This window comes from Ruminococcus albus 7 = DSM 20455 (assembly GCF_000179635.2).
Classification (GTDB): domain Bacteria; phylum Bacillota; class Clostridia; order Oscillospirales; family Ruminococcaceae; genus Hominimerdicola; species Hominimerdicola alba.
Window position 1 is genome coordinate 3,418,912 of the sequence record NC_014833.1, and the last position, 115,343, is coordinate 3,534,254.

General features: G+C 47.0%; 106 protein-coding genes, 3 tRNA genes and 1 riboswitch (2 of these 110 only partly in view). Of the genes, 88 read left to right on the forward strand and 21 right to left on the reverse strand.

The window, feature by feature from the left end; genetic code table 11:
* The 17 genes from RUMAL_RS15435 to RUMAL_RS15515 all read left to right on the forward strand — a co-directional run.
* Positions 1 to 30: the end of a DUF4261 domain-containing protein gene (locus RUMAL_RS15435; RefSeq protein WP_013499617.1), read on the forward strand. 846 nt of this gene lie to the left of the window's left edge; 30 of the gene's 876 nt are visible here — the last part of the coding sequence; its start codon lies beyond the left edge, outside the window; its stop codon occupies positions 28 to 30.
* A gap of 760 nt (positions 31 to 790) precedes the next feature.
* On the forward strand, positions 791 to 1,222 hold the full coding sequence (gene mraZ, locus RUMAL_RS15440; protein WP_013499618.1) for a division/cell wall cluster transcriptional repressor MraZ: 432 nt from the start codon (positions 791 to 793) through the stop codon (positions 1,220 to 1,222).
* On the forward strand, positions 1,222 to 2,157 hold the full coding sequence (gene rsmH / locus RUMAL_RS15445; protein ID WP_013499619.1) for a 16S rRNA (cytosine(1402)-N(4))-methyltransferase RsmH: 936 nt from the start codon (positions 1,222 to 1,224) through the stop codon (positions 2,155 to 2,157). Before mraZ ends, rsmH begins: the two co-directional genes overlap by 1 nt.
* Positions 2,158 to 2,260: 103 nt before the next feature.
* Positions 2,261 to 2,758 carry a septum formation initiator family protein gene (locus RUMAL_RS15450; RefSeq protein WP_013499620.1) on the forward strand — a complete coding sequence of 166 codons (498 nt, stop codon included), beginning with the start codon at positions 2,261 to 2,263 and terminating at the stop codon, positions 2,756 to 2,758.
* Positions 2,759 to 2,879: 121 nt separating this feature from the next.
* Entirely contained in the window at positions 2,880 to 5,213 is a 2,334-nt protein-coding gene (locus tag RUMAL_RS15455) for a penicillin-binding transpeptidase domain-containing protein (protein WP_013499621.1), read from the forward strand.
* 38 nt (positions 5,214 to 5,251) lie between these two features.
* Positions 5,252 to 6,685, forward strand: a complete 1,434-nt coding sequence (locus RUMAL_RS15460; protein ID WP_013499622.1) for a UDP-N-acetylmuramoyl-L-alanyl-D-glutamate--2,6-diaminopimelate ligase — start codon at positions 5,252 to 5,254, stop codon at positions 6,683 to 6,685.
* A gap of 38 nt (positions 6,686 to 6,723) precedes the next feature.
* On the forward strand, positions 6,724 to 8,088 hold the full coding sequence (locus RUMAL_RS15465) for a UDP-N-acetylmuramoyl-tripeptide--D-alanyl-D-alanine ligase (protein WP_013499623.1): 1,365 nt from the start codon (positions 6,724 to 6,726) through the stop codon (positions 8,086 to 8,088).
* Entirely contained in the window at positions 8,085 to 9,101 is a 1,017-nt protein-coding gene (locus tag RUMAL_RS15470) for a glycosyltransferase family 4 protein (protein WP_013499624.1), read from the forward strand. Before RUMAL_RS15465 ends, RUMAL_RS15470 begins: the two co-directional genes overlap by 4 nt.
* Before the next feature lie 34 nt (positions 9,102 to 9,135).
* On the forward strand, positions 9,136 to 10,368 hold the full coding sequence (locus tag RUMAL_RS15475; protein WP_013499625.1) for an FtsW/RodA/SpoVE family cell cycle protein: 1,233 nt from the start codon (positions 9,136 to 9,138) through the stop codon (positions 10,366 to 10,368).
* A 177-nt stretch (positions 10,369 to 10,545) separates the two neighbouring features.
* A complete protein-coding gene (locus tag RUMAL_RS15480; RefSeq protein ID WP_013499626.1) occupies positions 10,546 to 11,676 on the forward strand; it encodes a UDP-N-acetylglucosamine--N-acetylmuramyl-(pentapeptide) pyrophosphoryl-undecaprenol N-acetylglucosamine transferase in 1,131 nt (376 codons plus the stop codon).
* A 32-nt stretch (positions 11,677 to 11,708) separates the two neighbouring features.
* Positions 11,709 to 12,647: a hypothetical protein gene (locus RUMAL_RS15485; RefSeq protein ID WP_013499627.1), complete on the forward strand. Its 939-nt coding sequence runs from the start codon at positions 11,709 to 11,711 to the stop codon at positions 12,645 to 12,647.
* A 66-nt stretch (positions 12,648 to 12,713) separates the two neighbouring features.
* Complete coding sequence (gene murA, locus RUMAL_RS15490; RefSeq protein ID WP_013499628.1) at positions 12,714 to 13,970, forward strand: UDP-N-acetylglucosamine 1-carboxyvinyltransferase; 1,257 nt, start codon at positions 12,714 to 12,716, stop codon at positions 13,968 to 13,970.
* 40 nt (positions 13,971 to 14,010) lie between these two features.
* A complete protein-coding gene (locus tag RUMAL_RS15495) occupies positions 14,011 to 15,192 on the forward strand; it encodes a cell division protein FtsQ/DivIB (RefSeq protein WP_013499629.1) in 1,182 nt (393 codons plus the stop codon).
* 190 nt (positions 15,193 to 15,382) lie between these two features.
* Positions 15,383 to 16,570, forward strand: a complete 1,188-nt coding sequence (ftsZ, locus tag RUMAL_RS15500) for a cell division protein FtsZ (protein ID WP_013499630.1) — start codon at positions 15,383 to 15,385, stop codon at positions 16,568 to 16,570.
* 341 nt (positions 16,571 to 16,911) lie between these two features.
* Entirely contained in the window at positions 16,912 to 17,847 is a 936-nt protein-coding gene (locus tag RUMAL_RS15505; protein WP_013499631.1) for a coiled-coil domain-containing protein, read from the forward strand.
* A complete protein-coding gene (locus tag RUMAL_RS15510; protein ID WP_013499632.1) occupies positions 17,847 to 18,407 on the forward strand; it encodes a FumA C-terminus/TtdB family hydratase beta subunit in 561 nt (186 codons plus the stop codon). Before RUMAL_RS15505 ends, RUMAL_RS15510 begins: the two co-directional genes overlap by 1 nt.
* A 187-nt stretch (positions 18,408 to 18,594) precedes the next feature.
* A complete protein-coding gene (locus RUMAL_RS15515; RefSeq protein WP_013499633.1) occupies positions 18,595 to 19,971 on the forward strand; it encodes a serpin family protein in 1,377 nt (458 codons plus the stop codon).
* 118 nt (positions 19,972 to 20,089) lie between these two features.
* On the opposite strand, the gene RUMAL_RS15520 is transcribed toward RUMAL_RS15515, so the two are convergent.
* The 6 genes from RUMAL_RS15520 to RUMAL_RS15545 all read right to left on the reverse strand — a co-directional run bounded on the left by RUMAL_RS15520 (position 20,090) and on the right by RUMAL_RS15545 (position 25,413).
* Entirely contained in the window at positions 20,090 to 20,827 is a 738-nt protein-coding gene (locus RUMAL_RS15520; RefSeq protein ID WP_154662723.1) for a type II secretion system protein, read from the reverse strand.
* A 332-nt stretch (positions 20,828 to 21,159) separates the two neighbouring features.
* Positions 21,160 to 22,122, reverse strand: a complete 963-nt coding sequence (locus RUMAL_RS15525) for a D-2-hydroxyacid dehydrogenase (RefSeq protein WP_013499635.1) — start codon at positions 22,120 to 22,122, stop codon at positions 21,160 to 21,162.
* Between the two features lie 3 nt (positions 22,123 to 22,125).
* Entirely contained in the window at positions 22,126 to 22,482 is a 357-nt protein-coding gene (locus RUMAL_RS15530) for a hypothetical protein (RefSeq protein WP_013499636.1), read from the reverse strand.
* A 14-nt stretch (positions 22,483 to 22,496) separates the two neighbouring features.
* Entirely contained in the window at positions 22,497 to 23,126 is a 630-nt protein-coding gene (locus RUMAL_RS15535; protein ID WP_013499637.1) for a hypothetical protein, read from the reverse strand.
* Positions 23,127 to 23,990 carry a PSP1 domain-containing protein gene (locus tag RUMAL_RS15540; RefSeq protein WP_013499638.1) on the reverse strand — a complete coding sequence of 288 codons (864 nt, stop codon included), beginning with the start codon at positions 23,988 to 23,990 and terminating at the stop codon, positions 23,127 to 23,129. It abuts the gene before it with no gap.
* 547 nt (positions 23,991 to 24,537) lie between these two features.
* Positions 24,538 to 25,413, reverse strand: a complete 876-nt coding sequence (locus tag RUMAL_RS15545) for an IS1595 family transposase (protein ID WP_013499639.1) — start codon at positions 25,411 to 25,413, stop codon at positions 24,538 to 24,540.
* A 225-nt stretch (positions 25,414 to 25,638) separates the two neighbouring features.
* On the opposite strand from RUMAL_RS15545, the gene RUMAL_RS15550 reads away from it, so the two are divergent.
* Positions 25,639 to 29,064 carry a DNA polymerase III subunit alpha gene (locus tag RUMAL_RS15550; RefSeq protein WP_013499640.1) on the forward strand — a complete coding sequence of 1,142 codons (3,426 nt, stop codon included), beginning with the start codon at positions 25,639 to 25,641 and terminating at the stop codon, positions 29,062 to 29,064.
* A gap of 11 nt (positions 29,065 to 29,075) precedes the next feature.
* Positions 29,076 to 29,243 carry a hypothetical protein gene (locus tag RUMAL_RS22175; RefSeq protein WP_013499641.1) on the forward strand — a complete coding sequence of 56 codons (168 nt, stop codon included), beginning with the start codon at positions 29,076 to 29,078 and terminating at the stop codon, positions 29,241 to 29,243.
* A 116-nt stretch (positions 29,244 to 29,359) separates the two neighbouring features.
* Here the strand turns inward: RUMAL_RS22175 and RUMAL_RS15555 are convergent, their stop codons facing one another.
* On the reverse strand, positions 29,360 to 30,463 hold the full coding sequence (locus RUMAL_RS15555) for an acyltransferase family protein (protein ID WP_013499642.1): 1,104 nt from the start codon (positions 30,461 to 30,463) through the stop codon (positions 29,360 to 29,362).
* A 3-nt stretch (positions 30,464 to 30,466) separates the two neighbouring features.
* The gene (gene metK, locus RUMAL_RS15560; RefSeq protein WP_013499643.1) at positions 30,467 to 31,639 is read right to left on the reverse strand and encodes a methionine adenosyltransferase; all 1,173 of its coding nucleotides are present in this window, start codon (positions 31,637 to 31,639) and stop codon (positions 30,467 to 30,469) included.
* A gap of 130 nt (positions 31,640 to 31,769) precedes the next feature.
* Positions 31,770 to 31,896, reverse strand: a riboswitch (SAM riboswitch).
* 247 nt (positions 31,897 to 32,143) lie between these two features.
* On the opposite strand from metK, the gene RUMAL_RS15565 reads away from it, so the two are divergent.
* The 37 genes from RUMAL_RS15565 to RUMAL_RS15745 all read left to right on the forward strand — a co-directional run bounded on the left by RUMAL_RS15565 (position 32,144) and on the right by RUMAL_RS15745 (position 65,622).
* Positions 32,144 to 32,214 (forward strand) — tRNA-Gly (locus tag RUMAL_RS15565).
* Between the two features lie 22 nt (positions 32,215 to 32,236).
* Positions 32,237 to 32,310 (forward strand) — tRNA-Arg (locus RUMAL_RS15570).
* 5 nt (positions 32,311 to 32,315) lie between these two features.
* Positions 32,316 to 32,389 (forward strand) — tRNA-His (locus RUMAL_RS15575).
* 522 nt (positions 32,390 to 32,911) lie between these two features.
* Positions 32,912 to 34,414 (forward strand): L-fucose/L-arabinose isomerase family protein, encoded by a 1,503-nt coding sequence (locus tag RUMAL_RS15580; protein WP_013499644.1) that lies wholly within the window; start codon positions 32,912 to 32,914, stop codon positions 34,412 to 34,414.
* 336 nt (positions 34,415 to 34,750) lie between these two features.
* The gene (infC, locus tag RUMAL_RS15585) at positions 34,751 to 35,275 is read left to right on the forward strand and encodes a translation initiation factor IF-3 (RefSeq protein ID WP_013499645.1); all 525 of its coding nucleotides are present in this window, start codon (positions 34,751 to 34,753) and stop codon (positions 35,273 to 35,275) included.
* 24 nt (positions 35,276 to 35,299) lie between these two features.
* Complete coding sequence (rpmI, locus tag RUMAL_RS15590; protein ID WP_002847157.1) at positions 35,300 to 35,500, forward strand: 50S ribosomal protein L35; 201 nt, start codon at positions 35,300 to 35,302, stop codon at positions 35,498 to 35,500.
* Between the two features lie 50 nt (positions 35,501 to 35,550).
* On the forward strand, positions 35,551 to 35,904 hold the full coding sequence (gene rplT / locus RUMAL_RS15595; RefSeq protein ID WP_013499646.1) for a 50S ribosomal protein L20: 354 nt from the start codon (positions 35,551 to 35,553) through the stop codon (positions 35,902 to 35,904).
* A gap of 154 nt (positions 35,905 to 36,058) precedes the next feature.
* Positions 36,059 to 36,874 carry a TrmH family RNA methyltransferase gene (locus RUMAL_RS15600; protein ID WP_013499647.1) on the forward strand — a complete coding sequence of 272 codons (816 nt, stop codon included), beginning with the start codon at positions 36,059 to 36,061 and terminating at the stop codon, positions 36,872 to 36,874.
* Position 36,875: 1 nt separating this feature from the next.
* Positions 36,876 to 38,018, forward strand: a complete 1,143-nt coding sequence (locus RUMAL_RS15605) for a DNA-processing protein DprA (RefSeq protein WP_013499648.1) — start codon at positions 36,876 to 36,878, stop codon at positions 38,016 to 38,018.
* Positions 38,019 to 38,141: 123 nt separating this feature from the next.
* Positions 38,142 to 40,247 (forward strand): type I DNA topoisomerase, encoded by a 2,106-nt coding sequence (topA, locus tag RUMAL_RS15610; protein WP_013499649.1) that lies wholly within the window; start codon positions 38,142 to 38,144, stop codon positions 40,245 to 40,247.
* A gap of 3 nt (positions 40,248 to 40,250) precedes the next feature.
* Positions 40,251 to 40,715: a GNAT family N-acetyltransferase gene (locus RUMAL_RS15615; protein ID WP_013499650.1), complete on the forward strand. Its 465-nt coding sequence runs from the start codon at positions 40,251 to 40,253 to the stop codon at positions 40,713 to 40,715.
* 18 nt (positions 40,716 to 40,733) lie between these two features.
* Positions 40,734 to 42,056 (forward strand): methylenetetrahydrofolate--tRNA-(uracil(54)-C(5))-methyltransferase (FADH(2)-oxidizing) TrmFO, encoded by a 1,323-nt coding sequence (gene trmFO, locus RUMAL_RS15620; RefSeq protein ID WP_013499651.1) that lies wholly within the window; start codon positions 40,734 to 40,736, stop codon positions 42,054 to 42,056.
* A gap of 4 nt (positions 42,057 to 42,060) precedes the next feature.
* Positions 42,061 to 42,654, forward strand: coding sequence for a hypothetical protein (locus RUMAL_RS15625; protein ID WP_013499652.1), 594 nt, complete (start codon positions 42,061 to 42,063; stop codon positions 42,652 to 42,654).
* Positions 42,655 to 42,712: 58 nt separating this feature from the next.
* Positions 42,713 to 43,384, forward strand: coding sequence for a hypothetical protein (locus RUMAL_RS15630; RefSeq protein ID WP_013499653.1), 672 nt, complete (start codon positions 42,713 to 42,715; stop codon positions 43,382 to 43,384).
* Positions 43,385 to 43,393: 9 nt separating this feature from the next.
* Complete coding sequence (locus RUMAL_RS15635; RefSeq protein ID WP_013499654.1) at positions 43,394 to 44,125, forward strand: hypothetical protein; 732 nt, start codon at positions 43,394 to 43,396, stop codon at positions 44,123 to 44,125.
* 8 nt (positions 44,126 to 44,133) lie between these two features.
* Complete coding sequence (locus RUMAL_RS15640) at positions 44,134 to 44,763, forward strand: hypothetical protein (protein ID WP_154662742.1); 630 nt, start codon at positions 44,134 to 44,136, stop codon at positions 44,761 to 44,763.
* Positions 44,764 to 44,800: 37 nt separating this feature from the next.
* Entirely contained in the window at positions 44,801 to 45,805 is a 1,005-nt protein-coding gene (plsX, locus tag RUMAL_RS15645; protein WP_013499656.1) for a phosphate acyltransferase PlsX, read from the forward strand.
* Positions 45,805 to 46,503, forward strand: coding sequence for a ribonuclease III (rnc, locus tag RUMAL_RS15650; protein ID WP_013499657.1), 699 nt, complete (start codon positions 45,805 to 45,807; stop codon positions 46,501 to 46,503). The genes plsX and rnc overlap by 1 nt, the downstream gene beginning before the upstream one ends.
* A 390-nt stretch (positions 46,504 to 46,893) precedes the next feature.
* Positions 46,894 to 47,919 carry an elongator complex protein 3 gene (locus tag RUMAL_RS15655; protein ID WP_013499658.1) on the forward strand — a complete coding sequence of 342 codons (1,026 nt, stop codon included), beginning with the start codon at positions 46,894 to 46,896 and terminating at the stop codon, positions 47,917 to 47,919.
* Positions 47,912 to 48,334 carry a hypothetical protein gene (locus RUMAL_RS15660; protein ID WP_154662743.1) on the forward strand — a complete coding sequence of 141 codons (423 nt, stop codon included), beginning with the start codon at positions 47,912 to 47,914 and terminating at the stop codon, positions 48,332 to 48,334. Before RUMAL_RS15655 ends, RUMAL_RS15660 begins: the two co-directional genes overlap by 8 nt.
* A gap of 20 nt (positions 48,335 to 48,354) precedes the next feature.
* Positions 48,355 to 48,792, forward strand: a complete 438-nt coding sequence (locus RUMAL_RS15665) for a hypothetical protein (RefSeq protein WP_154662744.1) — start codon at positions 48,355 to 48,357, stop codon at positions 48,790 to 48,792.
* Between the two features lie 41 nt (positions 48,793 to 48,833).
* Entirely contained in the window at positions 48,834 to 52,409 is a 3,576-nt protein-coding gene (gene smc / locus RUMAL_RS15670) for a chromosome segregation protein SMC (RefSeq protein WP_013499661.1), read from the forward strand.
* A 9-nt stretch (positions 52,410 to 52,418) separates the two neighbouring features.
* Positions 52,419 to 52,868 (forward strand): 8-oxo-dGTP diphosphatase, encoded by a 450-nt coding sequence (locus RUMAL_RS15675; RefSeq protein WP_013499662.1) that lies wholly within the window; start codon positions 52,419 to 52,421, stop codon positions 52,866 to 52,868.
* A 39-nt stretch (positions 52,869 to 52,907) separates the two neighbouring features.
* Positions 52,908 to 53,813 carry a signal recognition particle-docking protein FtsY gene (gene ftsY / locus RUMAL_RS15680; RefSeq protein WP_013499663.1) on the forward strand — a complete coding sequence of 302 codons (906 nt, stop codon included), beginning with the start codon at positions 52,908 to 52,910 and terminating at the stop codon, positions 53,811 to 53,813.
* Positions 53,814 to 53,823: 10 nt separating this feature from the next.
* Positions 53,824 to 54,402 (forward strand): RdgB/HAM1 family non-canonical purine NTP pyrophosphatase, encoded by a 579-nt coding sequence (gene rdgB, locus RUMAL_RS15685; protein WP_037303820.1) that lies wholly within the window; start codon positions 53,824 to 53,826, stop codon positions 54,400 to 54,402.
* Between the two features lie 36 nt (positions 54,403 to 54,438).
* The gene (locus tag RUMAL_RS15690) at positions 54,439 to 54,735 is read left to right on the forward strand and encodes a YhbY family RNA-binding protein (RefSeq protein ID WP_013499665.1); all 297 of its coding nucleotides are present in this window, start codon (positions 54,439 to 54,441) and stop codon (positions 54,733 to 54,735) included.
* On the forward strand, positions 54,735 to 55,343 hold the full coding sequence (nadD, locus tag RUMAL_RS15695; protein WP_013499666.1) for a nicotinate (nicotinamide) nucleotide adenylyltransferase: 609 nt from the start codon (positions 54,735 to 54,737) through the stop codon (positions 55,341 to 55,343). Before RUMAL_RS15690 ends, nadD begins: the two co-directional genes overlap by 1 nt.
* 2 nt (positions 55,344 to 55,345) lie before the next feature.
* The gene (gene yqeK, locus RUMAL_RS15700) at positions 55,346 to 55,927 is read left to right on the forward strand and encodes a bis(5'-nucleosyl)-tetraphosphatase (symmetrical) YqeK (protein ID WP_013499667.1); all 582 of its coding nucleotides are present in this window, start codon (positions 55,346 to 55,348) and stop codon (positions 55,925 to 55,927) included.
* Between the two features lie 395 nt (positions 55,928 to 56,322).
* The gene (gene rsfS / locus RUMAL_RS15705) at positions 56,323 to 56,691 is read left to right on the forward strand and encodes a ribosome silencing factor (RefSeq protein ID WP_013499668.1); all 369 of its coding nucleotides are present in this window, start codon (positions 56,323 to 56,325) and stop codon (positions 56,689 to 56,691) included.
* Between the two features lie 99 nt (positions 56,692 to 56,790).
* The gene (gene leuS / locus RUMAL_RS15710) at positions 56,791 to 59,226 is read left to right on the forward strand and encodes a leucine--tRNA ligase (protein ID WP_013499669.1); all 2,436 of its coding nucleotides are present in this window, start codon (positions 56,791 to 56,793) and stop codon (positions 59,224 to 59,226) included.
* A gap of 170 nt (positions 59,227 to 59,396) precedes the next feature.
* Positions 59,397 to 59,774 (forward strand): hypothetical protein, encoded by a 378-nt coding sequence (locus tag RUMAL_RS15715; RefSeq protein ID WP_013499670.1) that lies wholly within the window; start codon positions 59,397 to 59,399, stop codon positions 59,772 to 59,774.
* Entirely contained in the window at positions 59,716 to 60,759 is a 1,044-nt protein-coding gene (locus tag RUMAL_RS15720; protein WP_013499671.1) for a Kelch repeat-containing protein, read from the forward strand. The genes RUMAL_RS15715 and RUMAL_RS15720 overlap by 59 nt, the downstream gene beginning before the upstream one ends.
* Positions 60,760 to 61,083: 324 nt before the next feature.
* A complete protein-coding gene (gene rpsU, locus RUMAL_RS15725) occupies positions 61,084 to 61,257 on the forward strand; it encodes a 30S ribosomal protein S21 (RefSeq protein ID WP_002847085.1) in 174 nt (57 codons plus the stop codon).
* A 122-nt stretch (positions 61,258 to 61,379) separates the two neighbouring features.
* Positions 61,380 to 62,540 carry an amidohydrolase gene (locus RUMAL_RS15730; RefSeq protein ID WP_013499672.1) on the forward strand — a complete coding sequence of 387 codons (1,161 nt, stop codon included), beginning with the start codon at positions 61,380 to 61,382 and terminating at the stop codon, positions 62,538 to 62,540.
* The gene (rsmI, locus tag RUMAL_RS15735; protein ID WP_013499673.1) at positions 62,540 to 63,382 is read left to right on the forward strand and encodes a 16S rRNA (cytidine(1402)-2'-O)-methyltransferase; all 843 of its coding nucleotides are present in this window, start codon (positions 62,540 to 62,542) and stop codon (positions 63,380 to 63,382) included. Before RUMAL_RS15730 ends, rsmI begins: the two co-directional genes overlap by 1 nt.
* Positions 63,383 to 63,405: 23 nt before the next feature.
* Entirely contained in the window at positions 63,406 to 64,551 is a 1,146-nt protein-coding gene (locus RUMAL_RS15740; protein ID WP_013499674.1) for a dockerin type I domain-containing protein, read from the forward strand.
* A gap of 24 nt (positions 64,552 to 64,575) precedes the next feature.
* On the forward strand, positions 64,576 to 65,622 hold the full coding sequence (locus tag RUMAL_RS15745) for a transglutaminase domain-containing protein (protein WP_013499675.1): 1,047 nt from the start codon (positions 64,576 to 64,578) through the stop codon (positions 65,620 to 65,622).
* A 68-nt stretch (positions 65,623 to 65,690) separates the two neighbouring features.
* On the opposite strand, the gene RUMAL_RS15750 is transcribed toward RUMAL_RS15745, so the two are convergent.
* From RUMAL_RS15750 to hisA, 7 genes are all read right to left on the reverse strand, one after another.
* Complete coding sequence (locus RUMAL_RS15750; protein WP_013499676.1) at positions 65,691 to 65,882, reverse strand: hypothetical protein; 192 nt, start codon at positions 65,880 to 65,882, stop codon at positions 65,691 to 65,693.
* A gap of 42 nt (positions 65,883 to 65,924) precedes the next feature.
* Positions 65,925 to 66,413, reverse strand: a complete 489-nt coding sequence (locus RUMAL_RS15755; protein WP_013499677.1) for a YqeG family HAD IIIA-type phosphatase — start codon at positions 66,411 to 66,413, stop codon at positions 65,925 to 65,927.
* Between the two features lie 100 nt (positions 66,414 to 66,513).
* Positions 66,514 to 67,077 carry a zinc metalloprotease gene (locus RUMAL_RS15760; RefSeq protein WP_013499678.1) on the reverse strand — a complete coding sequence of 188 codons (564 nt, stop codon included), beginning with the start codon at positions 67,075 to 67,077 and terminating at the stop codon, positions 66,514 to 66,516.
* A 38-nt stretch (positions 67,078 to 67,115) separates the two neighbouring features.
* A complete protein-coding gene (locus RUMAL_RS15765; RefSeq protein WP_013499679.1) occupies positions 67,116 to 68,090 on the reverse strand; it encodes a biotin--[acetyl-CoA-carboxylase] ligase in 975 nt (324 codons plus the stop codon).
* Between the two features lie 5 nt (positions 68,091 to 68,095).
* Positions 68,096 to 69,427 (reverse strand): GH25 family lysozyme, encoded by a 1,332-nt coding sequence (locus RUMAL_RS15770; protein ID WP_013499680.1) that lies wholly within the window; start codon positions 69,425 to 69,427, stop codon positions 68,096 to 68,098.
* Complete coding sequence (locus RUMAL_RS15775; protein ID WP_013499681.1) at positions 69,424 to 69,855, reverse strand: acyl-CoA thioesterase; 432 nt, start codon at positions 69,853 to 69,855, stop codon at positions 69,424 to 69,426. The genes RUMAL_RS15770 and RUMAL_RS15775 overlap by 4 nt, the downstream gene beginning before the upstream one ends.
* Before the next feature lie 386 nt (positions 69,856 to 70,241).
* Positions 70,242 to 71,015, reverse strand: coding sequence for a phosphoribosylformimino-5-aminoimidazole carboxamide ribotide isomerase (gene hisA / locus RUMAL_RS15780; RefSeq protein ID WP_013499682.1), 774 nt, complete (start codon positions 71,013 to 71,015; stop codon positions 70,242 to 70,244).
* 408 nt (positions 71,016 to 71,423) lie between these two features.
* Between hisA and RUMAL_RS15785 the strand changes: the two genes are divergently transcribed.
* The 8 genes from RUMAL_RS15785 to RUMAL_RS15815 all read left to right on the forward strand — a co-directional run bounded on the left by RUMAL_RS15785 (position 71,424) and on the right by RUMAL_RS15815 (position 81,126).
* Complete coding sequence (locus RUMAL_RS15785; protein ID WP_013499683.1) at positions 71,424 to 73,364, forward strand: aconitate hydratase; 1,941 nt, start codon at positions 71,424 to 71,426, stop codon at positions 73,362 to 73,364.
* Between the two features lie 124 nt (positions 73,365 to 73,488).
* The gene (locus RUMAL_RS15790) at positions 73,489 to 73,683 is read left to right on the forward strand and encodes a hypothetical protein (protein ID WP_013499684.1); all 195 of its coding nucleotides are present in this window, start codon (positions 73,489 to 73,491) and stop codon (positions 73,681 to 73,683) included.
* A 16-nt stretch (positions 73,684 to 73,699) separates the two neighbouring features.
* Positions 73,700 to 74,767: a DUF456 domain-containing protein gene (locus tag RUMAL_RS15795; RefSeq protein ID WP_013499685.1), complete on the forward strand. Its 1,068-nt coding sequence runs from the start codon at positions 73,700 to 73,702 to the stop codon at positions 74,765 to 74,767.
* A gap of 12 nt (positions 74,768 to 74,779) precedes the next feature.
* A complete protein-coding gene (locus tag RUMAL_RS15800) occupies positions 74,780 to 75,685 on the forward strand; it encodes a hypothetical protein (RefSeq protein ID WP_013499686.1) in 906 nt (301 codons plus the stop codon).
* A gap of 2 nt (positions 75,686 to 75,687) precedes the next feature.
* Positions 75,688 to 75,858: a hypothetical protein gene (locus RUMAL_RS21905; RefSeq protein ID WP_154662745.1), complete on the forward strand. Its 171-nt coding sequence runs from the start codon at positions 75,688 to 75,690 to the stop codon at positions 75,856 to 75,858.
* 83 nt (positions 75,859 to 75,941) lie between these two features.
* Positions 75,942 to 77,153 (forward strand): NADP-dependent isocitrate dehydrogenase, encoded by a 1,212-nt coding sequence (locus RUMAL_RS15805; RefSeq protein ID WP_013499688.1) that lies wholly within the window; start codon positions 75,942 to 75,944, stop codon positions 77,151 to 77,153.
* A gap of 2,083 nt (positions 77,154 to 79,236) precedes the next feature.
* Positions 79,237 to 79,569 (forward strand): DUF1292 domain-containing protein, encoded by a 333-nt coding sequence (locus RUMAL_RS15810; protein ID WP_013499689.1) that lies wholly within the window; start codon positions 79,237 to 79,239, stop codon positions 79,567 to 79,569.
* A 453-nt stretch (positions 79,570 to 80,022) separates the two neighbouring features.
* Positions 80,023 to 81,126: a phosphonoacetaldehyde reductase gene (locus RUMAL_RS15815; RefSeq protein ID WP_013499690.1), complete on the forward strand. Its 1,104-nt coding sequence runs from the start codon at positions 80,023 to 80,025 to the stop codon at positions 81,124 to 81,126.
* Between the two features lie 150 nt (positions 81,127 to 81,276).
* Here the strand turns inward: RUMAL_RS15815 and RUMAL_RS15820 are convergent, their stop codons facing one another.
* On the reverse strand, positions 81,277 to 82,389 hold the full coding sequence (locus tag RUMAL_RS15820; protein ID WP_013499691.1) for a GntR family transcriptional regulator: 1,113 nt from the start codon (positions 82,387 to 82,389) through the stop codon (positions 81,277 to 81,279).
* Positions 82,390 to 82,785: 396 nt separating this feature from the next.
* Here RUMAL_RS15820 and RUMAL_RS15825 point away from each other — a divergent pair, with 396 nt between their 5' ends.
* The 7 genes from RUMAL_RS15825 to RUMAL_RS15855 all read left to right on the forward strand — a co-directional run bounded on the left by RUMAL_RS15825 (position 82,786) and on the right by RUMAL_RS15855 (position 91,102).
* A complete protein-coding gene (locus RUMAL_RS15825; RefSeq protein WP_013499692.1) occupies positions 82,786 to 84,288 on the forward strand; it encodes an L-aspartate oxidase in 1,503 nt (500 codons plus the stop codon).
* A 21-nt stretch (positions 84,289 to 84,309) separates the two neighbouring features.
* Complete coding sequence (nadC, locus tag RUMAL_RS15830) at positions 84,310 to 85,149, forward strand: carboxylating nicotinate-nucleotide diphosphorylase (RefSeq protein ID WP_013499693.1); 840 nt, start codon at positions 84,310 to 84,312, stop codon at positions 85,147 to 85,149.
* A 187-nt stretch (positions 85,150 to 85,336) separates the two neighbouring features.
* Positions 85,337 to 85,864, forward strand: coding sequence for a DUF3592 domain-containing protein (locus RUMAL_RS15835; protein WP_013499694.1), 528 nt, complete (start codon positions 85,337 to 85,339; stop codon positions 85,862 to 85,864).
* Positions 85,865 to 85,978: 114 nt separating this feature from the next.
* Complete coding sequence (locus RUMAL_RS20930) at positions 85,979 to 86,845, forward strand: DUF3592 domain-containing protein (protein WP_013499695.1); 867 nt, start codon at positions 85,979 to 85,981, stop codon at positions 86,843 to 86,845.
* A 118-nt stretch (positions 86,846 to 86,963) separates the two neighbouring features.
* A complete protein-coding gene (locus RUMAL_RS15845) occupies positions 86,964 to 87,755 on the forward strand; it encodes a nucleoside phosphorylase (RefSeq protein WP_013499696.1) in 792 nt (263 codons plus the stop codon).
* A 328-nt stretch (positions 87,756 to 88,083) separates the two neighbouring features.
* Positions 88,084 to 90,141, forward strand: coding sequence for a zinc ribbon domain-containing protein (locus RUMAL_RS15850; protein ID WP_013499697.1), 2,058 nt, complete (start codon positions 88,084 to 88,086; stop codon positions 90,139 to 90,141).
* A 169-nt stretch (positions 90,142 to 90,310) separates the two neighbouring features.
* Entirely contained in the window at positions 90,311 to 91,102 is a 792-nt protein-coding gene (locus RUMAL_RS15855) for a P-loop NTPase family protein (RefSeq protein ID WP_013499698.1), read from the forward strand.
* A gap of 174 nt (positions 91,103 to 91,276) precedes the next feature.
* On the opposite strand, the gene RUMAL_RS15860 is transcribed toward RUMAL_RS15855, so the two are convergent.
* Positions 91,277 to 92,035, reverse strand: a complete 759-nt coding sequence (locus RUMAL_RS15860) for a phosphotransferase family protein (protein WP_013499699.1) — start codon at positions 92,033 to 92,035, stop codon at positions 91,277 to 91,279.
* Positions 92,036 to 92,463: 428 nt separating this feature from the next.
* Here RUMAL_RS15860 and RUMAL_RS15865 point away from each other — a divergent pair, with 428 nt between their 5' ends.
* From RUMAL_RS15865 to mfd, 3 genes are all read left to right on the forward strand, one after another.
* Positions 92,464 to 93,567: a transglutaminase domain-containing protein gene (locus tag RUMAL_RS15865; protein WP_013499700.1), complete on the forward strand. Its 1,104-nt coding sequence runs from the start codon at positions 92,464 to 92,466 to the stop codon at positions 93,565 to 93,567.
* 181 nt (positions 93,568 to 93,748) lie between these two features.
* Entirely contained in the window at positions 93,749 to 94,375 is a 627-nt protein-coding gene (gene pth / locus RUMAL_RS15870) for an aminoacyl-tRNA hydrolase (RefSeq protein WP_013499701.1), read from the forward strand.
* A gap of 18 nt (positions 94,376 to 94,393) precedes the next feature.
* A complete protein-coding gene (gene mfd / locus RUMAL_RS15875) occupies positions 94,394 to 97,864 on the forward strand; it encodes a transcription-repair coupling factor (RefSeq protein ID WP_013499702.1) in 3,471 nt (1,156 codons plus the stop codon).
* A gap of 123 nt (positions 97,865 to 97,987) precedes the next feature.
* Here mfd and RUMAL_RS15880 read toward each other — a convergent pair whose 3' ends face one another.
* Both RUMAL_RS15880 and RUMAL_RS15885 read right to left on the reverse strand, forming a co-directional pair.
* A complete protein-coding gene (locus RUMAL_RS15880) occupies positions 97,988 to 98,269 on the reverse strand; it encodes a zinc-ribbon domain containing protein (protein WP_013499703.1) in 282 nt (93 codons plus the stop codon).
* Positions 98,270 to 98,364: 95 nt separating this feature from the next.
* On the reverse strand, positions 98,365 to 98,952 hold the full coding sequence (locus RUMAL_RS15885; protein WP_013499704.1) for a sigma-70 family RNA polymerase sigma factor: 588 nt from the start codon (positions 98,950 to 98,952) through the stop codon (positions 98,365 to 98,367).
* Between the two features lie 329 nt (positions 98,953 to 99,281).
* Here RUMAL_RS15885 and RUMAL_RS15890 point away from each other — a divergent pair, with 329 nt between their 5' ends.
* The 3 genes from RUMAL_RS15890 to RUMAL_RS15900 are packed head-to-tail and all read left to right on the forward strand — an operon-like array spanning position 99,282 to position 103,473.
* Entirely contained in the window at positions 99,282 to 101,696 is a 2,415-nt protein-coding gene (locus RUMAL_RS15890) for a YfhO family protein (RefSeq protein WP_013499705.1), read from the forward strand.
* Positions 101,697 to 101,713: 17 nt separating this feature from the next.
* Positions 101,714 to 102,259 carry an NUDIX domain-containing protein gene (locus RUMAL_RS15895; RefSeq protein WP_013499706.1) on the forward strand — a complete coding sequence of 182 codons (546 nt, stop codon included), beginning with the start codon at positions 101,714 to 101,716 and terminating at the stop codon, positions 102,257 to 102,259.
* Positions 102,260 to 102,261: 2 nt separating this feature from the next.
* A complete protein-coding gene (locus RUMAL_RS15900) occupies positions 102,262 to 103,473 on the forward strand; it encodes a DHHW family protein (RefSeq protein ID WP_013499707.1) in 1,212 nt (403 codons plus the stop codon).
* Between the two features lie 328 nt (positions 103,474 to 103,801).
* On the opposite strand, the gene RUMAL_RS15905 is transcribed toward RUMAL_RS15900, so the two are convergent.
* Both RUMAL_RS15905 and fabD read right to left on the reverse strand, forming a co-directional pair.
* Positions 103,802 to 105,229: an alanine/glycine:cation symporter family protein gene (locus RUMAL_RS15905; protein ID WP_013499708.1), complete on the reverse strand. Its 1,428-nt coding sequence runs from the start codon at positions 105,227 to 105,229 to the stop codon at positions 103,802 to 103,804.
* 90 nt (positions 105,230 to 105,319) lie between these two features.
* Positions 105,320 to 106,246, reverse strand: coding sequence for an ACP S-malonyltransferase (gene fabD / locus RUMAL_RS15910; RefSeq protein ID WP_013499709.1), 927 nt, complete (start codon positions 106,244 to 106,246; stop codon positions 105,320 to 105,322).
* Between the two features lie 527 nt (positions 106,247 to 106,773).
* Between fabD and RUMAL_RS15915 the strand changes: the two genes are divergently transcribed.
* From RUMAL_RS15915 to RUMAL_RS15970, 11 genes are all read left to right on the forward strand, one after another.
* Entirely contained in the window at positions 106,774 to 107,787 is a 1,014-nt protein-coding gene (locus tag RUMAL_RS15915; protein WP_013499710.1) for a 3-oxoacyl-ACP synthase III family protein, read from the forward strand.
* An 11-nt stretch (positions 107,788 to 107,798) separates the two neighbouring features.
* Positions 107,799 to 108,497, forward strand: coding sequence for a zinc dependent phospholipase C family protein (locus tag RUMAL_RS15920; protein WP_242843395.1), 699 nt, complete (start codon positions 107,799 to 107,801; stop codon positions 108,495 to 108,497).
* On the forward strand, positions 108,469 to 109,113 hold the full coding sequence (locus RUMAL_RS15925) for an HAD family hydrolase (protein ID WP_013499712.1): 645 nt from the start codon (positions 108,469 to 108,471) through the stop codon (positions 109,111 to 109,113). Before RUMAL_RS15920 ends, RUMAL_RS15925 begins: the two co-directional genes overlap by 29 nt.
* A 68-nt stretch (positions 109,114 to 109,181) precedes the next feature.
* Positions 109,182 to 110,120 carry an enoyl-[acyl-carrier-protein] reductase FabK gene (fabK, locus tag RUMAL_RS15930; protein ID WP_013499713.1) on the forward strand — a complete coding sequence of 313 codons (939 nt, stop codon included), beginning with the start codon at positions 109,182 to 109,184 and terminating at the stop codon, positions 110,118 to 110,120.
* A gap of 23 nt (positions 110,121 to 110,143) precedes the next feature.
* On the forward strand, positions 110,144 to 110,617 hold the full coding sequence (locus RUMAL_RS15935; RefSeq protein ID WP_013499714.1) for a hypothetical protein: 474 nt from the start codon (positions 110,144 to 110,146) through the stop codon (positions 110,615 to 110,617).
* Between the two features lie 21 nt (positions 110,618 to 110,638).
* Positions 110,639 to 111,373 (forward strand): 3-oxoacyl-[acyl-carrier-protein] reductase, encoded by a 735-nt coding sequence (gene fabG, locus RUMAL_RS15940; RefSeq protein ID WP_013499715.1) that lies wholly within the window; start codon positions 110,639 to 110,641, stop codon positions 111,371 to 111,373.
* A gap of 27 nt (positions 111,374 to 111,400) precedes the next feature.
* A complete protein-coding gene (gene fabF / locus RUMAL_RS15945) occupies positions 111,401 to 112,636 on the forward strand; it encodes a beta-ketoacyl-ACP synthase II (RefSeq protein ID WP_013499716.1) in 1,236 nt (411 codons plus the stop codon).
* A 21-nt stretch (positions 112,637 to 112,657) separates the two neighbouring features.
* Positions 112,658 to 113,128: an acetyl-CoA carboxylase biotin carboxyl carrier protein gene (gene accB, locus RUMAL_RS15950; protein ID WP_013499717.1), complete on the forward strand. Its 471-nt coding sequence runs from the start codon at positions 112,658 to 112,660 to the stop codon at positions 113,126 to 113,128.
* Between the two features lie 454 nt (positions 113,129 to 113,582).
* Positions 113,583 to 114,002, forward strand: a complete 420-nt coding sequence (locus RUMAL_RS15960; protein ID WP_154662746.1) for a hypothetical protein — start codon at positions 113,583 to 113,585, stop codon at positions 114,000 to 114,002.
* Positions 114,003 to 114,034: 32 nt separating this feature from the next.
* Positions 114,035 to 114,466 carry a 3-hydroxyacyl-ACP dehydratase FabZ gene (gene fabZ / locus RUMAL_RS15965; protein ID WP_002847779.1) on the forward strand — a complete coding sequence of 144 codons (432 nt, stop codon included), beginning with the start codon at positions 114,035 to 114,037 and terminating at the stop codon, positions 114,464 to 114,466.
* A gap of 19 nt (positions 114,467 to 114,485) precedes the next feature.
* A protein-coding gene (locus RUMAL_RS15970) for an acetyl-CoA carboxylase biotin carboxylase subunit (protein WP_013499719.1) crosses the window boundary here: on the forward strand, positions 114,486 to 115,343 show its 5' portion. Its footprint extends 513 nt past the window's final position; the window shows 858 of its 1,371 coding nt (coding positions 1–858); it begins with the start codon at positions 114,486 to 114,488; the stop codon falls past the right edge of the window.

A 115,343-nucleotide genomic window follows, 5' to 3' on the forward strand; every position in this document is an offset into this window, starting at 1 on the left:
GCCGCAGGATATGCCGCCGGCAGAAGATGATACAGGGATGATCTATTAAAATATGAAAAAGCGCGTATCCGCAGGCTTAAACGTTTGCGGATATTTTTATGCCCTTTCATTTGTGCATATTGACGAAAAGAATGTTGAAAACCTCTTTTTCAATTGGGGATATGGGTTGATTAACTTATGTTTGATCTGATTTAGCGTGTATTTTTACGAAAAAATTGCACAGGCAGCCGATTGTAATAATTAATCTGTTTAACTAAATGTTCTGTAACCATTTTTTAGTTTTTCACTTTCCATGTACATTTCAGTCGTACTGCGATTTTTACATCAGCACAGCAACTTGATAAAGTATCCGTATTTTGTATGAACTTTTTGGGAATTCTATTGACGTGCACCAGTTATTGTGGTACAATAAGAGCATAGGAAGTATCATACATACTTTCATCGGATCAAAAATTGTAATTATTTTGTCATCAAGACAATATCTGCCAACTAAATATCCGTATTTTTTTCACAATAAACACCCACATATAGTGGGTAAAAATCATTAACATAAAATTTACAAGTTACAGAAAAATTACAATCATCCGCCAAAAAGTTACAAGATACGCTGTTATGTAACAAGTTTGTACCCCCGAGTACAATAAAATTCCCTGCTTCTCTGAGAATTCGGAAAAAATACCAATTGCATTTTTTTTCATTATACTGTATAATAGTCATAGTGGTAAAAAGTGCGATTTGGTGTCAAAAGTTTACCAAGTCGCGGCAAATATGTCCGTGAGGGGGTGAGCGCTTGGCTTTAAAGACCTTGATGGGAACGTTTAATCAGAGCATGGATGTCAAGGGACGCATGAGCTTCCCCGTGAAGTTCCGTGAGATCATAGGTGAGCGCTTCATCGTTACACGCGGCATAGACCATTGTCTGCTGGTGTTCTCCCCGGAGGATTTCGACAGACTAAACGAAAAATTCCGTGAGATGCCGCTGGCATCGGGACGGGATATCATAAGGTTCTTCACAGGCAGCGCCGTCGAAGCCGAAGCGGACAAGCAGGGCAGGATACTCATACCTCAGCCGCTGAGAGACTGGGCGGGGCTCGAAAAGGATGTAATAGTGATGGGACTTACCGACCGCTGCGAGATCTGGGACAGATGCAGATGGGAGGAGCGCAGTGCAAAGCTGGATGACGAAGTGCTGCTGGCAGCTCTTGAAGGAGTTGGGATATAATGGAATTCAAACACATCCCTGTTTTGCTGAACGAATGCATCGAGGGACTTGATATAAAGCCCGACGGTATCTACTGTGACGGTACGGCGGGCGGTGCGGGTCATTCCCGCGAGATAGCAAAAAGGCTGACCACAGGCAGACTCATCTCGGTAGACAGAGATCCCGAGGCTGTGGCTGTAGCAACGGAAAGATTGTCGGGACTTCCTGCAACAGTAGTCCGGGGGAATTATTCCGAGCTTGATGAGATATTCGCAAGGCTCGGTATAGAAGGCGCCGACGGCATACTCATGGATCTGGGAGTATCCTCCTATCAGCTTGATAACGCTGAAAGAGGTTTTTCCTACCATACGGATGCTCCGCTGGATATGAGGATGAGCAGCGAAGGACTTTCCGCCCGAGATGTAGTCAACAGCTACGATGAACGTACACTGGCACGGATAATATTTGAGTACGGTGATGAGAAATTCTCCCGTAACATCGCAAAAAAAATAGTTCAGGTCAGGGAGGACAAGCCCATAGAGACCACGCTGGAGCTTGCCGAGGTAATAAAATCGGCTGTTCCGCAGAAGGTCAGGAGAGAGAAAAATCCCTGCAAAAAAACTTTTCAGGCGATACGCATAGAGGTCAATGCAGAGCTGGAACATCTCAGCATAGCGCTGGATAAGGCATTTGACCTGCTTAACGCAGGCGGTAGATTGTGTATAATCACTTTCCATTCGCTGGAGGACAGGCTCGTAAAACAGAGATTCAAGAGCTTTTGTCAGGGCTGTATATGTCCGCCCGATTTCCCCGTGTGCGTATGCGGAAGAACTCCGCGCGGCAAACTGATAACCAGAAAGCCCATTGAACCATCCGACAGCGAAAATGAAGAGAACAAACGCGCTCACAGCGCAAAGCTGAGGATAATAGAAAAGATAAAGAACGACCCGCAGTGACGGGATATAAAGAGATAATACAAAAGACAGAGGACAGACAAAAGATAAGCTTGTGTAAAAATTTTCTGTGCGCTTTTGGGGCGCGTATAGAGGTGTATCAATAATGACAAAATATAATGACCACAGCAACCTTGCTCATGAGCTCGAACTGCCTTATGATAACAATGCCGACCGCGACGCTGCGGCTGAACGCGAGGGCAGAAAAAACGGAGCACGCGCTGTTCCTGCAATGAGTTTCGGATCCAAGCTCGCATGGGCTGTTCTTATCATAGTTGCTATCTCCATGATGGGCAGCCTTATCTACGGTAAGGTGGAAATATCCAGACTTTACAGCGAAAGGGCAGGTCTTGAAAAACAGCTCGATCAGCTTCAGAACGAGAATATCAGTATGCAGTCCGAGATCGCTGAAAGAATGAATATGACCAAGGTAGAAGAATATGCACGAAACGATCTGGGTCTGCATAAGCTGGATAAATCCCAGATAGAGTATATCGAGGTAGAAACACCTTCTGTAGCCGAGGTAAAGACAAACGACAAGGAAGATGTATTCATGCGATTCAAACACTGGTTTGATCGTGCATCGGAATATGTAAGTCACTAAATCATATATTGTATAAGAAAGTTAAGCACAGATAATTGTACTTAGCTTTCTTGTTCTATTTTTAAATAAGTCTATCCCGCCGTTTTCGGGATAAAGCATTTATCGGGACGGAGGTTATGTAATGACCGATAAACCAAGTCTTAAAATGAAAACCAGGCTGACTATATGGCTTTGCCTGCCTGTACTGCTCCTGCTGATATACATGATATGGGGCATATGGAAGGTATCCATAAAGGAAGGTCAAAAATGGAAGGATCTGGCTAATTCTCAACAGCTGAAATCCACAGTAGTAACAGCGTCAAGAGGTTCAATGTACGATGCCAAGGGCAACGTGCTCGCCCAGAGCGCTACGGTATTCAGGATATACGTTGATCCCATAATGCTGCGCCAGCAGTGCGATGCGAGGGATAAACGTATTGAAGAACTGAAAGCCGCTATCAAGGAAGAGGATAACGCGGACAAGGTGCTCAAATACAACGAAGAGCTCAAGACCGCCAAAACAAGCGAAGAGACCTTCAATGAACTGGCTGATTTCCTTGCGCTGAAACTCCAGCTGGAAACAGGCGAGGTGAAAAGCAAGCTGGGCGATGTTACCAGCCAGTACGTCATTCTTGCTGATGATGTTGAGAAGACACTTCGCGATGAGATAGATTCCAAGCTTACAGAGCTTAAAATAGACGGTGTAAGAGGCGAGCCGCAGACCAGACGCGTTTACCCCCAGGAATCACTGGCTGCCCATGTGCTGGGATATACCGATTTCGAGGATAACGGTATCTACGGTCTTGAAGCTTATTACGATGACTACCTCAAAGGCGTTGACGGAAGAGTGATCACCGCAAAGGACAAGGACGGAAACGATATCCCCTACCGCTATAAGCAGAGCTATGATGTTCAGGACGGCAACGACCTCAACCTGAATATAGATATAAATATACAGTATATGCTGGAAAAGGGTCTGCGTAAGGCTTATGAGGAGAACCTCCCCACCGACAGAGTCTGCGGTATAATAATGAACCCCAAGACAGGTCAGGTTTACGCAGAGGCTACGTGCTTCAGCTATGACCCCAATGAACCCTCGCTGATATCCGATAAGCAGGTGTCCGAAAGACTTGCAGGACTGAAGGGTAAAGCCGAATACGATACCGAAAGACAGAACGCATGGAGCCTGCAGTGGAAAGACAAATGCGTTTCCGAGCTGTACTTCCCTGGCTCTGTATTCAAGATAATCACAGGTGCATCGGCGCTGGAAGAAAAGGCGATATCACTGGATGATACATTCACCTGCGGCGGCCATATAACCGTAGAGGACAGAGATATCTCCTGCTGGACCACCGGTGACCACGGCACACAGAATCTGGCAGCGGCTATGGCAAATTCCTGTAACCCTGCATTCGTGCAGATAGGTCTTAAACTTGGCGCTGATAACTTTGTAAAATACTTCGACGGTTTCGGATATAATGAGCTTACAGGCATCGACCTGCCCGGCGAGGTAAATTCTTACAATATACATTTTCTTAACTGGCTGGGTCCCGTTGAACTGGCGACCTCAGCTTTCGGACAGACCAACAAGGTAACTCCGATACAGATGATAACAGCCGTTTCCGCAGCAGTAAACGGCGGCTATGTGCTTACACCGAGAGTTGTCAGCAGCATAACCGACCAGAACGGAAACGTGGTAAAAAGAAATGATAAGGAAGTAAAAAGACAGATAATCTCCGAGGAGACCTCGGCTGCCATGAGAGATATACTCAAAGGCGTCGTTGAAACAAACAAGAGCTCAAACTGCTATATCCCAGGTTACAGCATAGGCGGTAAATCTGGTACTTCGCAGAAGCTGGACGAAAACGCAAAGGGTGATACCTACGTTGGTTCCTACTGTGCATTCGCTCCCGCTGAGGATCCCGAGATCATCATGCTGGTGCTGGTAGACCACCCTACAGGCGAGCAGTTCTACGGAAGTATGGTGGCTGCACCTATCTGTCAGGAGGTCCTCAGTGAGGTCCTGCCCTATATGGGTATGTTCCCGAATTATACCGATGAGGAGCTCCAGTCCATCTCAATCAATGTTCCCAACGTTCAGTATTATACCGTTGAGGAAGCTCAGAAGACACTTGAAGAACTGGGCTTCGTAGTCAAGATCAAGGGCGAGGGCGATACCGTCCTAAGACAGATGCCCGCAGGCGTAAAGATCGAACACGGCGGTTCCGTGGTGCTGTATACAGACCAGAGGACTGAGATCGAAAAGGTCACTGTTCCCAATATACAGGGTCTTACCAGAGAACAGGCAAAGGCAACACTTGAAATGTACGGTCTGAACCTTATAGCAGAAGGCTCTGCAGCAGCGGAAGAAGTAAGCTTTGCTATGGGTGACCAGACCTATGAACCCGGTACCAGCGTACCTCTCGGCACAGCTGTTACTGTAACATTCACTACCACCGTGGTAGCCTCGCAGTAAGGATATCAACTGCTAATAATGTAAGGGAATGAACTGAAATGAAATTATACGAACTTATAAAGGATGTGGCAGAGACCTCTCTGCCCGATATGGAAATAACAGGTATCACCTCCGATACAAGAGCGGAGGTCACTGAGGGCAGCATATTCGTATGCATAAAGGGCAAGACCTTTGACGGCCACGATGCTGCTCAGCAGATGCTCGACAAGGGCTGCGCTGCAGTTGTCTGCGAAAGAGATCTCGGTCTTGAAAGACAGATAATCGTCACCGATACAAGAGCCGCTTTCCCCATGCTGTGTTCAGCATGGTTCGGTCACCCCGAGAGAGAACTGGAACTCATAGGAGTTACAGGCACTAACGGAAAGACTACTATCACCACCGTCATTAAGAAAGTTCTCAGCGGCTTCGGCTTCAAGGTAGGCCTTATAGGTACCTGCCAGAACGAGATAGGCGATAAGATCATACCAACAGCCAGAACTACTCCCGAGCCCTATGACCTGTTTGAGCTGTTCCGCAAAATGGCGGATGAAGGATGTAAATACACCGTAATGGAAGTATCATCTCAGGGACTTGAACAGAAGAGAGTGCAGGGCTGCCATTTCAAGGCAGGTATATTCACCAATCTTACCCAGGATCACCTTGATGTTCACGGCACCATGGAGAACTACTATCAGGCAAAGAAGATGCTGTTCGATATATGCGATACAGCCATAATAAATACCGATGACGAGTACGGCAGACGTTATGTCACAGAGATACCCTGCCCCTATAAGACATATTCGGTAAACGGCAAAGCCGATTTCCGCGCCGAGGACGTTATGCTTGGCACAACAGGCGTAAAGTACGTCTTCTGTGACGGCAAGGTAAAAAAGAATGTCAGCTTTAATATGCCCGGACTTTTCAACGTATCCAACTCCCTGGCGGTAATCGCCTGCATGGAAGTGCTCGGATTCACCCCTTGCAATACCATAAAGGAATTCGAGAAGATACAGGGTGTCCGCGGCAGAGCCGAGATAATCCCCACGGGACGTGACTTCACGGTTATATGTGACTACGCACACACTCCCGATGCGCTGATAAATGTGCTCTCAGCTATCAAGGAGGGCTCAAAGGGCAAGGTCAAGTGCCTGTTCGGATGCGGCGGCAACCGCGACCGTACAAAGCGTGCACCAATGGCAGCAGCCGCTGCCGAACACGCAGATTTCCTGATAGTTACATCGGATAATCCCAGAGATGAAGATCCCGATGATATAATAAACGATGTTCTCAAAGGTCTTGAAGGCAAGGATACTCCCTATGTCCGCATGACCGACAGACGCGAGGCTATACACTGGGCGATAAAGAATGCCGAAAAAGACGATATCATCGTGCTGGCAGGCAAGGGTCACGAAGACTACCAGATACTGGCAGGCGGTGTAAAGATACATTTCGATGAACGCGAAGTAGTAGCTGACGCACTGAAGGAGATCTGACGGATAACTCAACAAGTCAAGATAAGGTGGGAAAAGCAATGGAAAAATTAATGCTTTCAGAAATAATAGAGGCAGTAAGAGGAAGCTACGGCTACCCTGCCAATGTGGAGGTCAAGGATATCTCCACCGATACAAGGACCATAACCGAGGGTTCCCTGTTCATAGCACTAAAGGGCGCTAATTTTGACGGTCATGACTTTGCCGCAAAGGCAATGGAACTCGGTGCGATAGCTGTTGTAACGGAAAGACCCGTAGACGGTGCCAGATGCCTTATCGTGGATTCCACAGCACAGGCACTGCTTGATTCAGCCTCCTACTACCGCAGCAAGTTCGATATACCGCTGGTGGGAATAACAGGCAGCGTGGGCAAGACAACTACCAAGGAAATGATATACAGCGTCCTTTCCCGCAGCTTCAAGACCCTCAAAACAGAAGCCAACCACAATAACGAAGTAGGTATGCCAAAGACCCTGCTGGAGCTTGACAATACTCATCAGGCTGCTGTAATAGAGATGGGCATGAACCACAAGGGCGAGATATCGAGAATGTCCACAAGCTGCAAGCCGACTATATGTGTCATCACCAATATAGGTGTATCTCATATAGAGAACCTCGGTTCGCAGGAGGGTATACTAAAAGCCAAAATGGAGATACTCGACGGTGCTTCCGCCGATGCGCCGCTGATACTCTGCCGCGATGACAAACTTCTTGCAAAAGCTGAGATATACGGCGGCAGACAGGTGTGGTATTACTCAGTCTCCAAAAAGGACTGTGATGTATACGCATCCGATATCGCCGCTGACAGCAAGGGCATAAGCTTCACTATACACTATAAGAGAGAAAAGCTCAACGCAAGGATAAACTGCCTTGGCGAGCATAATGTAAAGAACGCACTGGCTGCCTTCTGCGCAGGTGCGGCGGCAGGTATGGAGAATGAAGATATCATCGCAGGCCTTGCCGATTTCAGACCCGAGGGTATGCGCCAGAACATCATCACCGAAAACGGCATGACCTTCGTGCTGGACTGCTACAACGCAGCTCCCGATTCCATGAAGGCAAGCCTTTCTGTACTGAGCCAGATATCCGTCCGCGGCAGACGTTTTGCTGTGCTTGGTGATATGCTGGAGCTCGGCAAGGGTACCGCGAGATATCACCGTACAGTCGGTGAATATGTCAAGGCTTCAAAGACAGATGTGCTCCTCTGCTACGGAAAGAATTCCACATACTATATAGAAGGTGCCTGCGACAAGGGCTTCGACCGCGAGAATACTAAGCATTTTGAATCTCACGAGGAACTTGTGGAGTATCTGAAGGCTAACCTCAAAGAGGGCGATGCTGTGCTGTTCAAGGGCAGCCGCGGCATGAAGCTTGAAGAAGTATACGAGGCGATAAAACAGGCGTGAAGCTGACATTTATCATATTCGCCCTTCAGCTTGCTGTGGGCGGACTTGCAGGGCGGCTTTTCATACCCGCCTTCAGAAAAATGAAAACAGGAAAATTCGAGATATACATCGGTGACCGTTTCAGACAGGACGGTTCAGAACCACGGGGCGGAGGGGCGCTTATGTACCTCTGCTTTGTGACTGCCTGCTTTGCAGCGGCTGCTGCGGAGGGTTTTGGTGCCGATGCCATAAGGGCAGCGGCTTTCACGGCTATATTCGCCGCAGTGCTGACTGCTGTGGGACTTATGGAAGACTATGACCGTGACGTGCGCGGCGGAATAGGTATGAAAAGCAGGTACAGGGTGACGATAAAGCTTCTGCTGTGCGGAGGATACACGGCACTCATGGGACTTTTCGGTTACCGCTGTGATATGGTGCTTCTGCCATTCAGGTGGGGCTATCTTGATCTCGGATGGGCTTATATACCGCTGAATGCACTGCTGATGACTGTTATCATCACAGCGGCGGAGATATGCGACTGCCAGAAAGGTATACATGAAACAGGGATAGACGGACTTTGTCCGATGACGATGTTCGTAAGCTTTCTGGGACTTTTTGCGGCTTTCGGTGACGGCAGCCGCGAGATAGTAAAAGTTATATCCCTTTGTGCAGCAGGAAGCTGCGCAGGGTATCTGATATGGGGCGCTAAGCCCTCAAAGCTGTTCCTCGGTCAGTCGGGCGGACTTTTTCTGGGGAGCATGATGTGTGGAATACTGATGCTTTCAGGGCTGCACGGAGCGGTGCTGCTTGCTATGGCAGTACCATTCATAGAGCTTGCTGCACATTTATTGCAGCGGGCAGTATTCAAAAAGAATAAAAAGCTGCTGTTCAAAGGGGCGACCCTACATGAGCATTTTCGCAACATCGGGTGGAGCGAATACCGCATCACCGCAGTGTATGCAGCAGCGCAGGCATTGTTCTGCGCAGGGGCAGCGGCTTACAGTATATATGAAGCAAGGCTAGTGATCAATTAGTCTTGTAATGATAGTGAGCGGAGGTACAGCATTAATGGCTGATAAGGGTATATACCGCGACCGCGACGGCGGTCTTACACTGAACAATCACCTGCTGGTCAGACAACCTGTGGCGCAGGCGAGAAAAAAACTCAACTTCAATTTCAAGTCCATAAACAAAGGCGTTGATATGCCGTTTTTGCTGCTGATACTTATGCTGCTGGGCTTCGGAGTGCTGATGATGTTCTCAGCCTCCTACGCATGGGGCATAAACGATATGGGCGACGGCTACTACTACGCAAAAAAACAGCTGACCTTCGCAGGCATCGGTCTTGTCGGTATGCTGTTCGTATCTATGCTGGATTATCACTTCTTCCAGAATACGGCAGTTTGTTATCTGTTTTTCGGCGTGATGTATGTCATGTGTCTGTATGCGGCATTCTTCGGATCGTCAACAGCGGATGCGAGCCGATGGATAAATCTGGGATTTGTACAGTTCCAGCCCTCCGAGCTCCTTAAAGTATCCTTCATAATAATATTCGCATATATCATGGCGGTAAATTTCCCAAAATTCAATAACTGGAAGTACTGCGTAATACCCTTCACGGTGATAATGGGTCTTTCCGTTATCGTACTGGGGCTTCAGCGTCATATGTCTGCGGTGCTGATCATAGGTATCATCGGTGTCAGCATGATGTTCGTCAGCGGTATGCCCGCAAAAACCTTCTGGAAATTCATTGGTATACTGGCTGCCGTGGCTTTACTGGGTCTTGCCATACTTCTCATGGCAGGCAAATTCTCATATATACAGGAGAGAATAGACGGCTGGCGCAATCCCGAGGCTGATATACAGAACAATACCTGGCAGACCTACAATTCCCTCGTTGCCATAGGCTCAGGCGGATGGTTCGGTCTTGGATTCGGTGAATCAAGGCAGAAATTCCTCTACCTCCCCGAGGCGCAGAACGACTTCGTCTTCGCTATAATATGCGAAGAACTGGGATTCGTGGGCGCACTGGTAGTTGTGGTGCTGTTCGTTATATTCGTGCTGAGAGGCTTCTATATAGCTTCAAACGCCAAGGACAGATTCGGTATGCTGGTGGCTGCGGGCATTACGATACAGATAGGTATACAGGCTTTCCTGAATATAATGGTCGCTTCAAACTCCTTCCCGAATACAGGTATATCCCTGCCGTTTTTCAGCTACGGAGGTACCGCGCTGATAATACAGCTGGCAGAAATGGGAATACTGCTCAGTATCTCACGTCAGGGTAATATCAAAAAATAATATCCTGCTTTTCGGGATATGGTATAAAATATATGACTTATACTTTAAAGCACCTGTTTTTTGTTAACTGTTAACCTAAAACTATTGCTTTGTTAATAATAATTTATTATAATAGAAATGATAATCCGACAGACTGTAATTACAGCCCGTCAGGGATAAGAAAGAGGTATCTGCTGTATGCTCAGAGTACTGCTGGCAGGCGGCGGCACAGCGGGTCATGTTAACCCCGCACTTGCCATCGCTGAGATAATAAAAGAAAACTACCCCGATGCTGAGATATGCTTTGCGGGAAATCCCGATAAACTGGAATCAAAGCTGGTCCCTAAGGCGGGATATAAATTTGAACCCCTGAAAATAGAGGGCTTCCAGAGAAAGATAAATGCTGAAAACATCAAAAGGAACTTCCGCGCAGCCGTGTATCTGGCCAGATCCGGCAGCAGATGCAAGGAGATCATCAAAGGCTTCAAGCCCGATCTTGTCATAGGCACAGGCGGCTATGTAAGCGGTCCGGTTGTAAGGGCTGCGGCTAATATGGGCATAAGAACTGCCATACATGAACAGAATGCTTTTGCGGGCGTGACAAACAAGATACTCTCCAAAAAAGTCGATGTGGTCATGATGACAGTGGAAGAGTCAAGGAAGAATTTCCCCGATGCTAAAAAATGCGTTGTAACAGGTCTTCCCGTCAGGGGAGGCTTCGGCAGACTTACAAAAGCTGAAGCACGCCAAAAGCTGGGTATCCCCGAGGATGCACAGGTCGTGCTTTCCGCCGGCGGAAGTCTTGGTTCAAAAGTTCTGAACGAAAACATCATGAAGCTGTTCAAGTGGTATCAGAGCGAGGGCAGAGAGGTGTATCATATACACTCCTACGGCACCTACAAGGATTATGAAAACTTCATAGAGGACTGCGAAAAGCAGGGAATAAAACTCAAAGGCAACGATCACCGCATGGTGGACAGCTATGTTGATATGCCTAAGGCTATGGCAGCCTGTGACCTTATCATCACACGCTGCGGTGCGGCATCACTGGCTGAGATCGAAGCCATGGGCAGATGCTCGGTACTGATACCCTCCCCATGGGTAGCCGAGAACCACCAGTACCATAACGGTATGGTGCTGCAGAATGCAGGCGCAGGAATGGTCATCGAGGAAAAAGACCTTACTGAGGATAAGTTCATCGGTGCGGTCAGGGATTATCTCGACAACCCCGATAAACTGAGAGAATGCTCCGAAAAGGCAGCAGCTCTCCATATAAAAGATACAAAGGAACGCATTATGAACTGCCTCAGACCCCTTATAAAGAAATAACAATACGTATATTATGTGAAGGATGGTTTAATTTGGCAATAGACAGATCTATACAGACTAAGCGTTCAGGCTCGGGAAATACTATGGATACTCTGAGAGTGCCCGACAAGCTGGATATGGACAAGCTCAGCCATAATACTTACAGAGGGTCTAAAACCAATGCCGTTGCAGATGAGATATTCTCAGGCGGAAGGTATACAAAACAGACCCGTTTCGGTGCTGCCGATGAAAAGTATGAGGGCGCAGAGCAAAGAAGAAAACGCGAAGGCACCGAAGATGCTGAAAACATCAAGTCAAGATCAGCCAGGCATAAAAAAGACCCCGACAGGCTGCATCAGGGTGTAAAAGTCGGTTCTTCCTATGTTGAAAGAAAAAAGGTGATAATATGGATCACCGTTGCACTGGTGCTTCTTGCCTGTGCACTGCTTTTCCTGCCGCCGCTGATGAACAGCACCTCGGGAGAAACAAGGGTCGATCATAACAGGAACATCTTCGAGAAAATGGGCATGACCGAGTTCAAGACCTTTGCACTGTCGAACTACTCGGTATATAACCAGGAAGCTTTTTCTTCCGAGAAAAACGAGAACTACCGTATAATAGAGATGACTGTCCATGTGCAGAACTCTTCGCCTTTTCAGGTTACTATACCCCAGTATAAGGCGCTTCACGTACCAAAAATGTACGAGGATAAATTATGCTATGTTTCCTCAGCCAGAATGACCACCACAAGCGACGGCACACGCAAGGTCGCAGGTGATGTCATCGAAGGCTTCTCCGGCAAGGATGTCACTATCGAGATGATGATAAATGTCAAGGATATGACAGAGGAAGAACTGGATGAATGTGTTACCGGCATGGTACTCACTACCGTCGGCGCAAAGAAGAAAATAGCAAAGAAAGTAACCGTACCTTGTATACCTGCTGTCCTCTTCATATCCGATGCTGTTACCGTCCACCTGGAACCTCAGTAAAAAAGTAACATAATACAGACCTTATGCATAGTATGAGCTATACTTCATCTGAAAGGGGCATAGCTTATGCAGAAGCTTATAATAAACGGCGGAAAACGGCTGTGCGGTGAGATACGGGTGCAGGGCGCAAAAAACAGTGCGCTGCCACTGCTGGCAGGGTGTCTGCTGACAGATGGCAGAACAGTGCTGAAACGCTGTCCCGAACTTACAGACGTTTTTGCCGCCTGCAGGATACTTAACGAACTGGGCTGCAAATGCAGCTTCAGACAGGGTACTGCCACGACCGATGCCGACAGTGCCGCAGGCTTCAGGATAACCGAGGAACTCATGCGCGAGATGCGAAGTTCCATAGTGTTTCTGGGCGCTGTGCTGGGCAGGCATGGCAGATGTGAACTCAGCTACCCGGGAGGATGCGAGCTTGGTCCCCGACCGATAGATATGCATCTTTCCGCACTCAGACAGCTGGGTGTGAAGATACATGAGGAACACGGCAGGATAAGCTGCACCTGTCCCAGAGGGCTGAAAGGCGCTTCCATAAGTCTGCCCTTCCCTTCTGTGGGAGCCACTGAAAATATCATGCTCGCCGCTGTATGTGCTGACGGCGATACCGTTATACACAATGCAGCCCGTGAACCCGAGATCACAGATCTTGCAAACTTCCTTGTACGCTGCGGTGCTGACATAAAAGGCGCAGGCTGCAGCACTGTGCGTATCTCAGGTGTGAAAAAACTCCGCGGATGTGAGTATGATGTCATGCCCGACAGGATAGCAGCAGCGACATATATGGCTGCTGCAGCTTCAACAGGCGGTGAGCTGGGTCTTACAGATATCAGCTGCGATGACCTTCAGGCTGTCACCTCTGTTTTCGAGGAGATGGGAGCTGCGGTGTACTCCGCAGGCAGCAGGATATTCATAAGCTGCAAGGCTCCGCTGAAAGCTGTGCGCATAATAAGAACTATGCCGTACCCGGGCTTCCCCACCGATGCCCAGGCTGTTGTAATGGCAGCGCTGACTACGGCACGCGGCAGCAGTATGATGGTGGAAAATATATTTGAAAGCAGATTCCGCCATGTGGACGAATTAGTGCGCATGGGGGCTGATATAAAAGTATCGGACAGAACGGCTGTGATACAAGGCGTCAAAAAACTATGCGGCGCAAATGTCAGAGCCCATGACCTGCGGGGCGGCGCAGCCCTTACGATCGCTGCACTGGGCGCTGAGGGTACTTCCTCAGTAGGCTGTGTCGGGTATATCGACAGAGGGTATGAGCTCATAGAAAACGTGCTGAGCTCAGTCGGCGCTGATATACGCAGAGAGTTCTGACGAAGAATATGTAAAGATGAATACAGAGGAAAGATAATACATGAATGATAATTATGAAAACGAACCTGTGCCTGCGATGACAGCCAAAAAACCGGCACGAAAGCTGGATCTGCGTATGCTGTACGCGGGCGCGGCAGTCACCGCGGCAGTGGTGATACTTCTCCTGTGCATGACGGTATTTTTCAATGTCAGCAACGTGGAGATCCGGGGCGTGAGCCTCTATACCGATGACCAGATAATCAACGTCGGGGGGATATACGAGGATATGAACCTTGTAAGAACAGATCCCGCCCGCGCCGAAAAGCGGCTTACGGATAATCTCGTTTACATAGACGAGGTCAAGATTTCCAAGTCATACCCCTCAACAGTTGTTATCGACTGCAAGGAGGCTGTCAAGGCTGCCGATATCGAATATGAAGGCGGCTACTATGTGCTGAGCTATTCGGGACGTATCCTGGAAGCCGACAATCCCGAACCCACAGGGGATATCCCCATAGTCACAGGCTTTAAATTCTATGTGGCTGAGGATCAGATAGAAAAAGGCGCCGAGCTTACCGAAGAGGAGATATTCGCTTACCGTGCCCCCGGAGCAAAGCTCAGATCAGAGGACGATTACAGCGACAAGATACTCATCGACCTGCTGAACGGACTGAAGGATCAGGGCTTTGAAAAGGTCAAGAACATAGATATGACCTCCCGCGCAAATATACTTATGAACGTGGATAACAGGCTCGATATAAAGCTGGGCAGCTCCGCGGATATAGAGTATAAACTCAGCTACTTCAAGGCTGTTATGGGCAAGCTTGCCGAGAACTACGAGGGAACCCTTATTTATAACGGTTCTGAGAACGGAGTTTCGGCTATACCTAAGGATCAGTACCTCGGAAAGCCTACCTTTGCCAAGGATCCCGAAAAGCCCAAAGACGAAAGCAAGGCTGAGGATGAAACCGCCGATAATACCGATAATACCGATAATACCGAAAATGCTGATAATACCGCTGAAGATCAGAACACTGAGGTCAACGGCGATAATGCTGATGATAACACCGAAAATATCCAGGAAGGCGAACAGTACTACGATAACGGAGACTGGACGGATAATACCTGGGATGACGGACAGTACTATGATTACGGCGATCAGAACTATGATTACGGCGATCAGAACTATGATAACGGCGGCTGGTATGATGATACCAACGGCGGCGGCGAATACTATTGGTAAGTTTATCAATTAACAAAAAATTAACAGTCGAAATGGCATTAAATTGTCAAAATCCTTTACAATTCGGGAAATTTGTGATATAGTATTAGTGTATCTAATTATGTTCTTCGGGTCGAGCTATACACAGACAGAAGAAATAACGGTTAATTACCCGAGGGATATGTGAAAAATTTTCAGGAGGATGTTTACTATGAGTTACGAATTTGTAGAAGAGCCCCTTGTTGGCGCAAGCATTAAAGTCATCGGCGTTGGCGGCGGCGGCGGAAACGCACTTAACGGCATTGCCGAGGCAGGTATACAGGGTAATGTTGAGTATATAGCAGTTAATACTGATATACAGGCACTTAAAAAGTCACTGGCTGACAGACAGATACAGATAGGCGCTAAGCTCACCCACGGTCTGGGTGCAGGCGCAAAGCCCGAGATCGGTGAGGCTTCCGCACAGGAGAGCCAGGATGAGATCGCAGAGGCTATCAAGGATGCCGATATGGTATTCATCACCGCAGGTATGGGCGGCGGAACAGGTACAGGCGCAGCTCCTGTAGTAGCAGAGATCGCACAGAGCCTCGATAAGCTGACCATAGCTGTAGTTACCAAGCCCTTCAAGTTCGAAGGCGTAAAGAAGATGCAGAGAGCAGAGAGCGGTATCGAGCAGCTGGTAAAGCACGTTGATGCGCTGATCGTTATACCTAACCAGAACCTCATCACAAGCGATATGAGACTGACCATGAAGCAGTCCTACCAGATCGCAGATGAAGTACTGAAGACAGACGTTATCGCAATTGCTGAGATAATCACAAGACATGACGAGATAAACGTTGACTTCGCAGACGTTACCACCATACTCAAGGGTGCGGGCAGAGCTCACATAGCTATCGGCCACGGCGAAGGCAAGGATAAGGTACAGGATATCGTAGATCAGGTAATAGCTTCCAGAATACTGGAAACCTCTATCAGAGGCGCAAGAAGACTGATCGTAAACGTAAATATGTCCGAGGATCTGCTCATAAGCGATATGGACGAGCTGACAGCAGCTATCGCAGATGCAGCTGATGACGGCGCAGAGATCATCTTCGGTAACGGCACAAATCCTGATACAAAGGATTGCATGGACGTTACAGTTATCGCTGCAGATTTCGTTGACGGCATCCCTTCCGCTGCTAACTATCAGGAAGCAGCAGCACTCCAGCAGTCTCAGGTACAGGCTGTTCAGGCTGTACAGGCAGTATCCCCTGCTCCTTCCGCTCAGACATTCTCTTTCCAGAGAACAGAGGCTGATAAGAAGGCTGATGCTGAGGCTATGTACAAGGCAGGCGTAAAGGCAGCTGATAAGACAGATATCTACGATGATATCTTCAACGTATTCAAGAATAAGTGATCCAAGCTCTAAGACGAGTCCGGCGGCTCGTCTTTGCTTAACAGAATTTGTTCAGATATTCTGAATTAAGTTCAGCTATACTATTGAAGAACTAAACTGCAGCAACAACTGTACGGCGGCAGCTGAAAACAGCTTGATACCGACAAAAAACAGCATCCCACGGATAGAAATATGCACAATTTAAGAAGTGAATATTGTGTAGATTACTGAAATTTCGGGTTTATGCTCAAATCGTCAAATCAAGTGGTTGAAATAATTCTTTAATTATAGTATAATAAGGTAGTATAAAACTTTATTGCAAATAATATTTTCGCAAACATATATTCAGGAGGGAATTGAAAATGGCTAGTAATGGTTATTTGAGAACAGTAAGAGTCGGCGGCTTCGATAAGCAGGACGTTCTGCAGTATGTTGATGAGCTGACTTCCAAGATCTATCAGCTGGAAACTAAGGTCAAGGATCAGGAAGAACAGATAGACCAGCTCGAGCAGGGCGGCGGCGACACTAAGGGCGATGACGAGGCTAAGAAGGAGCTCGAGGCTAAAGTCGAGGAAGCTAAGCAGAAAATCGCTGAGCTGATGGCATCTACCGATACCATGAAAGTCAGGATCGCAGATTATGAGCAGCAGATAGCTGATAAGGATGCAGAGCTCGAGGATAAGAACGCTGAGATCGAAGCACTGAAGGACAAGGTAGCAGAGGCAGAGCAGAAGGCTGCTCAGACTGCTGACAGCGGTTCTCAGCAGGCATTCGATATGGGTCAGATCTTCGTACAGGCTCAGCAGACAGCTAATATGGCTATCGAGAAGGCAAGAGCAGATGCTAAGCAGATCACCGATGAGGCTGAGGCTCAGGCTAATCAGGTCATCGACGATGCTAACGCACAGGCTGAGGCTACCGTTACAAAGGCTAATACCGAGGCTGAGCAGACCATCAGCGCTGCTAAGGAAAGTGCAGAGGCTACTAAGTCCGAAGCAAAGAAAGAGGCAGATCAGGTCACTGGTGCTGCTTATTCCGAGGCTTCAAGAGTCAAGAAGGAAGCTGAAGAAGAGGCTGAAAGACTCATCAGCGATGCCAAGAGCAAGGCTGCAGCTATCAAGAACGACACTGTTGAGATCAGAACAGCTGTTAAGGAGCAGTTCACAAACCTCAGCGATACCGTTCAGAAGCTTGTAACATCCCTCAATGACCTGTACGGCAGCAGCATAGGTGCTGTTAATACTGCAAGAGATCTTATCGACGACGGTCTTGATATCGTTTCCGACGAAGAAGAATAATGGCAGAACTCAGAAAATTCCGCACAGAGGAGCTTAAAGCCAGAAGCAGCGAGCTCCGCTGCGGTGATAAGATACTGGTAACTGGTACAGTTTATACTGCAAGAGATGCAGCGCATAAAAGGTTCGCAGCACTGCTCGATGAGGGCAAGGAGCTGCCGATACCGCTGGAAGGCGCTGTGATATACTACGCAGGTCCCACACCCGCACCCGAGGGCAGACCGATCGGTTCATGCGGTCCCACTACTTCAGGCAGAATGGACAGGTTCGCTCCTCGTCTTCTTGATCTGGGTCTTGGCGGCATGATCGGTAAGGGCGAAAGATCGCAGGAGGTCAGGGACGCTGTTGTAAGAAATAAAGCTGTTTATCTATGTGCAGTCGGCGGCGCAGGTGCGCTTGCCTGCAATTGCATAAAGTCCTGTGAGGTCATCGCTTTTGAAGACCTCGGCTGTGAATCCGTAAAAAAGCTTTACGTTGAGGACTTCCCTCTTATCGTGGCAGATGATTGCTTCGGAGGAGATATTTTCTCAAGCGGCAGGGCTGAATACTGCACAGCAGAATAATGATATATACCGCGGCAGATTCATTTCTGCCGCTTTTTTGTTTGATATACATATATCTGACATTGAAACTTTGTGCAGTTTCATCCCATAAATATCCCCATTATCATACGTATATAAAGTGTACAACAAAGGAAAGGTGACTTCAAGCCGCCCTGAATATAAAGACATATATAACGGAGGTAATATTATGAATAACTCATATATCAAAAAAGCATTGTCTGCCGCCCTTGCAGCACTTGTGCTATCTATGACATCCTGCGGAAATATCACCGAAAAGAAAGATACACCGCCAACGAAAAAGCCCGATACTGATTCATCTTCAGCCACACCTTCCGATGAACCCGTAGTGACCTCCGACGAGTATTCCGATACACCCGCTCCCCTCTCTGTTGCGCCGCTGTCATCCGTCACCCTTGATGAAAATTATATCCTGCCCGATGCTGACTTCTATGCTTCCTACCGCGACTACGCCGCAGAGCTTTTCAAAGCAGTATGTACCGATGATATCAAATCGGGCAAAAACGCTATGATATCCCCCGAGAGCGTTATGATGGCACTTGGTATGACAGCCAACGGCGCTAAGGGCGATACCCTTTCACAGATGGAAACAGCCCTCGGCGGCAAGGGTATCGACGCTATAAACAACGCCATGCAGTACCGCATGAACAGATTCATGGCTAACGAAGATGTAAGCTTCAATGTCGCAAATTCCGTGTGGGTGCGCGATGATGCCAACCGTATACAGATGTCACAGGACTTCTGCGATAAGGTAAAGTCGGTGTACAACGCAGACAGCTTCCTTGCCCCCTTTGACAGCACAACCCTGGATGTTATAAACTCATGGGTAAACAAGAACACCAATAATATGATCCCCAATATACTCGATTATATCCCCGATGAAGCTGTTGCTTACCTTATTAATGCCATCGCTTTTGAGGGCGCATGGGCTGATAACTACGAGGTCTACCAGATATCCGAGGACGATAAATTCACTAACTACAAAGGTGAAGAAGAAAAAGCAGTTATGCTGTATTCTCAGGAGGGCAGCTATTTCTCAGATGAGAATACCACAGGCTTCATGAAAGACTACGAAGGTCATGACTACGCTTTCATGGCTATGCTCCCATCCGAAGACACTGATATCGCAGACTATGTCGCAGGTATTGACGGAGACAAGCTTAGCAAGCTGTGGCGTTCAGCAAGCGGCGATGTTAACGTGTGCATACCTGAATTTACATTTGATTACAACAGTGAACTCAGCGATGAACTGAAGTCTATGGGCATGGAGCTCCCCTTCACCGAATCAGCAGATTTTTCAGGCATGGCAGAAACCTCATCGGGTGCCCTCTATATCAACCGCGTCATCCACAAGACCCATATCGAGCTCGACCGCAACGGCACAAAGGCAGCTGCAGCTACCGCAGTAGTGATGACCGACGAATGCGCCATGGAGGAGGAAGAACCCAAGATAGTATACCTGAACAGACCCTTTGTATACGCTATAATAGATAAAGAAAGCGGTACTCCCATTTTCATAGGTGCTGTCAACACCTTAAATGGCTGACCCCCTGAGATCAGTTCCCTTCGGTTAGATCAAAACACACAAAAAACGTCCGACAGCTGCCATAAGGCAGTGCCGGACGTTTTTTGATTTATTACAAAAGCCCAAAACCGTCGATAGCTCAATACCAGCCGCCCATATTTCCGTCAGAACCGATCTGCTTGTTGGAAAGATTTATATTGTAGAAACTATCCGGAGATTGTTTCTTGCTGTCAGTATAGATCTTATCCCATGTGCCGGTACCGATAAAGTGAGCCTTGCTGGATGTATTAACGATGTATTCACCGTTTACGTATGTGACCAGTATACCCTTTCTGTAAAGCTGGATCATACGCACTTCACCTGTGTTGTTGTATACAACTACAAGTCCGAAGTTAGTATTATTGTCTTTAAGGTATTTAGCACAGTTCTTGGTATCTGAATTGTAGCTCAGCGGATTTACCTTCTTACCTTTTTCCCAGCTTTCCGAGAATGTCGCATCAAGCTGACCGGCTATAAGTCTGTCGATCGCCTGAGAACCCGTTGAAGTGCCGGGCTTGGAGGTCTTGTATACATTCCAGCTGTAGTTGGTGAAACAGCCTACTATCTCGTATTTTCTGTTTTTGTTATTGCCCTGTTCAAGATAAAGCACCTTGTTGAACGCCGCTGTCGATTCGCCATAATTAATTACCAGATGATCTGTCAAAGAACTTTCGATAGAAGTTTTTATCGTCTTTGTATCTGCGATAGCAGCAGCTATCTTTGCCTTTTTGATGAAGCTTATCAGATTCGGTACAAGCAGGCAGGACAAAATACCGACAATACATATAACAACAGATAATTCTACCAGAGTGAAACCCTTTTTATTATTATTTTTCATAAGCTCATCCCTTTCCATTATATTCTTATTACCACAAAATAGTAATTCTATCCCTTTATCTGTTACCTATATTATATCAGTTTTAGACAAAACAGTCAATGTTATTAATCTAATTTTGTAGACATACACAAATAAAGCGCATATAGTTTCCGCAATTTGACCAAATCACAAGTTGACTAATTTTACAAATTAAAAGCATCCATCAAGGTTTTAAACAGATAGGAAATGATTTTTGTTTCTAAGTTTTAACTAAATATTTCCCATGCTCAACAAGGCATAAAATAAGGAGCTGCTGCAGGTGTGCAACAGCTCCTTATTATCATAATACATAATTATAACGGTGTATTCACCACGTTCTGAGGTCTGCCGTCTATCCACGCTTTTACGTTGTCCGCTACTACCTCCAGCAGACGTATCCTTGTCTGTCTGGGTGCCCACGCGATATGGGGCGTTATCGTAGCATTCTTCGCATTTCTCAGGGGACAATCCTCACGCATAGGCTCAAATGTCAAAGCATCAATACCAGCACCTGCGATCACTTCCCTTTCCAGCGCATCTGCAAGGTCATACTCATTTACTACTCCGCCTCTTGCGGTATTCACAAAGTATGCCGTCGGCTTCATCTTGGAAAGAGCCTCTTTGTTTATCATTTCTTTGGTCTGCTCGTTCAGCGGACAATGCATAGTCACAACGTCGCTGGTTCTCAGCAGTTCATCAAGGCTCACAGCCCTTGCACCCTCACCGACTTTCTCGGGCGAACGTGTGAAGGTCACGACCTCCATGCCGAAAACTCTCGCTATCTCAGCCACGCGCCTGCCTATGCTGCCATAGCCGATTATACCTATCCTCATGCCCTTCAGCTCATAGGTAGGTATATAGAAGTAGGTGAACAGCTTGTAGTTGACCCAGTCACCGTTATCAACAGTATCTGCGTACTCCCTTATCCTGTTGAAATGGTTGAGTATCAGTGCAAAGGTATGCTGAGCCACCGAATCTGTGGAGTATGCAGGAACGTTGCATACAACTGCACCGTGGCTGTCAGCCGCCTTCAGGTCAACATTGTTGTAGCCCGTTGCAAAAAGCCCTACGTATTTAAGGTTCTTGCAGCTTTCAAAAACCTCCTCCGTGATAAGGCACTTGTTGCAGATGACCGCATCAGCATCACCTATCTTTTCAGCCACCTCATCATTGGGTGTGTAGCCGTATACCTCGCACTCCCCCAGAGAGGTTATCCCCTCCAGGCTCACATCTCCGCCGCGTGATACAGTTTCGCTGTCAAGGATCACTATCTTCATGCTTTAGTCCTCAAAAGCGCTGCCCACAGTATCATTGTCCTGCTTGGGAGCTTTCTTCTTTTTCTCTGCCGCCTTCTGAGCCCTGCTGTACTTTATCGAGAAGAAAGCCGCACCTATAAGGAGCACTATCTCCGCGATGAACAGGAATGTCAGCGCAGGCTTGGATGTGTTTATCTGTGTCAGAAAAGTCAGGTCACAGGCAAGCAGCATCAGCATATGATGTGTGGTCTTCTGCTTGATAAAGTATATACCGTAAACTATGGTAGCTACTATACAGAATCCCAGATGCATACCAAAGGGAAAAGGAGTAAATACGTTCTGTACTGCGTTTGCAGTATCATTTGCTAAAGTCATTAACATTCAAAACATCTCCATCAAATATTTCTAAGTTCGTCACTGTACCCCGCCTCGTCCATGCGCTGCACAGTAAGGTCTATATGTCCGCTGTTAAGGAAAAGCGGCCTTTCATCTAATATCTTGTCGCGGTAATCATCAGCCACATAAGCCGCATACCTGTCTATAAGGTCTGCCGGGCATCCTGCTGTATCCACAGCCCTGCCCTCTTTCAGCAGCCTTGTACACTCGCGGTATTCATCGCTTTTCACCGCCACACTGTTGAAACGGTACAACTCTCTCCACTTCTGCTCGGTCATATCGTCATAGCCGTAACCGAGGGTGCCCAGAAAATCGAATATCTTAGGCTGCACCGCTTCGTCCCATGCTATATCCGTCCAGCAGTGGAAAAGGTATCCCTTCAGGAAGTCCTTGTTATCCGCATACCTTACGGCGTTATCTTCCCTGAAGGAACGCAGCCTGTCTTTCCATATATCGTAGTCCCTGTCACGGATATGCGCCTTATAGCGCACCTCCTCACTGGCCTGCTCCGTACCGTAGTTCACGCAGTCGGGCGCTATCGCACCAAGAAGGAAATCCGCCTTGTTTTTAACGTTCAGGGAATCTGCCATTGTGTAAGCCAGCAGCAGATGCACAGGTGATGACGGCATTTACTTACCCTCCAGTTCTTTGAGAGCCTTCAGCTCGTTCTTATCTACCCTGATGTTTCCGTCCTTGATGACCTCCACATCATCTTTCTTTACCGTTATAACATTGTCAGAACGGTCAAGCTTTACCCTCAGCTTACCGGTAAGCAGATTTACCTCCTGAACTACACCCTTGCCGTCGCTTGTCTTTACTATCGCACCGACCTTCGGGGTATGCTTCAGCAGATCCTCATAGCTGTCCTGCTCGTATTTAAGGCAGCACATAAGTCTGCCGCAGCAGCCGCTTATCTTGGTAGGGTTAAGGCTCAGCCCCTGTTCCTTAGCCATTTTTATGGATACAGGCTGAAAATCTCCAAGAAATCTCGAACAGCAGAAGGGCTGTCCGCATATACCCAGGCCTCCGAGCATCTTGGCTTCATCTCTGACACCTATCTGACGAAGCTCTATCCTCGTCCTGAATACGCTTGCCAGATCCTTGACCAGCTCACGGAAATCCACCCTGTTCTCCGCAGTAAAATAGAAAAGCATCTTGTTGTTGCTGAAAGTGCATTCAACATCTATCAGGTCCATTTTAAGACCGTGGTCTTCTATCTTCTGCCTGCATATCTCAAAAGCTTCCTGCTCTTTCTGCTTGTTGCGTTCTATGGTTTTAAGGTCGCGCTCGTCGGCCTTTTTGATTATGGGCTTTATGGGATTTTTGAAATTGCTCTCATCTATCTCCCTGTCAGTCATTACTACCTCACCGCACTCTACACCGCGTGAAGTTTCAACAATGACCTTGTCACCGTTGTTTATTTCGGTATCGCCCGGATCGAAATAATATATCTTGCCAACGCTCTTAAAGCGTACACCGATTATCTTGAGCATCTGTTTTCCTTTCTGTTTCGGCTTTCAATTTGCCAAACATAAAAACTCATCATACATACTATATTATTATAACACATCTTTCTCCAAATGTAAAGACACCACAATACAATTTCTACCGCTTAACTCACACCGTTCCGCCGCATCCCCGACCTTCTTTCCTTGGGCATACTGTACATGATCCGCGCACGCGCTTTGTACAAACAAATGATTTTAAATTTAACTCGGACATATTTCTGCAAAAGTTGTACAAAAACGTACAACTTTTTGCAGTTTTTCGCTGTATATAGAAGGGGTATTCATCAGGCAGACCCTCTTATCACTTTTCGGCAAGGAACATATATCTTCCGGAATGATCCCTTTTTTAGCATAAAGATCCCGGCAACCCAAATGCCGTTTACATATATCGACTTCTGTACGCACGATGGCAGGCTGACGCTGACTATGACTACGGGGATATGAAGCGACGTGTTATACTGTACAGAGGACAAACAACAGTATCTTGACAATAGAATAATATGGTTATCCCCTTAACACACCACAAGTAAGATCACTGCACCAAAGCAGCCAAAAGCCTTAAATACGCACTGTTTCCCAGCTTACGACGGTTGAATTTGTAACAGTATTCGGCAGCATATAACGCTGTGTGGATCTTTTCGTTTCCGTGGTAAGTTCCCATGATCATTGCTTTGAAGTTTGATATAACTTTATGCATCCAGTTCAGCTGACCGCTTGTCGGATCATATGTTTCAAAAACATGGAAGTATTTCTGTGCCAGCGGTTTCTTGTAACTTCGAGCATTATCACTCTCGATCTTCGAGCCTGCGCGGATATTATCCCTGGCAAATCTACCCACAGTTATACCCTTTAAATTCGGCACATCGCTCATTTTAACGTACTCGGGATTTCCTGCTGCGTTCTTCGATAAAGCTACGATCATCTTGACTTTTTCAGTACCTCTGCCGCGCTTTTTACCGTGAGTCGGAGCACCGAGATACGTGTCATCAAGTTCAACGATCCCGTCGAGCAAATAGCGTTCTTCACGGCATTTCATAGCTTTTCTGATGCGGTGAAGGATGTACCATGCAGTCTTGTAGGTCACTCCCAAATTCCTCATAAGTGTAACAGCAGAAACGCTGCATTTGTTGCTCATAATGAGGAATGCGGTGATTATCCACAGTCTGAGCGGAATATGTGTTCTGTGCATAAAAGTTCCGTTTGTGTCGGATATATCTGCTTTACAGAACTTGCAGCGCAGCAGATGGCGTGACCTTATCCTGCGGTACTCAGAGCCACCGCAAAACGGGCAGGCAAAGCCCTTTTCGAAGCGGATATCAAGCAGAAAATCCTTGCAAAAGCTTTCATCTGCGAACTTTGAGTATATCCCATCAAGTGTGATCTCAGGTTTCGGAAATCTTTTTGACATAGCGACAGCTCCTTTCGGTTTCTGTCACTATTATACTATATTTTCCGGTTTTTGAGGTCTGTTTATTTGGACAGTTTTGTAAATTATCTGTGGTGTGTTAAAGGGATAACCATGTAGAATAATATATCCGTTCCAAACTCTTTTCATATCAGGCAGACAGCGGCTTTACTTTTCCGCCGAAATCTGGTATAATTTAGTTACACCAATACCAAAGGAGGACTTTCCTTGTCCGATTTCGTTCATCTTCACCTGCACAGCGAATATTCCCTGCTTGACGGTGCCTGCCGCATCGACAGGCTGGCAGCCCGTCTTAAAGAAGTGGGGCAGACCGCCTGTGCAGTTACCGACCACGGCAATATGTTCGCGGCGATAGAATTCTATAACACCATGCGTGCCGCAGGCATAAAGCCCATACTCGGCTGTGAGGTGTATGTTGCCCGCGGCAGCCGCGAAGACAAGGATCACCGTGAGGGCAAACCATATCATCTGATACTCCTCTGTGAAAACGAAACAGGCTACCGCAATCTTATAAAAATGGTGTCCCTTGGGTATACCGAGGGATTTTACAGCCGTCCGCGTATAGACCTTGAACTGCTCAGAAAATACCACGACGGTCTGATATGCCTTTCAGGCTGTGTAGCAGGCGAGCTTTCGACGAAGATAGCAAACGGCAATTACAAAGGCGCCGAAGAAACAGCTTTGCTTTACCGCGATATATTCGGTGCGGATAATTACTTCATCGAGATACAGAAGCACCGCGACCCTGTTGAACAAAGGGTGATGCCATCGCTTATAAGACTTTCGCAGGATACAGGCATACCTCTTTGTCTTACCAATGACTGCCATTATCTCCGCCGCGAGGATTCTCAGGCACAGCAGGTACTCATGTGCATATCCACAGCCACCACCACCGATGACCCTGCCATATCCTTTGCAAGTGATGAGTTCTATGTAAAGTCTGCCGAGGAAATGGCTGAGTTATATCCTGCCATTCCCGAAGCTATGCTGAATACTGTCCGCATCGCAGACAGGTGTGATGTGGAGATAAAATTCGGCAGCACAGTACTCCCCTATTTCGGTATAGACGGTGTCAGCGACAATGCGGCTTACCTCCGCAATATGTGCCGTGAGGGACTTTACAGGCGATACGATGAACCCTCGGAAGAAGCTCTTGAACGTATGGAATACGAGCTTTCGGTAATAAACGGCATGGGCTATACCGACTACTACCTGATAGTCTGGGATTTCATAAACTATGCCAAAAGCCACGATATCCCCGTGGGACCCGGACGAGGTTCGGGCGCGGGCAGCCTTTGCGCTTACTGCATCGGCATCACCGATATAGACCCGCTGAGATACGACCTGCTGTTTGAACGTTTTCTAAATCCCGAGAGAGTTACCATGCCCGATTTTGATATCGACTTCTGCGTTGAGGGCAGACAGAGGGTAATAGATTACGTGGTGGAGAAATACGGCGCAGACCATGTGGCACAGATAGCGACCTTCGGTACTTTGGGCGCAAAACAAGCGCTCCGTGATGCTGCAAGGGCTATGGGCGAACCCTATGCCACAGGCGACAGGCTTGCCAAGGCTGCACCGCGTTCCATGCTGCTAAGCGATTCCGTTGAAAAAATACCCGAGCTCAGGGATATGTACAACAGCGATATGAAGCTTAGAAAAATAATCGACACCGCCATACTCATCGAGGGTATGCCCAGGAACGTTTCCACCCATGCGGCAGGTGTCGTTATAACAAAAGAGCCCGTTGACTTCTACGTGCCGCTGTATGCCCGTGACGGCGCTGTATCCACACAGTACACCATGACGGTGCTTGAACGGCTGGGACTTCTCAAAATAGACTTTCTGGGGCTCAGCAACCTTACGATAATCAAGCACTGCTGTGACGAGATAAAAAAGACTCATCCCGATTTTGATATAGAGCATATCCCCCTTGATGACAAAGCGGTGTACGATATGCTGTCCCGAGGTGAAACAGAGGGCGTTTTCCAGTTTGAATCGGGTGGAATGACAGCTACTATAATGAAACTTCGTCCCTCGGGTATAGAGGACCTTATCGCGGTGCTTTCGCTTTACCGTCCCGGTCCTATGGATTCGATACCGAACTATATCCGCTGCCGCCATGACCCAAAACTCGTGCGCTACAAGCACCCCATGCTTAAACCCATACTTGAAGTCACCTACGGCTGTATAGTATATCAGGAACAGGTCATGCAGATATTCCGTTCACTGGCAGGATACTCCTTCGCACGCGCCGACCTGGTAAGACGTGCCATGTCCAAGAAAAAGGCAGACGTGCTTGAAAACGAGCGCAAAGCCTTCGTATGGGGCGATGAAGAAGTATGCGGCGCGGTAGCGAACGGTGTTCCCGAAAAGACAGCGAATGATATATTCGATGAAATGACAAGCTTTGCCAGCTATGCCTTCAACAAATCCCACGCGACGGCTTACGCTACGGTGGCATACAGGACTGCTTATCTTAAATGCCACTTTTTCAAAGAGTACTTTTCGTCACTGATGACGGATGCCATAAACGAGAGTACAGAGAAGCTGTACGGGTATATCTCGGCGGCAAGAAAACGGGGCGTTGCTGTACTTCCGCCAGATATCAACAAAAGTATTGGCGGTTTCTCGGGCGAAGGCGATTCCATACGCTTCGGACTACTTGGCATAAAGGGTCTCGGAAGCAATTCCATAGCCGCGATAATAAGGGAGAGAACACTCGGAGGAGATTTTCTCAACCTGCAGGATTTCTGCCGACGTATGCAGGGCAGGGATATACACACAAAGGCTGTCGAAGCACTTATAAAAGCAGGGGCTATGGATCCGCTGCCCCTGAACAGGCATGAAAAGCTTATAAACTGTGGTATAATCATGGGTGACCTCAGCCGCGCGGCAAGCGACAGGCTGGAGGGGCAGCTGGACTTTTTCGGCAGCGGCGGCGCCTCCGGTGACGGACTTGACAAGCCCATGATAGACGCTGAGGAGCTGACCTCGGAGGAACTGCTGCTTTATGAGCACGAGGCACTTGGTATGTACCTTTCGGCACATCCCATAGATACCTGCGAACCTTTTGCAAGGGCGGCAGGATTCACCTCAGTAAGGACTATACTTGAAGCAGGACTGAAAGGCGAAGGCAGGACAGCGGACATCCTTGTAATGGTTACCAGGAAACGTTCAATAGCCACAAAGAAGGGCGATATGATGTGCTTTGCCGCCTGTGAGGACAAAACAGGAGAAATGGAAGTCATCGTATTCCCGAAGGTATATATAGCGGCAGGTGAACTTGTAAAGGAGAATGCCGTACTGCACGTACGCGGAAAGGTATCTGTCAAGGAGGACGAGCCCCCGAAAATACTGGCTGACCTTGTGGAAACGGGCGAAAGGTTCGTGATGCAGGCGCTGGGTATGGGGATCTGTCTGCGGATAGATTCAAGGGACAAAGCGCGGCTTGAAGCGGTATCGGCGGCGGCACACAAATATTCCGCCGAAAACGGCACTGCGCTGACGGTATACTTCTCAGACCTGAAGCGCCGCACCGCCATAAAGGGTGCCCACAGGATACGCATAAACGACAGGATAATGAATGAACTTTCCGGCATAGTCGGAGAGGGAAACACTGCGTTCGGATAAGGAGGGATGATATGGGACCTATTATATATAAGGTAGCAAGGATAGACGGCGATTACGCACACCTTACCAATACCGAAACAGGTGAGGACGTGCTTGTTGCCATGGCACTTCTGCCGGATGAGACCGATGAGGGCATAGTACTCAGGTGGGAAAACTTTGAGTACAGCGTTATCGGATAATCGTTATACAAAAACAAACGGAGGACAAGGCACTTCGGGATCACAGCCTGTCCTCCGCTTATTACTTATTATGCAAAAGACACCTCAGCCGCAGCGGCATGAGGTGTCTGAGTATATTATGCTGTTTTATGTACAGAACTTTTCAGCTTTGTGATGATCAGCTTCGGCAGTTCCTTGATGTATTTCCATACAAGTGCGGCCGGTATGACCATAAGGCAGGTCACGAGCCATATCAGGATGAAGTTTGTTCCTCCCGCAGCTTTTACTATTATGGAATTTGCAATAAATATAAACGGCATCGGATCGTAATGTATGACCATTATCTCCATAGAGTCCCTGCCGATCTCCCTGAGAGGCTTTATACCTTCGGGCAAAGCCGAACTCAGCAGGATGACCGCCGCGGAACCTGTAACACCAGTCAGCATGAAAAGCATCAGGCTGCCGAATTTGAGAGTATGCATATTCACAGAGGGCGGATACAAATAACAGCACACCACAAGGATGCATCCGAGTATCAGACCGTATGCCAGATCCCTGCGTTTTTTCTTGGGATCAACATATCTGAAAAACAGATATCCGAAAGTGATGAAAAACACAGCAGGTATCATACGCACAAATGAAGCCGTAAGAAATCTTATGACCCTTTCTGCCATCAAGTCCTCTTTTTTGAGTATCGAGTATATCTTTACTGCAAAAAGCGTGGCATAAAGCGTTCCCGCAAATATCACACGGGCATCCAGCCTGAGTTTATATCTCAGGAAATGGAACACAAGTCTTGCAAAGAAAAGTGTGGCAAGAAACCACAGCGGTGCATTTCCCATTGTTGTCCAGGTGGCAGTTATCATGGCGCCGATGTGGTCATCGGCATTTCCGTAACGATAATAGGATACAAGTATGTATATCGCTGAATAGATAAAGTACGGTACCATAAGCCGCACGAAAAGTCTGCCTGCTTTAAGGGCAGGGACAGCATCCTTTTTGGATATACTGTCCTTATAGCCCAGTAAAAAGCCTGTAATAACAAAGAACAGGGGCATATGGAACGAGTAGATGATTCTTACTAAACTGTAAAATGTGTGATCGCTTTTAGGTATCACAAGTTTTACGTGACCCAGTACGACCAGTAATATACCGATCGCCTTTGCATAGTCCACATGATCAAGAGATTGCCGTTTTGCGGCTGATCTGCTCATATCCCCGGCATTCTTTTTTTCAGCCATAGCTTATTTTACTGCATCGAGGAGAGCCTGTGTCCTGTCTGTACGCTCCCATGCAACACCGAGATCCTCTCTGCCCATATGACCGTAAGCTGCAAGCTGCTTGTACTGAGGCTTGCGGAGATCGAGCATATCTATGATAGCTGAGGGACGAAGATCGAAGATATCGTTAACTGCAGCGCTGAGCTTTTCATCGGATACCTTACCTGTGCCGAAGGTATCTACCAGTATGGAAACAGGAGTTGCAACACCGATAGCGTATGCCAGTTCAACTTCGCATCTGCTTGCAAGGCCTGCAGCTACTATATTCTTAGCTACGTATCTTGCGGCATAAGCTGCGGAACGGTCTACCTTCGTGGGATCCTTGCCGGAGAAGCATCCGCCGCCGTGACGGGAGTATCCGCCGTAGGTATCAACGATTATCTTTCTGCCTGTAAGACCGCTGTCGCCCTGAGGTCCGCCGATAACGAATCTGCCTGTGGGGTTTACAAAGTAAGTGGTCTTGTCATCGAGAAGTCCTGCAGGGATAACGTGCTTGATGACCTTCTCGATTATATCAGCTCTTATCTGCTCCATAGATACCTTTGCATCATGCTGTGAGGATACTACAACTGCATCTATCCTTGCAGGCTTGCCGTCAACATACTCAACAGTTACCTGAGTTTTTCCGTCGGGACGGAGATAAGGCAGAGCACCGTTCTTGCGTACCTCTGTAAGTCTGAGTGCCAGCTTGTGAGCGAGAGATATGGGCAGAGGCATGAGCTCGGGAGTTTCATCGCAGGCATAGCCGAACATGATACCCTGGTCACCTGCACCTGTATCGAAGGCATTCTCATCTCTGCCCTCAAGAGCGTTATCAACGCCCATAGCGATATCGGGGGACTGCTTGTCGATAGTAGTCATAACAGCACAGGTATGGCCGTCAAAGCCGTACTTTGCTCTGTCATAACCGATACCTACTACGGTATCTCTTACTATCTGTGGGATGTCCACCTGTGCCTTTGTGGTGATCTCACCCATGCACATGATCATACCTGTGGTGGTGACAGTTTCGCAAGCTACTCTGGAATAAGGATCCTGTTCCAGCATAGCATCGAGTATAGCGTCTGAGATCTGATCGCAGATCTTATCGGGGTGACCCTCAGTCACCGATTCGGATGTAAATAAAAATCTTGACATATTCTTTCCTCCTTGTCAATAAAGAAACGCTGTCGGTACGTCCGACATACAACTGCTGCTTACCGTTAAATCAACAGCCAATAAAAAGCCTCCCATTCCGAAGAATGAGAGGTGAAATTTTACATGAAATTCCTCATCTTCCGGAAATAACCGCAGGATTTGGCACCTTGACAAGATACGAACGGTAACTACCGCACGCACTATAACAGGTTGCCGGGCTTCACAGGACCTGATTCCTCCACCACTCTTGATAAGGCTATTTAATTTAACGTTCACTATTATACAACATTATTCTTCGCTTGTCAACAGATTTAACATTTTTTTTACAAGGTGAAGCTCACTAACTTTATCAGAAGTAATCCTATTTGGTGTGAAAGACGATTATAGACGCTTATTTTTAATTATTTTTAAGCAAATGATAGAATGTTTGAAAAACCGCTTGACAAATCATCTGCAAAGTGATATAATAATTTTCGTTGACTAAGCAAGGTCAATGACCCAGATGCGGGTGTAGTTCAATGGTAGAACTCCAGCCTTCCAAGCTGGCCACGTGGGTTCGATTCCCATCACCCGCTTTTACTGTTGAATACAGTATATGCGTCATTAGCTCAGCTGGATAGAGCAACCGCCTTCTAAGCGGTAGGTCACTGGTTCGAATCCAGTATGGCGTGTTACGGTGGGTATAGCGTAGTTGGTTAACGCGTCAGATTGTGGTCCTGAAGATCGAGAGTTCGAATCTCTCTACCCACCCTTACAGCTTCTCGGAAATATTCGGGGAGCTGTATTTTTTATGTGTATGATTTTTTGGTATATATGACGATACGAAAATTAATTATTGTCATCATGTATATGAGACGGATCATATTATATTATAGTATATGACTGCGGCAGCCTATGAGGGGTGCCGCAGTTTTCAATTTAGCATACAGGGTCATAGCGCCGGAAGAAACGATATCCCTCAGAGCAAACCAAAGATATGTACATACCGGATACCTGCGATGTATGCACGTGGTACGTACATCAAGTACAAGTTTATCAGGGTTGTATGTAACTTGTGACCCCGACTTATAAATTTCGTAACATTATCCATACGAAAAATGTATAAACTGCGCAATAAATGGTGAGGTAATGCCAAATTATAGAATTGACACAAAGTTGTATATGTGATATAATGTGTGCAACGATGAAGATCGCAGTTTATATGCGCCCGGCTGTCGGCGGAAACGTCGGGGCACACACAGCAGCGGCGCACCAAAACGGAGGTAATTATCAATGAGCAACAAGCTTGCAAACACACCTGAAGTAAAGATAGGTCTGGTAGCAGTATCAAGAGACTGCTTCCCCATGAGCCTGTCCGAAAACAGAAGAAACGCCGTTGCTAAGGCTTATACCGACAAGTACGGCGCAGAGGGACTTTTTGTATGTCCTACCGTTATCGAGAATGAAGTACACATGAGAAAAGCACTGAGCGAAGTTAACGCTGCAGGCTGCAACGCTATCGTTGTATATCTCGGAAACTTCGGCCCCGAGACCCCTGAGACACTGCTTGCTAAGTACTTTGACGGCCCTGCAATGTTCGTTGCAGCTGCCGAGGACGATTGCGGCGATGCTCTTATTGACAACAGAGGCGACGCTTACTGCGGTATGCTCAACGCCAGCTACAACCTGAAGCTCAGAGGTGTAACTGCTTACATCCCCGAGTATCCTGTTGGCACAGCTCCCGAAGTAGCAGACATGATCAACGAGTTCGTACCGATAGCTAAGACTATCGTTGGTCTGAAGAACCTGAAGATCATATCCTTCGGTCCCCGTCCTCAGGACTTCCTTGCCTGCAACGCACCTATCGCAAGACTTTACGATCTGGGCGTTGAGATCGAGGAGAACTCCGAGCTGGATCTGTTCGCAGCTTACAACGAGCACAAGGACGATCCCCGTATCCCCGGCGTTATCGCTGACATGGAGAAGGAGCTCGGCGACGGCAACAAGATGGCAGGCATCCTGCCCAGACTTGCTCAGTATGAGCTGACTCTGCTGGATTGGGCTGAAGAGCACAAGGGCGAAAGACAGTTCGTGGCATTTGCCAACAAGTGCTGGCCTTCATTCCAGACCCAGTTCGGTTTCGTTCCCTGCTATGTAAACGGCAGACTGGGCGCACGCGGCATACCTGTATCCTGCGAAGTTGACATCTACGGCGTTCTTTCCGAATACATCGGTCAGTGCGTATCCGACGATGTTGTTACTCTGCTGGATATCAACAATACCGTTCCCGGCAACATTTACAGAGAGGACATCGAAGGCAAGTTCGATTACACTCAGAGAGATACATTCATGGGCTTCCACTGCGGCAACGGCAGCTGCTGCATACTGAACAACCCTGTTATGAAGTATCAGCTCATCATGCACAGAGGTCTTGAGCCTGATGTTGAGCCTGATATCACAAGAGGTACTCTTGAAGGCGACATCAAGCCCGGCGAGATCACATTCTTCAGACTCCAGTCTACTGCTGACGCTACTCTGCGTTCTTATGCAGCTGAGGGTGAGATCCTGCCTGTAGCTACTCGTTCCTTCGGTACTATCGGTATCTTCGGCATCAAGGAGATGGCTAGATTCTACAGATACGTACTGATAGAGAAGGGCTATCCTCACCACGGTGCAGTTGTATTCGGCCACCACGGCAAGACACTGTTCAACGTTCTGAAGTTCCTGGGCGTTGAGGACAGAGAGTACAACAGACCTGCGTGCACAAGATACTTCGGCGAGAACCCTTATAAATAAATTACAGTATATTTTATAACCAAAAGGCTGCGCACTGCTGCAGCCTTTTTGGCGTGGTATATATTATAAAAGGTACAGGCATTGTATATTCACGTACGCCATGAAACAGCTCCGCACGCGGTGCGTCCATAAAAAATTTACAAACGCCCCTTGACAAGCAGAGCGGAGAGTGGTATAATAGAACGGTAAACAAAGCAGAACATTCCGTTCTCACCTTTAACGCCATGAGCAGTGAAGAGGTCGCAGTGAATAAATATACGGTGTTGAACCTTTATATTGATGTCATTACGGGTACGGAACAGTTCTGTGCCCGTTTAATTTTTATTTTGGAGGTGCTTGACTATTAGCAGCAAAGAACATCAGCTCAACGAAGAGATCAGAGACAAGGAGCTCAGAGTCATCGACGTTGACGGAGCACAGCTCGGTATACTCAGTGCAGAGGAAGCATTGAAGATCGCATTTGAAAAAGACCTGGATCTGGTTAAGATCGCGCCGCAGGCTACACCGCCTGTCTGCAAGATAATGGATTACGGCAAGTTCCTGTTTGAGCAGCAGAAGCGTGAGAAGGAGCAGAGAAAGAATCAGAAGGTCATCGAGATAAAGGAAATAAGAATGTCCTCGACTATCGACACCCACGATTTTGATACCAAGGTAAATCAGGCGATAAAGTTCCTCAAGGGCGGAGATAAGCTGAAGGTATCCGTAAGATTCCGTAAGCGTACCGTTGCACACCCTCAGTTCGGTGAAGAACTGCTGGTGAAGTTCAAGGAAGCTGTATCCGAGGTGGGAGTTGTTGATAAGCCTTCCAAGATGGAGGGGCGCAGCCTGGTAATGTTCGTTGCGCCTAAAGCAGGCAAGTAATAAGTTTTAAGGAGGATAAATCAAATGCCTAAGATCAAGACACATTCGGGCGCTAAGAAGCGTTTCAGAGTAACAGGTACCGGCAAGGTAAAGTTCCAGCACGTTAATAAGAGACACAGACTCAATCAGAAGGATCACAAGAGAAAGAGAATTCTGAGAAACGCAGCATACGCTGATGATACCAACATAGCAAACGTAAAGGCTCTTATCCCTTACAAGAAGTAAGACGAGTTGTAGGGAAGTAAAATTTGTAATAATTCTAGGAGGTAATAACTATGGCTCGTGTTAAGGGAGCAATGATGACTCGTAAGAGAAGAAATAAGACACTGAAGCTTGCAAAGGGCTATTTCGGCGCTAAGAGCAAGCATTTCAAGATGGCTAAGCAGGCTGTGATGAAGAGCGGTCAGTATGCTTACATCGGCAGAAAGCAGAAGAAGAGAGATTTCAGAAGACTCTGGATCACAAGAATCTCTGCTGCTTGCAAGATGAACGGCATCAACTACTCCACATTCATGAACGGCGTGAACAAGGCAGGCATCAACCTGAACAGAAAGATGCTTTCCGAGATCGCTATCAGCGACCCCGCAGGTTTCACAGCAATCGTAGAGCAGGCTAAGGCAGCTCTTTAATAACGGTAAAACACGCAGGTCGGTAAATCGGCTATGCGTGTTTTGTTCTATAATGAGGACAGACAAGCGCTGTAACTGATTTGTAATATTTGTATAATTTATTACATCTATGTTTATTTTGTTTGTTTATTATCACCAAGGAGGGCATATCGGCATGGTCATCACATCGAAGGACAACCCGAAGATAAAGCAGCTGTCGAAGCTGTATTCAAACCGCAGATACCGCCGTGAAACAGGGCTTTTCGTAATTGAGGGCATAAGGGGCTGTGTAGATGCGCTGGTCGATGATACTCTTAACGGCGGAATGATGGAGATAGAGGGCATATACTATCTCGAGGAGATATTTGAGGATATCTGTGATGAGTACAAGCCCATGCTCATGTCACTGGATGAGCGCAAAAGGTTCATCATCACGAAGGACATAGCAGACAAGATAAGCGATACGGACAGCTGTCAGGGTATATTCGTGGTAGCGAAGATGCTCGATAAGCCTTTTACGGAGGATAAACTCAAAAAGGGCGGCAAATACCTGGTACTGGACGAGCTTCAGGACCCCGGCAATCTGGGTACGATGATACGTACCTCGGATGCGGTGGGACTTGACGGCATAGTGCTGACGGGCAACTGCGTTGACCTCTACAACCCGAAAACGGTACGCTCTGCGGTGGGAAGTATGCCGAGGGTCGATATCTTCGTTGAAAAGGACTTTGAGAGGGTCATAGAGGCTTTCAGACTGAAAGACATACCCACAGCGGCGGCTGTCATAAACGGCGGCACTGAGATAAGGCAGTATGACTTCTCAAAGGGCTGCGCTGTTGTCATAGGCAACGAAGGCAGAGGACTGATGCATGACCATGCAGAGATGTGCAGCCATAAGGTAACTATAGCTATGCACGGACATATCGACTCGCTGAATGCGGCTACGGCAGCTACTATCTTCCTGTGGGAGATGACTAGACAGGAGGGCTGATATGGACAGATACATCAGCCTGATGTGGCTGGAAATGGTCTTGGGCACAGGCGGCAGACGTCTTTGGCAGATAATGGAAAAGACCGATGATCCTGCTAAGCTGTGCGAACGGATACTTTCTGGGGACACAGAACTGCTGACCGCGGGCGAAAAGGAAAAGGCGGAGCGGATAAGCACTGATGAAGCCGAAAGGATCATATCCCTTGCAAGAGAACAGGGACAGAGGGTGGCAGCCATAGGTGACGAGGACTATCCGAAAAGGTGGTACGGACTTGATGATGCGCCTGCGCTGGTATTCTGCCGCGGTGATATAAAAGCGCTGAACGAGAGTACGGTGATACATACTGCAGGTACGAGAGAGCCTTCAAAATACACCCTGTCGCTGATAGATGTGCTTTGTGCCGATCTTGCACTGAGGGGATTCGCGATATCCTGCGGACTGGCTGAGGGTTCGGACACACGGACGGCTGAGGCTGTACTCGGCAGAGGCGGCAAAGTAATAGCGGTATACCCCACATCACTTGAAAACGAGTACCCGAAGAATGCAGGTGACATCAAGGAAAGAGTGGCACAGAGCGGTCTGCTGATAAGCGAATATCCTCCCGGATACAAGGGGCGCATGAACTTTCAGCGGCGCAACAGGCTGGCTGTGGCACTGGCTTCTGCTGTAGTGATAACGGAAGCCGCCGAGGACAGCAAAGGGCTTGATAATGCTGAACGCGCCTTGGATACAGGTCTGCCTGTGCTTGTAGTACCTCCCCATCTGCTGTACAGCGGCAGATACTCGGGTCAAAGGGATCTGCTGAGAAAAGGCTGCATACCAATATTCGACGGCAGTGATGCTGTAAGGGTGCTGGCGGAAAGACATGAGATATCCCCTGAGGGGTATGGGCTGAAAGTTGGTACGGAGAATGCACAGGCTGTCAGTAAGCAGGAGAAAGCTCCCAAAAAGCCCGCACGCGAGCTTAACAGCACTGAAAGTACCATATACGATCTTCTCAAAGAAAACGGGGCTATGTCCCTTGATGAGATAACAGCAAGGAGCGGACTGTCCGTGATGGAGGTGCTGACCTGTATGACAGGTCTTGAACTGGCGGGGATAGCGGTATCGCTCCCCGGAAAAAGATACGAACTGGATTCATGATTCACAGCGCATGACAGGAACTATGAACGTCTGTGTGACGTTCCTCAAAAACTACTATTCGGTCGCGTACTGTGAAGCATAAATTATTCCCGATGTGTACGGGAAAGAAACGGAGTAGGAAAATTGTCAGATCTTGTAATTGTAGAGTCGCCACACAAGGCGAAGACGGTAAAAAGATACCTCAGCGGTGATTATGAGGTCGTTGCATCTATGGGACACCTCAGGGATCTGCCTAAATCCAAGCTGGGTGTCGATATAGAGAACGATTTTGAACCGCAGTATATAAACATCAAGGATAAGGAGAGCCTTATCAAGGAAATAAAGAAAAAAGCCAAGGCAAGCGATCATGTATACCTCGCAGGAGACCCTGACCGCGAAGGAGAGGCTATAAGCTGGCATCTGGCACAGCTGCTGGGGCTGGATATGAACGACAAGAACCGCGTGACTTTCAATGAGATAACCAAGAGCGGTATTGATGCGGGAATGAGCAATCCCCGTACCATAGACCTGAATCTCGTTAATGCGCAGCAGGCAAGACGTATACTTGACAGGATAGTGGGCTACAAGCTGTCCCCTTTCCTGTGGAGGAAGATACGCCGCGGACTAAGCGCAGGACGTGTACAGTCCGTTGCGGTGAAGATGATATGCGACAGGGAAAATGAGATACGTGCTTTCGTATCACAGGAGTACTGGTCGATAGATGCGATGTTCCTTGCTGAGGGCAGCAAAAAAGCATTTGCATCGAAGGTGGATACAGTTGACGGCGCCAAGCCTGACCTGAAAAGCAAGGCTGATGCTGATGCTGTGCTGAAAAGGCTTGAGGGCGCAGAGTTCATCGTTGACAAAGTGAAGAAGAGCGTGCGCAAGAAGAACCCTGCCGCACCTTTCACTACTTCAACATTACAGCAGGAAGCTTCAAGAAGACTGGGATTTCAGGGCAGACGTACCATGAAGGCGGCACAGGAGCTGTATGAAGGTCTTGATATCAAGGATATGGGCCCTACGGGTCTTATAACCTACATGAGAACAGACAGCCTGCGTATCTCCGACGAAGCAAGGGCAGCAGCCTATGATTTCATCAAGGAGAAGTACGGCGATGCATATATCCCCGAAAAGCCAAGGGTATACAAGACCAAGGGCAGTGCGCAGGATGCTCACGAGGCTATACGTCCCACAAACCCTGCCATTACCCCCGAGCTTGTAAAGGCGAGCGGTGTCACCAATGACCAGTACAAGCTTTACAAGCTTATCTGGGAGAGATTCATAGCTTCGCAGATGGCTAACTGCACTATGGATACCATGTCGGTGGATATAGCGGCTAACGGCGTTATGTTCAAGGCTACGGGCTATTCGGTGAAGTTTGACGGCTTTACCGTACTTTATGAGGAGAGCAAGGACGAAGAGGAAGAGAAGAAGAACGTACTTCCTCCGCTGGCAAAAGGCGATAAGCTGACTCCCAAGGAGATACTGGGCAACCAGCACTTCACACAGCCGCCCCCGAGGTATACCGAAGCTACCCTTGTAAAGGCATTCGAGGAAACAGGCATAGGCAGACCTTCAACCTACGTTACCACGGTGACTACCATCATCAACCGCAACTACGTTGAGCGTGACGGCAAACAGCTGAAGCCCACAAGTCTTGGAGAAGTTACCAATGAGCTGATGAGCGAGCATTTCGACAAGATAGTTGATGTGAAGTTCACGGCGAACATGGAAAAGAGCCTTGACGATATCGAAAGCGGAAAGATAGGCTGGGTAAAGACCTTGCAGAAGTTCTACAAGGAGTTCGACAGCGAGCTCGGTACGGCTGAAAAGGAGATGGAGGGCAAGCGCGTGAAAGTCCCCGATGAAGCCACAGATGAGATATGCGAGGTCTGCGGAAAGCCTATGGTCATAAAGATAGGCAGATTCGGCAAGTTCATGGCGTGCTCGGGATTCCCCGATTGCAAGAACACCAAGAGGATAGTTCAGGAAACAGGCGGCGACTGTCCCTTCTGCGGAAAGAGGGTACTGCTGAAGAAATCCAAGAAGGGCAAGAAGTACTACGGCTGTGAGAACAATCCCGAATGTTCATTCATGACATGGGATATACCCACCGAGGAGAAATGTCCCAGATGCGGAAGTACACTGTTCCAGAAGGGCGGAAAGAACGGCATACTCATCTGCCACAAGCAGGATTGCGGCTACCAGAGAAGCCTTTCGGGCGAGAGTGCAGGCAGTGAGGAATAAACAGTGGATATACGCAGGGCAAAAAGGGCAGATGAGGTGTACCTGAACGAATTGTATGCTCAGCTGGAAAAGGACGCGGTGTTCTATCAGCCGCAGCATTTCGTTATGAGTGAAAAGGGTGCACGGATATGTGATGAACTGTTTGACAGTGAAAGGCAGGCTGTATTCGCGGCGGAGGACAACGGCGAAGTTGTCGGATTTATCCATGTGAAGCTGCTTGCATCTAAGGATATACCCTGCCTCAGACCCGAGATCAATGTGTATATACAGGACATGGTAGTTTCTGAAAAATACAGGAACAAAGGCATAGGCACACAGCTTATGGAAACTGCAAAAGAATACGGAAGAAAAAACGGTGCGTCATTCGTGCGCACGCAGGTATTCCCGATGAATGAAGACGGTCTGCGGTTTTACCGCAGGAACGGATTCGCAGAAACTATGATAACGATAGAATGTCCGTTGGACTGAAAAAAAGGAAACTTATACATGAGTGATAAAGTAAAAGTAATAGGTGCAGGGCTTGCAGGATGCGAAGCTGCATGGCAGCTGGCGAGAGCGGGCATAGATGTTGAGCTTTTTGAGATGAAGCCCAAAAAGTTCACACCTGCGCATAAATACAAGGGCTTCGCGGAACTGGTATGCTCCAATTCGCTGAAAGCCGACAGAGTTGAATCGGCGGCAGGTATGCTTAAAGAGGAGATGCGCAGACTCGGTTCAGTGACGATGGAATGTGCCGAGGAAGCAAGAGTTTCCGCAGGCGGTGCACTGGCGGTGGACAGAGAGAAGTTCTCAGACGCTGTTACCGAGCGCATACGGAACAATGAGCATATCACTGTCATCGAGGAGGAAGTGACGGAGATACCCGACGGGAATGTGATAATCGCTACGGGTCCCCTGACCTCTGACGGTCTGGCTGAGAGCATTGGAAAACTCTGCGGAGAGTATCTGTACTTTCACGATGCGGCTGCACCTATCGTGACATTTGACAGCATAGATATGGAAAAGGCATTCTTTGCTTCACGCTACGGCAGGGGCGATGCGGATTACATAAACTGTCCCATGGACAGGGAGGAGTACGAGCGTTTCTACAACGAACTCATCAACGCCGAGAGCGCACCGCTGAAAGAGCATGACAAAGAGCATTTCGCAAAGGACGGCTTCAAGGTATACGAGGGCTGTATGCCTGTTGAAGTGCTGGCAAAGCGCGGCGAGGATACACTTCGCTTCGGACCGCTGAAACCTGTGGGACTGAGAGACCCGAGGACAGATAAGCGACCCTGGGCGGTGGTACAGCTGAGGGCTGAGAACACTGCTGGGAGTATGTACAATCTGGTAGGCTTCCAGACAAATCTTAAATTCGGTGAGCAGAAGAGAGTATTCTCGCTTATACCCGGTCTTGAAAATGCAGAGTTCATGCGCTACGGTGTCATGCACAGGAACACTTTCATAAATTCCCCTAAACTGCTGAACGAGCAGTTCAATATGAGGGAGAGACCCTCCCTTTACTTCGCAGGGCAGATGACAGGTGTAGAGGGCTATATCGAGAGTGCGGCAAGCGGAATATTCGCAGGGCTTAATATGGCAAGGCAGATACAGGGACTTTCCCCCGTGAGCCTGCCCGAGACAACCATGCTTGGGGCACTCAGCAAGTATATAAGCTCCCCCGATACCGAAAACTTCCAGCCTATGGGCTGTAATATGGGCATACTACCCGAATGGGGAGAGAGAATAAAGGACAAGAAGCTTAAATACAAACTGCTGGCGGAGAGAGGTCTTGCAGACCTTGACAGATGCATAGCGGAGTTGTGATGATATGGGTGGAGCTATTCTTTTTTTGGCTGCGGCTGCAGCCTTCCTGCTGATAAATCTGTCGAGTATATATATTATAGGGAAACTTATAAAAGGTCCCAAAAAGCTTATCAATGATGTTGCACAGGGCGAAGATAGCAAAACAGCAAAAACTGCCGGTTTGCTTTTTGGACTTCCGTTTTTAACAGCAGGAATGTATATGATGATACTGGCGCTGTTCAAAGTGGGTCACGGCGAAAAGCTTTACACCGAAATTCCCGAAGGCGGCGGAACGATAACATTACTGTTCATGGGGTGTGTATTTATATTTGCCCCGATATTAAAATTCACCTATAACAAAGAGCATGAACCGAAGTATTTCGTGAAACAGGGGCTGTTCTGCTGGCTGACAGGTGTTATAATAACCTCTGCGATGGTGCTGTTCAATTACGGCATGATGAAGGAACATGATAAATTCACAGGCTTTGATGAATACTCATGGCATGAGATGCTTACAAAGTGCATACCATGTTCGCTGATAGGTTCGCTTATTTTACTGACAGTGCTGATGGCACTGCACATCTTTATACAATATAAGAGATTTTACAGCAAGTACTGACGGTATATGCTGTGATATGATCATTGAGAAAAAACAGATCCCGATATGGAGAGAGAGCATGAAAATAAAAATACCGGCAGCTGTGCTGGCACTTATGATGCTTGCAGGCTGTGGAAATACGGCAGGAGAAACTGATGCCGCAAATATGGAAAAACCCGGTCTGACAATTGTGACCCCGGAAGAACAGGCAGAGCGCTGCGACAGCTATGATGACAGCATGACAGCTGCATTCCTGTCAAAGATAGACGCTCATGATTTTGCCATAAAACTCAGTTCCTCACAGAATGGCGGAGAAGAGGTCATAGAAGAGGTAGAGGTAAGCGGAAACATACTGCATGATATCTACAAGACCCACGAGGGTATGGTCACGGCAGAGCTTTACATTGTGGACGGCGGAATATGGTGCGTTACCAATGAGGGCAGTGATAATGTGACCTATCAGGGCTTTGACAACAGCTATGATGACCATGTGAGGGAGTGTGTATTCCACTGTCCCGGCATAGGCAGCAAGGATAAGTATGCAGGTATGACCGATGATCACACCGACAAGATACTGGGGCAGACCAATGATACGGAGTACCTTTTCACCTACGGTGATGACGGCATACTCAAAAACTGCGATGGCAGCGGTACGCATATAGAGGTACTTGAATTCACAGACGGCATCGGCAGTTTACAGATACCCGAGAATGTTCGCGCGGCGATAGAGAACAAGGACTTGAACGGATAGGAGATATTTATGGATAAGAAGATACTCGTTATAATAGCGGCTGTATGCATGATGCTGGCTGGCTGCGGTGATAAAAAGGATACAGCATCGACAGGTAACAGCGGAAAAGTTGCAGGCGGTGCAGTAACAAAGGTAACTACTCAGGACGAGGATACGGCTGTAACAGAGGCTGAGGAAGACAGCAAAGCTGAAGCTGACGATGCGGTCGAGCAGGGACCGCAGGGTGCTGACAGCTACGAGAACAGCTTTACGGCAGCACTGATAAAGCAGCTAGGTGAAAGAAATTTCTCTATGACATTCGCTGTTAACGACATAGACAACGGCGAGGGCATGGAGCTTAAATACGAGGAGACCTTTGAGGTAAAGGATTCAAACGGACACCAGACCATAAAGAATGCTGACGGTACGGTATCCGAGATATACACCGTTGACGGTGCCAGCTATCAGGCTGATGCGGAGAGCGGTAAGATGGAAACTGTCGGTATTGGAAACACCATGAGCGTGGAGCAGATATGCTCAATGGTACTTGGCTTCTCACCGATGGAGTCGGAGTATCTGGGTGCTGAGAGCTTCAGCGACGGAACAGTGCAGGAAAAGTTCATGGATGAAACGAACAATACTTTCGTATGCGTATATGCCGACAACAGTCTGACAGCCTGCGAGGGCGGCGGTCTTCTCAGGGATTACAAGGGATATACCGCAGGAAATGTGGCTGAGATAAAGCTGCCTGAGGGCAATTGACGGACACAATGAGAAAAGTTCTTATATATTTGACCGCGGCGATGATGAGCTTTGCATTATCGGGCTGCGGAGCGGTAAAGGTCGCAGATAAATATGAGGACAGCCTGACGAAAGCTTATATCGAAAAACTGGATGGCGAAAAGCTCACAGTCAATTTAACTGTTACCATTGATTATGACAAAGAGAAAATAGGCGACGACAGTTATTCGCAGTTACTTGAAGTTAACGGTGAAAACAGGCATCTTTTTGAAAGCTTGGAAAGCGGCGATATTGAATTCTATCAGACTGACGGTAAGACATGGAGAGTCGATGCCAAAAAGAAGGAGATACATCCTCTTGACGGAAACGGCTATTTCGGAGCGGACAATGCAGACACTGTTCTGGGAGATCTGCCCGAAAGCGATGATTTTGTTTCGGCAGAAAAAGATACAGATGGGAACATTCGGGAAACATTTGATATTGACGGGACCGTGAAAGTTTTTACTTATGATGGAAAAACGGGCGAACTTATAGATATGGAATATAAAACAGATTCTATACCCGGTGACAATTCAGCCGTGATAAAGTTAACAGTGAACAGCTTTAAAGAGGACTGCGGCGAGATAAAACTACCCGAGGGGTATACGATGATAGATTGATATGGCTCGGCTGTATCACAGACAGGGAGGTATAACAATGAACATAGTAATGGACGCATTCGGCGGTGACAACGCACCGCTGGAAGTCATCAAGGGCGCTGTTGACGCTCAGAGAGACTTCGGCGTGGATATAACACTGGTGGGCGATGAGAAGAAGATAAAGGACTGCGCTGCCAAAAACAGTATAGATATTTCGGCACTGAAGATACGCCATGCCGATACCGTTATAGAGATATGCGAAGAGCCTACCGAGGTCATCAAGGGCAAAAAGGATTGCTCAATGGCTGTGGGTATGCAGATGCTGGCTGACGGCGAAGGCGATGCTTTCGTATCAGCAGGCTCGACAGGTGCGCTGGTGGTCGGTGCTACATTCATCGTCAAGAGGCTAAAGGGCATCAAGCGCCCCGCACTGGCAACTATACTGCCTACCGCAGGCAAGCCTACAATGCTCCTGGACAGCGGCGCAAATGCAGACTGCCGCCCCGAGATGCTGGTACAGTTCGGCATAATGGGCACAGCTTATATGAACAAGATACTGGGCGTTGATAAGCCGAGGGTAGCACTGGCAAATATAGGCGCTGAGGAATCAAAGGGCAGAGAGCTGGAGCTGGAGACTTATAAGCAGCTGAAAACAGCTCCCGTGAACTTCGTGGGCAATATCGAAGCTAGACAGCTCCCTCTGGGCGACTGCGATGTATGTGTGGCTGACGGTTTCTGCGGAAACCTCATGCTGAAACTCTACGAGGGCATGGGCAAGTTCTTCTCAGGCGAGCTGAAAAATATATTCAAGAGCAGTGCAAAGAGCAAGCTGGCTGCTGTTATGGTAATGAAAGATATCAACAATTTCAAGAAGAAAATCGATTACTCCGAGTACGGCGGAGCTCCCCTGCTGGGTACAGCAAAGCCCGTTATAAAAGCTCACGGCAGTTCGGACGCAAAGGCATTCTACAACGCTGTAAGGCAGGCGAAACAGTTCACCGAGACAGGCGTTATCGATATGATAACCGATGCTCTCGCACAGATGAAGAAGGTGCAGGGATAATGGACGAGCAGAAGTGTCTGGAAGCCTTTCAGAAGAAGATAGGCTACCATTTCAAAAACGAAAAACTGCTGTATGAAGCGCTGTCACATTCAAGCTTTGCCAACGAGAACAAAAAACAGCGCCACAGCAACGAGCGTCTTGAATTTCTGGGAGATTCGGTGCTTTCGATAGTAGTATCAGACCACATCTTCGAGCATTTCAAGCATCTGCCCGAGGGTGAGCTGACAAAACTGAGAGCATCACTGGTATGTGAGAAAGCACTGTTTGAGTTTTCACACAAGATAGAGCTTGGCAAGTACATATTCCTCGGCAAGGGCGAGGAACTCACAGGCGGCAGAGAGCGTGCATCCATAGTATCCGATGCTATGGAAGCTGTTATCGCGGCGATATACCTCGACGGCGGACTTGAAGCGGCAAGAAAGCATATAATGAACTTTCTGCCAAAGGATCTGAATCCTGCGCACACAGATACGTTCCACGACTACAAGACAGTATTGCAGGAGATAATCCAGCGCAATCCCGAGGAAAAAGTAGAGTACTTTTTAAAGGGCGAGGACGGTCCCGACCATGACAAGAGATTCACGGTACAGGTGAAGCTGAACAACAACGTAATAGGCGAGGGCATAGGCAGGTCGAAGAAGAATGCCGAGCAGAATGCGGCTAAAGAAGCGTTGGCACTCATGGGAGTCAAGGTCTAATCCAATTCATAATTCACAATTCATAATTCATAATTATTGGCAGGGCAACAACGTAGCTGTACTTTGGATAGAATGCCAAGGAGGAGAGCTTTGGGTCAAGCCTTTCGCGAAAGGCTTGCGGAGTTTGAGGCAGAGCCTCAAGCACCAAGGCAAGGAACCAAAATGCAAAGCGAACTATAATAGAACAGCAAACTCCCGACCAAATGGCGCGGGCAATACCAAACGATACGAGCGTGTACGAAAGTATACGACCGCACAAACTATCCGCGTGAATTATTGCCCGCGCCCGTCATCGGACAGCGAAGCGAATACGATGACTCGACCCGTAAGGGGCGACCCGATAATGCAGTACGTAAGAATCAGGAATACCAACAGAAAAGAGGCGCACAAATGCATAGCAACATATCAATATTCGTCCCCCATGTGGGCTGTCCGCATAAGTGCGCATTCTGTGACCAGCGGACTATCACGGGCAAGCAGAAACTCCCCCATAAAGAGGACGTTGAACGTGCCTGTCTGCAGGCACTTGGTCAGGTAGACGATATCAGTGATACCGAGATAGCATTCTTCGGGGGAAGCTTTACCGCTATACCCAGAGAGTATATGCTGGAACTGCTGAGCGCGGCATATAAGTTCGTGGGCGAAGGAAAGTTCAAAGGCATAAGGCTTTCGACGCGCCCCGACTATATCAACAGAGAAGTGCTGGATATCCTGAAAAAATACGGCGTTACTTCTATCGAACTGGGCGCACAGTCAATGTCCGATGAAGTGCTTGAAGCCAACGAAAGAGGTCATACCGCCGAGGACGTAAGACAGGCAAGCAGGCTTATCCGTGAGTACGGATTTGAACTTGGTCTGCAAATGATGGTGGGGCTTTACAAAAGCGGTCACCGGCAGGAGGACGAGACCTTTAACGAGATAATGGCTATCCACCCCGATACCGTCAGGATATATCCCGTGGTTATACTTAAACACACCCGCCTAGCTGAACTTCTGGCGAGCGGTGAGTATAAGCCTATGTCTTTCGATGAAGTTCTGTCACTCTCAACAAGGGCACTTGGGGCTTTCACGGAAGCAGGTATAAAAGTCATAAAGTGCGGTCTTCACGCAAGCGAGTTCGTTGAAAATGATATGGTGGGAGGTTTCTACCATCCTGCATTCAGGGAACTTTGCGAAAACAGGATATATCTCATGAAAATGGAGAGCGCTCTGCATGATGCAAACAGTCAAGGCACTACTCCAAATGATATGCGTGTGACTTTCGCCGTGGGCAAGGGCTGCATAAGTAAGGCGGTCGGTCAGAAAAAGGCGAATATACAGGGCTTTGAAAAGCTCGGTATAAAGGTGAAGATAACCGAGGATAAGGATATCCCGCTTTATGAAGTCAAGCTTATTGGCGGACTCGAAAATGTTTAACGAACTTGTAAAGTCGATACTGTTTGAAACTATCCTTGTGATGTTGTTTGTGCGGAACATCGTCATGCTGAAAAAAGCGTTGGCGCTTCGGCGTGACATAAAGGCAGATAATACTGAAAAGGTCAAAGCAAGGATAACATTTACAAGACCCACAGGCAACAGAAGCTATATGGCGCGGGCAGTGTATACCGTCGGCGGCAGTGAGGTAAAAGGAAGTTCGGTCTGCGCTGTAGGGTACAGACTCAGGCGCGGTGATGAAAATAATGTCATCGTCGGAAAAACCGACAGCAGTGTGTTTGCACTGGATGAACAGCATACAAAAGATGCTGTGCTGACATGGACAGTTCTTGGTATCCTTAATGTGCTTGGCATGATGTTCTTTGCTGTGGATATAGTATTTGAGATAATAAAGTAACAGATGGTGATACCATGATCATGAATGACAGAGAATATGCAGAATTCAGGAAAGCTCTGAAAAAGACAGAAGAACAGCTTTCAAAGCTCGAAGGTGTCGAGGTGCTTGGCTTTGATGAACTCAACAGATTCGATGCTCGTGTGCTGGAAACGGCAGGGTTCTATGACGAAGATAAAGAGCCCGATATGACGATAACTTACGATAGCGAAGAAACGCTGGCATCGAAGATCATTGATATCTTAAAGCTCGATGCGGGGCAGGTATGGTATCTGTGGCTTGAAAACCACATCGCAGGCATAAAGATACATGATGTAAAATATGCCGTTAGGAGTATGATGAAAACAGATATCAACCAAAGTGTGACCCTCTTGACGGAAGACAAAAAGACACTCTACGGTCTGAGTATAGATCCCTGGAATGATGATAAATATCTTGTATTTGTATACGATATAAGATAGATCAACCAGGTAAAGAAAATTAGGAAAGGCGGTGAAAAATAATGTATCTGCGTTGTCTGGAATTGCAGGGCTTCAAATCCTTCCCCGATAAGACAGTGCTGACCTTCGGCAAGGGCATAACTGCCGTGGTAGGTCCCAACGGTTCGGGAAAGAGCAATATCTCCGATGCCATGCGCTGGGTAATGGGCGAGCAGTCCTCAAAGGCGCTCCGCGGCGAGAAAATGGCAGGCGTTATTTTCCACGGCTGTGCCACAAGGAAAGAGTCGCCATTTGCACAGGTGACACTTACCATAGATAATGAGGACGGAGCCCTCGGCGTTGACAGCGAGATGGTGTCGGTGACGAGAAAGCTCTATAAAAACGGCGACAGCGAATATCTTATAAACGGCAGTCCTGTTCGTCTTAAAGACGTAAACGAGCTGTTCATGGATACGGGTCTCGGAAAGGACGGCTATTCCATAGTCGGTCAGGGACGTATCGCGGATATCGTAAACGGCAAGGGCAGTGACAGGAGAGAGATCTTCGAGGAAGCTGCAGGCGTTGCGAAATTCCGATATAAAAAGCAGGAGGCTGAACGCAAGCTTATCGACGCGGAGGACAATATCGCCCGTCTGAACGATATCATAGCCGAACTTGAAGCGCGTATCGGACCTCTTGAAAAGCAGTGCGAAAAGGCTAAGAAGTTCAAGGTGCTGGACGATGAAAAGACGGCACTTGAAGTATCTGTATGGGTGACAAAGCTGGAACAGTACCGCGCAAAGCTGGCTGAGAACGAGGAGCGCATAAAACTGCTGACAGAGCAGTACGAAGCACTCAGCAGCGAGCTTTCGGAAGCTGAGGCACAGATCGAGAAAGACCTGCGCAGCAGCGCGGAATGTGCGGCAGAGGCAGATGATATATCCGAGAAGATACACGAGGCTGAGCTTTCCGCAAGAGGCGGCGAAGCTGAGATAGCGGTCTGCGAAAACGACATAGCTCATATTGAGGAAAATATTTCAAAGCTGAAGGAGCAGATAGAGAACTCCCGGGCGGATAAATACTTTCTTGAATCGGAGCTGAAACAGCGCAGGGAAGAACTGGAAGCCCTTGGCAAAAAGCAGGCTGAGGCTGCAGAAGCAGTAGCTGAAAAGGAACAGGAATTCGACAGGCTGATAAACGAAGCCGATGAATCCGACAAGGCGGTAAGCGAGGTAAACTCAGCTATAAGCGCGGCATATCTTGAAAAATCAAGGCTGAGCTTTGCGGCGGAGAGCCTAAAAAATACCATACAGGAAACTGCTGAAAGGCTGGCAGAGCTGACAGAAGACAGCGGTGAGATAAAACGCAACAAGGAGCTGGCTGACAAGGAGCTTGACAAGCTGAAAAAACAGCACAGCGACAAGCAGGACGCAAAGTCTGAAAAGGAAAACGTTCTGGGCGGCATGGCTAAACTGCTTGAAAAGCGCCGTGAAAAACTGGAAAGCGCAGTAAGTACTTTCTCACAGGCAGACAGCAGGCTGACAGAAATAAACTCAAGACTCAATATACTCAAAGACCTGGAGCGCTCCATGGAGGGCTTCGGGTATGCGGTAAAACATATAATGAATGCCGTAAGGCAGGGGCGCATAAGCGGTGTATGCGGAACAGTGGCACAGCTTGTGGGCGTTAAGAGCGAATACTCGGTGGCAGTTGAAACTGCACTGGGTGGTGCTTTGCAGAATATCGTGGTTGAGAACGAGGATTCGGCAAAGCGCGGCATACGTCTTTTGAAAGAGAGCAAGGCGGGCAGAGCGACTTTCCTGCCTATAACCTCGGTAAAGGGTACACGCCTTGAGAATGACAGGCTGGAAAACGAGGACGGCTTTGTAGCACTGGGCTGTGATATCGTCACATACGATAAAAAGTACGAGGGCATAGTGCGCAGTCTGCTGGGCAGGATATGCATAGCAGAGGATATAGATTCGGCTTCACGTATAGCCAGAACATACGGCTACAAGTTCAGGATAGTAACGCTGGACGGTCAGGTGGTAAACGCCGGAGGTTCGTATACGGGCGGAAGCGTATCAAAAAGTACGGGCATACTCACCCGTAAAAACGAGATAAACGATCTTGAAGCAAAGCGCGGCAGACTTGAAGATGAACGCTCGCAAGCTGCCGATGAAAAGGAAAAGCTCACAAACGAAGTGAACAAAATGGCGGCGGATATCGAGGGCGTAAAGGAAAAACTGACAGCACTGAACGGTGACTGCATACGCCTTGAAGCTGAGATCAAGCGTGTGAGCGGTCTTGCCGAGGGATATGAAAAGCAGATAGCCGACAGCGTCGAGGAAGAAAAGAAACTCCGCGAAAAAGGCGAACAGGCTGACAGGGACCTTGACAAGACCCTGAAAGACACCGCCGAGGTGGATAGGAAGATAATCGATAAGGAAGCTGAACTTGCAGGTTCGCAGGAGGAGCAGGAAAAGCTGAAGGCACGCAGGAACGAGATAAGCGGCGAGCTTTCCGAGCTGCGTATAAAGGGTGCGGAGCTTGCAAAGGATACAGAAGCCTGCAAGGAGTCGATATCAAACCTCGAAAAGACCATAACCGACCGCGACAGTGACGGCGGCAGGCTGACCCTTGACATAGAAAACGAAAAGGAAAAGATAAAGGGCAAAAGGAACGATATCGAGTTTATAAGGCAGAGGATAAAGGACAGCGAAGCTCTTGCAGTAAAGCTGAAGGACGATATGGAAGAAGCCCGCAAAAAACAGCGTGAGCATTCCGACAGTGCGGAAAAGCTGAGAGCATCGCAGAAAAACAAGCTTGACGAAAAGGAAACTCTTGCGGCACAGCTAAGCCGCGGCGAGGAACGGAGAAATGCCATCACGGCAGATTTCGACAAGCTGGTGAACAAGCTGTGGGATGAGTATGAGCTCACCCGTAGCACAGCCGCAGAAAAGGCTCAGCCCGTGGAGGATATGACGGAAGCTGAGAAACATCTGACAGAGCTTAAAAACAAGATACGCGCATTGGGCAGCGTCAACCTCGGGGCTATCGAGGAATATGCAGAGGTAAGGGAAAGATATGATTTCCTCTCGGCACAGCTGAACGATGTGAACGTTTCAAAGGAAGAACTCTGCAAAATGATAGAAGAACTTACCGAGAAGATGAAATCGGTATTCATGCAGAGCTTTGATACCATAAACAAGAACTTCGGCAGCATATTCAAGGAACTTTTCGGCGGAGGAAACGGCGAGCTGATACTCACCGACCCCGAAAACGTACTTGAATGCGGTATAGAGATAAGCGTACAGCCTCCGGGCAAGGTAATAACCAGTCTTATGTCACTTTCGGGCGGAGAACAGTCGCTGGCGGCTGTTGCGATATACTTCGCGATACTGAAATACTCGCCCGCACCTTTCTGCCTGCTGGACGAGATAGAGGCAGCACTTGATGATGTCAACGTTACGAGGTACGCCCAGTATCTCCACAGGCTGACGGACAAGACACAGTTCATAACCATTACCCACAGACGCGGCACTATGGAAGAGGCAGATGTGCTCTACGGTGTTACCATGCAGGAAAAAGGCATATCCAAGCTGCTGAAAATGAATGCAGGACAGACGACCATGCCGGGCAGCGGAGATGTAGAGTAGGCGGTAAGTATGGGAAGAACAGAGAACGCGGAGTTCACTGTGCTGTGCCTTATCGAGGACGGCAGCAGGATACTTCTGCAGGACAGAGTTAAGCCCGACTGGAAAGGCTACACCCTCCCGGGAGGACACGTTGAAAATGGCGAGTCCTTTGTGGATGCGGTTATACGCGAGATGAAAGAGGAAACAGGACTCGATATATACGAGCCGAAACTTGTGGGCGTAAAGCAGTTCCCGATAGAGGGCGGAAGATATATCGTCATGCTGTACAAGGCAACAAAGTTCTCGGGCGAGGTGGTATCCTCCGATGAGGGCAGAATGGAATGGGTCGAGTACAGCAGACTTTCCGAGATAAACACCGTCGATGATTTTGAAGAACTTCTAAAAGTGATGAATTCGGATAAGCTTTCGGAGTTCAGATATATCATTGAGGACGGCGAATGGAAGGCGCTCATAGGATAGATCAGGAAAGTAAACTATTACCGAAAGGGGTTTATATTAATGGGATTTTTTGAAAAACTGAAAAACGGTCTGAGAAAGACAAAGGAATCAATGATGGGCAGGATAGAAAGACTGCTCCATGCATTTACAAAGATAGACGAGGATCTGTTTGAAGAACTGGAAGAAACGCTTATCCTTTCCGATATAGGTGTAAATACCTCGGTGAAGATATGCGACAAGGTGCGTGACTACGTTAAGCAGAAGGGTATCACCGACCCCACACAGATAAAGGATATACTGAAAGACGTTATCGCAGAGATGCTGGGCGAGGAACAGCCTCTTGATATGTCAACCGTACCATCTGTTATACTTGTTATCGGCGTTAACGGCGTAGGCAAGACCACAACCATAGGCAAGCTGGCAAATCAGCTGAAAAATCAGGGTAAGCACGTTATCGTGGCGGCTGCAGATACTTTCCGTGCCGCAGCTATAGATCAGCTGGAGGTATGGACAGACCGTGCAGGTGTTGAGCTTATCAAGCACAAGGAGGGTTCTGACCCTGCGGCAGTAGTATTCGATGCACTGACAGCTGCCAAGGCAAGAAATGCCGATGTAGTTATCTGCGATACCGCAGGAAGACTCCACAACAAGAAGAACCTTATGAAGGAGCTGGAAAAGATATCCAGAATAGTACATCAGCAGGCTGAGGGCTGTGCGCTGGAAGTTCTTCTGGCACTGGATGCTACCACAGGTCAGAACGCGGTAAATCAGGCACAGCAGTTCAATGAGGCTGCCGATATCACAGGTATAATCCTTACAAAGCTTGACGGCACTGCAAAGGGCGGTATCGTAATTACCATATGCGATGACCTGAAGATACCTGTAAAACTTGTTACCGTAGGCGAGAAGATAGACGATATCCAGCCGTTTATAGCAAAGGATTTTGTCGATGCACTGTTTGAATAAGGGTGATATTATGAAACTTGTAATAGCAAGCAACAATAAGGGCAAAATAAGAGAATACAAGCAGATACTGGAAAAGCACGGCTATGAAGTCATGAGTCAGTCCGAGGCGGGACTTGACCTTGAAGTTGAGGAAACAGGCACTACTTTTGCGGAGAACTCCGCACTGAAGGCGAGAGCGGCATACAAGGCACTGGGCTGTGCTGTACTGGCTGACGACAGCGGTCTTTCCGTTGATGCCCTGAACGGCGAGCCGGGAGTATACTCGGCAAGATACGGCGGCATTGATAACGACATGAAGAGAAGCCTTTATCTTCTTAAAAAAATGGAAGATGTACCCGATGACAAGAGAGGTGCGCACTTTGTATGCACCATACATTTTATAGATACCGACGGCAGTGAGATATGCGTCGAGGGCAGGGTATACGGCACCATAAACCGTGCGCCCGTTGGTGAGAACGGATTCGGCTATGACCCCATATTCATGTATGAAGGCAGAAGCTTCGCACAGATACCTGCCGAGGAAAAGAACGCCGTATCTCACAGGGCAAACGCACTTAAACAGCTTGAAGAAAAGCTGGCGGCAAGATAATACCGTCAGAACTTTATAAGACCGAAAGGACAGAATATGATAACAACTAAGCAGAGAGCAGAACTTAAAAGTATAGCTATGAAGATGAAGCCGTCTTTCCAGATAGGCAAGGGCGGGATGAATGATGCGCAGACCGCGCAGATAGACGATTATCTCAGGGTACACGAGATAATCAAGGTAAAGGTGCTGGATAACTCGCTGTACACCGCTAGGGAAGCAGCTGAGGAACTGGCTGAAAAGATAGGCGCTGAGGTAGTGCAGGTCATAGGTTCAAACCTGGTGCTGTACAAGCGCAACGAGGAAGAGCCTGTTATCAAGCTCAAAAGCAAGTAATGGATATAGGCATATACGGCGGTTCCTTTGACCCCATACACAAGGGTCACACAAGGCTGCTGCTGACTGCACAAAAGCTATGCGGACTTGACAAGGTGATAGTAATGCCAGACAGGATACCGCCCCATAAAGTCAGGGATGATATGGCTTCTCCCGATGACAGGCTGGCTATGTGCAGGCTGGCGTTCAATAAACATACAGATATCGAAGTCAGCGACTGGGAGATAAAACGCGAGGGCAAAAGCTACTCCGTACTGACCCTGCGTCATCTGAAAAAACTGTATCCCGAGGACAGGCTGTGGTTCATAATGGGCAGTGATATGCTGACAAGCTTTACGCAGTGGTACTGCTACGAGGAGATACTCAGACTATCCGGGCTTATATGCATGACCAGATATAAAGGCGACGATGCAGAGCTTGCGGCGGCAGCGGAAGAACTCCGTGCAAAGGGCGGAGAGATAAAGATACTTCCCGCTGATGCTTTTGAGGTATCTAGTTCACAGCTGAGAAAGCTTATCGCTCAGGGCGAAGACTGCGAGGAGTATCTTGACAGCAGGGTGAGAGAGTATATAAACAGCAAAGGTCTTTATAGAAAGCATGAGGGGTAAAATTGAAAGAATCCAAACAGATAGGCATATACAAAAATTATCTTCGTGAACATCTATCGAAGAAGAGGTATACCCATTCGCTGAACGTGGCTGCGTCTGCGGTGGAGCTTGCAAAAAAGTACGGCGGAGATACCGATAAAGCGTATACAGCAGGACTTCTCCATGATATAGCCAAGGAACTTCCCGCTGATGAACAGCTTGAACTGGTGATGTCTTCCACACTCGATGTAAGCGAGATAGAAACGAAAGCGCCCCCGCTTTTTCACGCAATAGCAGGAGCAGAGCTGATACAGACACTTTTCGATATACACGATACGGAGATAATCACAGCGATACGCAGGCATACCGTCGCATCGGGCGGCATGAGCAAGCTGGATGTGATAATATATCTTGCAGACCTCATCTCAGCTGACAGGGATTACAAGGATGTTAGCCGTATGCGAAAACTGGCTGACAAGAGCCTTGAACGTGCGATGTGTGAAGCGCTGAGATTTTCCATATCGGATTCCGTCAGCAAGGGAAACACTATCCCCACAGCAACGCTGGACGCTTACAACGAGTACATAAAGTATATGAAAAAGTAGTCTTATAAGAGTACAAAAAAATAACCGCAAATGTTGACAACGCCCTACATATATGTTATAATACCGAATGGGTATTGCACGTAAGCGGCAAAAGGCGGTATCTCCCGCAAGGGAGGTGATAGCAATGGCAATAACTACATCTGAACTTTTTCAGTTTGTTATTATGTTGACCGGAGTTGTCACTCTATGCTATCTGATCTTTCACGATAAGAAAAAGTAGAGTTTCTTACATAAAAAATAAGAAACACCGCCCAATCGACCAAAATTGACGGTGTTTCAATGCACTAAACAATAAGGGAGAACCGCTGAAGCCGACGGCTTTGTGCAGTACCCTTTCTTTATAGACATTATAACATGAAATAAACAGATTGTCAATAGATGACAGGAGGAATAACATGGCAGAGTTAACTACCGAGCAGAAGCTCGAAATAATAGTAAAAGCACTGGATTCAAAGCGCGGCGAGGACATACAGGCTATAGGTATAGGCGATCTTACTATACTTGCTGACTACTTCATAATAGCAAACGGCGGTTCTACCGTGCAGACAAAAGCTATGGCTGAAGAAGTTGAATTCAAGCTGTCTCAGGAGGGCATCGAGCCTCATCATACCGAGGGCTACGGTCCCAACAACTGGATAGTGCTTGACTACCGCGATATCGTGGTACACGTATTCAACAAGGAAACAAGAGATCAGTACAAGCTGGAAAGGCTCTGGACTGACGGCAAGGAAGTTGATATCTCAGGATTTATAACCAAGAACTGAGCGCGGCTATTGCAAAGTTAGAAAAGATATGTTATAATAAGCTCTGAGATCTTTTGTTTCATGGGAAACACATAATATTACAAGGATGATGAATTAAAAATGAAGAATTACGATTTCAGTGCCATTGAGAAAAAATGGCAGAAGTACTGGGAAGAGCATGAAACTTTCAAGACTGATGTATGGGATTTCAGCAAGCCAAAGTTCTATGCGCTGGATATGTTCCCTTATCCTTCCGGTGTGGGTCTGCACGCAGGTCACCCCGAGGGCTATACCGCTACTGATATAGTATCCCGTATGAAGCGTATGCAGGGCTTCAACGTACTGCACCCCATGGGATATGACTCTTTCGGTCTGCCCGCTGAGCAGTATGCAGTAAATACAGGCAACCACCCCAACGGCTTCACTCAGGAGAATATCAAGACTTTCTCCAAGCAGCTGAAAGAACTTGGCTTTGACTATGACTGGTCAAAGATGCTGGCTACATCTGACCCCTCTTTCTACAAGTGGACACAGTGGATATTCAAGCAGCTGTATCTGGACGGCTATGCTAAGTATATAGATATGCCTGTAAACTGGTGCGAGGAGCTGGGTACAGTTCTTTCCAACGATGAAGTCATCGACGGCAAGTCCGAGCGCGGCGGCTTCCCTGTTGTAAGAAAGAACATGAAGCAGTGGGTCATCGACCAGCCTGCTTTCGCTGAAAAGCTGCTGGAGGGTCTGGACGAGATCGACTGGCCCGAATCCACAAAGAGTATGCAGCGCAACTGGATAGGCAAGTCCACAGGTGTTGAGGTAGAGTTCGATATCGTGGGCGGAGGTAAGTTCTCCATATTCACCACTTGTATCGAGACCATCTACGGTATCACATTCATGGTACTGGCTCCCGACGGCGAGATAACCGAAAGACTTCTTGACAGAGTTCAGAACCGCGAAGAAGTTCAGGCATATATCGACGAGACCAAGAAGAAAAACGATATGGACCGTACCGAGCTCAACAAGACAAAGTCAGGCTGCGAGCTGAAGGGCGTTACTTGTATAAACCCTGTAAACGGCAAGGAAGTTCGTATGTTCATCGGCGATTTCGTACTTGCAAGCTACGGCACAGGTGCAGTTATGGCAGTACCGAGCCACGATCAGCGTGACTTTGAATATGCAATAGCTCACAATATAGATATGATACAGGTCATCGACGGTGACGAGAAGCTGGGTCATGTTGATGTATCCAAGCAGGCATTTGAGAAACAGGGCTATCTCGGCAAGGGTTACAAGCTGATAAATTCCGAGGAATTCACAGGTCTGACCGTTGAAGAAGCCAAGGAAGCTATAACTGTTAAGCTGGAGAAAATGGGCAGAGCAAAGCGCACTGTAAACTACCACTTCCGTGAGTGGATATTTGCCCGTCAGAGATACTGGGGCGAGCCCGTACCTGTGGTACACACAGAGAACGGCATACACGTACTGGATGACGAAGAACTGCCTCTGGTACTGCCCGAGCTGGACGACTACAAGGGCAAGAACGGCAAAGCTCCTCTTGAAAATGCAACCGAGTGGAAGCAGTACGACCACAACGGCGTAAAGGGCGTAAGAGAAACTTCTACCATGCCCGGAAGCGCAGGTTCCAGCTGGTACTTCCTGAGATATATCGACCCCAACAACGACAAGCAGTTCGCAGACCCCGAGCTTCTGAAGCACTGGATGCCTGTTGACCTGTACATAGGCGGTCCCGAGCATACAGTCGGACATCTGATATACTCACGTATCTGGAACAGATACCTCTATGACAAGGGTCTTGCACCTACCAAGGAGCCTTTCAAGAAGCTGGTACATCAGGGCATGATACTGGGCGAGAACGGCATAAAGATGGGCAAGAGATTCCCCAAGTACGTTGTAAATCCTTCGGATATAATCAGGGACTACGGCGCAGATACACTGAGACTCTACGAGATGTTCATGGGACCTCTGGAGGTATCCAAACCCTGGAGCCCCAGCGGTGTTGAGGGCGCAAAGAAGTTCCTTAACCGTGTATGGGTATTCTTTACCGATGAGAATAATCTGACAGCTGACAACGACGGCGCACTGACAAAGGTATATCACCAGACCGTAAAGAAAGTCACCGATGACTTTGAGACACTGGCATTCAACACAGCTATCGCACAGATGATGATATTCGTCAATGCTGTATACAAGAACGGCAGCTGCCCCAAGGAGTATGCTGAAGGTCTTATCAAGATGCTCTCCTGCATAGCACCTCATATCGGTGAGGAGATATGGAGCATACTGGGTCATGATGATACCATAGCTTATGAGAAGTGGCCTGTATATGACGAGGCTCAGCTGGTAGAGGATACCGTTGAGATAGTTGTACAGGTAAACGGCAAGATCAAGACAAAGCTGAACATCGCTAAGGACGAGGACAAGGAAAGCGTTCTCGCGAAGGCTAAGGCAGACGAAAACGTAGCTAAGGTCATAGATGGCAAGAACGTTGTCAAGGAGATAGTCGTACCCAATAAGCTGGTAAATATCGTAGTTAAATAAGTACGTTTCAGGCAGATGCTTAATTTTTAGGCATCTGCCTGTTTTTGCTGATGATCTGTCATGACAGGCTGAAAGGACATCGTGAAAACGTTTACATAGCATTAACCGTTTGTTCATACGGCAAGAGTATAATGATTATTATATATAATTTATTAACAGGAGGTAGTAAAATGAAATCAAATATAGCAAAATTAGCAGCGCTTCTGCTGGCAGCATCCATGTGTGCATCACTTGCAGGCTGCGGTGACAGCAAGACCAAGGATAATTCCAATAAAGATCAGGTCGATGCAGCATTGAGCGAGCACGATAATGAGGAAAAGGAAGAGCTTAACGAGATCAAGGATGAGATAAATGCAGAGATCAGCGATGCTGAGAACACTTCATCCGAAGCTGAAGCACCTGCTGAGGATCTCGGCCTGAAAGATCCCAAGTACTATACCTACTATGAAGATCTTGCAAAGGCATACGCCGAGTCGGATATAAATAACTATGCAGGGGGATTACTTCTATACAGCAAGTGTTTCATCGCCTGTTTATGCAAACGATAAGGTATATATCGACTCCACAAAAAATGGCACTAAGCTTTTCTGCTATGATATCGCAAGCGGATCTCTTGAAACATTATTGGATTTTGAGAAAGCTGAGGGCAAATACGATTATGACAGCTGGTTCGTAAAGGGCGATGATCTGTATCTGATGTACAGCGAGACCGTGTACGGCGATGAACACATCGAAAAGGTCGGCAAGGACGGCAAGGTCACTGACTATGATATAACCGAAGGTTTAGATGTAGGTAAGATCGAATATGTATTTGATAACGGCAAAATACTTGTAGATATAAACAGCGAGAGAAACTTTGAGGTATACGATCCTGCTGACGGCACTATCACTCAGCTTGATCCTATCGCTATTCCCTCCGATCATGCAGGAGTTACAGAGGACGCAGAAAAGCCCATATTCATGTTTGCAAAGGGAAACAGCTTCTACTTCGGCAACACAAGATCGTCAATGCTCGGCGGACCTTATCTGGACAAAGAGACCATATATGAATACAACACCGATACCAATGAAGTCACCGTATTCTATAACGATGAGATACTCAGCAAAGAGGATCCCAAGATCAAGATGTTCGGTGACTATCTGATGATCGACTACAAGGAAAGTCTTGACAGAAAACTCACCGTTGTAAAGATCAGCGACGGCACAAAGATAGTTGATGATGTGTATAGCTTCTCGCCATATCTCGGCGGGGACGGCAGCTATTTCCGGGATCTAAGGGATAAAAAATGGTACAGGCTGAGATACCCCGACAGCACCTGTACACAGACCTATGAAAAGTCGGATACGCTTAAAGAAGCAGGCGAAGAACTATCAGATGAGCCCGCAGAGGTAGGCTCATCGATCATCGTTCAGCTCAACGATAAGTACTATGTGATGTATGACGATGCAGGATATTTCCTGCGTACATACGAAAAGGGCAGCGCCGAAGAGCAGCTCATAATGACCAAAAAGCAGGCTGACGGCAAAGAATAAAAACAATGTCACAATGATGTATACCAATACCCGCAGGAAAATATGTTCTGCGGGTATTGTATTTTATTGTCAAAATAACCAAATTATGAACGAAAATATTTTCAGATAATTTTTAAATTTTTCTTCAATGCTATTGACTTTTCAGGCAAAATATAGTATAATGTGTCTTGTAATTATTTCGGCTGCAAGGTTCTCGCATATCTTAGACAGAGAAAGCGTAAAGCGTTTAAGTTTGCACTAGCAGACCTTCACTATCACCCTTGCGGTGTGCGGGAGCGGTCGGAGGATTACCTCTGTCATAGGTGGCAAAGGGAGGGAAACATTTTGGCAGAAATTCGTGTTGGCAAGAACGAAACTCTGGATACCGCTCTTAAGCGCTTTAAGAGATCATGCGCAAGAGATGGCGTTATCGCTGAGGTCCGTAAGAGAGAACACTACGAAAAGCCTTCGGTAAAGCGTAAGAAGAAGTCCGAAGCTGCTCGTAAGCGCAAGTATTGATATGACATCGGGAAGCGGATACATTTGTGTCCGCTTTTTTGCTGTTCAAAAATAAACGGGACTTGAAATACAGGGATGTATATGATATAATAGTTTATACCATTGATTGCGGAGGAAATGAAATGCGCATAAAAAATGTCAGGATATATACGATGAATGACAATGACCACGTGATAGAGAACGGTTTTGTTACTGTTGAAAACGGCATCATCACAGCGGTCGGGGAAGGCTGCCCCACACAGGGTGACGAAAATGATATCGACGGCATGGGCATGACCCTTTACCCCGGGTTCATAGATGCACATACCCACATGGGTCTGACCTCGGCAGGCGTGGGCATCGAGGGTGAAGACCTCAATGAGGAATTCGACCCCTGCACACCTCAGCTGCGCATCATCGACGGCATAAACCCTATAGACTACAGCTTTGAGATGGCAAGGCAGACAGGCATAACAACTGTGATAGTATCCCCGGGTTCTACAAATCCCATAGCAGGCAGCATAGCCGCTGTAAAAACAGCAGGCAAGCGCATAGACAAAATGGTAATAAGAACTGTGGGCATGAAATTTGCACTGGGCGAAAATCCAAAGCTTACTTATATGGATCACGAGCAGTCACCTGCTACCAGAATGGCTGTGGCAAGCATAATAAGAGATAATCTGCACAAAGCTCAGAGATATATGAGGGACATAGAACAGGCTGAAACAGAAAGCGACCTGCCCGACTATGACAGTTCAATGGAAGCACTGCTCCCCCTTCTCAGGCGTGAGATAAAGGCACATTTCCATTGTCACCGCGCTGATGATATATTCACCGCAGTGAGGATAGCAAATGAGTTCGACCTGGACTATACACTTATACACTGCACCTCGGGTCATCTCATCGCTGACGAGCTGGCAGACGAACACGCAAGCTGTGTTGTAGGGCCTGTTATATGCGACAGATGCAAGCCCGAAATGGCAGAACTTTCTCCCGCCAATGCCGCTGTGCTCAAAGCTAACGGTCTGGATGTTGCCGTATGCACCGACCATTCAGAGGTACCGATAGAGTATCTGCCAATATCCGTGGGGATATGCATAAAACACGGACTGAGCTTCTATGACGGAGTAAAAGCTGTCACCTGCACCCCTGCAAAGATAGCAAATATCTTTGACAGAACAGGTTCCATAGAAGAAGGCAAGGATGCCGACCTTGTGCTTTTCGGTGATGACCCCTTTGAGGTCATGAGCTCACCTGCACTTGTAATGATAGGCGGAAAGATAGTCAGGAGGGATAAGGTCTGATGGGCAAGCTATACGTTGTGGGCACCCCCATAGGCAACCTTGGGGATATGACATACCGCGCCATCGAAACACTTAAGAATGTTGATTTTATATGCGCTGAGGATACCCGTGTAACACTTAAACTGTTAAATCACTTTGAGATAAAAAAACAGCTGATATGCTATCAGGAGCATAATGCCGCAAAGGCAGGCGAGCAGATACTCGCAAGGCTGACAGGCAGCGAGGATGCGGCTATCGTCACCGATGCGGGTATGCCGTGTATATCTGACCCGGGCGAGAAACTGGTCAAGCTTTGCGCTGAAAACGGCATAAAAGTCGAGGTAGTACCGGGACCGTCGGCAGTAATATCAGCACTGGCAATAAGCGGACTGAATACATCAAGGTTCAGGTTCGAGGGATTTCTCTCGGTTAACAAGCGGCAGAGGTATGACCACCTGGCACAGGTGCGTGATGCCGAAGAAACGCTGATATTCTATGAAGCACCCCATAAGCTGCACAAGACCCTGAGAGATATGCTGGACTATTTCGGTGACAGACGTATATCCCTGTGCAGGGAGCTTACCAAGCTGCATGAGGAAGTGATACGCACCACACTGTCGCAGGCGCTGGAGATGTACCCCGACAATAAGTCGGCAAAGGGTGAGTTCGTGCTTGTTATTGAAGGCGCTGCCCCCGAAGCTGCCGAAACCGCTGATACCATAGAACAGGCTTACGAACAGGTCAGGGCTCTGGTAGAAAAGGGTGTGCGCGGAACAGATGCCTGCCGTGAGATAGCAAAGTCAACAGGATTCCCGAAAGGTGAGCTTTACGCTATGCTGGTGGAGGAAAACTCCCGCAAATAAAAAACTACCACGGGGGGAAGTTTATGAAATATAAGATAACTGCTCTTGCAGCAGCTGCGGTCATCGCCATATCATCTGCTGCAGGCAGTATACTGACAGCCTCAGCTGCGGGGATACGCGCCACACAGGACAGCAGCGACTTCCTGACAGATTGCAGCAGCCGAGCAGGATATGATTATCTGGGGACTATGAAAAACGGCAAAGCCCTGCAGCGTGCCTACGATAAAATGTGTGATGCCGCAGAGAAGCTTTGGAACGATACCGACAGAACGATAAGCAATTTACAGAATTACTATTACTACGCTGCTATACCGTATGACGGACTGACCTATGATGAAATGGGTATAGTCTATGTCACGTTCAAGAACGACTTCCCTCTTTATTACTTTGCCGAAGGGCTTATGGTAGGTGATGCGAAAAACTTTTATATGGTAACCGATATCAGCTATATAAAAGGCAGCGCAAGGGCAAAGGCACAGCAGGATATCAGGGAGTACATAACAAGCACAGCCAAAAAAGCAGAGAGTGCTGAGTCTGTTTACGAAAAAGCCCTGATAATACATAACGCCATAAATAATGATCTTGAATATGCTTATGACAGCGAAGGCGCTGCTTCGGGTGAACCATGGGCACATAACATACTCGGGGCTTGCTGTAACGGCAAGGGCGTATGCGAATGCTACGCAAGAACATTTCAGGCAGTAATGAACTATCTTGACATAGATAACTATTTCGTATCAGGCATGACTGATCAAGGAGATCACGCCTGGAATGCGGTCAGGATGGATGACGGGAAATGCTATTATGTAGACTGCACCTGGGACGATGTATCAGGAAGGAACATATACTTTGCCAAGGGCAAAAGGACCATGAGCGCCGATCACAAGGTGGACGTGCCATGTGATGATCCTTTGCGTTTCTTCATCAAACTGCCCGACATATCCTATACCGATCTGGATCCACAGACAATACTCAGAGAGAGAGAAACCGGAGACATAAACGGCGATGAAACCGTAAATGTTACTGATATATCAATCATCGCTGCACACATAAAAAGTGTCAGACCCTTGTACGGCATAAACCTGAAATATGCTGACATAACCGGTGACGGCAAAGTGAATATATCAGATCTTTCAAAACTCGCAGCAAAAGTAAAAGGCAAATCATAAACAAAACAGAACAGGAGAACACAAATGAAAAGAAACGGAACGATAGCTGTACTCGCAGCAGCACTGATACTGGCAGGCTGTTCGGGAACGGCTCAGAACAATGAGAGCAAGTCCGAGACAGAAACCACTGCCGATACTTCCTTTGCAGTGACCACTACCACCACGGAAAATACCGAGCCGCCCGCAGAGGAAACCACATCCGACGAGGAAGAGGTATCCGAAGAAGTGCTTTACGATTGGACACCCATATCACAGGCTTACCTTGCAGGTGATCCCTCAGGGCTTGACGAGATACAGACCGAGATATACACTAAGGCTTCCGAGGTCATAGACAAAATTATAACCGATGGTATGAGCGACTACGACAAGGAGCTGGCGATTCACGACTATATCATACAGAATGTTGAATACGATATAGGTATGCTTGGGATATTTGAAGACCACGGTGAACACGCAGGTGACCCTTACGGTGCTCTCGTTGACGGAAAATGTATATGCAGCGGCTATACCACCACTTTCAATATGTTCATGGATATGCTGGGCATACCATGCACCTCCACCATGGCGGCGGCTGACGGCGATGAGCCCCATGCCTGGAACATGGTACAGATAGACGGTCACTGGTACTATACGGACGTCACCTGGGATGACCCTGTCCCTGATATAAAGGGCAGACCCGAGCATCACAAGTATTTCAACACCTCAAAGGAGGTAATGGCAAGCCGCCACGTATGGGACAGCAGCAGCGATCCTGTATGTGATACCGACAAGGACAGCTATGCGGCGCACGAGCTTGTTACGGTAAGTTCCACAGATGACATAGTAAATGCCCTGAAAGCTGCTGTAGAGAAGCGCTCCGCAAATGTATACTTTATACCTGAAGATCCCGAGGGCTGGAGCCTTGAAGAAACTGACGCGGTCGATACTTACCTCACCGCAGGAGTTATAGGCGGAAAAACGCTGAAGATCGCCCAGAGAGATTTCAAAAACGCCAAAGGCTCCTGCTTCATACAGTGGCAGCGCATGAAGATAGGCGACAAGATAGCTGTTTCGGGAACCATACTGCTTTGATAACCAAATGATCGCACAAAAAAATGCCCGTGAACTTCACACGGGCATTTTTGCTGTCTGGTAAAAAGTCAGTTTTCCTCAGTTGAATTTGCGACCTTGATCGAGATAACGTGAGAAAGGTTGAGGTATATAGACTCCGTACCTTTTTCAACAACTATCCAATCGTTAGAGATATCTCTGAGCACGTAGTTACGATACTCACCGTCAGCGGTAGCAAAATTGCACTTAACTCCTATCAGTTCTCTGAAAAAATCACTCATGTTACATACCTCCGTTTATTTATTCGGTCATGTGACCGTAAATTACTTGTCAAGTTTTGGCAGAAATGGTTTCTCGCAAGCCCTTTTGAACCTGAAAGGCAGGCTTTCCTCCGGCTTTATCGGGAACACGAACAGCGACCTTATACCTTTAAGGTTAGAACCCAGTATATCGGTGAATATCTGATCACCTACAGCCGCTACCTCACGTTTTTCAAGCCCCATACGCTTTATGGCTTTAGTATAACCGATAGTCAGCGGTTTTGCACCCTCACACACGAAGTCTATCTTCAGCTGCTCCGCAAAAGGCGATACACGCGGAGCGTGGTTGTTAGATACTATCATAAGCCTTATGCCGTTTTGCTTCATAAGCTCTATCCAGTCAAGACTGGACTGCGGCACTATCGGGTTATTGTGAGTAGTCAGCGTATTATCAAGGTCAAGAAGCAGACCTTTTATATTCTTCTTTTTAAGGAAATCAGGAGTGATATCCTTTACCTTATCAAATACATATGTAGGTTTGAAAAAAAACAAAATACATTCTCCTAAAAAATCTTTTTATAATAATATCATTATAGCACATTATCATCCAATTGTAAAGATACCGTGAAATAATTTATCACAGATCATGCTGTCAGCCCTCGGCAAACTCTGCTGCAAGTGCAAAAACAAAGGTCATCAGCAGACTTATACTGATGCTGCCGTTTATACCCATAAGCACTATCAGCATAGCCGTAAGCAATATGAACGTACACCTGACAGCCCTGAGTCCCCTGCCATCTGTCAGCAGTTCCAGGGCTCTGCCGCCGTCAAAATGTCTGAACGGCAAAAGATTGAAGGCTCCCAGCAGCAGATTTATCTGAACGAATAAACTCATGCCATCCAGCACAAGCCCTGTTAGCGCCAGCAAAAAATTCATACCGCACCCTGCCAGAAGTACTGTAAGATCTTTCCCGAGGCTGTCTATCCTGCCGGCCTGCGGAGTTATGCGTATCCCACCGCCGTAAAGTGTCACCGCCTGCGGTCTGTTACCGAATATAATCATAAAAAGCAAATGTCCGCACTCATGCAGGAAGCAGCAGATAAGTGCTGTCAGCATACTTCTGCTGTCGCAGCCTGTCAGCAGCACCAAAGCCAGCACCGCAGGAAAGCTGAAGCTTATCCCCAGCTGTACACCGCCCACATTTATACGGAACATTTTTCATCACCCTTTAGTATGATATTCGGGTGACACTGTTATAATGATCTTTTTCTTATACTGATCTCACCGCTGGATATGGTGTCCTCTCTGCCGTCCTCATATCTCACCATAAGCCGACATCTTTCGTCAGTATCTATCAGCTTTGCAGGAACGATATCATCTCCGCGAATGATATTTATATCCTCGCCCCGCCACAAAAGCCTGCTGCGGTATCCGGGCAGGAAGCTGTTCTCGGAAAGCTCTCGGTAATACCGCATGAAGCCCTCCAGCACCAGTGCCGCCAGACGGTTGCGTGCATCCTCAGCGGGAGCATCCAGCACTGCACCTGCGATATCCCTTATCTCCTCGGGAAAACCGCCATCGGGCTCATATACATTTATGCCTATACCGCATACAGCATAGTCCAAACCGCCGTTTTCAAGGCTGAACGAAGCTTCTGTCAGTATGCCGCATATCTTCCTGCCGTCTGTATAAACATCGTTGACCCACTTGATGTCTGTCATCCTCCCGCTTATTTTTTCTGCAGCTTCTGCCACAGCAACAGCGGCTGCAGTAGTTATGCGCACAGCATCTGCAGCTGTCATCTCGGGTCTCAGAAGTATGCTCATGTAAAGACCTGTATCTGAGGGCGAGAAAAACTTTCTCCCCAGTCTGCCCTTGCCGCCTGTCTGCATCCCCGCAATGACCACAGTGCCTTCGGGCGCACCCTGTACAGCCAGTTCACGCAGTCGTATATTGGTGGAATCCGTTTCCTTATATACAGTAAGACTGACACCGCAGCTGTGGGAAAGATACTTTTCAACACCTGCCGCAGAAAGCATATCTGCACTGTCAAGGCGATAGCCTTTTTTTGTCACAGCAGATATCTTATAACCCTCTTCACGAAGGTTGGTAACAGCCTTCCACACCGCGCCGCGTGTACAGCCCAGACTTTCAGCTATCTCCTCACCTGAAAGGTATCTGCCCCTGTTTTTCTCAAACAGTTTTATCAGTTCCTCTTTTACAGCCAAACAGCTCACTCCTTCCGAAGTACATTAAGGTCTACTGCTCCGTTTATGCCGTTAATACGGCCTGTGCCGCAGCGCTGCCAGATATACCAGTCGCCCTCGTAGGTAGTTTCTTCCACATAATGTGCCACCCATACCGGTCTGTTGTTCTTGTTTTCCCAGAACAGTTCAAGGAAGTTCTTGCTGCTGTAAAGCATAGCTTCGTAGCCGCTTTTTTCCAGTTCGTCCGCAAAGGCTTCATACACCTCGGAAAGATCATGGATATTCATACCGTACCGCTGGAAACTCTGGAATTCCTCCCAGTCAAAAGCTATAGGGAAATCAAGCTTTCTGCCGTCGAGAGTATCGACTATCTTCTTCGCGGTAGCCCTTGCGCCGTCGGCAGTAGTATCGGTAGAATAGAAATATACCCCGACCTTCAGCCCTGCTGCAGATGCCCCCGACATATTCGCATAATAGTATTCATCAAGATCGGTGCCGCCCGATTCGCCGTATCCCATACGCATTATAACGAACCTGCAGCCTGCATCGGACACTGCATTATAGTCGATATCCCCCTGCCAGCGTGATACATCTATGCCGAACTCTCTGCCGTTTCCGCTGTATGTCTGCATGAAGTCACCGAAATCTATAGTGCTGTCATCGTAATACGGGTCATAGGCTGAACCGCCAACATTGACATTAAGGTACTTCGTCAGCCTGTTGCCGTTTGCATCATCTATATACAGCGTAAGCGGATAACTGCCCTCTGCGGAGGTATCAACATCGCCTTCGACTGTAAGCGATGGGGTGCGATCGAAGTTATCGGCATAGCTTATATAGCTGTCTATATCGAAATAGTCACCGACGTCCAGATAGATATCGTCCCCCAGAAGCATCACGGGCGGTGTGGTATCAACTACGGTATATTTTACCTTCTTTTCAGCCTCAGCACCATCAAGCTCCATTTTCAGGGTGACTTCATGTTCACCGAGTTCGTTGGTATTCAGAAGTTCATCGCCGTTTTTGAGCTTTGCGTTGCTGTCGAACACAAAGTCTTTCAGCTTTACCTGCTGGTAGACCTCCACCGTATCCATGCACCCGACGTTTATCTTATCCGGGTCTGCTTTTTTCTTTTTTGCAGAGGTCGTGGTCTCGGGCTTGCTCTCGTCCTTTTTGGGGACAGTCGTTTCGGCAGGTTTTTCCTTATTCTCTACAACTATCTTGTCTGCGCTGTCCTCATCAGCGGTGGTCTGGGTATCGGTTGTCACTGCTGATTTATCGTTATCCTTGGATTCAATATCCGCACCGCAGGCTGAAAGCATCAGTGCCGCGGCTGCTATGGCTAAAGCTTTCCTCATTCGCCCTTATCCTCCAGCGCTTCCAGCAGGTTCTCGTACAGTTCGGGATACTTTTTCTGCATACGTATGGGACGCAGGTCTGTACCGGTGAAGCAGTGCTCGGTAACAGCGGTAAGTGCCAGCTGACCTGTTGTCAGGTTGTTGACCTCGTATTCCAGCTTGAATCTGCAGCCGTTGAAGCTGAGAAGTCTGCATACTACTTCAAATTCGTCCCCGAATCTGACAGGATACTTATACTCACATGAAACGCTAAGCACCGGAGATACTATGCCCTGCTTTTCGGTGAACTCAAAGGGACAGCCTGCCTGTTCCATCAGGTCTATCCTTGCTTCCTCCAGCCAGCGTACATAGTTGGAATGGTGTACGATATCCATTCTGTCTGTTTCATAATAATATGCCTTGCGGCGGTAAGGTTTATATTCTTTCATTTTTATGTTCCTTCTTTCTGTTGAGTGCCGTTTGTTTGGACGTTCTTTTTGACGTACTGCGGGGGTGTCGCCCCTCTCTACGTTCGGGTCGAGTCGTCAAAGGCGCTGTCGCTGTTTGACGACGAGCGCGGGCAATATTTACGCACTTAGTTTGTGCGGGTGTCAAAGATTTGCTTACGCTCGGGATTTTGGTATTGCCCGCGCCGTATGGTCGGGAGATAGTCTGCTATTGCTTGATTGTTGCCGCGTCGCTTTTGTGCCTTGACCGAGAGGCTCTGCCTCTCGAGCTCTCCGCAAGCCTTTCGCGAAAGGCTTGACCCAAAGCTCTTCTCCTTGGCATTCTATCCTAAGTACAGCAACGTTATCTCCCTGCCAACAATTATGAATTATGAATTGAATCGTGCTGCTTTTTCAAAGCTCATATTTCCTCCGAAGATATCGAGGGCGCTTCCTATGGTGAAATCCACCCTGCCTTTGCCCAACATTTTAAGCTTTTCAAGGTCATCAAAGGATGATATACCCCCCGCATAGGTGGCAGGCATACCTTCGATATCTCCCAGCATGGTTGCTACTCCGTCCTCGATCCCCCTTGCCTTGCCTTCAACATCTACTGCGTGTATAAGGAATTCATCACAGTTGTTTCTAAGACGTTCTATGGTCTCGGGGCAGAGTTTTGTGTCGGTGAACTTCTGCCATCTGTCGGTGACGATGTAGTAGTCCTCTCCGCGCTTTCTGCATGAAAGGTCAAGCACCAGCCTGTCCCTGCCAACTGCGTTTTTCATAAGTGTGAGGTTATGCTCGTCTATCTCGCCGTTCCTGAAAACGAAGCTTGTGACGATAACATGGCTTGCACCCTTGTCAAGGAAACCTGCGGCGTTTTTGTCGTTTATACCTCCGCCTATCTGCAAGCCGCCCTCAAAGGAACTCAGTGCGGAATATGCCTGCTGCAAGTCCTTTTCGTAGAACTCGCTGCCTGCGGGGTTCAGGATTATGATGTGTCCCCCTGTCAGCCCGCGGCTTTTGTAGAGTGCGCCGTAGTAGCCTCCGTCCTGTTCGGATACGAAATTATCCTGTGCTTTATTGCCTTTATCCGCAAGGCTTCCGCCCACTATCTGCTTTACACAGCCGTTGTGGATATCTATACATGGTCTGAACTTCATGTCTTTACCTCCGCATCAGAGTATGCATAACATCTGAAATATACGTATATCCCAGATCCTAAAATACTTTTATTCCGCTGACACACCACGCTAAACAGCCTTTTGACGGGCAATATCAAGAGCCGGCGGTATTCTTTCCTGGTTTTATTATACCACACCGTGTAATATATGTCAAACCTGCCGCCGCTGCAGGTATACCAAAGATACATAAACACCTGAAATGGCTTATTATATTAAAATTTTTTCACACCCGTACCCACCAATGCATAGATTGCCCAAAAATGCATAAGAAGCTTTGTTACGGTGTGTTTTTTTCTTGACAGAATATGCGTTTTGGTATATAATAGATGATGTATTATTATTTATGAAGGGCACTCAGCCCTCGATAAAATATGGAGGAAGTTTTTTATGGGACTTACACTTACTGAAAAGATTCTTAAAGCGCACCTTGTTGACGGTGAATTCGTCAAGGGTCAGGAGATCGGTATACGCATCGACCAGACTCTTACTCAGGACGCTACAGGTACTATGGCATACCTCGAGTATGAGGCTATGGGCGTGCCCCGCGTAAAGACCGAGAAGAGTGTGGCTTACATTGACCACAACACTCTCCAGTCCGGTTTCGAGAACGCTGATGACCACAGATTCATCGGTTCTGTCTGCAAAAAGCACGGCATCTATTTCTCCAGACCCGGCAACGGTATCTGCCACCAGGTACATCTTGAAAGATTCGGTATCCCCGGCAAGACCCTTATCGGTTCTGACAGCCATACCCCCACAGGCGGCGGTATCGGCATGATCGCTATCGGTGCGGGCGGACTTGATGTTGCTGTTGCTATGGGCGGCGGCGCTTACTACATCACATACCCCAACATCGTAAAGGTGAACCTGACAGGCAAGCTGTCTGCGTGGGTATCCGCTAAGGACGTTATACTGGAAGTTCTCAGAAGACTTTCCGTTAAGGGCGGCGTAGGCAAGGTAATAGAGTATTGCGGCGAAGGTGTAAAGACCCTGTCCGTTCCCGAGAGAGCTACCATCACAAACATGGGCGCTGAGCTTGGTGCTACTACCTCCATATTCCCCTCTGATGAGATCACACTTTCCTTCCTGAAAGCACAGGAGAGAGCAGAGGTATGGACAGAGCTGAAGGCTGACGATGATGCTGTATACGATGAAGTTATCGACATCGACCTCAGCAAACTGACACCTATGGCAGCATGTCCTCACAGCCCTGACAATATCAAGACCGCAGAGGAACTCAGCGGCATGAAGATAGATCAGGTATGTATCGGTTCATGCACAAACTCCTCCTATGTTGATATGATGAAGGTCGCTCATATCCTCAAGGGCAAGACCGTTCACCCCGATGTATCTCTGGCTATCGCTCCCGGCTCCAAGCAGGTGCTGAACATGATCGCAGAGAACGGCGCACTGGCTGATATGATCGCAGCAGGTGCAAGAATACTGGAATCCGCTTGCGGTCCCTGCATCGGTATGGGTCAGGCTCCTAACTCAAAGGGTATCTCTCTGAGAACCTTCAACAGAAACTTCCTCGGACGTTCCGGAACCAAGGACGGTCAGATCTATCTGGTATCCCCTGAGCTGGCTGCTGCTTCCGCAGTTGCAGGTGTTCTCGTAGACCCCAGAACTCTCGGTGATATGCCCGAGATCAAGGTGCCCGAGCACTTCAAGATAAACGACAATATGGTAGTGCCTCCTGTAGCTGAGGCTGATATGGACAGCGTTGAGGTGCTGAGAGGTCCCAACATCAAGCCTTATCCCGAGACCGCTCCTCTGGTTGAGAGCATCGGCTGTCAGGTATCCCTGAAGGTAGGCGACAACATCACCACCGACCACATCATGCCCGCAGGTGCAAAGATACTCCCTCTGAGATCCAATATCCCTGCTATATCCCAGCACTGCTTCACAGTATGCGACGAGGATTTCCCCAGAAGAGCAAAGAACATGGAGAAGTCTATCATCGTTGGCGGTTCAAACTACGGTCAGGGCTCATCAAGAGAGCACGCAGCGCTTGCACCTCTGTATCTGGGCATCAAGGCTGTACTTGTCAAGAGCTTTGCACGTATCCACAGAGCTAACCTCATCAATGCAGGTATACTGCCTCTGACATTTGTAAACGAGGCTGACTACGACAAGATCGAGCAGGGTGACGAGATCGAGATCGCTAATGTACGCGCTGATATCGAAGCAGGCAAGACTCAGCTGACTGTTGTAAACAAGTCCAAGAATGTTGAGATACCCGTTCTCTGCGAACTGACAGGCAGAACCAAGGATATCATCCTTGCAGGCGGTCTGCTTGACTACACAAGAGAGCAGCTCTCCAAGTAATATAGAAGATGATACATCGGTCTGCGGGGCATATCGTCCCGCAGATGTGATGTTTTTTGTGACGGGCTATCGCAGGTGCGATGGTCTGCCAGAGAAAACGATCAATAAGTCGAGGAGGCCAGAAATGGGTGCAAGGGAAAGAAGTCCTTGGGAATATATCGGCGTTATCCTGTTCTGCGGGATATGTTTTCTTATCCTGAAAATCTTTTTCCCGGGCAGATGCTTTAACTGGTACCTGAACAGGATAAAGCTTATCGCTGCAATAGCAATAGTGCTTTTGGTGATCATATCGCTTATAAAACGCAGTGTAGAATTATGAATATAAGGGGGATATCATGTCCGACATTAAAATAAACAGGCGGCGAATGGATATGTCCGACCTTATGGGTGTGGATGATATCCCGCTGGACGAAGAGTTCTTTGAAGAGAAGATAAAGGAAATGGGAGATATCCCTGCGAAAAGCATCAGCCGCGCAAGGATGAAAAAGCCCGAAGAGAATATAGCTTCACTGGCTGACGGCAAAGTCGAGCTGGGAACGACCCGCGATGACAGTATGAGCAAGCTTTTCGGCACTGATGATATCAGATTGGACGAAGAGTTCTTTGAAGAAAAGATAAAAGAGATGGAGGAGAACAAACCTCCCATACAGGAAAAACAGCTTACTGAATATGAACAGTGGCTGGAGGACGGTCTGAAAAAGGACAAGGGCTACGGCACTAAGGATTCCTATGAAGGTGAGATACCCGAGGAAAAAGACAGCTATGCCGGCTCGACCTATGAACAATATGACAAGTGGCAGGAAGAGACCACTGCGATGATACGCGGTCTGAAAGCCCGTGACAGCATCAATGAAGCCCGTGACGAGAACATACACAAATCACTGTTCTTTGTAACGATAATGAAAAATAACGGTAATTATTCGGGCGACCCGAGTGAGATAATCGGTATGATAAAGACTGCGGCGTGGTATATACTCACTTCTGCGGCTATGCTGGGAGCTTTTTACTGCTTTGGTGCAAAGGGTGCTGACCTGATGATACCGTGGGGGATAGGCGGCGTTATCGGCGCGATAATCCGCTACAACGGAAAAGAAAATTATACACTCAGCGAATCCATAATAATGGGCGCAGTCGAGGTAGGCATACTCGGCGGCCTGACTGTAACATGGCTGCTGAGTCTTCTGCCTTTTGTTAATGATGATACCCCCATGCTGACGGTGGGCATAGTGCTGGGCGGTGTAGGTGCTTTGATAGCCGAATTTATCAAGCTGAGAAAGACGCTTGCACGTCCTGCAAAGGAATGTTTCTATAAAATGGTGCCATTTGCTGTGGCTACGGTTTTCTTTGTGGCAGCAGCAATAGTTGTAAGCATGGTTTTCTCAATGATGCGCCGACACGGATAAGGAGGAATTTTTATGAAAAAAATAAACACAGCGATATTTATAACCGCTCTGGCAGTATGTCTTGCAGGCTGCGGAAATAAAGCCAAGAATGATACAAGCAGCAAAGCTGATGCTTCTTCGGCTGCTGACTCTTCCGTTGCTGAAACTATTACCGAAACTATCACAACAGCAGACGAAACAGAGGTAACCCTTCCCGAGGATACCGTCACAGTTACACGCGAGGATATGCCTGCGTGCGGCATGACCGTAAGTACCTTGACAGGCGACGATGAAAACAGCGCGACCACAGAAGACTTTGAAGCAAGAACAGGCGATGTTTTCTTTGAGGACTCCGAGGGTCACTGGTATCTCCCCGAGATAAGCGACCAGCAGGAATATCTGATAAAAGCAGAAACTGACCAGCCTATCATAAATATATTCGAGATCAACGACGACTACGTTATGATCAATCTTATTGAAAATATCCCCTTTGGTGATACAAAGGATATCGCATCCACATTTCATCTTCTTAACGATGTCAACTTCAGCCATAAGATAGTTTTCAGCAGTTCAGATAAAACACAGGGCGACACTCCTGTATGCAAGATGACTGTCAACACCACTTACGGCGGCACAGATGAAAACGGCAACGAGTTGGAAAGCGGAACTTTCTCAGATGATTTTGAGATCAAAGGCGGCGATATATTCTTTGAAGATCCGGATGGTCACTGGTATCTTCCCGAGGTTAATGAGAAGGGCGAGTTCATCCTCAAAAGCGACTTTGATGTGCCTATAATAGAGATAAAAGCAGTCGGCGGCAGCAGTGCAAGCATAAATCTTGTAGATACAGTAAACTACGGTGATACAAGAGATGTTGCATCCAATATTGCATCTTCCGACCTCACCCACAAGGTAACATTTACAGAAAAGAGCGAATGACCATGAATTTAGCAGTATTTCTGATAATCTATTTCGTAGTGCTTATCATAGTCAGATTTGCATCGGTAAAATTCATACCAGGCAAAAGCAAGAACTTCTATATGGCAATACTGCGAGTAGTTTCAGGCATAATGATCATAATAATCGCGATATATGAATTGAAGCATATGTAACGCAAACAGATGTTTAAGATAATAAGGGAAATTCTGCGGCAGGCGAACTGCCGTTTGATAAATTGGTAAGGAGGGCTATTTTAATGGCTAAGATTCAGATGAAAACACCGCTGGTCGAAATGGACGGCGACGAGATGACAAGGATAATCTGGCAGGAGATAAAGGACATACTGATAACACCTTATGTTGATCTCAAGTCGGATTACTACGATCTTGGACTCGTTCACAGAAACGAGACCAACGATCAGGTAACTGTTGATTCAGCAAACGCTACCAAGAAGTACGGCGTTGCAGTAAAGTGCGCTACCATAACACCTAATGCTGCAAGAATGACAGAGTATAATCTGAAAGAGATGTGGAAGTCCCCTAACGGCACTATCCGTGCTATGCTGGACGGCACTGTTTTCAGAACACCTATACTCGTTAAGGGAATAACACCCTATATCCCCACATGGACAAAGCCTATCACTATCGCACGTCATGCTTACGGCGATGTTTACAAGAATGTTGAGATGAAGTGCCCCGCAGGTGCCAAGGCTGAACTGGTATGCACCGATAAGGACGGCAACGAGACCCGTGAGACTATCTACAACTTTGAGTGCGACGGCGTTATACAGGGTATGCACAACAAGTCTACCTCTATAGCATCATTTGCAAAGAGCGTTTTCAACTTCGCACTGGATACCAAGCAGGACGTTTGGTTCGCAACAAAGGATACCATATCCAAGAAATATGACCACACATTCAAGGATATCTTCAACGAGATATTCGAGAACGAGTACAAGGCTAAGTTTGAAGCTGCAGGCATCGAGTATTTCTACACACTGATAGACGATGCTGTTGCAAGAGTTGTACGTTCAAACGGCGGCTACATCTGGGCTTGCAAGAACTACGACGGTGACGTTATGTCCGACATGGTAGCTACAGCTTACGGTTCACTGGCTATGATGACTTCCGTACTGGTATCGCCCGATGGCGTATACGAGTTCGAGGCTGCACACGGCACAGTTCAGAGACACTACTACAAGCACCTGAAGGGCGAGGAGACTTCTACAAACTCTGTTGCTACACTGTTTGCATGGACAGGTGCGCTTCGCAAGAGAGGCGAGCTGGACGAGCTGCCCGAGCTGGTAAACTTTGCTGATTGTCTTGAAAAGGCAACTATCAAGACCATTGAAGACGGCATAATGACAGGTGATCTGTACCTGCTCTCCAAGCTGGAGAACAAGCAGAAGGTCAACACAGAGGACTTCCTGAAGGCTGTTGACGAAAGACTGAAGGCTATGCTCGGCTGATCATAAAAATTCAAAGCGGAGAGCTTTTGCTCTCCGCTTTTTTTGCGACCATAAATCGCGCCTTATCCATTAACAAACAGCTGCCGCGGCGGATATAACGGGCTTTTCACGGGAGATACATTCCACCCGCCACCGATGCGGCGGTGAGCCGTTTTAATATCTTATGCTTTTTACACATGATATGACACATAAAAAGAGCCGCCGTTAAATCGGCGGCTCTCTGACGATCCAAAATTAAGCCATTGGACTTTGATCCTTTCGTAAAATAAATATATATAAGTAAATCTGAAACCTTCACCCGCACTGCAAGTAAACTCAAAACAAACGCGCAGGTACAAATATCATATTTCCATTGGAACTGATTTCCTTTCGGTAAGAGAAAATTTTTGTCGGGAAAAAACTTAACTTCTCATCGGATTTACTACCTTTCAATATATTTTATACGTCGTGCTCCGCATACGCGAAAATTCAAATCAAGCCATTGGTCTAAACCCTTTCGTAAAATTTTAACGCACACGCGTCATAATATCGGGATATTCCGTTATGCTCCGGAACTAAGCTGTATTTATCTTCGGGATCACTCCTGACTATAAATTATCAACCGTTAACTCCCATTCATCAGGATCAACGTGCTGCGGACTTACTTGCCCGCCAAAGGTCGGATCATTTGTCAACTATGCCATTGGAACCTTTTCCTTTCGGTAGATTAACGCTTTCGCGCTCTTGTCGGGACGCTCCCTTTAGCTCGGAAGCTAAGCTGCTACACCCTTCGGAATCACTCCTATCTCTCAGATATTCAGCAGTCTTGTGCGCATTTTCATAATGCACCACTCCCTATTATAAGATATGCGGCATTTCCTGCCGTACATTATTGACGTCAGTCAAACCAATTTATGCCATTGGTATCTTTCCTTTCGGTAGATTTGCGCTTTCGCGCTCTTGTCGGGACGCTCCCTTTAGCTCGGAAGCTAAGCTGCTACACCCTTCGGAATCACTCCTATCTCTCAGATATTCAGCAGTCTTGTGCGCATTTTCATAATGCACCACTCCCTATTATAAGATATGCGGCATTTCCTGCCGTACATTATTGACGTCAGTCAAACCAATTTATGCCATTGGTATCTTTCCTTTCGGTAGATTTACGCTTTCGCGTTCTTGTCGGGATGTTCCTCTAGCTCAGGAACTAAGCTGCGTTGTACTTGGGACTCACTCCTCACTCTCAAATTCTCAGCAGTTTTACGTGCATTACCATAATGCAACACTCCCTAACCTAATATTGTTTTCGGCTTCATGCCGAAATCTGATCAATATAAAATCATGCCATCGGACTAACACCTTTCGGTAGATTTGCGCTCTCGCGCTTTCATCGGAATGCTTCCTTCCGCTCGGAAGCTAAGCTGCGTAGAACTTCGGACTCACTCCCCTCTTTTATAATTATTATCAAACTCCCCCGTCAACAACGGAGATATTCAATTTTAAGTTCTGAGTATCCGCCTTGTATAAACGAATTAGTATAGCCATCCGCAGACCCGTTTACTTCTTGCTTTGATAACCTCATCATTCGGAACTGTCAGCCCATACGTCTGAGTCCGTTCCCGGTCTTTCAAGATCTCCACGAGCCCTGAATACTCAAAAGGCTCTCGCTTACATCCATCGGACTCGCTCCCTTCCGGATATACTAAGATCTGACGGAGTCTGCACCGCTTTTTTAGATGGACCCTCGTCCTGCACTGACTGCGGCACCTTTACTCATTTCCGTAAAGATCTCATTTTAAGGAACTATCAGCTTTATTACCAAGACCCGGCGATAACAACGTGCCTTTCGGCTCATCTCCGCCATCGCCTTATTGATTTTTATCTGCTTTCCTTTTCCTTGAATATACTATACCACATTTTTTGGTGTTTGTCAATAGTTTTTTTCAACATTTCTATATTTTTTATATTTAACTTACAAAGAAAAGTGTTACAGATGCTTCAGAAAAAACTGCTTGACTTATTTGGTAATTTGTAGTATAATGTAAATGTTGCGGCGGTCAGACGGCGGTCAGATAACGCCGCATTTGTTTTTAAGGAGGTCATTAGTATGGATGAGCAGATGAATGAATACACCCCCGATCTTTATGAACTGATGGACGAGGAAGGCAACAAGCAGACCTTTGAACTGCTGGACTGCATGGACTTCGAGGGCGAGAGATATTATGCGCTTACTCCTTTCTATGAGGAAGATAATGCCGACAAGATACTTGATGAAGCTTCGCTGCTTGTTATACTGAAGGCAGAGTACGACAATGAAACAGGCGAAGAGATCCTTGCTTCTATCGAGGATGAGGAACTGTTCGACCGTGTAGGTGAAGCTTTTGAACAGCGTCTGGAAGAGATGTTCGATTTTGAAGATGACGAAGAAGATGGAGAATAATTCATACCATATCTTCAAATAATTTATATCGTACAATTTTTTACACACTATTTTGTTTAATTTACCGTTTGAAATCTGCACGATTATATGGTATAATGTAGACACAATAAGGGAAGCGGAAAGCTTCCTGTGAACAAGGTTTTTAGATTGCTACCTTGTTCGACCAAGCATAGCTTTTTAAATCCAACACTTATTAAAAGGGATTCGCACTCTTTCCGAAGATTGAAGACCTCCCGCCCGAACCGCTTATGCCGTTCGGTCTACGGACGAAGGGATCATGAGACTGAAAGGTCGTTTTACCCACCCTGCACATTGATGCGGGTTTACATTCTATGCGACGGCAAGGCGGCAATTTATCTTAAAAACAGAGCTGACAGATCCTATCTGTCAGCTTTTCTTTTTATATTTCATTTTCTGCGCAGTATATACAAACATTCAAAGGAGGCAGATGTCATGCAGAAGTTGATAGATAACAGCACAGAGGCGCTTGACAGATATTTTTCGGAGATCGGAGCAAAGCGTATAATGCTGGTAGGCGGCAGGTCTATGGACAGACTTGATATCGGCAGGTATTTCAATGAGCTCACCGCACGCACAGGTATAGAGGTAGTGCGGTTTTCTGATTTCAAGCCAAATCCCGATTACAGTTCCGCGCTCGCAGGGACAGCACTTTACAAAGAAAAGGGCTGTGATATGATAGTTGCCGTCGGCGGAGGTTCAGCTATGGATACCGCAAAATGCATAAAGATGTATGCTACTATGGATGACACTGAGGACTACATCACTCAGAAGATAATTCCCAACGATATCGAATTTTTTGCCGTTCCCACTACAGCCGGCACAGGCAGCGAAGCTACACGATATGCCATAATTTACCACAACGGCAGCAAGGTATCCGTAACGGACAGCAGCTGCATACCGACCGCAGTGCTGTTTGACCCTTCCGTACTGAAGACTCTTCCCGACTATCATAAGAAAGCCACTATGATGGATGCTTTGTGTCACGCAGTAGAAAGCTACTGGTCTGTTCATTCGACCGATGAAAGCAAAACATACGCTGCCGAAGCCATAAAGCTCATATTCTCGGCCATGGGCGGATATCTCGCAAATACCGACTCCGGCAACGAAGATATGCTGAGAGCATCAAACTTAGCAGGCAAGGCGATAAACATCACAGCAACAACAGCAGGCCATGCCATGTGCTACAAGCTCACCACAAAGTACGGACTTGCTCACGGTCACGCAGCTGCGCTTTGCGTAAAGGCGCTGTTCCCATTCATGGTCAAAAACACCTCTCTTTGCAAAGATATGCGCGGAGAGAAGTATTTCAAAAATATGCTTGATGAGCTTGCCGGCATTATGGGCTGCAGCTCAGCCTTATCGGCTGCCGAATGCTTCGGCACACTTACCGACAGTCTGGGTCTTGGTGCACCTTCTGCCGACAAAGATGATATCGAACTGCTGGTATCCTCGGTAAATGCCGAGCGCCTGAAAAACCATCCCGTCACCCTGGACAGCAGCACTATATCATACCTGTACAAAAACATCGTATCATAATATACCGCTCTTAAACGGATACGTATAAAGAACAATATACTTATCCCCCTGACAAACCAAATCAATTGGTATGTCGGCGGTCATCCTCCGATTTACTGTTTTGCTGAAAATGAGGGAGATCCTTTTTCAAAAGGATCTCCCTCATCTATGTCATAATCCCTTTTTAATGATCCCGTTCAGTCTAAGATCTGCCACCGATTCTCTGGTTACCAGTTCGGGAGTAAAAAGTATATCCCTGGGCTGGTCAACACGACCCTCGATCATACCAAGAAGCAGTTCAGCTGCAGCTTCTCCCAGTTTTTTCTGCGGATGATGCACCGTTGTCAGCGGCACCTCACATATAGATGCATACCTTGAATCATCTATGCCGACCACAGATATATCCCCAGGCACCTTTATATCCCTGTCCCTGCAAAGTTTCAGCAGCCTGACCGCTATCTTGTCGTTATAGCACACCACAGCCGTCTTTCCTTTGAGCAGACTTACCAGCTTATCCTCTGCACTGCTGAACATATCTTCTCTTTCCGATGTTGCGAACCACATAACATTACGCTCTGATTCGCGTATCCCATGCCTCAGACAGCTCTGCATATATCCGCTGTAACGCTTATGCCCCTGCAGATCGTCCAGCGCAAAAATACCTGCTATCGCTGTATGTCCGCAGTCAAACAGATGATCCGTCACCGTTCTTCCCGCAGCAATATCATCCATCGCCACGCAGGGCTGGTCTGCCCATGGGTACTTCGCGTTGAAGAACACCAGCGGGATATTCTCACGCTTCAGCTTTGCATAAAGTTCCATATTCGGATTCGGCAGCGCACTCTTTGAAGGCTCGACTATCAGCCCCTGCACGCCGTTTGCCAGCATACTCTCAAGTGCCTGAGTTTCCTCATATACCTGATTGTGAGTTATCGCCAGCTGCATAGTGCAGCCCGCAGCCCCGAGAACGCTCTCCACGCCTGTAACTATATGCGGGAATATGTAATCACTGAAATAAGTTGATATTACACCTATGCTGCCCTTGACGGATACCGGCGCTGAAACAGCCGTCCTGCTGCCAACAAAGGTACCGCTTCCGCGTACACGTACTATTATATTCTCGCTTTCAAGCATCATCAGTGCCTGCCTGACAGTCTGTCGGCTTACACCATGTATCTCACAAAGCTGTTTTTCGGTAAGGAAACGATCATTGTGCTTCAGCCCTTTTTCAGCTATATATTCCTTGACCCAGTCCACGATCAACATATATTTATAATTATCCATTACTGCCCCCCTGCAAGTTGTATGACAAATTTTACCACACGCATATATATGACATTACTAATCAGACAAATTATAACACGATTTCCACCATTTGTAAATACAACTTCACGAAATCTCAACCGCTTTTGTATAGTTAGCAAATTCACCGCGGTGCTCTTTGTCAGTTTTAACCAAAGATATCCTATTATTATCCGCCGGAAGAACTTGTACGGTCTGCAGTTCCTCAGCGCTGAATGTCATCAACTACAAAACATCGGATAATACTGTTTTTTTGTATTTAGTATTGAAATTCAGTCTTAGTTGTGTTATAATGGAATAAGTATACAGTTAGAGGGTCATCATGTCCCGCGCTGTTGTTTCGATGTAAATCTCTGCATAGCAAAGAGGGTAAAATTTATGAGCAAAAATTATGATGTTATCATTGCAGGCTGCGGCGCTGCGGGTCTTTACGGGGCGATCAACCTCCCTTCCGATCTGAAGGTCCTGGTACTCGCCAAGCGTGAGCTTACTCTGTGTAATTCCGCACTGGCACAGGGCGGTATCGCAGGTGTTTATAAAAGCCCGGAGGATTCTCCCGAATTCCACAAGGAGGATACCTTTATAGCAGGCGGCTTTGAGAACGATCCCGATTCCACCGAGGTACTCGTTACCGAGGCGGCGCTGGATATCGACAGGATAATACAGCTGGGCGTTGAATTTGATAAGAAGCCGGACGGTGATTATCACCGCACCCTTGAGGGCGGTCACGGCAAGCACCGCATATTCCACCATAAGGATGCTACGGGCTACGAGATAGAGACCAAGCTGCTCGCTTATGTTCAGACTCTCCCCAATGTGGAAATATGGGAGAATGCCCTGATGTGCGATTGTCACAAGGTAGGGGACGGCTTCTCCTTCCTTATATTAAAGGACGGCGAATACATCACCTGCAATTCCCATAAGACCATATTCGCAACGGGCGGTATCGGCAGAGTTTACGAGTTCACTACCAATTCAGCTATCGCTACAGGTGACGGCATAGCCAAGGCATACGATATGGGCGCAAAGATAAAGCATCTCAGCTATATACAGTTCCACCCCACCGCATTCAACAACCGCAAGACCAGAGAGTGTTTCCTGATATCCGAAGCTGTACGCGGCGAGGGCGCTTATCTGCTCAACTGCAAAAAGGAAAGATTCATGCAGAACTATGACCGCAGACTTGAACTTGCTCCCCGAGATGTTGTATCGCATTCTATCATATTCGAAGCAAAGAAAACAGGCTCGGACGAGTTCTATATAGATATATCCCATAAGGATCCCGAGTTCGTAAAGAACCGATTCCCGATGATATACAAGAACCTGCTGGAAGCAGGCTACGATATGACCAAGGAACCTGTGCCCATATTCCCGTGTCACCACTACCTTATGGGCGGCATAAATGTTGATACCTATGCAAGAACGAATATCGAAGGTATGTATGCCTGCGGCGAATGCTCTCACACGGGTGTTCACGGCAACAACAGGCTTGCAAGCAATTCTCTGCTGGAAGCTCTGGTATTCTCACGCCGCGCAGCGCATGACATCGCAAAGAAGATAGACAAGAGCAAGAAGCTGGAAAGCTATGATTACAAGATAGACGAAAACGCCGAGCATATCCCCTCGGGACTGCGCCGTGAGATAAGGTCTATCATGCAGAGATCCTATTTTGTACTGCCCGATATCGGCAGCCTGCAGGATTCTCTTACAAGAGTCGCTCACATACGTGAAATGCTGATAAAAGGCAATTACAAGCTAGACCGCGATTATGTCGAGGCAAGGAGCCTTGCGACGGTAGCTTACATCGTTCTTACCGAGGCTGTTGAGATAGCCTTTGAGAGCGTGCCACTTGATTACGTTGACTACGAACACGGATTCTGATGACCCCACGGAGGTAATATTATGAGACTTATGCAATTCCAGATAGATGATATCATCAAGACAGCACTGCTGGAGGATATCAATTATATTGACGTTACTACAGACCTGCTGGTAAGCGATGATGCTGTCAGCACTGCCAAGTATGTTTCCAAAGACGAGGGTATCCTCTGCGGAATAGAAGTTGCGCTGAGAGTATTCAAGCTGCTGGATGACAGAGTATCATTCCGCATTTTCATACATGACGGTGAAGTTGTACAGAAAGGTGATATCATAGCTGAGATAACAGGCCCCACAAGGGCACTGCTGAAAGGTGAGCGCACTGCGCTGAATCTGGTGCAGCATATGTCGGGCATCGCTACAGCTACCAATAAGTGTGTACAGCTTATCGAGGGCACAAAGGCAAGCGTTGCCGATACAAGAAAGACTCTCCCGGGACTCAGGGCTATACAGAAGTATGCAGTGACCGTGGGCGGCGGTAAGAATCACCGCTATAATCTCTCCGACTGTGCTATGCTGAAAGATACTCATCTTGATGCTTACGGCAGCATGACAGGCGCTGTCAACGCACTGCGCGAAAAAGCAGGTCATACTGTCAAGATAGAAGTCGAAGTTGCCGATATGGATATGCTTAAAGAAGCCCTTGACCTCGGTGTTGAGATAATCATGCTGGATAATATGTCCAACGAGGAAATGGCAGAAGCCGTTAAGCTGACAAACGGCAGGGCACTGCTGGAAGCTTCCGGCAACGTCACCGAAAAAACTATCCGCGGCATAGCTGAAACAGGTGTTGATATAATCTCTCTTGGTGCACTGACTCACTCTGTCAAGGCATTCGATATCTCCATGAAGATGGTGAAATGATACTGCAAAATGCAACCTGTTGTTGCGGGATCTCAAAGTATAGTTGGTAGATTTTTGCCGTCAAACGTGATATTATTAAAATATGATCAGAACTACGCAAACGACATAAACACACGATTTATGTCGTTTGCTGTATATTGAGGCATAATATACAGACATATCACTGATCAAAACGGAGGACTGTCAAATGAACATGAATGTAAATACTTCATTCCACGTAAACGGCACAAGCAGAAATGTTTCATCCGCATTCGTTATAAGTTTAGTAATGGCGATATTCATACTGATAGGCGGTATATTCAGTACAGTAGGTATCATTATAGGCAAAAGCATCGAGAAAACAAAGGCACGATGCACCGTCCCCATCGAAGCGTATGTCATCAGCTACAAATATAATGAAGACGGTCTGACTTCACCGGTCTACAGCTATAAGTTTGAGGGCGCAGACTACGAATTCTCAACGAATTCTTATTCAAATCACCCTCCCTATAATGTCGGCGATAATGCAGAGATCATGATAGACCCAGATTCTCCGAATAAAGCATTTGTACCAGCAGATAAAACCACTGCTTTTGTAGCAACTCTTTTCAAGTACATGGGATTGGGTTTTGTGGGTGTCGGTATTATAGTGATACTTGTGGGGCTGTTCCTTTCTCACCTCGGTAAAAAGCAGGAACAGAACGACGATATCAGCAAATATGAACAGTGGCAGTAAACTGCAACTTTTCGTTGCGAAATTGTAAATTTTAGTTGGTGGAAAAAGGCACAGGAAAGTGCTAATATATGTGTATAGAAAAAACCATGTACAACAAAACGGAGGTAGAAGAAAATGGCAATAAGAAGAAATACTAAGTCAAGTCCCGGATTTATGATATTCTTTGGTTTGATATGGGTGATAATCGCACTTGTTATGTTCTATACCAGCAGCGTCACAAGAAATATGCATAAGCGCTGTACTGAATCCACAACCGGTGTGGTCCAGTCTGTAAGTTCGGAGCGCAGGACTAGAAAATCAGGTAAACACCGCAGAGTAACTTACTACGTTTATAGGACAAACTATGCGTTTGATGCAGATAACAAAACCGTTTACGGTACTTCAACTCTCAGCGCATCCGAGAGACTCGAAACAGGCTCTACCCTTGCTGTAAAATACAATCCTTCAAATCCCGAAAAGGAGCATTATACAAGATACGATGAAAACGGCAAAGGCGGTATGATCGTATCAGGATTCTTTGGGGTTATAGGACTTATCGTTGTCATCAGCGGGATCAGCCAGAAAGCAAAGTCAGGCGGTTCCGGTTTTAGCAGAGCTGCAGCAGGCACAGGCGTTTTACTGAATGGCATGAACAACAATAGCAACTACAATTACAACACCTATAACAGCAACGGTTATAATAACGGCTACAACAATAATAACTACAACAACGGTTATAACAATAATTATAATAACGACTATAACAACAATAACTACAACAACGGTTATAACAATAATTATAATAACGACTATAACAACAATAGCTATAATAACGGCTATAACAGCAATAACTACAACAACGGTTATAACAATAGCTATAATAACGACTATAACAACAATAACTACAACAATGGTTATAACAGTAATTATAATAACGGCTATGACAATAACAACGTATACAGCGGAGGGAACGACTACAACGACTTCAATCAGCTGAACTGATCTGTTTAGATTTCCAACTATCCTTCACCATATTATTGTAAACATTTCGCACGGTACGGCTAAGCAGGCTGTACCGTGCCGAATGTCGTTATAAGAAAAAATTTAAGGAGGTATCGGCATGGCATCGATCCTTGACGGTCAAAGACAATTCCACATACAGACCTTACCCGATGAGGTAGGCAGATACGTTATTCTTCCGGGTGACCCGGGACGTGTACCTAAAATAGCCGCACTGCTGGACAATGCTGTACAGGTGGCAAACAACCGGGAATACAATGTATACACAGGCACTCTCGACGGAGAAAAGGTCACGGTATGTTCAACGGGTATCGGCGGACCCTCCGCGGCGATAGCTGTTGAAGAACTTGCAAAATGCGGCGCAGATACGTTTATACGCATAGGCACCTGCGGCGGTATCGACCTGAAAATATGGGGCGGCGATCTGATAATAGCAAGCAGTGCCATACGCGCTGAGGGCACTTCATACGAATACCTGCCCATAGGCTACCCTGCTGCAGCGGATTATTCAGTAGTAAGGGCGCTTGCAGACAGCGCAGAAGAGCTTTCTGCGGATGAGAACGGCAAAAGGTATCACGTTGGAGTAGTACACTCAAAAGACAGCTTTTACGGTCAGGTTGAACCCGAACGTTCAGGAGTGGCAGACTATCTTCTGCCGCGCTGGAAAAGCTTTGTTAAATGCGGCTGTCTGTCCTCGGAAATGGAGTGTGCAGCCATATATTCCGTGGGCATGGTACTGGGAGTACGCTGCGGCGGCGTGCTCACCGCACTCTGGAACATGGAACGCTCCAAGCAGGGGCTGCCCGACACCATGACCGATGACAGTTCACGCGGCATAAAGTGCGCTGTTGAAGCCATACGCAAACTGATACATCAGGACAAGCATCAGTAAGCAAATGTTCCATGCGGGTCATTTGTTTACGCCAAGCAACTTAGGTTCTGTAAACCGCTATTTTCTGTGGTTTGTCAGCGGGATGACCACATTCTTTTATAATGTATCCACACTAAAGATCGTCGTTAATTCTCGACAATATAGCGAGATACGAATAGTATAAAATACTCAAAGAAATCATAAATACAAAAATCAATTTGTGATAAGTCGAAAAATGTCAAAATCAGGCTTGACAAAAGGTTATTAATGTTTTATACTTATTGTGTACATTATGTTCAAATTTTAAAATTTGTAACAAGTATATTATGAAGAGCAGGAGGATAAAGTTATGAAGTTTTGTGCTAAATGCGGTGCGCAAATGGAAGACGGAATGAAGTTCTGTGGTTCTTGCGGAGCTGTAGTTTCCGACGATGCCGCAACACAGCAGCCACAGTATGGCCAGACACAGCCGTACAACAACTATGCACAGGGTGTAGCTGCTGCACCAAAGCAGCCTAATCAGACTGTACAGAAGATAGTGGCAAAGGTTAAGAAAAACCCACTGATCGCCATTATACCCTTAGCCGCACTTGTAGCAGTGATCGTGCTGATAATCGTTCTGGTAAATGTTACTAAGTATCAGAAGATCGATGCTAAGGAACTGTTCAGATTTGAATTCGAGGGTCTGAACAGCCATGGTACAGTAACAGGTGAGCTCAATGCATATCCCGCTGATGTGTATGACGATTATGACAAGATACTTGCGATGAGCAAGGATATGAAGAATCTCACCAATGTAGTTGATGCCGAGGACGCAGAATATCTTGCGAGACTTTTAGGCACAGATAAGAAGGTATCTCCTTATCTGTCCCTCGATCCGGCAGAGCTGAAGAAGGTATGGACCAAGGCTAAAGACCCTGCAGAAATGGTTTCCATGAGAAAAGCACTTCTGCAGACGAATTCCAAGAAAAATTTCACTATCAAAGCCAAGTTCAACAAGGAGAAGGATCTGAAGAACGGTGACAAGATAAAGGTAACTGTTGATTATGATGAGAAGGCTCTGAAAGATGCTAAGATCAAGCTCACTAATACCGAGTTTGAGATCGAGGTCAAGAACCTTGAGGACGGCATCGAGTTCGATCCTTTCGACAGCAAGTACCTGACTGTTTCTTTCGAGGGCGTTGACGGCAGCGGTTCCATGAATATGTCTACTACTTCGGATACACCCGAGGAAATAAGATATCAGAGCGACAACAAGTATGACCGCAACCTGAAGAATGGTGACAAGGTAACTATCACCTGCTCTACTTACGATGAGCTGAAGCCCGCAGGTGATGCTTTCTACTTTGAGAGCGACAATAAGTTCTACATTATTAAGAGTAAGGATGCTCTCACCAAGGAGATCGAAGTAACAGGTCTTACTGAGCTGAAGGAGATCGACGTATTTGAGAACATCAAGTTCAAGTTCGAGAGAGGTACACCTTTCCTGGATGTTTCCCGCGTTGACAATGACGATATGGACAAGGTGATCGTTGATAACGTAAGCTTCTCTGTCCTGGACGGCGAAAACCTGAAAGTAGGCGACAAGTTCAAGGTAAAAGCTTATCCTTACAGCAGCCTGAGCGAAGAAGGCTACAAGATCAAGGGTGAGCCCGATTCTGAAGGTTACTTCATAAAGGAATTCACTGTTGATGATACTATGCCTGCATACGTTACATCAGCTAACGGCCGTGCTGCTTATGAAAGCGCCGACTTCAAGGATATGATCGCTGACGAAGAGAGCGAGCTCAAGGAACACCTCCAGGGCAAGAGCTCAAGTTGGCTGTTCTATGATACTAACGTTGAATATGATGGCGATATCGAGAAGATAGAAAGCCTGACACTGAAAGACGTTTATGTTTCTTTCACAGACAAGAACAATTCCAGAAATATCAGTGACTATGTAAACAGAATATACGGTGTATATGATGTTAAGGTCAAGACAGACGGCGAAGAAAAGCAATCCGCATCCTTCATCGCAGTAGTATTTGCTGACAATATTATCTGTGACAACGGAAAGTTTATCAAGCAGTCCAGCTACAGCAGCTTCTCGTTCCACTTCTATGGTTCTATGGCTGACTTCAACAAGGAGATCAGCGGCAAGGAAGGCTACACACTTACCAAGTGCGGCAGCTCAGGTGAAGTAAAGGATAAGCCTGACGATTCCAAGCCGGAAGAAACTACCACAACCACTACCGCTAAGCCCGAAAAGGACAACAAGGACGACAGCAAGGTAGAAAAGACTGACGATTCCAAGGCTGAGGAGAAGGACGACTCCAAGGACAAGGAAAAGGAAACCAAGAAGGAAACTGAAAAGGCAACCGAAAAGGCAGAAGATAAACCTGCTGACGAGGAAAAAGCTTCCTGATAAAAATAATTACAGCCCCCTGATATATGAGCGGAACTGATATAGAAGTTTTCAGCCATAGTATTTCTGATTTACAGTCAGAAGTACTATGGCGTTTTTATTGACAATGCAGCAATGTTATGCTATAATTGTTACGAACATAAATCGGAATATGAGGAGGTATGATGTTTTGCACAGGCTTATAATAGTGGAAGGTTTACCTTGTTCGGGCAAAAGCACAACTTCAAAACATATTGCAAATAGTATTGGCGCAAAATTCTATGATGAAGGAAGCGGAGATCATCCGGCTGATTATGAATTTCATGCTTTTGTAAAACAAAGCGAATTTAGTAAATTTTCACCAGAAGAACAGGTGCTGATAAAACAGGCTGCAGTTTCCGGACCCTACGGATATATTATCTCTCTGAAACATTTCAGCGGTGAGCTTTTTGATAAGCTTTTACAGTACAAGATTTATGATTTTCTGCCTTGGGAAACTGAGAGTCCCATAATGCTTGACAAATGGAAAGAATTTATTGATGCGGTCAAACCGAATGAACGATATGTGTTTAACTGCGTATTATTGCAAAACCCAATGTGTGAAACAATGATGCGTTTCGGATTTGATACTCAAAAGTCATCAGAGTATATCAACAGCATATGTGAAATCATAAGACCGCTGGATCCGTTTATTGTCTATCTTCATAACAATAAAATAAGAGATTCAATAGAAAAAACTGTTTCTGAACGTGGAACGGATTGGCTGAACGGTGTTATAGACTATCATTGCAGCGGAGCTTATGGCAAAGCAGAACATTTGACGGGATTTGACGGCTATATAAAAGCACTGGAAGAACGTCAGCGCAGAGAAACAGAAATACTGCGTGGCTTGAATGTAAAATATATTATTATCAATGATCCCGATGAAAACTGGAACAAAACATACTCAAGAATAATTCAGGAACTAAACACAGTAACGTAAATTCTGATTTATCTTAACAACCGTATAAAAAATAATGCCCCTAAGCGCATAAACGCTTGGGGGCAAAACTTCTATATGGGTATCCGTCTTAAAATCGGGGGGCTTTTCTTCTGTCTTTATATATACAAAAAAGGCGGAGAACAAGTGCTCTCCGCCTTTTGATACTATCTGATATCAGGAATAGTCAACAACATCTATCCAGCGCATGAGAAGATCCTTCTCCTCTTCCCTGCCCTTTATGAGCTGTGCTGCAGCTACTATCGGCAGCCATGCCTGAACATACTGCTTTGAAGTACCGCTCTTCAGGCAGTACTTATCTAGGTATGCATCGGCAGTCACAGGATCACTGAGACAGAACAGCAGATATGTTCTGGCTACATCAGCAGAAGCGTTGCCCTGTCTTGCTGCAGACCAGTTGATAACGTATGTGCCCTCATCATTGATGATGACATTCTTAGGTGCAAAATTGCCGTGGCAAAGCTTGATGTGCTTAGGCATAGAATCAAGCCTTGTAAGCAGTTCATACTTCTTGATCTCATCAATAGCACCGAGTGACTTGATCTGACGTGCCATCTTATCCTTCAGCTTTGAGAGCAAGGGCATATACTGCGCGTGTATCTCCATCTGGATATCAATGAACTGATTGAGATAAGTATCCATTTTATCAGGATTTTCATCCATAAGCTGCTGGAGGGTCTTGCCCTTGATAAAATCAAAGGAGATAGCCCATTTGCCGTCTATAACGGATACCTCATGAAGCACAGGTGTCTTTATGAAGGAGTTGACCAGCGTAGTTTCGCATCTTGCGTGTGTAAGCGCCGCATAAAGGCATTTCTCTTTATATTCGGGCTTATTGTAAAGATTGATAGATTTTCCGTCGCATTCGTAGATGTCATAGATGTCGCCGTGAGCGATGAATTTTTTAAGTTCCATAGTAACTCTCCTTTTCAATAATTTCAATATTATCTGCCGTACTCACTTTTTTGATGTACGATCAGTACAGTAATGGTGACGATCCTTTGTACTGTTTATATTATACTACAATCTGATTAGAATTTCAAGTCTTTTTCGTTATTTTCACAAACGTTTAGTTTTTGTTAATATTTATATGTGTGATTATTCATTTATTAGAGTGTTTTATGTCAAGAATTTATAAAACGCAATATGCGGGGTTGTGCATAATATCCATATAGCATTATATATGCAACATATAAAATATGAAAAATCCCGATCAGAAATACAGGTCTGATCTGATGCGGAATGTAAGTGCAGGAAATATAATCACATGGGAAATACATCGTTGACAAATCAGTTGTGTCATGGTAAAATATAGGTATCTACACCTTTAAGGGGGCAGCAAAATGAAAAAAGGACTTTGTCTGGCACTGGCAGCACTTATGCTGAGCGGATGCGGACTGAGCGAGATAAGAAAAACTATAAGCGAAAAGGTCGATGAAAAGATCGAAGCACACTCAATAGAAAAAAGCGAGTACACTCAGGAAGAGGTCAACAAGAAAGTATATAAAGACCTGGCTGAATGCAAGCGCAAGATCGTATTTGACGGAGTTGTAAGCACTGAAATGGTGCAGAACGCGGTATACGGCACAAGGTATGCTTGTCCCGAGGTGTTCTGGACAGGAGGATTCACTGTCAGCACTAACTATTCGACCACTACACTTGAATGCGACAGCGTGAACGATCTGGATGAAGAAACGCTGTCTGATATGAAAAAGGAAATGGACAAGGCGCTCGACAAACTGGTAAAGGAAGTAAGCGTCGGTGCCACAGATCACGAAAAACTTCTGGCACTTCACGATAAGCTGATAGATATATGCCGGTACGATTACGACGCAGCTAACTCTTCCGACCCTGATGATATCGGATTTGCAGGATCATCCTACGGCTGCCTTGTTGAACACAAGGCTATATGCGAGGGCTATGCGCAGGCATTCTCACTGGCTGCACGCAAAATGGGATATGAATGCGGCATGGTATGCGGTACGGCAAAAAATGAGAAACACGCCTGGAACTATGTTAAAATAGACGGCAAATACTACTGGCTGGATGTTACCTGGGACGAGAATGCAACAGAGACTGCAACAGGCTATGCACCCAAGCACAAGTTTTTCCTGCTGGATGACAGTCATCTGATGAAAGGCAGAACGGTAGAGGAGGATGTTCCTTTTGTACCGCATTGTGATTCTATGGATGAGAACTACTACGTCAAGAACGGACTGTTCCTTGAAAGTTACAGCTTTGAAAAGGTGAACGAGATCATGAACGCTCACGCCGATGAAGGCGGCGCTGATATGATGTTCGCAGATAAGGAAAGCTATGAAGCGGCACTTGATGACCTGATGGAGCAAGGAAATATATGGAAAACCGATGTTATGCAGAACGGCGCGGAAAGTGCACCATATTTTCCCGATCCCGATCTTTATATCATAACAGTAGGCATAGAATAAGCAAAGCCATAAAATAAGGCTATTGACAAAACCTGTACCTGTATGATATAATACACTATGCTACAGAAAATATACCCCGACTTCGAGAAAGTCGGGGATTTTGTGCGTGCATATATAAACGGCACAGTCATAATGGTATTGATAAGGCAGGATACAACTTATTTCAGACAGGAGTAAGAATATGGATATTTTTGAAAAGCTGAAACAGCTCTCCGCGCAGCGCGGCGAAACAGGTACAAAACCCGAGTATATCATCGTGGGATTGGGAAACCCCGGTATACAGTATGAAGGTACAAGGCACAATGCAGGCTTCATAACGATAGAAGCCCTGGAGAAAAAGCTGGGATTCTCCTGTGACAGGCACAAGTTCAAGGCTAAGGTAGGCAATACCGTCATAGGCGGCAAAAGCTGTCTTGTGATGAAGCCCGAGACTTTTATGAACCTCAGCGGCGATGCAGTCTCGGAGGCTATGGACTTTTACAAGATACCACTTGAAAATGTCATAGTGATATTCGATGATATCTCCCTTGATGTGGGACACATGAGGATAAGGAGAAAAGGTTCGGCAGGCGGGCACAACGGCATAAAAAGCATCATCGCCCAGTGCGGCGGCGAGGATTTCCCGAGGATAAAGCTTGGGGTTGGCAAAAAGCCGAACCCTGCTTACGACCTTGCGAAATGGGTGCTCTCAAAGTTCGGTGATGAGGACATGGAAAAGCTCGGAAATGCCGCCGATAAGGCTTGTGATGCCCTTGAACTTATGGTGCAGGGGAAGATAGATGAAGCTATGAACAAATACAATGCGTAGTTTTTAGGGTATGGTAAGATGAATATATTTTTAGAAACAGCAAGCCGTCTTGAACATTACAAGGATATCAAGAACTGCCTGCTGAAAGGTTATACTCCCGCGGCAGTAACGGGCGTTTCGGGGATACACAAGGCTATGCTGACAGCGGCGCTTTCCTCGCTTGGAAAATGCCTGCTTATATGTGCAGACGAAGCTGATGCTACTAAAATGGTATCGGATATGAACGAGATGGCAGGCGAACAGATAGCCTGCGTTTATCCTGCTAAGGATATGAACTTCGCATATATGGAGGGCATATCCCGTGAATACGAACACAGGCGTATAGCTGCGCTTTCGGATATAGCATCGGGCAATTGCAGGATAATGGCGGCAAGCATGGAAGCTTGTCTGCAAGGAACGATACCGCCGGCTGCCCTGAGAGAGAACACCTTCATTATCGAGAACGGCAGCACGATCGACACCGAGGCGCTTTCCGCCAGACTGCTGGCTGCAGGATATACCAAGACCGACCAGGTAGAAGGCGCAGCACAGTTCGCTGTGAGAGGTTCTATAGTAGATATCTTCCCCGTACAGGACAAACAGCCTGTGCGTATCGAGCTTTGGGGCGATGAGGTTGACACTATGGCATATTTCGATGTTGAATCTCAAAGACGTTCCGAGCCGCTGGATAAAGTGACTGTCGCACCTGCACTGGAGATAATCTTCCCCGACAGCGCCGAACAGGTAAGACGTATGGAAGAACTGGCAAAGTCTGCCCGAGGAAAGCTGACAGACAAGATAAGAGAGCATATCCAAAAGGATATAGACCTCATCGAGAGCGGCATAATGCTTACAGACCTTGATAAATACTACTCCCTTGCCTACAGCGAAACAGCAACGGTATTTGACTATTTCGGCGGAGGATTCTGTGCTGTATCTGAATACAACAACTGTATTGAAAAGGGCAAGGCGGCGCTTGCACAGCTGGCAGAGGACTTAAAGATACTCTATACCGAGGGTATACTCTTCAAGCGGCTGGAGGGCTTCAACCTTGATATAGGTCAGGCAGAGAGCAGGATAGTAAATATGAAGACTATCTTCATGGATACCTTCATGCGCTCGCTGAACAGTGTGAAGCTCAAAAAGCTGATAAACACCGACTGCCGCCAGACCTCTGCATGGGGCGGAAGCATGGTGGCTTTGCAGGAGGAACTGCAGACCCTATGCGACAACGGCTACTGTACGGTAGTGCTGGCAGGATCTGAAAAGACAGTACCTATCATCGTAAAGGATCTGAACGATTCCGGTATAAACGCGGAACAGATGAGCGAAAGCTTCGAGATAAAGCCGGGAAAAGTCTATGTTCGTACAGGCAGTCTTTCGGCGGGATATGATTATCCTTCCATAGGCTGTGCTCTGATAACCCAGATGAAAGCCCTGTCATCGAAGCGCAAAAAGCCCAAGCACAAAGCAGGCGAGGAGATAAAGGCGCTCTCCGATATTCATTCGGGAGATCTTGTTGTGCATTCAATGTACGGCATAGGAAAGTTCATGGGCATAAAGAACATCGAAACAAGCGGCGTGAAAAAGGACTATATCACCATAAGCTATGCAGGTACGGATGTACTTTATGTGCCAGTTACTCAGCTTGACCTTGTATCAAGGTATGTGGGGCCCGGCGAGGACGGCAATATCAGGCTGAACAAGCTTAATTCCACCGAATGGACGCGCACAAGGAACAAGGTTCGTGCCGCAGTAAAGGATATGGCTGAGGAACTGACCAAGCTGTACGCACAGCGCCAGATGGCAAAGGGATATTCCTTTGAACCGGATGACGACTGGCAGAGGGATTTTGAGGAAAGATTTGACTATCAGGAGACCGATGACCAGCTGAGGGCGATAAACGAGATAAAAGGCGATATGGAAAAGCAGACCCCCATGGACAGACTTCTCTGCGGCGATGTTGGCTTCGGCAAAACGGAAGTGGCACTGAGGGCGGCTTTCAAGTGCGTTGTTAACGGAAAGCAGTGCGCGATACTGGCACCTACCACCGTACTTGCATGGCAGCACTATCAGACGGCGATAAAGCGCTTTGAGCATTTCGCTGTTAAAGTGGAACTGCTGTCAAGATTCCGCAAACCCAAGGAGCAATCAGCTATCGTCCGCGAACTCAAAAGAGGTACTATCGACCTCATAATAGGCACTCACAGACTGGTATCAAAGGATGTTGAATTCAAGGACTTAGGTCTTGCCATAATAGACGAGGAACAGCGTTTCGGCGTGGCGCACAAGGAAAAATTCAAGGAGAACCACCCAGGTGTGGATATACTGACCCTTTCCGCCACACCTATCCCCCGTACCCTTAATATGGCACTCAGCGGCATAAGGGATATGTCCGTTATCGAAGAACCACCTATGGACAGACATCCTATACAGACCTACGTCATAGAACACAACGACGGTGTGATACTTCAGGCTATAACCAAGGAGTTAAGGCGCGGCGGTCAGGTATACTATATACACAACAGGATAGATACCATACTGAGAACTGTTGACCGTCTGCAAAACAGTATCCCGGATGCACGTATAGGCTACGCACACGGACAGATGGACGAAAAAGAACTATCCGAGATATGGCGGCAGGTAGTCGAACACGAGATAGATATACTGGTATGCACCACCCTTATCGAAACGGGTATAGATGTACCAAACGTAAATACACTGATAATCGAGGACGCAGACAGACTGGGACTTTCACAGCTGCACCAGCTGAGAGGCCGTGTAGGACGTTCAAACAGGCGAGCTTTTGCCTACTTCACATTCAAGCGCGGAAAGGTACTCAACGAGATCGCAAGCAAAAGACTGCAGGCTATAAGGGAGTTCACACAGTTCGGCTCCGGCTTCCATATAGCTATGAGAGATCTGGAGATACGCGGTGCAGGAAGTATACTCTCGGCAAAACAGCACGGTCACATGGAGGCTGTGGGATATGATATGTACCTCAGACTTCTCAATGAAGCCTTAGCTGAACAGAGGGGCGAGGAGATACCACATTCGCCTGAGGACTGCCTTGTTGATATTGCTATAAATGCGTATATCCCCGACGGCTACATTGAAAACGCGGCACAGAGGGTAGATGCTTACCGAAAGATAGCGTCAATAGCTACTGAGGAGGATTCCCGCGATGTTCTTGACGAACTGATAGACCGTTACGGTGACCCGCCCAAGTCTGTGCTTGGTCTGGTACAGATAGCGCTGCTGAGAAACAGGGCTTCAAGGCTCGGCATAAAGGAGATCAAGCAGATGGGCGTGAAGATGCAGTTCTACATCACCACCCTTGAACCCAGACAGATAGCGGCACTTGCAGACAAATACAAAAGCAAGGTACGTTTTGTTGACGAGCTGAAGCCTTACTTCGCAGTGACCCTCGGCAAGCAGCAGAAATCTGCTGAACTGATGCAGGAAGTTATCGAAGTGCTTTACGGTGCAGTACACAAAACAAAGTCCTGATATGATACGAGCGGACAGACTCTGCGGTCTGTCCGCCCTTTTTTATCTTGTATACATAAAAAGCGCCGCCTTAAAGGCAGCGCTTTCCACGGTCATGGACCGACATGAACCATATCAGTTATATCAGAACTGTTCCTCTTTCATCTTTGCAAAGCACTCGCTGCAGTATACAGGTCTGTCCTCACGGGGCTTGAAAGGTATAGTAGCCTCTCCGCCGCAAGCTGCACATACAGCTGTGTAGGTCTGTCTTTCAGCTCTGCCTGCCTGCTTTCTTGCATCTCTGCAAGCCTTGCATCTCTGGGGCTCATTTGTGAAGCCTTTCTCAGCATAGAACTCCTGCTCACCGGCAGTAAAGATGAATTCTTTTCCACAATCTTTGCAAACTAAAGTCTTGTCCTCGTACATTTTCTCTTACCTCGATCTTAAAAATAGTAATTGTCCCGCCGCCGACGGATTCGCACCGTCACTATCGTGTCCGCCCACCGTTGAGCAGCGCAGCGTTATCCAAATATCCCACGCAGCTTTTTTCTGACCCGCTGCATGGTATTGTTCACAGACTTCTCGCTGATACTCATTTTCTCAGCTATCTGCCTGTATGAGTGTCCGTTCAGAAAAAGCTGAAGCACCTGCCACTCACGTTCGGAAAGCTCATCAGCGATACGCCCGAAAAGACCGTCATGCTCCTCCTTGGCTATCACCGCATTCTCAGGTATATCCTCATCACTGCCGCTCAGATCATCATCCAGCTCATCAGTAGATATCCTGTTCTCTCCGCTGTACCTGTTATCCTTCATAATATATGAGAGCATACTGTGCCTTATGCAGACACCTGCATACGCCGCAAAGCCTGCCCCTCTGTCAGGGCGGTAGCTGTTTACCGCACGCAGCAGAGCCATCATGCCCTCCTGCACCAGATCCTTGACAGTCTGTTCACGTCCCGCACCGGGCGCGATACCCGCTGCAATACGTTCTGCAGTTCCCATATACCTGAATAAAAGCGCACTCAGTGCAGCTTTGTCACTGCCCGAGAGCCTAGCCAGCTCTTCATCGCTAAACTGTTCATAATCTCTCACATGACCGCTATACACCTGAGCACCGCCTTAAACTGTGGTACATTACAATGTAAACATATCATAACATTTTCTACACAATAAGTCAAGAGAATGAATTAAATTATTTTTGCTTTTTGAATTTTTTGTAACAACGTACATATTTAGCACAAAATTATTGGCAATATAGACCACAGTTATAACCATTCTCAGCTGTACCGGATCATAAATCACACCGTACTCATACCATTCCTAAAAGCTGATAGTTAAGCGGTTTTGAAAAAAACTATTGCATTAATTTGTCAACTGTGTTATAATTAACTTTGTATGCAATACTATATTTATATAAAGGAAAGGAAAATTCTCAGATGTTCAAAAGTAAACTAAAGCCGCCTGAGGGCAAAGAGAAAGAAAAATATCTTCTGCTTTTCATTATTGCCTTTGTGGGGATGATGGTGGGCTTTCTGCCTGCGATGATACAGAACCACGGCATATTTATGTATTACGGTGACTTCAACTCACAGCAGCTGATGTTCTACAAGCACGCACAGCAGATGGTCAAGGAAGGAAACCTCGGCTGGGACTGGGGCACAGACCTTGGTTCGGGATTTGTCAGCACCTATTCATTCTACCTGCTGGGCTCGCCATTTTTCTGGCTGACCACCCTGTTCCCTGTAGGTTCAACGGTATACCTCATGCCGTGGCTCCTCGCCATAAAGACAGGTGTTGCAGGTGTATGCGCCTACGCTTACCTGCGCAGGTTCATCGAAAACAAGGACTGCGCTGTTATCGGCGGATTGCTGTACGCATTCTCGGGATTTCAGACATACAACATATTCTTCAACCACTTCCACGATGCGACCGCATTTTTCCCTCTCCTGCTGCTGGCATTTGAACTGCTGGTCCAGGAAAACAAAAAAGGCGCATTCGCTATAGCGGTGGCATTGACCGCGACAATAAGCTATTTCTTCTTTGTCAGCGCAGTGGTATTCACAGTTATATACTTCTTCCTCAGATGCATCGATAAGGATTTCAAGATCAGCATGAAAAAATTCATTTATCTCGGTGTTGAGGCTGTTATCGGTCTGGCTATGTCCTGTATCATACTGCTGCCCTCAGTGCTGATGGTAATGAACAACTACCGCGTAAACGAGCGCATGGTGGGTCTTGATTATATCCTTTATAACGACAAAGCACGTATCGCAAGGATATTCCAGGCATTCTTCACCCTTTCGGATATGCCTGCAAGAGTAAATATATTCGATGTTGACAGCGCAAGGTGGGCTTCCCTCGCAGGATATCTGCCACTGTTCTCCATGTGCGGTGTCATCGCCTATATGCGCACACGCAAAAAGCGCGACTGGCTGGGCTGGTCAGTGATAGTATTCGTAATAATGGCTTGCGTGCCTATACTGAACTCAGCTTTCATGCTGTTCAATTCTTCCTACTATGCAAGATGGTACTATCACCCAATACTGATATTCGCACTGATGACGGCAAAGGTACTGGAGGAAGACCCTGAGAAGCTGAAAAAGGGATTCCTGCCTACCACTATAGCCGGCATAGGTTTCCTTGCGGTAGGACTTCTGCCCAAGTACGAAGGCAAGGAAATAGTTTACGGCAAGCTGGCACAGTACCCTGAGCTTTACTATATCCAGATAGGTGTCACCGTCGGAATGATAATCGCACTGGGTGCGCTTATATACTTTATCCCACGAGGCAGGAGATTCTCGACCATAGCTGTGATAATGACCGCCATCGCCTGCGTGATATGCAACTCATCCGAGGTATGGTACGGTGTTAAACAGGGAAATGACAATGCAGACTACATCGAAAGAGCAATAAACGGCGGAAAGAATATCGACACCGCAAAGCTGGACGCCGAATTCTCCTACGGCGGAGAGGATTCCGATTTTTACCGTATAGATACATCCGAAAGCGTGGATAACTGGTGTATGTTCTGGGATCTTTCCTCTATGAGATGCTTCCATAGCTGTGTTGACCCTGCTATAATGGATTTCTATGCAGAACTTGATCAGCAGAGAGATGTGGCTACACGTATAGAGCCCGAGTACTATCCGCTGAGATCCCTTAATTCTGTAAGATACTACTTCGATGAGCTTTCAGATAAGCAGATAAAGGGTGAAGATGAGAACCCCAAGTCAGAAGCAGTACCTAAGCTGCTGGGCTTCACATATATGGATACCATGAACGGTTTCAATATCTACGAGAACCAGAACTATATCCCCATGGGCTTCGCCTTTGATTATTATACCGACGATGCCGCAGTCAAGGAGCAGGATAAGCTTGAAAAGACCATACTGCTCACCAAGGCGCTTGTGCTTGACAGCAATCAGGCTGCGGTATATTCCGACTATATAAAGTACTACGATTTTGACGAAGACGAGCTCAACCACCACAACTATCTCAAAAACTGTGCCGAAAGAAAAGCGGAGAGCTGCTATTACTTCCGCCATGATACCAACGGCTTCACAGGCAAGATAAAGCTTGAAGAACCTAAGCTGGTATACTTCAGCATCCCCTACGAAAAGGGCTGGTCAGCTAAGGTGAACGGCAAGGACGTCAAGGTAGAAAAAGTAAACTACGGCATGATGGCTGTACTTGTCCCCGAGGGCGACAGTGAGATAGTATTCAGCTACACCGCTGACGGTCAGAACAAGGGCATAGCACTGACCATTTTCGGATTTGTGGCTCTTGTGGGATATCTGGTTTACCGCAGGTTCTTTGACAAGGACGAAAAGAAAGCTAAAACAGAAGGGTAACACTTCGGGAGGCAGATATGTATCTAAATGAAAAAAAGCTCTCGTCAGAACAGCTTTTTGACGGCGTAGTCATAAAACTGTTCCGTGATGAGATAGAGCTGGAAAACGGCGATAAAGGCATCCGCGAATTCATCAGGCACCCGGGCGGTGTCTGTGTGGCTGCCATTGATGATAATGAAGATATTTACATGGTGGAACAATTCCGCTATCCCTTCGGGAAAGCGCTGACCGAGGTCCCCGCAGGCAAGCTGGAATACGGCGAAGACCCCGAGGAATGCGGCAGACGCGAGCTGAAAGAAGAAGTCGGCGCGACTGCTGAAAGCTTTGAATACCTCGGATGCCTGTACCCTACTGTAGCGTATGACACCGAGATAATCCATATATTCCTTGCAAGAGGTCTGCATTTCGGCGAACAGCACCTTGATGACGGCGAGTTCCTTGATGTTAAAAAGGTACCACTGAAAGAGGCTTACCGCATGGTAATGGAAAACAAACTCTGCGATGCCAAAACTCAGATAACTGTACTGAAAACATATTTTAAACTTCACGGCGGTGATATCTGATAATGGGAAAGAAAACCAATAAAAAAGCAAAGAACCGTACTCTGCCGAAGACGGGGCACCTGATAACTGCAGGCGTATTCCTGGTGCTGGTATTCGGTATGGCATCGGCGGGCATAATAAGCCCTGACAGAAAATTCTCTGAAATGGAGAACCGTTCGCTGCAGCAAGCCCCCGAATTCTCTTTTGAGAGGCTCAAAAAAGGCGACTTCACCAAGGATATAGAAAACTATATGTCCGATCAGATATTTATGAAGGATCAGCTTGTAACATTAAAGACCGCTGCTGATGCTTCCCTCGGTAAAAACTTCATGAACGGCGTATATCTGGCAGATGACAGCTTCTATATTCAGGATTACCATGAGGACAGGGCAAGGGTGGATATGAACATCGGATTCCTGAACAGCTTCGCAGAGGGGCTTGACAGCGATATACCCGTGACTTTCCTGCTGGTGCCGAACGCTTCCTGTGTGCTGAAAGACAAACTTCCCGCAGTGAACAAGTGCGGAGATCAGCATGAAACAGCCGAGCATATACGCGAAACACTCTCGGACAGGATAGACTTTGCCTATCCCGAAGAAGCCCTGAGAAACGGAGGTGACAGCTGCTATTACCGCACTGATCATCACTGGACTTCACAAGGTGCTGAACTGGGATATTCAGTGCTAAGACAGATAATGGATCTGCCTGCAGCAAAGGGGTATGAAAAGACTACCCGACAGCTTACGGACTTTTACGGCACACTGTACTCAAAAGCACCTGCGGCATGGGCAAAAAGCGATACCATCGACCTCGTTTCATACGAGGGCAACGATATCACCGTAAAGTATGTATCCCGAGGCGGTGATCACGAAATTCCTGCGGAGTGTACAGAAATAAACGGTATACCTACCAAACAGGGACTGTTCGTAAAAGCTCCCGAAACCACCAAAGACAAGTACGCTTCAATAATGGGCGGTAACTTCGCGCTCTGCGAACTGGAAACAAACGGCGCGTCCGATGAAAAGGTGCTGCTGCTGAAAGACAGCTACGCCAATGCCGTTCTTCCCGAACTTTGTGCGCAGTTCAAACACATCAGCATGATAGACCTGAGGTACTACCACTTTGAAGAAGAAACTGTATCGGAATACGTAAAAAGCCATGATATCAACAGAGTGATATACATCTACAATATCGATTTTATAAATTCCGACAGCAACTTCGGATATCTTGAATAATAAAAAGTCTGACACCCTTAAGGCGGGTACCCATAGAGAATAATTATGGTAACTACTGGAGGAAACCTTTCTGAAGAAAAGTTATCCCCCGAACCCCCTTCAAAAGACTTTTAACTCTTTTGGGCAGGGGGTAGTTTTTTTATAAAGACAGAAAAAGACAGGGGGTAGCTATGTTTGCAAACATAGCTACCCCCTGCCCAAAAGAAATAGAAGTTTTCGGAAAGGGGTTTGGGGAATAACCCTTTTTCAAAAGGGTTTTCCCCAATAGATAACATAAAACTTCCGTATGAGTACTGCCCTTATGGGTGCAGACTTTTATTTTAATGAACTATGCAGCTTTGCGTTTATCTTCCTTCAGCCGTCTGAAATAGTCTTTTGTTTCAGAACGCACCGTTCCTGAAAGGCAGACCAGTGCCACTATGTTCGGCAGTGCCATAAGACCGTTGAATATATCAGCGAGATTCCATACTGCTTCTACAGTAAGGTAAGGACCAATAAAGACAAATGCTATGTAGATGTATCTGTACACTGATGTTATTTTCTTGTTTGAACCGGTAAGATACGAAAGACATCGTTCGGAATAGTAATTCCAGCCGAGGATAGTTGTGAATGCGAACACAGCCAGACAGCACATCAGCATAAACGAAGATACTCTTTCGGGGAAAGGCAGACCACATTTGAAAGCGTCTGTGGTAACAGCAACGCCCTCAAGACCTTTTTCGTGGCTGCCTGCCATAACGATGGAAAGTCCTGTCATGGTGCAGACCAGTATAGTATCAATGAATGTACCTGTCATTGTCACAAGACCCTGACGCACAGGTTCATTCGTCCTTGCAGCAGCTGCTGCGATAGGTGCTGAACCAAGACCAGCTTCATTCGAGAAGATACCTCTTGCAACACCGTTGCGCATGGACAACTTCATTACCGCAAAGCCCGTCAGACCGCCCGCAAGAGGTCTTGCGCCGAATGCACCTTTTACTATCTGCATAACTGCATCGGGTATCTCACCAAGATGTGTGAAAATGATGATCAGACAACTTCCGACGTATATGAGTATCATCGCAGGGACTACGATCTCGGATACAGTAGCTATCCTCTTTATACCGCCGATGATTATCAGCGCAGCGAGAACTGTTATTATTATGCCCGCTATGATAGTCGTATAGGTGTAATCCGCACCGAAGATGTTCACGGTACGTTGTGCGATCTCGTTATGGAAGAATCCGTTGGCGGCTGAGGTAATGCCGTTTATCTGGGTTATAGTACCTATTCCCATAAGTCCTGCGAGGACACCGAACAGCGCAAAGGTTTTTCCCAGCCATTTCCATTTTTGACCCATGCCGCCTTCAATGTAGTAGAAAGGGCCGCCGAGAATATTGCCATTTTTATCCTTGCGGCGGTACTTTATCGCCAGCAGACCTTCGGCGTACTTTGTAGCCATGCCGAGGAATGCAGCTATCTCCATCCACAAAAGCGCACCGGGTCCGCCTGCACATAGTGCTGTTGCAACACCTACGATATTTCCTGTTCCCACCGTCGCGGAAAGTGCAGTACACAGCGCCTGAAATCCCGATACCTCACCGCTGCCGCTTTCTTCGTCCTTGAACATATACTTCAGCGCCAGACCCAGCTTGCGCACCTGAAGAAGTCCCACGCGGACAGTCAGCAGCAGTCCGCAGAACAATATCATGACAATAAGCGGTATACCCCAGACGCAGTCATCTATCTCATGTACGATCTCGTTGAATTTTTCCATAATGATCCCCTATCTTATCCCAAATACATGACCGTCGGTCACTACAGATATTATAAATATCCCCCCGCTGTAAGCGAGGGGAAGATGATCTTAACCGTTCAGGCTTTCAAGCGCCTTAGCCAGAGTAGCTTCGTTCTCGATATTTACAGCATTTTTGCCTTTGAGAGTCTTCTTAACAAGACCTGTCAGCACCTTGTTGGGTCCCAGCTCGATGAAGTTCTCATATCCTGCATTTTCCATCTCGGCAAGTTCGGAGGTGAACTTAACGGGCGAAACGATATGCTTTGCCAGAAGCTCGGGCATATTGGAGAAATCAGTGAGCTTAGTGCCGAGTACGTTGGAATAGAACTCTTTTTCTGCAGGCTTGAAAGTGATCTCCTTCGCTGCAGTGAGGAATTCATCGGCAGCAGGCTGCATCAACTTTGAGTGGAAAGCACTTGCAACATTGAGCTTTACAGCCCTCTTCTTCATTTCTGCAAACTTAGCGGCTGCAGCATCACAAGCAGCTGTTTCACCTGCGATAACTGTCTGTGCGGAGGAGTTATAGTTTACGGGTACTACATAGCCCTCAGTCTCCTCGCAAACCTTCTCGACTTCTGCTGCATCAAGACCGATGATAGCGTACATCGCACCGTCTGCGCTCTCAGCAGCCTTCTGCATAGCGGAAGCCCTTGCCTTTATCAGCCTGAAGCCGTCCTCTATGGTGACTACACCTGCTGCAACCATAGCTGCATATTCTCCCAGAGAATGACCTGCAACGCCGTCAAAGGTGATACCCTCTGCTTTTGCAGCTTCAAAGGCTGCAAGTGAGCAAGCCATTATAGCAGGCTGAGAATTCACGGTCTTGTTGAGCTCCTCATCGGGGCCGTTGAAAGCAATATCAGCTATATCGTAGCCCAGAACTTCATTTGCCTTATCAAATACTGCCTTTGCAGCAGGGTACTTATCACAAAGTTCCTTTGCCATACCTGTGTACTGTGAGCCCTGTCCGGAAAATAAAAATACGTTCTTTGCCATAATTGTTCCTCCTGAATATTTTATATTATATGTTCTTATGCTGTACTATTATCAATTATGTTTTATAGTCACAGCGTATAATTTACAACGCGCTGAATTGTGCGAAGTTACTTTGGTTAACCAATTTAACTTTTGCAAATAAATTTCAAAATCGGTCACAAAATATTAACTAATCCCCGAGATTCTATGAAAAATTCCTTGAATTTTCAGAAAGCGACGTGGTTGTTCATAATTTGTTAATTGAATTGCCAGACAAAAAAGGTTATAATTGAAAGGTAGGCTGTTCAAAAGGGGTATTCTATCCTCACAACAGTACTGAAATATAATTATAGCATAGTTTCAACTATAATGCAAGGCTTTTATATTTTTTTATCACAGATCACGGAATATTCAAAATAACAATGTATAACAAATGATGCCGGATGATTCCGACACGATCAGGCATAATAATCGTCTGAGGCACAGTCCTCAGCTGACATAGATTTACCCGAAGGATCGGAACAGTAGTAGCAAGGAGGATATTTAAATTGTCACAGGAAAAAAAGGTAACGGGAGTAAAGGTGCTGGGCATAGGCAAGTATGTGCCAGAGATGATCGCAGATAACGAGGATTTCGCAAAGATAGTGGATACCAGCGATGAGTGGATAACTCAGCGCACGGGCATAAAGACACGCCACATCACAAACGGTGAGCCTACCTACTGGATAGGCGCAAGGGCTGCGGAAAAAGCTCTGGAGGACGCAGGTCTTAAAGCGGAGGACATTGATCTTATCATCTGCTGCACTGTTACTCCCGATTATTATACCCCCTCCACTGCCTGCCTTATACAGCGCGAAATTGGTGCTATAGGCTGTATGGCTATGGATATCAACTGTGCCTGCACAGGTTTTGATTACGGTCTGGATATGGCAAGAAGATATCTTGTGGCTGAGGACGATGTTAACAGGGTGCTGCTGGTATCGGCTGAGGAGCTTTCAAAGTTCACAGATTATACCGACCGTTCAAGCTGCATACTCTTCGGTGACGGCGCTGCGGCTTTCGTACTGGAGAGAAAGCCCGATACCCTGTGGTCTTCCTTCCTGGGAGCTGACGGTAACGGTGCAAAGTTCCTGGTATCAAGGGCTATGAAGTCTGAGAACGTATTCCGCAAGAATAAGGAAGACTTCGATATGGGTATGCCCGAGACCAAACTGCACTACTTCACTCAGGACGGCAAGGAAGTATACAAATTCGCAACGAAGGCTCTGCCAATGGCAGTATCCAAGGCTTGCGAAAAGGCAGGCATCACACCCGATGAACTTGATGCCATAGTACCACATCAGGCAAATGTCCGCATAATAGAAACTGCCGCAAAGAACCTCGGCGTATCTATGGATAAAATGGTGGTATACATAGACCGCTACGGCAACACTTCTTCGGCATCTATACCGATAGCTTTCTGTGATGCGGTGGCAGAGGGCCGCATAAAGCGCGGCGACAAGATATGCTTCGTAGGCTTCGGCGGAGGTCTGACCTACGCCGGTATAATATTCGAGTACTGATGGGCTCAAGAATGATGCATTACGCTCTGGGCAAGACACTGGCTGAAAGGCTTTGCACAGAGGACAAAGAGGGCTTCATACTGGGGAGCATTCTCCCCGATGCCCTGCCCCCCGATAAAAAACATGACTGCAACTGCCACTACATAACCCTGTTCGATGACGGCAGATATAAGTGGTTCGACAGCTTGCAGTTCTATAATGAGTATGAAAAAGAGATAAAGTCAGATGCCATATATCTCGGCTATTATTTCCACCTCATATCCGATAATGTTTTCAGGCAGATATTCTATATCGACCTCGGACTTATCAAACGCCGCGGCGAAAAAAGCCTGTTTCAGGAATTATATCGTGATTACAATATACTGAATCGACATATAGCTGACTTCTATCATATGGAAAAAGACATTAGTGTTCCGGACCGGCTGAGGGATACTGCACTTTTCAAAAGATTCGGATTTGAGCCCGAAGTGCTCATAAAGGATATCTACAGCGATATCGACTCACACTACGAGGGCAACACGATGCATTTTGATATGGATGTCGTAAGGCGGTTCGTCGATGAAAGCTCAGCCCTTTGCATTAAAGAGCTTGAAGCTGTGAAGAACGGCGCTCACGCATACGATAGATACATGATGGCGATAGAGAACCATTATTCGGATAAAAAAACAGGAGAAACACCAGATGAAAAAAGCAATACTGTTCGACCTTGACGGCACCCTCTGGGATTCATCAGAACAGGTAGTCAGGGCATGGAACAAGTGCATACGCGAAAAAACAGGCAGAGAGGAACAGATAACATCCGAGTTCATGCGATCGCAGTGCATGGGAAAGACACTTCCCGAAATAGCGGCTCTCATATTCCCCGATATGGATGAATCCGAGAGGATAAGTATACTGAAAATGTGTTCGGATGACGAGCTTGACTATCTGAACAGTCTTAAAAAGGGTCTGCCGACCCTTTATCCCGATGAATGCGATATCATACGATCGCTTGCAAAGGAATACACACTGGGCATAGTCAGCAACTGTCAGTCGGGATATATAGAGGTATACCTTTCGCAGATAGGTTTTGCCGAATGCTTTTCGGATATCGAATGCGAGGGCAATACAGGTCTTTCAAAGGGCAGGAATATCCGCCTTGTTATGGAAAGACAGGGCATTGAAGAATGTGTATACGTGGGCGATACTCAGGGCGATGCCAATGCCGCAAAGGAAGCAGGAGTCCCCTTTATACACGCGGCTTACGGCTTCGGCAAGGCAGACAGCTGTGCGGCTGTGCTCGATGACATAAGAAAGCTGCCGGAGATCGTAAAAGATCTGCTTTAAGTAACGGTATATGACATTTACAATAAACATAAAAACATTACAATATATTATAAAGTGAGGTAAGTAGAATGACTACCACAAAAACAAGGATAACCGAGCTTCTCGGTGTAAAGTACCCCATACTTCAAGGCGGCATGGCATGGATAGCTGAACATACCCTTGCAAGTGCCGTAACAAATGCAGGCGGCGCAGGTATAATCGCAGGCGGTTCTGCACCTATAGACTATCTTCGTGAGCAGATAAGGCTTACAAAAGAGGCTGTTGGCGACAAGCCTTTCGGCGTGAACATCATGCTGATGAGCCCCAATGCGGAAGACCTTGCAAAACTGGTCATCGAAGAGGGCGTACCTTTCGTAACAACAGGTGCGGGCAATCCCGGAAAGTTCATGGAGGGCTGGAAAAATGCAGGTATAAAGGTAATACCCGTAGTTCCCTCTGTTGCACTGGCAAAGAGAATGGAAAGAAGCGGTGCTGACGCAGTTATCGCTGAGGGTACCGAATCCGGCGGACATATCGGTGAGAACACAACCATGTGCCTTGTACCTCAGGTAGTCGATGCAGTTGAGATACCTGTTATCGCCGCAGGCGGCATAGCTGACGGCAGAGGTATCTGCGCAAGCTTCATGCTGGGTGCTGAGGGCGTACAGGTAGGTACACGTTTCCTTGCGGCTGAGGAGTGTCAGATACACCCCACCTACAAGGATCTGGTCGTAAAGGCTAAGGACACCGACAGCGTAGTTACAGGACGTACAACAGGTCATCCTTGCAGAAACGTAAAGACAAAGTTCTTGAAACAGCTGGCTAAGCGTGAGATGGAGGGCGGTATCGACCCCGACGAGTTCGAGAAGATAACCCTCGGCGCACTGAGAAAGGCTGTTCAGGACGGCAACCTCGATGAGGGTTCATTCCTCTGCGGCGCTATCGCAGGCATGGTAAACGAAGTAAAGCCTGCAAAGGATATAATCGAAGAAATGTTTGCTCAGGCTGAGAGGATATTCAATTCATAAAACACATAGCGAGGAAAGAGCATATGTCTGAAGAAAGGCAGCTGAGTTTTAGATTTTGCCCCATATGCGGCGGTGAGCTGATAACGGGACGAATGGATTTCCCCATCAGCAATGATGATCTTTTCGGAAGAACTTATCATCGTATAGGCAACGGGTATTACGATATTAGCAATTCTTACTACCATATAGAAGGCAGATATCTCTGGGAATGGCGTCCCGATGAAACAGAGGGCTATATTTCAGCTCCCGAAGAGGATGACTCCGATGCGGATGATTTTTACGAGAATCCGTTGGATCAGGATGAGCTTTATAAAATAAAAGCGTTTGCAGGCGGTCTTCCAATACTCGAAAAGTATGGAGAAACTGAAAAAAGCGAAGTGTTCTGCGAGGTAGACTGTCGTGAAACTCTGCCTATAATAGCAGGCTACTGCGAGATTTGCGGTAAAGTCTTTCCGGAGCTTGACGTTTCAAAATTCAACGATAACGGAACTATATAAATATAAACGGAGGATATTAAAATGGCAACTGCATTTATTACAGGTTCGGCAAGAGGTATCGGTGCGGCTATCGCACTGAGACTTGCCAAGGACGGATTTGATATAGCTCTCAATGATATCAGCGAGGCTATGTTTGAGGATAACGACATAATGGAAAAGATAGCGGCTGAGGGCGTTAAGGTACAGAAGTTCATATGCGATGTATCCAACTACGCTCAGGCTGAGGAAACTGTAAAGGCTATCAAGGCTGAGTTCGGCACTATAGATGTACTGGTAAACAACGCAGGCATCACAAGGGACGGTCTTATGGCGAGAATGAGCGAGGAACAGTACGACCTGGTAGTTGCTGTTAACCAGAAGAGCGTATTCAATATGTCCAAGTTCGTGGGCAACGTTATGATGAGACAGAAGTCGGGCAGGATAATCAATCTGGCTTCTGTGGCAGGCGTTTACGGCAACCCCGGACAGATAAACTATTCGGCAACAAAGGCAGCTATCATCGGCATGACCAAGACTGTTGCCAAGGAGCTGGGCTCACGCGGCGTAACCTGCAACGCGGTAGCACCCGGATTCATAAAGACACCTATGACAGACAAACTGACCGATGACCAGAAGAACGCTATGCTCGGACAGATAGCTATGAAGCGTTTCGGTGAAGTAGAGGATATCGCAGGCGTGGTATCTTTCTTAGCTTCCAAGGATGCGGCCTATGTTACGGGTCAGGTCATCGAAATAAGCGGCGGCATAATGATGTAACAGGATATAAAGCAAGGAGTGTTTGAATTGAGCAGAAGAGTAGTTATAACGGGTATGGGTACTGTTAACCCTCTCGGCAAGAATGTAGATGAGTTCTGGGAGAATATAAAGGCTAATAAGATAGGTCTCAGCTATGTAGACCAGTTCGATGCCAGCGATTTTCCCGTCAAGATAGTAGGCGCTGTAAAGGATTTTGACCCTTCGGCTTATATCGACAAGAAGGAAGCCCGCAGAATGGACAGATTCACACAGTTCGCACTGTATTCTGCCAAGCAGGCGCTTGAGAATGCAGGCAGCGACCTGAAGGATATCGACCCTTACCGTGTAGGTGTTATAATCGGTGTAGGTATCGGCGGACTTAACCTCACAGAGGCTGAGGTAACAAAGTTCAACGAGAAGCCCGACAAGGTATCGGTATTCTTTATCCCCATGATGATAGGCAATATGGCAGCAGGTACTGTTGCTATGAAGACAGGCTTCAAGGGCGACAACTACTGTACCACAACAGCCTGTGCATCTGCTACACACGCTATCGGTGAAGCTTTCAGAAAGATAAAGGACGGCTATCTGGATGCCTGCATATGCGGCGGTTCAGAGGCTTGTATCTCCAGATTCTCACTGAGCGGCTTCAACAACATGAAGGCACTTTCTCAGGCTACCGAGCTTGATAAGGCTTCAACTCCTTTTGATGCCCACAGACAGGGCTTCGTTCTCGGTGAGGGCGCAGGTATGCTGGTGCTGGAAGAGTATGAGCACGCTAAGGCAAGAGGCGCCAATATCATCGCTGAGATAGCAGGCTACGGCGCATCCGGAGATGCTTTCCACATGACAAGCCCCTCCCCCGAAGGCGATGCTGCAGCACACGCTATGAAGATGGCTTATACCGAGGCAGGACTTGCACCCGAGGACGTTACATATATCAACGCTCACGGTACTTCCACAGGTCTTAACGACAAGTACGAGACCAAGGCTGTTAAGCTGGCTCTCGGTGAAGAAGCTGCAAGAAAGACTGTTATTAATTCCACAAAGTCCATGATAGGACACCTGCTGGGTGCTGCAGGCGGCGTTGAAGCTATCATCACCGCACTGTCTGTAAAGAACGACTTCGTTCACAGAACAGTAGGTTATACCACCCCCGACCCCGAGTGCGACCTCGATTATGTTACCGAGGGCAACCGCGAGATGACTGTGAAAGCAGCCCTTTCAAACTCGCTGGGCTTCGGCGGACACAATGCTACTATTTGTATTAAGAAATGTGATTGATCACAGGAGGAGAATCCACTGATGAGTGAAAAGATATACGGTCAGTTTGACCTTGAAACAATTGAGAAACTTGCTGATATAATAAATTCCAAAGAACTTTCAGAGCTGACGATCACTGACGGCGATAAGACCATCACTCTAAAGGGCAAGAGGTGCGTTCCTGCACCTGCCCCCATACCTGTGATGCCCCCAATGGGCGCACCTATGGGTGGTATACCTGCACCTGCAGGCAGTGATATCCCTGCACCTGCTGTATCGGGCATACAGGTGACCGCACCGATAGTAGGTACATTCTATGCCGCACCCTCACCCGACAGCAAGCCTTTTGTAAAGGTAGGCGACAGGGTAAAGAAGGGCGATGTTATATTCATCATCGAATCCATGAAGGTAATGAGCGAAGTGCCCAGCGAATTCGACGGTGTTGTAAAAGAGATCTGCGTACAGAACGGCGATGCTGTTGAGTTCGGACAGACCGTTATGATACTGGAGTAAGTTTCCTTGCATTAAGTTGAAAGGAAATGATCCACTTTATTGGTAGATCTTTCAGGGTAAAAAAATGAAAACTTTTAGTTTATTGAACTCAAATACAATTAAATATAAATTCTTGTGCACGGTATATAATCTTATTGCTTTGGTTTCATGTTTCATTATTATCAGAATTATACCAAGTATAATTCTGACTTTAATAACCCCGATTGTGGCAGCAAAGTTGGTGTCAAATGCAGAAACTAAACTGGCATATGATATGCGGGTGGATTTGGGAAATAAAAAAGATTTAAAAAGAGCTCGGATATTTTCATTTATCTCATTTATCTTATTTCTGCTGAATTTGGCAGTCTTTTTTAATACTTTTATGACTGTGTTTGCTTTTCTTTTTTTCATAGACCTTATTTTTCTGCCTTTTACAGGGGGAAAATTGTTGCTATCGGACGATATGTCGAATACGATGAACGTATTATTCCTGATCAGTCCGGCGATCATTATATACGACATATCTCTGACCTGTTTCAACAGCAGCACCCGTAAAAAGATCGCAGAACAAAATGAAGCTGAGATACAGAACAAAGCCGAAGATACATCCGATAACTTGAATCAAGATCTGTTGCCTGACTACTATACATTAGAAAAAATGCATCTCACTGACCTTGATGCTATCTTTGACGGCAAAAGCGCAGAAGAAGCTCATATAGCTTATGACGCTGACAAGGTCAGAGATAAGGCAATGCTGAGATATCAGAAAGAAGTTGAAGCGCTTTGGGATTCAGACAAGCGCAGGAAAATGCAGGAGAACATACCACATCCCGCCGAACAGGATATACAGGTCAACAATGTGAACTCTCTCTTCGACGGTGACAAAAAAACATAATATAAACACTTAATAAAACGGAGGAATAGATAATGGCAGTTCTTATGAACAAAGAACAGATAATGGAAGTTATCCCTCACCGCGACCCTTTTCTGCTCATTGATGAGATAAATGAGCTGGAAGTCGGCAAGAGGGTAAAAGCTACAAAGTATATAAAGGAAGATGATTTCTGGTTCAAGGGACATTTCCCCCAGTACCCCGTAACACCCGGTGTGCTTATGGTTGAGATGTGCGCACAGGCAGGTGCGGTGGCACTGCTTGCTCTCCCCGAGAATAAGGGCAAGATAGGATTCTTCGGCGGCATCAATGACTGCAAGTTCCGTCAGCAGGTAGTACCGGGCGATACGCTGGAGATAGAGGTTGAGATAATCAAGGTCAAGGGTCCTATCGGTGTGGGCAAAGCACTGGCTACCGTTGGCGGCAAGAAGGCTGTTTCATGCGAGATAACCTTTGCGATAAAATAGTCTTTGAAGGAGCATAAATATGTTTAAGAAGATCCTTATAGCCAACCGCGGCGAGATAGCGGTGCGCGTTATCCGCGCTGCCCGTGAGCTGGGCATAAAGACTGTTGCTGTCTATTCTACTGCGGATAAGAACGCTCTCCACGCTATGATCGCAGACGAGGCTATATGTATAGGCGGCGCACAGAGCAAGGACAGCTACCTTAATGTACGCGCGATAATATCTGCCTGTGAGATAACAGGCGCTGAGGCTATACACCCCGGCTTCGGATTTCTGTCAGAGAACCCCGCATTTGCCAGAATGTGCGAGAAGTGCGGCATAGTATTCATAGGTCCACGCGCCACATCCATTGAGATGCTGGGCGACAAGGCTCAGGCAAAGGAGACCATGAAGGAAAACGGCGTACCCGTAATAATGGGCAGTGACGGCGCTATATCCAATATACACGCCGCAAAGACCCTTTCACGCGACCTGGGATATCCTGTACTTGTAAAGGCTTCAGCAGGCGGCGGCGGACGCGGCATACGCATAGTGCGCAGTGAAGACGAGCTGGAGTCACAAATGAAGGCTGCAAAGCAGGAAGCTCTTGCGTGCTTCGGCAACGATGAGGTATACATAGAGAAATTTATCGAGAATCCAAAGCATATCGAAATACAGATACTGGCTGACGATTACGGTGATGTTATATATCTCGGAGAGAGAGACTGCTCTATGCAGAGAAGAAACCAGAAGGTGCTTGAAGAAGCTCCCTCCCCTGCCCCATTCATGACTCAGGAACTCCGTGAAAGAATGGGCAAGGCAGCTGTTACCGCGGCAAGAGTATGCGGTTACAGAAATGCAGGTACTATAGAATTCCTTGTAGATAAGAACGGTGATTTC

What these genes read in the sequence shown, in the direction of transcription:
- smc (WP_013499661.1), top strand. Translation starts at nt 48,834, where the DNA reads ATGTATCTGCGTTGTCTGGAATTGCAGGGCTTCAAATCCTTCCCCGAT.
- RUMAL_RS15815 (WP_013499690.1), top strand. Translation starts at nt 80,023, where the DNA reads ATGCAGAAGTTGATAGATAACAGCACAGAGGCGCTTGACAGATATTTT.
- RUMAL_RS15895 (WP_013499706.1), top strand. Translation starts at nt 101,714, where the DNA reads ATGTATCTAAATGAAAAAAAGCTCTCGTCAGAACAGCTTTTTGACGGC.
- RUMAL_RS15510 (WP_013499632.1), top strand. Translation starts at nt 17,847, where the DNA reads ATGGCAGAACTCAGAAAATTCCGCACAGAGGAGCTTAAAGCCAGAAGC.
- RUMAL_RS15635 (WP_013499654.1), top strand. Translation starts at nt 43,394, where the DNA reads ATGGATAAGAAGATACTCGTTATAATAGCGGCTGTATGCATGATGCTG.
- RUMAL_RS15760 (WP_013499678.1), bottom strand. Translation starts at nt 67,077, where the DNA reads ATGTTCCGTATAAATGTGGGCGGTGTACAGCTGGGGATAAGCTTCAGC.
- RUMAL_RS15890 (WP_013499705.1), top strand. Translation starts at nt 99,282, where the DNA reads ATGTTCAAAAGTAAACTAAAGCCGCCTGAGGGCAAAGAGAAAGAAAAA.
- accB (WP_013499717.1), top strand. Translation starts at nt 112,658, where the DNA reads ATGAGTGAAAAGATATACGGTCAGTTTGACCTTGAAACAATTGAGAAA.
- RUMAL_RS15540 (WP_013499638.1), bottom strand. Translation starts at nt 23,990, where the DNA reads ATGCTCAAGATAATCGGTGTACGCTTTAAGAGCGTTGGCAAGATATAT.
- RUMAL_RS15805 (WP_013499688.1), top strand. Translation starts at nt 75,942, where the DNA reads ATGGCTAAGATTCAGATGAAAACACCGCTGGTCGAAATGGACGGCGAC.
- RUMAL_RS15675 (WP_013499662.1), top strand. Translation starts at nt 52,419, where the DNA reads ATGGGAAGAACAGAGAACGCGGAGTTCACTGTGCTGTGCCTTATCGAG.
- RUMAL_RS15555 (WP_013499642.1), bottom strand. Translation starts at nt 30,463, where the DNA reads ATGGCTGAAAAAAAGAATGCCGGGGATATGAGCAGATCAGCCGCAAAA.
- rsmH (WP_013499619.1), top strand. Translation starts at nt 1,222, where the DNA reads ATGGAATTCAAACACATCCCTGTTTTGCTGAACGAATGCATCGAGGGA.
- RUMAL_RS15865 (WP_013499700.1), top strand. Translation starts at nt 92,464, where the DNA reads ATGAAAAAAGGACTTTGTCTGGCACTGGCAGCACTTATGCTGAGCGGA.
- RUMAL_RS15835 (WP_013499694.1), top strand. Translation starts at nt 85,337, where the DNA reads ATGAACATGAATGTAAATACTTCATTCCACGTAAACGGCACAAGCAGA.
- RUMAL_RS15850 (WP_013499697.1), top strand. Translation starts at nt 88,084, where the DNA reads ATGAAGTTTTGTGCTAAATGCGGTGCGCAAATGGAAGACGGAATGAAG.
- RUMAL_RS15460 (WP_013499622.1), top strand. Translation starts at nt 5,252, where the DNA reads ATGAAATTATACGAACTTATAAAGGATGTGGCAGAGACCTCTCTGCCC.
- fabZ (WP_002847779.1), top strand. Translation starts at nt 114,035, where the DNA reads ATGGCAGTTCTTATGAACAAAGAACAGATAATGGAAGTTATCCCTCAC.
- RUMAL_RS21905 (WP_154662745.1), top strand. Translation starts at nt 75,688, where the DNA reads ATGAATTTAGCAGTATTTCTGATAATCTATTTCGTAGTGCTTATCATA.
- RUMAL_RS15900 (WP_013499707.1), top strand. Translation starts at nt 102,262, where the DNA reads ATGGGAAAGAAAACCAATAAAAAAGCAAAGAACCGTACTCTGCCGAAG.
- ftsZ (WP_013499630.1), top strand. Translation starts at nt 15,383, where the DNA reads ATGAGTTACGAATTTGTAGAAGAGCCCCTTGTTGGCGCAAGCATTAAA.
- RUMAL_RS15600 (WP_013499647.1), top strand. Translation starts at nt 36,059, where the DNA reads ATGGTCATCACATCGAAGGACAACCCGAAGATAAAGCAGCTGTCGAAG.
- RUMAL_RS15820 (WP_013499691.1), bottom strand. Translation starts at nt 82,389, where the DNA reads ATGGATAATTATAAATATATGTTGATCGTGGACTGGGTCAAGGAATAT.
- rdgB (WP_037303820.1), top strand. Translation starts at nt 53,824, where the DNA reads ATGAAACTTGTAATAGCAAGCAACAATAAGGGCAAAATAAGAGAATAC.
- nadC (WP_013499693.1), top strand. Translation starts at nt 84,310, where the DNA reads ATGAGACTTATGCAATTCCAGATAGATGATATCATCAAGACAGCACTG.
- fabG (WP_013499715.1), top strand. Translation starts at nt 110,639, where the DNA reads ATGGCAACTGCATTTATTACAGGTTCGGCAAGAGGTATCGGTGCGGCT.
- RUMAL_RS15790 (WP_013499684.1), top strand. Translation starts at nt 73,489, where the DNA reads ATGGGTGCAAGGGAAAGAAGTCCTTGGGAATATATCGGCGTTATCCTG.
- RUMAL_RS15770 (WP_013499680.1), bottom strand. Translation starts at nt 69,427, where the DNA reads ATGAGGAAAGCTTTAGCCATAGCAGCCGCGGCACTGATGCTTTCAGCC.
- plsX (WP_013499656.1), top strand. Translation starts at nt 44,801, where the DNA reads ATGAACATAGTAATGGACGCATTCGGCGGTGACAACGCACCGCTGGAA.
- RUMAL_RS15715 (WP_013499670.1), top strand. Translation starts at nt 59,397, where the DNA reads ATGAAATCAAATATAGCAAAATTAGCAGCGCTTCTGCTGGCAGCATCC.
- rsmI (WP_013499673.1), top strand. Translation starts at nt 62,540, where the DNA reads ATGGGCAAGCTATACGTTGTGGGCACCCCCATAGGCAACCTTGGGGAT.
- RUMAL_RS15845 (WP_013499696.1), top strand. Translation starts at nt 86,964, where the DNA reads ATGGCATCGATCCTTGACGGTCAAAGACAATTCCACATACAGACCTTA.
- RUMAL_RS15515 (WP_013499633.1), top strand. Translation starts at nt 18,595, where the DNA reads ATGAATAACTCATATATCAAAAAAGCATTGTCTGCCGCCCTTGCAGCA.
- fabK (WP_013499713.1), top strand. Translation starts at nt 109,182, where the DNA reads ATGACTACCACAAAAACAAGGATAACCGAGCTTCTCGGTGTAAAGTAC.
- RUMAL_RS15810 (WP_013499689.1), top strand. Translation starts at nt 79,237, where the DNA reads ATGGATGAGCAGATGAATGAATACACCCCCGATCTTTATGAACTGATG.
- RUMAL_RS15530 (WP_013499636.1), bottom strand. Translation starts at nt 22,482, where the DNA reads ATGTTAATGACTTTAGCAAATGATACTGCAAACGCAGTACAGAACGTA.
- fabD (WP_013499709.1), bottom strand. Translation starts at nt 106,246, where the DNA reads ATGGCAAAGAACGTATTTTTATTTTCCGGACAGGGCTCACAGTACACA.
- RUMAL_RS15730 (WP_013499672.1), top strand. Translation starts at nt 61,380, where the DNA reads ATGCGCATAAAAAATGTCAGGATATATACGATGAATGACAATGACCAC.
- RUMAL_RS15860 (WP_013499699.1), bottom strand. Translation starts at nt 92,035, where the DNA reads ATGGAACTTAAAAAATTCATCGCTCACGGCGACATCTATGACATCTAC.
- RUMAL_RS15905 (WP_013499708.1), bottom strand. Translation starts at nt 105,229, where the DNA reads ATGGAAAAATTCAACGAGATCGTACATGAGATAGATGACTGCGTCTGG.
- RUMAL_RS15800 (WP_013499686.1), top strand. Translation starts at nt 74,780, where the DNA reads ATGAAAAAAATAAACACAGCGATATTTATAACCGCTCTGGCAGTATGT.
- RUMAL_RS22175 (WP_013499641.1), top strand. Translation starts at nt 29,076, where the DNA reads ATGGGACCTATTATATATAAGGTAGCAAGGATAGACGGCGATTACGCA.
- RUMAL_RS15475 (WP_013499625.1), top strand. Translation starts at nt 9,136, where the DNA reads ATGGCTGATAAGGGTATATACCGCGACCGCGACGGCGGTCTTACACTG.
- RUMAL_RS15665 (WP_154662744.1), top strand. Translation starts at nt 48,355, where the DNA reads ATGAATGACAGAGAATATGCAGAATTCAGGAAAGCTCTGAAAAAGACA.
- hisA (WP_013499682.1), bottom strand. Translation starts at nt 71,015, where the DNA reads ATGAAGTTCAGACCATGTATAGATATCCACAACGGCTGTGTAAAGCAG.
- RUMAL_RS15495 (WP_013499629.1), top strand. Translation starts at nt 14,011, where the DNA reads ATGAATGATAATTATGAAAACGAACCTGTGCCTGCGATGACAGCCAAA.
- RUMAL_RS15775 (WP_013499681.1), bottom strand. Translation starts at nt 69,855, where the DNA reads ATGAAAGAATATAAACCTTACCGCCGCAAGGCATATTATTATGAAACA.
- mfd (WP_013499702.1), top strand. Translation starts at nt 94,394, where the DNA reads ATGAATATATTTTTAGAAACAGCAAGCCGTCTTGAACATTACAAGGAT.
- RUMAL_RS15480 (WP_013499626.1), top strand. Translation starts at nt 10,546, where the DNA reads ATGCTCAGAGTACTGCTGGCAGGCGGCGGCACAGCGGGTCATGTTAAC.
- RUMAL_RS15935 (WP_013499714.1), top strand. Translation starts at nt 110,144, where the DNA reads ATGTCTGAAGAAAGGCAGCTGAGTTTTAGATTTTGCCCCATATGCGGC.
- RUMAL_RS15640 (WP_154662742.1), top strand. Translation starts at nt 44,134, where the DNA reads ATGAGAAAAGTTCTTATATATTTGACCGCGGCGATGATGAGCTTTGCA.
- RUMAL_RS15920 (WP_242843395.1), top strand. Translation starts at nt 107,799, where the DNA reads ATGATGCATTACGCTCTGGGCAAGACACTGGCTGAAAGGCTTTGCACA.
- RUMAL_RS15505 (WP_013499631.1), top strand. Translation starts at nt 16,912, where the DNA reads ATGGCTAGTAATGGTTATTTGAGAACAGTAAGAGTCGGCGGCTTCGAT.
- RUMAL_RS15720 (WP_013499671.1), top strand. Translation starts at nt 59,716, where the DNA reads ATGCAGGGGGATTACTTCTATACAGCAAGTGTTTCATCGCCTGTTTAT.
- rpmI (WP_002847157.1), top strand. Translation starts at nt 35,300, where the DNA reads ATGCCTAAGATCAAGACACATTCGGGCGCTAAGAAGCGTTTCAGAGTA.
- ftsY (WP_013499663.1), top strand. Translation starts at nt 52,908, where the DNA reads ATGGGATTTTTTGAAAAACTGAAAAACGGTCTGAGAAAGACAAAGGAA.
- murA (WP_013499628.1), top strand. Translation starts at nt 12,714, where the DNA reads ATGCAGAAGCTTATAATAAACGGCGGAAAACGGCTGTGCGGTGAGATA.
- RUMAL_RS15740 (WP_013499674.1), top strand. Translation starts at nt 63,406, where the DNA reads ATGAAATATAAGATAACTGCTCTTGCAGCAGCTGCGGTCATCGCCATA.
- RUMAL_RS15580 (WP_013499644.1), top strand. Translation starts at nt 32,912, where the DNA reads ATGAGCAACAAGCTTGCAAACACACCTGAAGTAAAGATAGGTCTGGTA.
- RUMAL_RS15795 (WP_013499685.1), top strand. Translation starts at nt 73,700, where the DNA reads ATGTCCGACATTAAAATAAACAGGCGGCGAATGGATATGTCCGACCTT.
- RUMAL_RS15745 (WP_013499675.1), top strand. Translation starts at nt 64,576, where the DNA reads ATGAAAAGAAACGGAACGATAGCTGTACTCGCAGCAGCACTGATACTG.
- RUMAL_RS15785 (WP_013499683.1), top strand. Translation starts at nt 71,424, where the DNA reads ATGGGACTTACACTTACTGAAAAGATTCTTAAAGCGCACCTTGTTGAC.
- RUMAL_RS15520 (WP_154662723.1), bottom strand. Translation starts at nt 20,827, where the DNA reads ATGAAAAATAATAATAAAAAGGGTTTCACTCTGGTAGAATTATCTGTT.
- RUMAL_RS15750 (WP_013499676.1), bottom strand. Translation starts at nt 65,882, where the DNA reads ATGAGTGATTTTTTCAGAGAACTGATAGGAGTTAAGTGCAATTTTGCT.
- leuS (WP_013499669.1), top strand. Translation starts at nt 56,791, where the DNA reads ATGAAGAATTACGATTTCAGTGCCATTGAGAAAAAATGGCAGAAGTAC.
- rsfS (WP_013499668.1), top strand. Translation starts at nt 56,323, where the DNA reads ATGGCAGAGTTAACTACCGAGCAGAAGCTCGAAATAATAGTAAAAGCA.
- metK (WP_013499643.1), bottom strand. Translation starts at nt 31,639, where the DNA reads ATGTCAAGATTTTTATTTACATCCGAATCGGTGACTGAGGGTCACCCC.
- rnc (WP_013499657.1), top strand. Translation starts at nt 45,805, where the DNA reads ATGGACGAGCAGAAGTGTCTGGAAGCCTTTCAGAAGAAGATAGGCTAC.
- pth (WP_013499701.1), top strand. Translation starts at nt 93,749, where the DNA reads ATGGATATTTTTGAAAAGCTGAAACAGCTCTCCGCGCAGCGCGGCGAA.
- RUMAL_RS15465 (WP_013499623.1), top strand. Translation starts at nt 6,724, where the DNA reads ATGGAAAAATTAATGCTTTCAGAAATAATAGAGGCAGTAAGAGGAAGC.
- rplT (WP_013499646.1), top strand. Translation starts at nt 35,551, where the DNA reads ATGGCTCGTGTTAAGGGAGCAATGATGACTCGTAAGAGAAGAAATAAG.
- RUMAL_RS15455 (WP_013499621.1), top strand. Translation starts at nt 2,880, where the DNA reads ATGACCGATAAACCAAGTCTTAAAATGAAAACCAGGCTGACTATATGG.
- RUMAL_RS15880 (WP_013499703.1), bottom strand. Translation starts at nt 98,269, where the DNA reads ATGTACGAGGACAAGACTTTAGTTTGCAAAGATTGTGGAAAAGAATTC.
- RUMAL_RS20930 (WP_013499695.1), top strand. Translation starts at nt 85,979, where the DNA reads ATGGCAATAAGAAGAAATACTAAGTCAAGTCCCGGATTTATGATATTC.
- RUMAL_RS15690 (WP_013499665.1), top strand. Translation starts at nt 54,439, where the DNA reads ATGATAACAACTAAGCAGAGAGCAGAACTTAAAAGTATAGCTATGAAG.
- RUMAL_RS15545 (WP_013499639.1), bottom strand. Translation starts at nt 25,413, where the DNA reads ATGTCAAAAAGATTTCCGAAACCTGAGATCACACTTGATGGGATATAC.
- RUMAL_RS15625 (WP_013499652.1), top strand. Translation starts at nt 42,061, where the DNA reads ATGGGTGGAGCTATTCTTTTTTTGGCTGCGGCTGCAGCCTTCCTGCTG.
- RUMAL_RS15825 (WP_013499692.1), top strand. Translation starts at nt 82,786, where the DNA reads ATGAGCAAAAATTATGATGTTATCATTGCAGGCTGCGGCGCTGCGGGT.
- trmFO (WP_013499651.1), top strand. Translation starts at nt 40,734, where the DNA reads ATGAGTGATAAAGTAAAAGTAATAGGTGCAGGGCTTGCAGGATGCGAA.
- RUMAL_RS15660 (WP_154662743.1), top strand. Translation starts at nt 47,912, where the DNA reads ATGTTTAACGAACTTGTAAAGTCGATACTGTTTGAAACTATCCTTGTG.
- RUMAL_RS15630 (WP_013499653.1), top strand. Translation starts at nt 42,713, where the DNA reads ATGAAAATAAAAATACCGGCAGCTGTGCTGGCACTTATGATGCTTGCA.
- nadD (WP_013499666.1), top strand. Translation starts at nt 54,735, where the DNA reads ATGGATATAGGCATATACGGCGGTTCCTTTGACCCCATACACAAGGGT.
- RUMAL_RS15525 (WP_013499635.1), bottom strand. Translation starts at nt 22,122, where the DNA reads ATGAAGATAGTGATCCTTGACAGCGAAACTGTATCACGCGGCGGAGAT.
- RUMAL_RS15925 (WP_013499712.1), top strand. Translation starts at nt 108,469, where the DNA reads ATGAAAAAAGCAATACTGTTCGACCTTGACGGCACCCTCTGGGATTCA.
- RUMAL_RS15535 (WP_013499637.1), bottom strand. Translation starts at nt 23,126, where the DNA reads ATGCCGTCATCACCTGTGCATCTGCTGCTGGCTTACACAATGGCAGAT.
- RUMAL_RS15605 (WP_013499648.1), top strand. Translation starts at nt 36,876, where the DNA reads ATGGACAGATACATCAGCCTGATGTGGCTGGAAATGGTCTTGGGCACA.
- RUMAL_RS15655 (WP_013499658.1), top strand. Translation starts at nt 46,894, where the DNA reads ATGCATAGCAACATATCAATATTCGTCCCCCATGTGGGCTGTCCGCAT.
- RUMAL_RS15450 (WP_013499620.1), top strand. Translation starts at nt 2,261, where the DNA reads ATGACAAAATATAATGACCACAGCAACCTTGCTCATGAGCTCGAACTG.
- RUMAL_RS15960 (WP_154662746.1), top strand. Translation starts at nt 113,583, where the DNA reads ATGAACGTATTATTCCTGATCAGTCCGGCGATCATTATATACGACATA.